This is a genomic window from Actinoallomurus sp. CA-142502, assembly GCF_050936355.1.
GTDB lineage: Bacteria > Actinomycetota > Actinomycetes > Streptosporangiales > Streptosporangiaceae > Actinoallomurus > Actinoallomurus iriomotensis.
Genome location: NZ_JBNJMY010000001.1, coordinates 10,440,141 through 10,555,114, shown reverse-complemented (window position 1 = coordinate 10,555,114; position 114,974 = coordinate 10,440,141). Strand labels below are relative to the sequence as shown.

103 protein-coding genes and 1 tRNA gene (1 of these 104 only partly in view) are annotated in these 114,974 nt (G+C 70.9%); 65 read left to right on the top strand and 39 right to left on the bottom strand.

Going from position 1 to position 114,974, the window contains the following annotated elements; all coding sequences use genetic code 11:
* Window positions 1-592 precede the first annotated feature (592 nt).
* Entirely contained in the window at window positions 593-1,480 is an 888-nt protein-coding gene (locus ACQEV1_RS49485) for a hypothetical protein (RefSeq protein ID WP_433404877.1), read from the top strand.
* 49 nt (window positions 1,481-1,529) lie between these two features.
* Here ACQEV1_RS49485 and ACQEV1_RS49480 read toward each other — a convergent pair whose 3' ends face one another.
* Window positions 1,530-2,552, bottom strand: coding sequence for an LLM class flavin-dependent oxidoreductase (locus ACQEV1_RS49480; protein ID WP_433404874.1), 1,023 nt, complete (start codon window positions 2,550-2,552; stop codon window positions 1,530-1,532).
* 137 nt (window positions 2,553-2,689) lie between these two features.
* Between ACQEV1_RS49480 and ACQEV1_RS49475 the strand changes: the two genes are divergently transcribed.
* Complete coding sequence (locus ACQEV1_RS49475; RefSeq protein WP_433406157.1) at window positions 2,690-2,872, top strand: Scr1 family TA system antitoxin-like transcriptional regulator; 183 nt, start codon at window positions 2,690-2,692, stop codon at window positions 2,870-2,872.
* Window positions 2,873-3,132: 260 nt separating this feature from the next.
* Here ACQEV1_RS49475 and ACQEV1_RS49470 read toward each other — a convergent pair whose 3' ends face one another.
* Genes ACQEV1_RS49470 through ACQEV1_RS49460 form a run of 3 tightly spaced genes read right to left on the bottom strand, consistent with a single transcriptional unit; the run spans window position 3,133 to window position 5,463 of the window.
* On the bottom strand, window positions 3,133-3,966 hold the full coding sequence (locus ACQEV1_RS49470; protein ID WP_433404871.1) for an alpha/beta fold hydrolase: 834 nt from the start codon (window positions 3,964-3,966) through the stop codon (window positions 3,133-3,135).
* Window positions 3,967-3,983: 17 nt separating this feature from the next.
* On the bottom strand, window positions 3,984-4,178 hold the full coding sequence (locus ACQEV1_RS49465) for a hypothetical protein (protein WP_285625359.1): 195 nt from the start codon (window positions 4,176-4,178) through the stop codon (window positions 3,984-3,986).
* Window positions 4,165-5,463 (bottom strand): PspC domain-containing protein, encoded by a 1,299-nt coding sequence (locus ACQEV1_RS49460; RefSeq protein ID WP_433404867.1) that lies wholly within the window; start codon window positions 5,461-5,463, stop codon window positions 4,165-4,167. The genes ACQEV1_RS49465 and ACQEV1_RS49460 overlap by 14 nt, the downstream gene beginning before the upstream one ends.
* 130 nt (window positions 5,464-5,593) lie before the next feature.
* Here ACQEV1_RS49460 and ACQEV1_RS49455 point away from each other — a divergent pair, with 130 nt between their 5' ends.
* The gene (locus tag ACQEV1_RS49455; RefSeq protein ID WP_433404864.1) at window positions 5,594-6,787 is read left to right on the top strand and encodes an ATP-binding protein; all 1,194 of its coding nucleotides are present in this window, start codon (window positions 5,594-5,596) and stop codon (window positions 6,785-6,787) included.
* Window positions 6,788-6,800: 13 nt separating this feature from the next.
* A complete protein-coding gene (locus ACQEV1_RS49450) occupies window positions 6,801-7,427 on the top strand; it encodes a LuxR C-terminal-related transcriptional regulator (protein WP_285582502.1) in 627 nt (208 codons plus the stop codon).
* 11 nt (window positions 7,428-7,438) lie between these two features.
* Here ACQEV1_RS49450 and ACQEV1_RS49445 read toward each other — a convergent pair whose 3' ends face one another.
* Window positions 7,439-7,870 carry a hypothetical protein gene (locus ACQEV1_RS49445; protein WP_433404861.1) on the bottom strand — a complete coding sequence of 144 codons (432 nt, stop codon included), beginning with the start codon at window positions 7,868-7,870 and terminating at the stop codon, window positions 7,439-7,441.
* A gap of 91 nt (window positions 7,871-7,961) precedes the next feature.
* Here ACQEV1_RS49445 and ACQEV1_RS49440 point away from each other — a divergent pair, with 91 nt between their 5' ends.
* Both ACQEV1_RS49440 and ACQEV1_RS49435 read left to right on the top strand, forming a co-directional pair.
* A complete protein-coding gene (locus ACQEV1_RS49440; protein ID WP_433404859.1) occupies window positions 7,962-9,377 on the top strand; it encodes a serine/threonine-protein kinase in 1,416 nt (471 codons plus the stop codon).
* Window positions 9,378-9,865: 488 nt separating this feature from the next.
* Window positions 9,866-10,378: a hypothetical protein gene (locus tag ACQEV1_RS49435; RefSeq protein ID WP_433404857.1), complete on the top strand. Its 513-nt coding sequence runs from the start codon at window positions 9,866-9,868 to the stop codon at window positions 10,376-10,378.
* Window positions 10,379-10,382: 4 nt separating this feature from the next.
* Here ACQEV1_RS49435 and ACQEV1_RS49430 read toward each other — a convergent pair whose 3' ends face one another.
* From ACQEV1_RS49430 to ACQEV1_RS49420, 3 genes are all read right to left on the bottom strand, one after another.
* Window positions 10,383-13,559 carry an efflux RND transporter permease subunit gene (locus ACQEV1_RS49430; protein WP_433404854.1) on the bottom strand — a complete coding sequence of 1,059 codons (3,177 nt, stop codon included), beginning with the start codon at window positions 13,557-13,559 and terminating at the stop codon, window positions 10,383-10,385.
* 110 nt (window positions 13,560-13,669) lie between these two features.
* Window positions 13,670-14,335, bottom strand: a complete 666-nt coding sequence (locus tag ACQEV1_RS49425) for a response regulator transcription factor (protein WP_433404851.1) — start codon at window positions 14,333-14,335, stop codon at window positions 13,670-13,672.
* On the bottom strand, window positions 14,332-15,525 hold the full coding sequence (locus ACQEV1_RS49420; RefSeq protein ID WP_433404848.1) for a sensor histidine kinase: 1,194 nt from the start codon (window positions 15,523-15,525) through the stop codon (window positions 14,332-14,334). Before ACQEV1_RS49420 ends, ACQEV1_RS49425 begins: the two co-directional genes overlap by 4 nt.
* Window positions 15,526-15,716: 191 nt before the next feature.
* On the opposite strand from ACQEV1_RS49420, the gene ACQEV1_RS49415 reads away from it, so the two are divergent.
* Window positions 15,717-16,868 carry a sensor histidine kinase gene (locus ACQEV1_RS49415; protein ID WP_433404846.1) on the top strand — a complete coding sequence of 384 codons (1,152 nt, stop codon included), beginning with the start codon at window positions 15,717-15,719 and terminating at the stop codon, window positions 16,866-16,868.
* 7 nt (window positions 16,869-16,875) lie between these two features.
* On the opposite strand, the gene ACQEV1_RS49410 is transcribed toward ACQEV1_RS49415, so the two are convergent.
* From ACQEV1_RS49410 to dhaK, 5 genes are all read right to left on the bottom strand, one after another.
* A complete protein-coding gene (locus ACQEV1_RS49410; protein WP_433404844.1) occupies window positions 16,876-18,345 on the bottom strand; it encodes a right-handed parallel beta-helix repeat-containing protein in 1,470 nt (489 codons plus the stop codon).
* 102 nt (window positions 18,346-18,447) lie between these two features.
* Complete coding sequence (gene pcrA / locus ACQEV1_RS49405; RefSeq protein ID WP_433404841.1) at window positions 18,448-20,739, bottom strand: DNA helicase PcrA; 2,292 nt, start codon at window positions 20,737-20,739, stop codon at window positions 18,448-18,450.
* A gap of 172 nt (window positions 20,740-20,911) precedes the next feature.
* Window positions 20,912-21,310, bottom strand: a complete 399-nt coding sequence (dhaM, locus tag ACQEV1_RS49400) for a dihydroxyacetone kinase phosphoryl donor subunit DhaM (RefSeq protein ID WP_433404838.1) — start codon at window positions 21,308-21,310, stop codon at window positions 20,912-20,914.
* A complete protein-coding gene (gene dhaL / locus ACQEV1_RS49395; RefSeq protein WP_433404835.1) occupies window positions 21,307-21,915 on the bottom strand; it encodes a dihydroxyacetone kinase subunit DhaL in 609 nt (202 codons plus the stop codon). The genes dhaM and dhaL overlap by 4 nt, the downstream gene beginning before the upstream one ends.
* The gene (dhaK, locus tag ACQEV1_RS49390) at window positions 21,915-22,910 is read right to left on the bottom strand and encodes a dihydroxyacetone kinase subunit DhaK (RefSeq protein ID WP_285625388.1); all 996 of its coding nucleotides are present in this window, start codon (window positions 22,908-22,910) and stop codon (window positions 21,915-21,917) included. Before dhaK ends, dhaL begins: the two co-directional genes overlap by 1 nt.
* 128 nt (window positions 22,911-23,038) lie before the next feature.
* Between dhaK and ACQEV1_RS49385 the strand changes: the two genes are divergently transcribed.
* The 4 genes from ACQEV1_RS49385 (at window position 23,039) to ACQEV1_RS49370 (ending at window position 25,935) form a co-directional block, all read left to right on the top strand.
* A complete protein-coding gene (locus ACQEV1_RS49385) occupies window positions 23,039-23,719 on the top strand; it encodes a PIG-L deacetylase family protein (RefSeq protein WP_285582883.1) in 681 nt (226 codons plus the stop codon).
* Window positions 23,720-23,736: 17 nt separating this feature from the next.
* A complete protein-coding gene (locus tag ACQEV1_RS49380) occupies window positions 23,737-24,678 on the top strand; it encodes a nucleoside hydrolase (protein ID WP_433404832.1) in 942 nt (313 codons plus the stop codon).
* A gap of 214 nt (window positions 24,679-24,892) precedes the next feature.
* Window positions 24,893-25,393 (top strand): beta-class carbonic anhydrase, encoded by a 501-nt coding sequence (locus tag ACQEV1_RS49375; RefSeq protein WP_285582472.1) that lies wholly within the window; start codon window positions 24,893-24,895, stop codon window positions 25,391-25,393.
* Between the two features lie 119 nt (window positions 25,394-25,512).
* Window positions 25,513-25,935, top strand: coding sequence for a cobalamin B12-binding domain-containing protein (locus ACQEV1_RS49370; RefSeq protein WP_285582471.1), 423 nt, complete (start codon window positions 25,513-25,515; stop codon window positions 25,933-25,935).
* Window positions 25,936-25,945: 10 nt separating this feature from the next.
* Here ACQEV1_RS49370 and ACQEV1_RS49365 read toward each other — a convergent pair whose 3' ends face one another.
* Window positions 25,946-27,325 carry a glycoside hydrolase family 15 protein gene (locus ACQEV1_RS49365; RefSeq protein ID WP_285625392.1) on the bottom strand — a complete coding sequence of 460 codons (1,380 nt, stop codon included), beginning with the start codon at window positions 27,323-27,325 and terminating at the stop codon, window positions 25,946-25,948.
* Window positions 27,326-27,545: 220 nt separating this feature from the next.
* Between ACQEV1_RS49365 and sucC the strand changes: the two genes are divergently transcribed.
* The 3 genes from sucC (at window position 27,546) to ACQEV1_RS49350 (ending at window position 31,527) form a co-directional block, all read left to right on the top strand.
* A complete protein-coding gene (sucC, locus tag ACQEV1_RS49360) occupies window positions 27,546-28,736 on the top strand; it encodes an ADP-forming succinate--CoA ligase subunit beta (protein WP_285625394.1) in 1,191 nt (396 codons plus the stop codon).
* A 1-nt stretch (window position 28,737) separates the two neighbouring features.
* Window positions 28,738-29,622 (top strand): succinate--CoA ligase subunit alpha, encoded by an 885-nt coding sequence (sucD, locus tag ACQEV1_RS49355; protein ID WP_433404827.1) that lies wholly within the window; start codon window positions 28,738-28,740, stop codon window positions 29,620-29,622.
* Between the two features lie 411 nt (window positions 29,623-30,033).
* A complete protein-coding gene (locus tag ACQEV1_RS49350) occupies window positions 30,034-31,527 on the top strand; it encodes a cell division protein PerM (protein WP_285625398.1) in 1,494 nt (497 codons plus the stop codon).
* A 5-nt stretch (window positions 31,528-31,532) separates the two neighbouring features.
* On the opposite strand, the gene ACQEV1_RS49345 is transcribed toward ACQEV1_RS49350, so the two are convergent.
* A complete protein-coding gene (locus ACQEV1_RS49345) occupies window positions 31,533-32,024 on the bottom strand; it encodes a hypothetical protein (RefSeq protein ID WP_285579460.1) in 492 nt (163 codons plus the stop codon).
* Between the two features lie 204 nt (window positions 32,025-32,228).
* Here ACQEV1_RS49345 and purN point away from each other — a divergent pair, with 204 nt between their 5' ends.
* The 4 genes from purN to ACQEV1_RS49325 are packed head-to-tail and all read left to right on the top strand — an operon-like array spanning window position 32,229 to window position 36,201.
* Window positions 32,229-32,837 (top strand): phosphoribosylglycinamide formyltransferase, encoded by a 609-nt coding sequence (gene purN / locus ACQEV1_RS49340; protein WP_285579459.1) that lies wholly within the window; start codon window positions 32,229-32,231, stop codon window positions 32,835-32,837.
* Window positions 32,834-34,390 (top strand): bifunctional phosphoribosylaminoimidazolecarboxamide formyltransferase/IMP cyclohydrolase, encoded by a 1,557-nt coding sequence (gene purH / locus ACQEV1_RS49335; protein WP_433404823.1) that lies wholly within the window; start codon window positions 32,834-32,836, stop codon window positions 34,388-34,390. Before purN ends, purH begins: the two co-directional genes overlap by 4 nt.
* Window positions 34,390-35,328 (top strand): hypothetical protein, encoded by a 939-nt coding sequence (locus ACQEV1_RS49330; RefSeq protein ID WP_433404820.1) that lies wholly within the window; start codon window positions 34,390-34,392, stop codon window positions 35,326-35,328. Before purH ends, ACQEV1_RS49330 begins: the two co-directional genes overlap by 1 nt.
* Window positions 35,329-35,352: 24 nt before the next feature.
* The gene (locus ACQEV1_RS49325; protein ID WP_285579456.1) at window positions 35,353-36,201 is read left to right on the top strand and encodes a bifunctional methylenetetrahydrofolate dehydrogenase/methenyltetrahydrofolate cyclohydrolase; all 849 of its coding nucleotides are present in this window, start codon (window positions 35,353-35,355) and stop codon (window positions 36,199-36,201) included.
* A gap of 14 nt (window positions 36,202-36,215) precedes the next feature.
* Here ACQEV1_RS49325 and ACQEV1_RS49320 read toward each other — a convergent pair whose 3' ends face one another.
* On the bottom strand, window positions 36,216-36,965 hold the full coding sequence (locus tag ACQEV1_RS49320; RefSeq protein WP_433404817.1) for an FHA domain-containing protein: 750 nt from the start codon (window positions 36,963-36,965) through the stop codon (window positions 36,216-36,218).
* 243 nt (window positions 36,966-37,208) lie between these two features.
* Between ACQEV1_RS49320 and ACQEV1_RS49315 the strand changes: the two genes are divergently transcribed.
* The 3 genes from ACQEV1_RS49315 (at window position 37,209) to ACQEV1_RS49305 (ending at window position 40,156) form a co-directional block, all read left to right on the top strand.
* Window positions 37,209-37,664: a DUF3017 domain-containing protein gene (locus ACQEV1_RS49315; RefSeq protein WP_285625405.1), complete on the top strand. Its 456-nt coding sequence runs from the start codon at window positions 37,209-37,211 to the stop codon at window positions 37,662-37,664.
* A 118-nt stretch (window positions 37,665-37,782) separates the two neighbouring features.
* The gene (locus ACQEV1_RS49310; protein WP_285579453.1) at window positions 37,783-38,997 is read left to right on the top strand and encodes an NADP-dependent isocitrate dehydrogenase; all 1,215 of its coding nucleotides are present in this window, start codon (window positions 37,783-37,785) and stop codon (window positions 38,995-38,997) included.
* A 178-nt stretch (window positions 38,998-39,175) separates the two neighbouring features.
* Window positions 39,176-40,156 (top strand): malate dehydrogenase, encoded by a 981-nt coding sequence (locus ACQEV1_RS49305; RefSeq protein WP_285579452.1) that lies wholly within the window; start codon window positions 39,176-39,178, stop codon window positions 40,154-40,156.
* A gap of 51 nt (window positions 40,157-40,207) precedes the next feature.
* On the opposite strand, the gene ACQEV1_RS49300 is transcribed toward ACQEV1_RS49305, so the two are convergent.
* From ACQEV1_RS49300 to ACQEV1_RS49290, 3 genes are all read right to left on the bottom strand, one after another.
* A complete protein-coding gene (locus ACQEV1_RS49300) occupies window positions 40,208-40,576 on the bottom strand; it encodes a hypothetical protein (RefSeq protein ID WP_285625407.1) in 369 nt (122 codons plus the stop codon).
* Window positions 40,577-40,813: 237 nt separating this feature from the next.
* On the bottom strand, window positions 40,814-41,923 hold the full coding sequence (gene galK, locus ACQEV1_RS49295; protein ID WP_433404813.1) for a galactokinase: 1,110 nt from the start codon (window positions 41,921-41,923) through the stop codon (window positions 40,814-40,816).
* Window positions 41,924-41,950: 27 nt separating this feature from the next.
* On the bottom strand, window positions 41,951-43,060 hold the full coding sequence (locus ACQEV1_RS49290) for an ROK family transcriptional regulator (RefSeq protein ID WP_433404810.1): 1,110 nt from the start codon (window positions 43,058-43,060) through the stop codon (window positions 41,951-41,953).
* Between the two features lie 73 nt (window positions 43,061-43,133).
* On the opposite strand from ACQEV1_RS49290, the gene ACQEV1_RS49285 reads away from it, so the two are divergent.
* Together ACQEV1_RS49285 and ACQEV1_RS49280 are read left to right on the top strand one after the other, a co-directional pair.
* A complete protein-coding gene (locus ACQEV1_RS49285; protein WP_433404807.1) occupies window positions 43,134-44,399 on the top strand; it encodes a Gfo/Idh/MocA family protein in 1,266 nt (421 codons plus the stop codon).
* A gap of 2 nt (window positions 44,400-44,401) precedes the next feature.
* Complete coding sequence (locus ACQEV1_RS49280) at window positions 44,402-45,661, top strand: ABC transporter substrate-binding protein (RefSeq protein ID WP_433404804.1); 1,260 nt, start codon at window positions 44,402-44,404, stop codon at window positions 45,659-45,661.
* A 9-nt stretch (window positions 45,662-45,670) separates the two neighbouring features.
* On the opposite strand, the gene galE is transcribed toward ACQEV1_RS49280, so the two are convergent.
* Window positions 45,671-46,618, bottom strand: a complete 948-nt coding sequence (gene galE, locus ACQEV1_RS49275; protein WP_433404801.1) for a UDP-glucose 4-epimerase GalE — start codon at window positions 46,616-46,618, stop codon at window positions 45,671-45,673.
* A 98-nt stretch (window positions 46,619-46,716) separates the two neighbouring features.
* Between galE and ACQEV1_RS49270 the strand changes: the two genes are divergently transcribed.
* The 4 genes from ACQEV1_RS49270 to ACQEV1_RS49255 are packed head-to-tail and all read left to right on the top strand — an operon-like array spanning window position 46,717 to window position 50,661.
* Window positions 46,717-48,036 (top strand): hemolysin family protein, encoded by a 1,320-nt coding sequence (locus ACQEV1_RS49270; RefSeq protein ID WP_285625419.1) that lies wholly within the window; start codon window positions 46,717-46,719, stop codon window positions 48,034-48,036.
* 12 nt (window positions 48,037-48,048) lie between these two features.
* Window positions 48,049-49,092 (top strand): tryptophan--tRNA ligase, encoded by a 1,044-nt coding sequence (gene trpS / locus ACQEV1_RS49265; protein WP_285579441.1) that lies wholly within the window; start codon window positions 48,049-48,051, stop codon window positions 49,090-49,092.
* Entirely contained in the window at window positions 49,085-49,624 is a 540-nt protein-coding gene (locus ACQEV1_RS49260; protein WP_285625421.1) for a 2'-5' RNA ligase family protein, read from the top strand. Before trpS ends, ACQEV1_RS49260 begins: the two co-directional genes overlap by 8 nt.
* Before the next feature lie 59 nt (window positions 49,625-49,683).
* Complete coding sequence (locus ACQEV1_RS49255; RefSeq protein ID WP_285625423.1) at window positions 49,684-50,661, top strand: YihY/virulence factor BrkB family protein; 978 nt, start codon at window positions 49,684-49,686, stop codon at window positions 50,659-50,661.
* Between the two features lie 4 nt (window positions 50,662-50,665).
* Here ACQEV1_RS49255 and ACQEV1_RS49250 read toward each other — a convergent pair whose 3' ends face one another.
* Complete coding sequence (locus ACQEV1_RS49250) at window positions 50,666-52,180, bottom strand: D-alanyl-D-alanine carboxypeptidase family protein (protein ID WP_285625425.1); 1,515 nt, start codon at window positions 52,178-52,180, stop codon at window positions 50,666-50,668.
* Window positions 52,181-52,259: 79 nt separating this feature from the next.
* Between ACQEV1_RS49250 and ACQEV1_RS49245 the strand changes: the two genes are divergently transcribed.
* The 13 genes from ACQEV1_RS49245 (at window position 52,260) to ACQEV1_RS49185 (ending at window position 67,337) form a co-directional block, all read left to right on the top strand.
* Window positions 52,260-52,475 carry an SCO4848 family membrane protein gene (locus tag ACQEV1_RS49245; protein WP_285579434.1) on the top strand — a complete coding sequence of 72 codons (216 nt, stop codon included), beginning with the start codon at window positions 52,260-52,262 and terminating at the stop codon, window positions 52,473-52,475.
* A 31-nt stretch (window positions 52,476-52,506) separates the two neighbouring features.
* Window positions 52,507-54,120, top strand: a complete 1,614-nt coding sequence (locus tag ACQEV1_RS49240; protein WP_433404796.1) for an acyl-CoA mutase large subunit family protein — start codon at window positions 52,507-52,509, stop codon at window positions 54,118-54,120.
* A 118-nt stretch (window positions 54,121-54,238) separates the two neighbouring features.
* On the top strand, window positions 54,239-55,021 hold the full coding sequence (locus ACQEV1_RS49235; RefSeq protein ID WP_433404793.1) for a maleylpyruvate isomerase family mycothiol-dependent enzyme: 783 nt from the start codon (window positions 54,239-54,241) through the stop codon (window positions 55,019-55,021).
* 248 nt (window positions 55,022-55,269) lie between these two features.
* Window positions 55,270-56,436, top strand: a complete 1,167-nt coding sequence (locus ACQEV1_RS49230; protein ID WP_433404790.1) for a glutamate--cysteine ligase — start codon at window positions 55,270-55,272, stop codon at window positions 56,434-56,436.
* Window positions 56,423-57,697, top strand: a complete 1,275-nt coding sequence (locus ACQEV1_RS49225; protein WP_285625433.1) for an amidohydrolase — start codon at window positions 56,423-56,425, stop codon at window positions 57,695-57,697. The genes ACQEV1_RS49230 and ACQEV1_RS49225 overlap by 14 nt, the downstream gene beginning before the upstream one ends.
* 178 nt (window positions 57,698-57,875) lie before the next feature.
* Complete coding sequence (locus tag ACQEV1_RS49220; RefSeq protein ID WP_433404787.1) at window positions 57,876-58,907, top strand: BMP family lipoprotein; 1,032 nt, start codon at window positions 57,876-57,878, stop codon at window positions 58,905-58,907.
* Window positions 58,908-58,982: 75 nt separating this feature from the next.
* Window positions 58,983-60,503, top strand: coding sequence for an ABC transporter ATP-binding protein (locus ACQEV1_RS49215; RefSeq protein WP_285625437.1), 1,521 nt, complete (start codon window positions 58,983-58,985; stop codon window positions 60,501-60,503).
* Window positions 60,500-61,591 (top strand): ABC transporter permease, encoded by a 1,092-nt coding sequence (locus ACQEV1_RS49210; RefSeq protein WP_433404784.1) that lies wholly within the window; start codon window positions 60,500-60,502, stop codon window positions 61,589-61,591. The genes ACQEV1_RS49215 and ACQEV1_RS49210 overlap by 4 nt, the downstream gene beginning before the upstream one ends.
* Complete coding sequence (locus tag ACQEV1_RS49205) at window positions 61,591-62,844, top strand: ABC transporter permease (RefSeq protein WP_432705603.1); 1,254 nt, start codon at window positions 61,591-61,593, stop codon at window positions 62,842-62,844. Before ACQEV1_RS49210 ends, ACQEV1_RS49205 begins: the two co-directional genes overlap by 1 nt.
* Window positions 62,844-63,236 (top strand): cytidine deaminase, encoded by a 393-nt coding sequence (locus ACQEV1_RS49200; RefSeq protein ID WP_285625442.1) that lies wholly within the window; start codon window positions 62,844-62,846, stop codon window positions 63,234-63,236. Before ACQEV1_RS49205 ends, ACQEV1_RS49200 begins: the two co-directional genes overlap by 1 nt.
* A 180-nt stretch (window positions 63,237-63,416) precedes the next feature.
* A complete protein-coding gene (locus ACQEV1_RS49195) occupies window positions 63,417-64,694 on the top strand; it encodes a thymidine phosphorylase (protein WP_433404782.1) in 1,278 nt (425 codons plus the stop codon).
* 946 nt (window positions 64,695-65,640) lie between these two features.
* Entirely contained in the window at window positions 65,641-66,726 is a 1,086-nt protein-coding gene (locus ACQEV1_RS49190; RefSeq protein WP_285579418.1) for an adenosine deaminase, read from the top strand.
* Window positions 66,723-67,337 (top strand): PH domain-containing protein, encoded by a 615-nt coding sequence (locus tag ACQEV1_RS49185; protein WP_433404779.1) that lies wholly within the window; start codon window positions 66,723-66,725, stop codon window positions 67,335-67,337. The genes ACQEV1_RS49190 and ACQEV1_RS49185 overlap by 4 nt, the downstream gene beginning before the upstream one ends.
* A 19-nt stretch (window positions 67,338-67,356) precedes the next feature.
* Here ACQEV1_RS49185 and ACQEV1_RS49180 read toward each other — a convergent pair.
* The 6 genes from ACQEV1_RS49180 to ACQEV1_RS49155 all read right to left on the bottom strand — a co-directional run bounded on the left by ACQEV1_RS49180 (window position 67,357) and on the right by ACQEV1_RS49155 (window position 72,587).
* Window positions 67,357-67,432: transfer RNA gene (locus tag ACQEV1_RS49180), tRNA-Gly, on the bottom strand.
* A gap of 25 nt (window positions 67,433-67,457) precedes the next feature.
* Window positions 67,458-68,099: a response regulator gene (locus tag ACQEV1_RS49175; protein WP_285625449.1), complete on the bottom strand. Its 642-nt coding sequence runs from the start codon at window positions 68,097-68,099 to the stop codon at window positions 67,458-67,460.
* Window positions 68,100-68,298: 199 nt separating this feature from the next.
* Entirely contained in the window at window positions 68,299-69,522 is a 1,224-nt protein-coding gene (locus tag ACQEV1_RS49170; protein ID WP_285625451.1) for a histidine kinase, read from the bottom strand.
* Between the two features lie 118 nt (window positions 69,523-69,640).
* Complete coding sequence (locus ACQEV1_RS49165; protein WP_433404775.1) at window positions 69,641-71,287, bottom strand: phospho-sugar mutase; 1,647 nt, start codon at window positions 71,285-71,287, stop codon at window positions 69,641-69,643.
* Between the two features lie 10 nt (window positions 71,288-71,297).
* The gene (locus ACQEV1_RS49160; RefSeq protein ID WP_285625455.1) at window positions 71,298-72,098 is read right to left on the bottom strand and encodes a purine-nucleoside phosphorylase; all 801 of its coding nucleotides are present in this window, start codon (window positions 72,096-72,098) and stop codon (window positions 71,298-71,300) included.
* A 36-nt stretch (window positions 72,099-72,134) separates the two neighbouring features.
* Window positions 72,135-72,587 (bottom strand): gamma-glutamylcyclotransferase, encoded by a 453-nt coding sequence (locus ACQEV1_RS49155; RefSeq protein ID WP_285625457.1) that lies wholly within the window; start codon window positions 72,585-72,587, stop codon window positions 72,135-72,137.
* A 70-nt stretch (window positions 72,588-72,657) separates the two neighbouring features.
* Between ACQEV1_RS49155 and ACQEV1_RS49150 the strand changes: the two genes are divergently transcribed.
* The gene (locus ACQEV1_RS49150; RefSeq protein ID WP_285625458.1) at window positions 72,658-74,046 is read left to right on the top strand and encodes an NAD(P)H-quinone dehydrogenase; all 1,389 of its coding nucleotides are present in this window, start codon (window positions 72,658-72,660) and stop codon (window positions 74,044-74,046) included.
* Between the two features lie 59 nt (window positions 74,047-74,105).
* Window positions 74,106-74,522, top strand: a complete 417-nt coding sequence (locus ACQEV1_RS49145; protein ID WP_433404770.1) for a hypothetical protein — start codon at window positions 74,106-74,108, stop codon at window positions 74,520-74,522.
* A 42-nt stretch (window positions 74,523-74,564) separates the two neighbouring features.
* Here the strand turns inward: ACQEV1_RS49145 and ACQEV1_RS49140 are convergent, their stop codons facing one another.
* The 7 genes from ACQEV1_RS49140 to ACQEV1_RS49110 form a co-directional block, all read right to left on the bottom strand.
* Window positions 74,565-74,879 carry a DUF5313 family protein gene (locus tag ACQEV1_RS49140; RefSeq protein ID WP_433406153.1) on the bottom strand — a complete coding sequence of 105 codons (315 nt, stop codon included), beginning with the start codon at window positions 74,877-74,879 and terminating at the stop codon, window positions 74,565-74,567.
* A gap of 54 nt (window positions 74,880-74,933) precedes the next feature.
* Window positions 74,934-76,256 carry a hypothetical protein gene (locus ACQEV1_RS49135; RefSeq protein ID WP_433404767.1) on the bottom strand — a complete coding sequence of 441 codons (1,323 nt, stop codon included), beginning with the start codon at window positions 76,254-76,256 and terminating at the stop codon, window positions 74,934-74,936.
* Between the two features lie 69 nt (window positions 76,257-76,325).
* Window positions 76,326-77,435 carry a hypothetical protein gene (locus ACQEV1_RS49130; RefSeq protein WP_433404764.1) on the bottom strand — a complete coding sequence of 370 codons (1,110 nt, stop codon included), beginning with the start codon at window positions 77,433-77,435 and terminating at the stop codon, window positions 76,326-76,328.
* Window positions 77,425-78,486, bottom strand: coding sequence for a hypothetical protein (locus tag ACQEV1_RS49125; protein ID WP_433404762.1), 1,062 nt, complete (start codon window positions 78,484-78,486; stop codon window positions 77,425-77,427). Before ACQEV1_RS49125 ends, ACQEV1_RS49130 begins: the two co-directional genes overlap by 11 nt.
* On the bottom strand, window positions 78,476-79,612 hold the full coding sequence (locus tag ACQEV1_RS49120; RefSeq protein WP_433404760.1) for a hypothetical protein: 1,137 nt from the start codon (window positions 79,610-79,612) through the stop codon (window positions 78,476-78,478). The genes ACQEV1_RS49125 and ACQEV1_RS49120 overlap by 11 nt, the downstream gene beginning before the upstream one ends.
* Complete coding sequence (locus ACQEV1_RS49115; protein WP_433404758.1) at window positions 79,609-80,256, bottom strand: hypothetical protein; 648 nt, start codon at window positions 80,254-80,256, stop codon at window positions 79,609-79,611. Before ACQEV1_RS49115 ends, ACQEV1_RS49120 begins: the two co-directional genes overlap by 4 nt.
* A gap of 10 nt (window positions 80,257-80,266) precedes the next feature.
* Window positions 80,267-82,015 (bottom strand): acetyl/propionyl/methylcrotonyl-CoA carboxylase subunit alpha, encoded by a 1,749-nt coding sequence (locus ACQEV1_RS49110; RefSeq protein WP_285625475.1) that lies wholly within the window; start codon window positions 82,013-82,015, stop codon window positions 80,267-80,269.
* 1,984 nt (window positions 82,016-83,999) lie between these two features.
* Here ACQEV1_RS49110 and ACQEV1_RS49105 point away from each other — a divergent pair.
* From ACQEV1_RS49105 to ACQEV1_RS49095, 3 genes are all read left to right on the top strand, one after another.
* Window positions 84,000-84,269 (top strand): WXG100 family type VII secretion target, encoded by a 270-nt coding sequence (locus ACQEV1_RS49105; protein ID WP_433404755.1) that lies wholly within the window; start codon window positions 84,000-84,002, stop codon window positions 84,267-84,269.
* A gap of 83 nt (window positions 84,270-84,352) precedes the next feature.
* The gene (locus ACQEV1_RS49100; RefSeq protein ID WP_433404752.1) at window positions 84,353-84,577 is read left to right on the top strand and encodes a hypothetical protein; all 225 of its coding nucleotides are present in this window, start codon (window positions 84,353-84,355) and stop codon (window positions 84,575-84,577) included.
* Between the two features lie 48 nt (window positions 84,578-84,625).
* Complete coding sequence (locus tag ACQEV1_RS49095) at window positions 84,626-86,713, top strand: hypothetical protein (RefSeq protein WP_433404750.1); 2,088 nt, start codon at window positions 84,626-84,628, stop codon at window positions 86,711-86,713.
* On the opposite strand, the gene ACQEV1_RS49090 is transcribed toward ACQEV1_RS49095, so the two are convergent.
* A complete protein-coding gene (locus ACQEV1_RS49090) occupies window positions 86,706-87,821 on the bottom strand; it encodes a hypothetical protein (protein ID WP_433404747.1) in 1,116 nt (371 codons plus the stop codon). The genes ACQEV1_RS49095 and ACQEV1_RS49090 overlap by 8 nt on opposite strands.
* A gap of 280 nt (window positions 87,822-88,101) precedes the next feature.
* A complete protein-coding gene (locus tag ACQEV1_RS49085; RefSeq protein WP_433404744.1) occupies window positions 88,102-92,553 on the bottom strand; it encodes an FtsK/SpoIIIE domain-containing protein in 4,452 nt (1,483 codons plus the stop codon).
* 227 nt (window positions 92,554-92,780) lie between these two features.
* Between ACQEV1_RS49085 and ACQEV1_RS49080 the strand changes: the two genes are divergently transcribed.
* The 13 genes from ACQEV1_RS49080 to ACQEV1_RS49020 all read left to right on the top strand — a co-directional run bounded on the left by ACQEV1_RS49080 (window position 92,781) and on the right by ACQEV1_RS49020 (window position 103,466).
* Window positions 92,781-93,590, top strand: a complete 810-nt coding sequence (locus ACQEV1_RS49080; RefSeq protein ID WP_285625485.1) for a hypothetical protein — start codon at window positions 92,781-92,783, stop codon at window positions 93,588-93,590.
* Window positions 93,590-94,402, top strand: coding sequence for a hypothetical protein (locus ACQEV1_RS49075; RefSeq protein WP_285625487.1), 813 nt, complete (start codon window positions 93,590-93,592; stop codon window positions 94,400-94,402). Before ACQEV1_RS49080 ends, ACQEV1_RS49075 begins: the two co-directional genes overlap by 1 nt.
* Window positions 94,383-95,684, top strand: a complete 1,302-nt coding sequence (locus ACQEV1_RS49070; RefSeq protein WP_285625489.1) for a CpaF family protein — start codon at window positions 94,383-94,385, stop codon at window positions 95,682-95,684. The genes ACQEV1_RS49075 and ACQEV1_RS49070 overlap by 20 nt, the downstream gene beginning before the upstream one ends.
* The gene (locus ACQEV1_RS49065) at window positions 95,681-96,670 is read left to right on the top strand and encodes a type II secretion system F family protein (RefSeq protein ID WP_285625491.1); all 990 of its coding nucleotides are present in this window, start codon (window positions 95,681-95,683) and stop codon (window positions 96,668-96,670) included. Before ACQEV1_RS49070 ends, ACQEV1_RS49065 begins: the two co-directional genes overlap by 4 nt.
* Window positions 96,667-97,581 carry a type II secretion system F family protein gene (locus ACQEV1_RS49060; RefSeq protein ID WP_285579378.1) on the top strand — a complete coding sequence of 305 codons (915 nt, stop codon included), beginning with the start codon at window positions 96,667-96,669 and terminating at the stop codon, window positions 97,579-97,581. Before ACQEV1_RS49065 ends, ACQEV1_RS49060 begins: the two co-directional genes overlap by 4 nt.
* Before the next feature lie 43 nt (window positions 97,582-97,624).
* Window positions 97,625-97,861: a hypothetical protein gene (locus tag ACQEV1_RS49055; RefSeq protein WP_285625497.1), complete on the top strand. Its 237-nt coding sequence runs from the start codon at window positions 97,625-97,627 to the stop codon at window positions 97,859-97,861.
* Window positions 97,862-97,982: 121 nt separating this feature from the next.
* Window positions 97,983-98,450, top strand: a complete 468-nt coding sequence (locus ACQEV1_RS49050) for a TadE/TadG family type IV pilus assembly protein (RefSeq protein WP_285579488.1) — start codon at window positions 97,983-97,985, stop codon at window positions 98,448-98,450.
* Window positions 98,441-98,860, top strand: a complete 420-nt coding sequence (locus ACQEV1_RS49045; protein WP_285579376.1) for a TadE family protein — start codon at window positions 98,441-98,443, stop codon at window positions 98,858-98,860. The genes ACQEV1_RS49050 and ACQEV1_RS49045 overlap by 10 nt, the downstream gene beginning before the upstream one ends.
* The gene (locus tag ACQEV1_RS49040) at window positions 98,857-99,276 is read left to right on the top strand and encodes a pilus assembly protein TadG-related protein (RefSeq protein WP_433404737.1); all 420 of its coding nucleotides are present in this window, start codon (window positions 98,857-98,859) and stop codon (window positions 99,274-99,276) included. The genes ACQEV1_RS49045 and ACQEV1_RS49040 overlap by 4 nt, the downstream gene beginning before the upstream one ends.
* A 59-nt stretch (window positions 99,277-99,335) precedes the next feature.
* Window positions 99,336-99,821 carry a hypothetical protein gene (locus ACQEV1_RS49035; RefSeq protein WP_433404735.1) on the top strand — a complete coding sequence of 162 codons (486 nt, stop codon included), beginning with the start codon at window positions 99,336-99,338 and terminating at the stop codon, window positions 99,819-99,821.
* A complete protein-coding gene (locus tag ACQEV1_RS49030; protein WP_433404732.1) occupies window positions 99,818-102,787 on the top strand; it encodes a hypothetical protein in 2,970 nt (989 codons plus the stop codon). The genes ACQEV1_RS49035 and ACQEV1_RS49030 overlap by 4 nt, the downstream gene beginning before the upstream one ends.
* 38 nt (window positions 102,788-102,825) lie before the next feature.
* Complete coding sequence (locus ACQEV1_RS49025) at window positions 102,826-103,128, top strand: MarR family winged helix-turn-helix transcriptional regulator (RefSeq protein WP_433404729.1); 303 nt, start codon at window positions 102,826-102,828, stop codon at window positions 103,126-103,128.
* Window positions 103,125-103,466 carry a nuclear transport factor 2 family protein gene (locus ACQEV1_RS49020; protein ID WP_433404727.1) on the top strand — a complete coding sequence of 114 codons (342 nt, stop codon included), beginning with the start codon at window positions 103,125-103,127 and terminating at the stop codon, window positions 103,464-103,466. Before ACQEV1_RS49025 ends, ACQEV1_RS49020 begins: the two co-directional genes overlap by 4 nt.
* A gap of 7 nt (window positions 103,467-103,473) precedes the next feature.
* Here the strand turns inward: ACQEV1_RS49020 and ACQEV1_RS49015 are convergent, their stop codons facing one another.
* From ACQEV1_RS49015 to ACQEV1_RS49005, 3 genes are all read right to left on the bottom strand, one after another.
* Window positions 103,474-104,634, bottom strand: coding sequence for a hypothetical protein (locus ACQEV1_RS49015; protein ID WP_433404724.1), 1,161 nt, complete (start codon window positions 104,632-104,634; stop codon window positions 103,474-103,476).
* A gap of 119 nt (window positions 104,635-104,753) precedes the next feature.
* Window positions 104,754-104,960, bottom strand: a complete 207-nt coding sequence (locus ACQEV1_RS49010; RefSeq protein ID WP_285625515.1) for an acyl-CoA carboxylase subunit epsilon — start codon at window positions 104,958-104,960, stop codon at window positions 104,754-104,756.
* A gap of 12 nt (window positions 104,961-104,972) precedes the next feature.
* Window positions 104,973-106,577: an acyl-CoA carboxylase subunit beta gene (locus ACQEV1_RS49005; RefSeq protein WP_433404722.1), complete on the bottom strand. Its 1,605-nt coding sequence runs from the start codon at window positions 106,575-106,577 to the stop codon at window positions 104,973-104,975.
* A gap of 249 nt (window positions 106,578-106,826) precedes the next feature.
* Between ACQEV1_RS49005 and ACQEV1_RS49000 the strand changes: the two genes are divergently transcribed.
* The 7 genes from ACQEV1_RS49000 to ACQEV1_RS48970 form a co-directional block, all read left to right on the top strand.
* Entirely contained in the window at window positions 106,827-109,403 is a 2,577-nt protein-coding gene (locus tag ACQEV1_RS49000; protein WP_433406151.1) for a phosphoenolpyruvate carboxylase, read from the top strand.
* A gap of 30 nt (window positions 109,404-109,433) precedes the next feature.
* Window positions 109,434-109,874, top strand: coding sequence for a GNAT family N-acetyltransferase (locus ACQEV1_RS48995; protein ID WP_285579360.1), 441 nt, complete (start codon window positions 109,434-109,436; stop codon window positions 109,872-109,874).
* A 59-nt stretch (window positions 109,875-109,933) separates the two neighbouring features.
* On the top strand, window positions 109,934-110,923 hold the full coding sequence (locus ACQEV1_RS48990; protein ID WP_433404719.1) for an NYN domain-containing protein: 990 nt from the start codon (window positions 109,934-109,936) through the stop codon (window positions 110,921-110,923).
* A gap of 20 nt (window positions 110,924-110,943) precedes the next feature.
* Entirely contained in the window at window positions 110,944-111,768 is an 825-nt protein-coding gene (locus ACQEV1_RS48985) for a biotin--[acetyl-CoA-carboxylase] ligase (protein WP_433404716.1), read from the top strand.
* Window positions 111,769-111,842: 74 nt separating this feature from the next.
* Window positions 111,843-112,103, top strand: a complete 261-nt coding sequence (locus ACQEV1_RS48980) for a hypothetical protein (protein ID WP_285579353.1) — start codon at window positions 111,843-111,845, stop codon at window positions 112,101-112,103.
* Between the two features lie 37 nt (window positions 112,104-112,140).
* Window positions 112,141-114,678 (top strand): FtsK/SpoIIIE domain-containing protein, encoded by a 2,538-nt coding sequence (locus ACQEV1_RS48975; RefSeq protein ID WP_285625529.1) that lies wholly within the window; start codon window positions 112,141-112,143, stop codon window positions 114,676-114,678.
* A 51-nt stretch (window positions 114,679-114,729) separates the two neighbouring features.
* Window positions 114,730-114,974, top strand: the 5' portion of a protein-coding gene (locus ACQEV1_RS48970) for a hypothetical protein (RefSeq protein WP_285625532.1). 406 nt of this gene lie beyond the right edge of the window; 245 of the gene's 651 nt are visible here — the first part of the coding sequence; it begins with the start codon at window positions 114,730-114,732; its stop codon lies off the right edge, out of view.

Below are 114,974 nucleotides of genomic sequence, written 5' to 3'. Positions count from 1 at the left end.
CCGTACGGTGCCCCTGGAACAGTTCACCGGTTGGCCATTTCCGGTCCTGGTCTCGTACGCCGTCGGCCGCCACATCGGTGCGGTTTCGAGACGGGAGTTGATTATGGGACTCGATCGACGTCAGCACCCGCCCGGACTTCCGGCATCTCTCGACGATGCGCGGCCCGCTGCTCGCCCCGGTGCCCGCCGGCGCGCAGGTCCACTACCGCGTCCGGGCCGCCGACCCGTACGACGCGTCGCTGGTCTCGGCCCCGGCCACCGGCACGTTCGGCACCGCCCCGCGGACCCCTCGCCGGAGAAGGCGAAGGTCGCCGAGACCCTCGCGGATTACCGCGGCCAGCACAAGTGCAACCTGCTGGACGACAACCTGCGCGCCCTCGCCGCCCCGACGGTGAAGTTCCAGTGGGCCCCGCCGCAGGCCAACACCTCACCGCTGGAGAGATACCAGTTCTTCGGTGAAATCGCTATTAATGGGGGAATCGGGCGAATTGACCACGAATCTGCGCGATTGCACGGGCAAGGTGCTGTGGAGCGTTGCCCTTTCCCCTAAACGGTCGTCACGTTAGGTGCTCTTAAGGTAACGTCCTGTGACGTGCCATCCCCCCAGCACGACATCATCAATCAACTCTTCCGCGACCATCCGCGGCTGGCCGTCGACATCCTTCACGATGTGATGGGCGTCGACGTGCCGGTCGACCGGCCGGTGCGTGTGGAGAGCAACGATTTCAACGATCGGCCGTCGAAGGACTTCCAGCCCGACACGGTGATCGTCGTCGGCTCCCCGCGGGAGCCGGTGCACGGGATCATCGTGGAAGTCCAGCAGGAGAAGACCGAGGCGAAGCGTCGGCAGTTACCTCGCTACGCCGCGGCGTTGTGGCTGATGCTGAGATGCCCTGTGACGGTGCTGTGCGTCTGCCCTGACGCGGACGCCGCGGCCTGGTACGCCGAGCCGATCGAGACCAGCCTGCCCGGCTTCGTCCTCCGGGCGGTGGTGCTGGGGCCGAAACAGGTTCCGGTAATCACCGATCTTGAGGTGGTCGCCGCCCATCCCGAACTCGCCGCGCTGGGGGTAATGGTCCATGGCCGGAACCAGGAGGTACTCAGGACCTTCGCGTACGCCCTGAAGGCCGTGGAGGACAGCGAACACGGTGTGTATTACTCTGAATACGCATACGTTATGGCCACGCCCGAGGCTCAAAGCGTTCTAAGGAAGATCATGGCATCAACGGATTGGCCTGTTTTCAGTCCCTTCGCCAAGGAGCACTACGGCCGCGGCAAAGCCGACGGTCTGGAGGAAGGCCGGACGGAAGGCGAGGCCAAGGGGGAGGTCAAGTCGATTCTGACGATCTTGGCCGCCCGGCAGATCGAGGTGTCCGAAGACGTCCGCGCCCGCATTTGCGGCTGCACCGACATCGAGCAGCTGGACATGTGGCTCAAGCGCGCTGCCGTCGCTAACTCCGTGACGGACATATTCGACTGATCCGTCCGGTAAGCCCTGCTCGGGGGTGCCTACTTCGTCTCGGGGAAATCTAGGGTCGGAACGCGGGGATGACCTCCGTGCCGAAGCGGCGGATGCACTCCAGTTCCTGCTGGTGGTTCGGGCCTGACGCCATGCGGAAGGTCATGATGAGGTAGTTCGGGTCGAGTGCCTCCTGGAAGGCGCGGATCGAGGCGACACACTCGTCCGGGTTGCCGACGATCAGGCGGTCGATGCGGTGGCGGTCGAACTTGAAGTCCTCCTCCTCGGTGACGTCCTGGAGGAACGGCTCGCGGTCGGCCACCCAGCGCGGGACCTCCTTGAAGTAGAACCAGTGGTCGGCGCGGACGTGCGGCCACCAGGTGCGTTCGACGTCGGCCAAAGAGTCGGCGACCCAGCCGTCGCGTAGCAGGTTGACGCCCAGCTCGGGGGAGGTGCCGTACTCCTCGCCGGCGCTTCGGTACACCTCCGCCCAGTGCCTCATGACGTCGATGTTGTGCAGTGGATCGGTCGGCCAGGGGCAGCCGAAGCGGGCCGCTCGGCGTACGCCCGGTTCCGACATCGCGCCCAGCCACAGCTCGGCGCCCACCGGTCGGGGGGTCACCCGGCCCTTGATGTCGAAGTGCCTACCGTGGAAGTCGATCTCCTCCCCGGCCCACGCGCGCTGGACGATCTCGATGCACTCCTCGAAGCGCGACACCTGGGAGGCGGGGTCGATCCCGTACAGCTCGAACTCGGACGGGAAGTTTCCCAGCCCGCAGCCGAGTCGCAGGCGGCCGCCCGAGATGATGTCGACCATCGCCCCGTGCTCGGCGACGTGGATCGGGTGCTCGAACGGCAGCAGGTGGATCGTCGTGCCGATCTCGACGCGCTCGGTGATGGCGGCCAGCGCCCCGAGCGCCGCCCACGGTGAGGGCGGGTAGCCGTCGGGCATCATGTGGTGTTCCGGCACGAAGAGGCCGTCGAAGCCCGCCTGTTCGGCGACCCTGGCCGCGGCCAGGATCTCCTGCCACCGCCCGACGAGGTTCGCCCCGCCGGACGGGTCCTGAGGACGGAACAGGATGCCGAACTTCATCTTCAGCCCTCTCCTCATGGCGTCTCTCGACATGACCGTCCACCAGCGTATCGGTCAAGGGCTCGGTTGAACATACCAAAAAGTATTGCCGGGAATTAATTCCGAGCATTCTCGGGCCGATTAAAAATTGTAGGTGACTGGCGTCGGTCCCTGGCCTACTCCAGACGCCGGAGTACGCGCGTGCGCTCCTCAACGGTGATGAGGAGGCCGTTCGGGCGCGAATGGAACGGCGGAACATCCTTGCCAGGGAAAATCCACCGATGGTGCACGTCGTGCTGGATGAGGCGGCGCTCTACCGAGAGCGCGGGGGAAAGAGGTGATGCGCGGCCAACTCGAACACCTTGCGGCGTCCGTAGGGCTCGGCTGACGCTGCAAGTAGCCATTAGGACGTTCGCCCTTCCGCAGCAGGAGTCCCTCGACCTGATCAAAAAGGTGATTGAGGAAAGATGGACGTGACGAATCTCGACTGGCGTATGTCGGCACGCGGCGGCGACTGCGTCGAGGTCGCCGTCATCGAGAGCCGCGACTGAACGTTTCCCCGACTGCTACGGCCCCTCTTCTGTGAGGGGCCGTACCCGGGTCAGCTCAGTTGCCGGAGGAAGGCGACAAGAGCGGCGGTGAGTTCGGCGGGCGCGTCCTCTTGGACGAGGTGTCCCGCGCCGGCGATCGTTTCCAGCCGCGCGCCCGGGATGCGGGCGGCGAGTTCCGGTCCTTTCGCCACGGGGATCCAGGTGTCGTCTTGGCCCCAGCACACCAGCGTCGGGAGGTCGATCTCCCCGTACTGATCCTGGACTTCGTCGGTGTGGAGCTGGTCGGCCTGGGCGATCTGACGATAGAAGGCCGCCTGGCCGGGGTCGCCGAGCCAGGGCTGGACGAGCCGGTCGAGGACGGCGGGGTGCAGGCCGGGGCTGCTGGCCGAGCTGACGTACTCGCGCACGAGGGCGCGGTGCAGCGCGGGCGGCAGCGCTTCGAAGACCTCGGAGTGCGAGCCGACGAGCCGGAAGAACGGGGAACCCCACGGGGCCAGCGCGACCGGGTCGACCAGCGCGAGCGCGCGGTAGCGAACACCGTGCAGCAGATGCGCCCGCAAGGAGACGGCACCACCGAAGTCGTGGGCGACCACCAGCGGTTCTTCCATGCCCCAGTGCGTCAGGAGCTCGGTGAAGACCCGGCCCTGGGCGGCCAGAGACACATCCTGGCCGGCGAACTTCTCCGACGCGCCGTAACCGGGCATGTCCCACACGAACACCTGGTAGTCGCGGGCGAGCGCGCGGGCGACGGCGCGCCAGACGTACGAGGAGAAGGGGGTGCCGTGGAGCAGCACGACCGGAGACCGGCCGGGCTGTCCGAGGTGGTCCCACCGGACATCACCCGACGTGCTGCGGAAAGTCTCAGACAGCTGCCATTCACTCATGGCCACTGTCCTACCAGTCACTGCTCGCGGCGGCGGGAGCGGAAGATCATGCGCAGGACGACGATCAGGACGATGGAGCCCAGCACGAACGGCGCGGCCCAGGGGAACGACACGGGGTGGCCGCCGAGGCCCTCGGCCAGGTAGCGGCCCGCGACCGTCAGGAACAGCAGGCCCGCGACCAGCGACGACGGGTCGAACCTATGCCGGAACACGCACGACCTCCATGTCGCCGACCTTGCTGCGGATGCGCAGCGCGATCGTCGCCGTCGCGGGGGTGCCGCCCTCCGGGTCCAGCACGCGGTGGACGCGGGCGCCCGGGCCGCTCGTCACCTGGCGGTCCACCGTGATGTCGCCCAGGTAGGCGTGGCCGTCCACCTCGATGCGGGCCGTGCTCGGCACCTTGACCGCCAGCACCCCGAGCGTCACCTCGGCGTTGACCTGGAGCCGCTGGCCCGGCGACAGCGGCACGTCCGTCAGGTCGACCACGCCCTGCCCGACGAAGACCTTGTGGGTCTGCTCGGCCTGGGAGGCGACCGCCGGGCGCCACACCATGTGGTGGGTGCGGCGCGCGACCGTGGAGTTACCGGCGATCGAGGTGGATGCGAGGGCGAGAGACATGATCGCTCCAACGAGAACGAGCTTGCGGACCCGGCCGAACCAGGAACCGAGGAGGAGGCCGACGGCGACGACGATGAGCGCCCCGGCGATGACGATCTGGAGGCCGCTGAAGTGCGGGCGGTGACCGAAACCGGCGTAGAGCGCGACGGCGACCAGCGCGGCGGTCAGCAGGGTGAGCGCCGTCAGGTACGACGGCCGGTGCGGGGAGCACGGAGCAGGCGGCGGCGGGACGCTGCCGGGGGCGTACGGGCCCGCGGGGAACCGGTCGGTGCCGAGCGGCTGGGTGGTGCTCTCCGGGGCCGGCGGCGCGTACGGGCCGGCCGCGTAACCGTCGGTGCGGCGGCCGAGGCGGGCGAGGTCGATCATGCCGTCCGACCTCGCGTACGTGGGCGGCGGTGATGGAGGCGGCGTCCAGGAGCCCAGCGGGTGGCCCTTGAGGCGGTCCGGCAGGTTTCGTGCGGTCTGGGCGAGATCGACGCCGCGCGACCGGGCCACGAGCAGCGCCAGGCCGAACACCACGACGACGCACAGCGCCTCGCCGGACCCCCAGCTGTTCACGACGCCGACCAGCATGCCGGCGCCCAGCCCCGCGCCGAGCAGCGCCAGCGCGGTGTCGCCGTCGAACAGGCGTTTGCCGGTCCGCTCGACCCACGAGGGCCCGCCGTCGGGGGCGCCCATGAGCAGGAAGGCCGCGATGTAGAGCAGGATGCCGACACCGGTGGTGATGACCAGCAGCGCGAACCCGACCCGGAACACGATGGCGTCGATGCGCGTATAACGAGCGAGGCCGGCGCACACTCCCGTGATCAGACGGCCCTCCTGGGAGCGGAGGAGCCGCCGCGGCGGGGAGCCGGGCGTCTCGGCGCTGTCCTCGTTCATGCGTTATATCGTCTCGTGCCTCTGTCGCGGCCACCATCCGGGAGGACCCTGACTCGTCCCTGAGGACCTCCGGGATCTCCCAGGGCCCTCCCCGATGCGAGAGCGGCACGGAACGTGTGACCATCTCCTTGTGTCCGAAACGCCCGGCGGGGAGACCGCGCAGCAGGCCCCCGCCCGCCTCGAACGACGAGTCGGCCAGCGGCTCGTCGGTGGCGTGTGCTCCGGACTGGCCGGGCATCTCGGCCTGGAGGTGGCCGTCGTACGCGTGGCGTTCGCCGTGCTGCTGGCCGCCGGCGTGGGCGTCGTCGCGTACGTCGCGCTCTGGCTGCTGGTGCCGCAGCGCGACGAGCCCGCGGGCCCACGCAATATCGGGCAGCTCTTCGCGTACGCGGCGCTGGTCGTGGGGCTGTGCCTGTTCACGTGGGGCGCGGGCGCGCTGAACTGGGCCGTGTGGCCGATCGTCGCGGGCGGCATCGGTGTCGGGATCATCTGGCAGCAGGCCGACCCGGAACGCCGGCGCCGGTGGGTCCGCAGCTCCGAGTCGATGTGGCTGCGCAGCGTCATCGGGACGCTGCTGGTGATCGCCGGGCTCGTCGCGTTCCTCGCCGAGAAGATCCACCCCGGACAGGCCGGGCAGGTGCTGCTCGGCTCCACCGTCGTCCTGGCCGGTGTCGCCGTCGTCGTCGCGCCGTGGCTGCTGCGGATGTGGCGCGACCTGGACGCCGAGCGCCGCGAACGCATCCGCTCGCAGGAGCGCGCCGAGGTGGCCGCGCACGTGCACGACTCGGTCCTGCACACCCTCACGCTGATCCAGCGCAGTGCGAACGACCCGCGGGAGGTGCAGCGGCTGGCGCGGTCGCAGGAACGCGACCTGCGCGCCTGGCTGTACGAGCCCAAGGCCGACGCCGAACAGCACCTGGCCGCCGCCGTGCGCAAGGCCGCCGCCGAGGTCGAGGACCACCACGGCATGCCGATCGAGGTGGTGTGCGTGGGCGACTGCCCTCTGGACGACCGCCTGGGCGCGATGCTCCAGGCCGCACGCGAGGCCATGGTCAACGCCGCCAAGTACGCGGACGGAGAGCCGGGCGACCAGGGCCGTACGTCATCGGTGTCGGTCTACGCCGAGGTGGCCGGCGACGATGTGTCGATCTTCGTACGGGACCGGGGCCGCGGCTTCGACCTGGACGCCATCCCGCACGACCGGATGGGCCTGAGAGAGTCCATCATCGGCCGGATGGAACGCAACGGCGGCAAGGCCGAGATCCGTACGGCCCCGGGCGACGGCACGGAGGTCCGACTTGAGATGCGGCGTAACCCTAGGTGAAGCGAGAGACTCGATGACGCGCGTGGTACTGGTCGATGACCATCAGATGTTCCGGAGCGGGGTAAAGGCCGAGCTGGGCGAGTCCGTGGAGATCGTCGGTGAGGCCGGCGACGTCGACGAGGCGGTCGAAGTGATCAAGGCGGCGGAGCCGGACGTCGTCCTGCTGGACGTGCACCTGCCCGGCGGCGGTGGCGTCGAGGTGCTCCGCCGGGTGCTGCCGTCGGAGACGCGGTTCCTCGCCCTGTCGGTGTCCGACGCCGCCGAGGACGTCATCGGCGTCGTACGCGGCGGCGCCCGCGGCTATGTCACCAAGACGATCTCCGGGGGCGAGCTGACCCAGGCGATCGAGCGGGTGGCCGAGGGCGACGCGGTGTTCTCGCCGCGGCTGGCGGGCTTCGTCCTGGACGCCTTCGCCGCCGCCGACGTGCCGGCCATCGACCCGGAGCTGGACCAGCTCACCCAGCGCGAACGCGAGGTGCTGCGCCTGATCGCCCGCGGCTACGCGTACAAGGAGATCGCCAAGGAGCTGTTCATCTCGGTCAAGACCGTCGAGACCCACGTGAGCAGCGTGCTGCGCAAACTCCAGCTGTCCAACCGACACGAGCTCTCCCGCTGGGCCGCCGCCCGCCGCCTCGTCTGAGAGCCGTCCGCTCAGCAGTAGGGGCCCAGGGCCTTCTTGATCTCGGCGGGCGCGTTCTTCATCTTCGGGTTGCCGCACAGGCCGTCGGTCCCGTAGGTCACGAGGCGCGGTTCGCCGTTCTGCATGCGGACCACGGCACGCGCCGGGTCGGACCCCGGATACCGCATGGGAACGGTCGCCCAGCCGTCCTGGCACACCACCTTGGTGGAGACGATGACGCCGGTGGAATGGTCCGCCGACGAGACGGCGTCGGCGATCTCGGCGCGCGTCGGGCAGGCGGGCGACGCCACGGCGGTCGGGGAGGCGGGCGCCCGGGTCGGCGCGGTGGCGGTCGGCCGAGCGGGAGTGTCCGCCTTCGCACTCTCGTCCCCGGACCGGCAGGCGGTCGACAGGCAGGCGAGGGTCACCACGGCGACCAGGACGGCCGGTCGGAATGGGGACACGCGGCCTCCACCATCGATTTTCACCGGGGGAGTTCTGCGTTGCGCCCGGTCCGGTCTGCGATCAATATAGTCGCGGCACCGAGTGGGGAGTGTGGAATTGCGCAGCGAAGATTTGCCGGAGGCCATCGGAAAGTACCGTCCGCAGTCCCATCTGGCCGCCGGCGGGATGGGCCGGGTCTTCCTCGCCCTCGACCCCGAAGGACGGACTGTCGCACTCAAACAACTCCACCCTTCCATCGCCTATGACGACGGCATGCGGGAGCGGCTTCGGCGCGAGGTCGCGGCGATGCGGCGAATTCGCAGTCCGCGGGTGGCGCAGCTCATCGACGCGGATTTGGACGTCGTTCCCCCGTACCTGGTCACCGGCTATGTGCAGGGCCGGACCCTGCACGACGTCGTCAAGTCGGACGGTCCTTTGCGGGGAGACAGACTGCGGCGAATAGCGCGCGGAGTCGCCGAGGCCCTCGTCGCGATCCATGCCGCCGGCCACGTCCATCGTGATCTCAAGCCGGCCAATGTGATGGTGGTCGACGACGACCCGGTCGTGATCGATTTCGGGATCGCCCAGGAGCACGACGCGACCCGCATCACGCAGGACGGCGGTGCCATCGGGACGCTCGGCTACATGGCGCCGGAAGTGCTCGAAGGCGGAACGGCGGGCCCACCCGCCGACATCTTCGCCTGGGGCGCGACCGTGGCCTACGCGGCGACCGGGCGACCGGCCTTCGGCGGGGGCGGAGTGCAGGCGGTCGCCCTGCGAACCTACCGGGGAGCCGCCGACCTCGACGGCGTGCCGGACGAACTGCGTCCCCTGCTGTCGGCCGCGCTCGCCCCGGCCGCCGAAGCCCGGCCCGACGCGAACACGGTCCTCGGCGCGATGGCGGCGCCGACGGGGCCGACCTCGTTCTTCCCGGCCTACGCCGCGCCGGCTCCGCCTGCCGCGCCGGTTCGCCGTAACGGCCGGAGACGGTCGGCGATCGTCATTCCCCTGTCCGCGGTGGTGATGGTCGCCGTCGTCATCCTCGCCATCGTCGCCCTGCGCCCGAACGGCAAGGGATCGCCGAAGGCGCCGGCCGCGACGAGAACGGTGGTGACGAGCCAGCCCAGGCCCTCGTATCGCGAACCGATCGCGAACTGGGGACCCGGCCAGAAGTTCCAGAAGTTCCTCGAAGCCAACAATGGCAAGAGGGTGTACATCCTGGCGGACCTGGACGAGGCCATCGTTCCTCAGGACGGGCAAGGTCAACCGTACGACGCGTCCCATGCGGAAGACGGCGCGACCTTCACTTTGTGGACGAGTTGCACCGAGAAGCTGGCGGCGGGAGAGGAACCGACCAGCGACAAATGCGCCGCCATCCTGGTCGAGATTCTGCCGGAGAGCGCAGCCTGGAGCGGTTTTTCGTGGGTCCATGGCGCCTACAAGGTCCAGGGCAACTTCGAGATCGCGGAGGGGGCCGTGCACCAAGGGGTGGCACCCTTCACCCTGAAGCCGGCTCCGGCTGCCTGAGAAATGCACTGGCGTACGCTCTGGCAGCGCGATCTTCGCGACGCACCGGGCGAGGCCCCGGTCCTGGCCGGCGCGACGGCGATTCTTCCCGGTGATCCCGTCCGGGTGGCGGTCACCGAGGAGCTCTCCTACTCCACGGGGCTCACCTGCGACGACACCGATGTGTACCGCCTGTCCGACGGCCGGGACGGCGGGTTCCTGTCGATCGGGTACGAGCGGTGGTTCGACACGCCCCGCATCGAGGTGGCCGAGGTCGGCGGGGCGCCCGCCGTGGTGGTCAACACCTCCCGCGGACTCCGCGTCCGCTCCACCGACCGTACGGTCTCGCTGCCGGACCCGTCGGCATTGGACTGGCACGCCCTCGACATCGTCACCGGAACGGCCGGCGGCCGGCCGGTCGTCGCCGCGGCGTGGGACGAGCCACGCGACGACCGGGGTGCGTACGTCCAGGCCTACGACCTGGCGACCGGTGCCCCGGTGGCCGATCCGTGGCCGTGCCGGGCGGCGGCTGGGACCGGCCCGACCGATGGCGCCTGGGCCGTCGCGACGGCCGGCCGGTGGCGGCCGTGGCCGAGTTCGCCACCGACCTGCGGATCCACTGCGCCGTCACCGGTGACCTGGAGACGTACGACGTCCTGGAGGGGGAGCCGCACGGGCCCGGCCTGCTCGCGGTGGACGATCGGGCCGGCCCCACGCTGGCCGTGGTCGCCCGGAGGGACGGTGCCGTGTGGTGCTGGGACCTGACCACCGAGGCCGCGTACTGCCCGCCGCTGACGGGCTGTCCGGGTGCGCCGAACGGGGCGCGGCTCGGCCGGTGGCGGGACCGCCCGGTGGCGGCGCTGCTGACGGACACCGGAGTCTCGCTGTACGACCTCCGGGACCGCTCGTGGATCGGGCACGTGGGCCTGGGGGCGAAGGCGCACGACGTCGCCTTCGCGCCCCGGGGCGAGCTCGTCATCGTCTCGGCGCACGGGACCCTGGTCGTCCGGCCCATGCCGTGACCGGCTATCCGGGCAGGGCGCTCACCGGTTCCTTCGACCGGTGGCGCGGGGCCTGGTCGGCGCGGTTCTTCCTGGCCTGACGGCGCTCCCGGCGGCTCTCGACCATCGTGTAGAGCGTCGGGATCAGGATGAGGCTGAGCACGGTCGAGCTGATCAGCCCGCCGATGACGACGACCGCGAGCGGCTGGGAGATGAAGCCTCCGGAGTCGGTGACGCCGAGGGCCATGGGGAGCAGGGCGAAGACCGTGGCCAGGGCGGTCATCAGGATGGGCCGCAGCCGGCGGCGGCCGCCCTCGGTGACGGCATCGGTGATCGACATGCCGTTCTCGCGGTACTGGTTGATGAGGTCGACCAGGACGATGGCGTTGGTGACGACGATGCCGATGAGCATCAGCAGGCCGACCATGGCGGCGACGCCCAGCGGAACGCCGGTGACGCGCAGCAGCAGGATCGCGCCGGTCGCCGCGAAGGGGATCGAGACCAGCAGCACCAGGGTCTGCCGGATGCTGCCGAAGGTGGCCACCAGCAGCAGGAAGACGATCACGATGGCGGCGACGATGGCGAGGCCGAGCTGCTTGAAGGCGTCGTTCTGGTCGCTGGTGATGCCGCCGAGGGAGTAGTCGGCGCCGGCGGGCAGCCGGAGCTTGTCCAGGGCGGTGGTGACGGCCCGGTTGGCCGCGCCGGTGTCCTCGCCGGCGGGCGTGGCGGTGACGGTGATGGTGCGGTTCCCGTCGACGCGGGCGCGCTCGACCGGGCCGTTCTGCTGGGTGACGGTGGCGACGTCGCCGAGCTCGACCGTCCGGCCGGTGGCGGTGCCGATCTTGAGCTTCTTCAGGTCGGCGGCCGTGTGCGGGGCGGTGCCGGTGCTGCGCAGGACGACGTCGGTGTCCTCGCCGTCCAGGCCGACGGTGGTGACGGTCTGCCCCTGGGTGGCCTCGGTGACCGCGGCGGCCAGCGTCGTGTCGGTCAGGCCCGCGGCGGCGGCCTTCTCGCCGTCGGCGTGGACGACGAGCTGGGGCGCGCTCTCGCTGAGGTCGCTGGTGACGTCGGTGACCTGCGACACGCCCTTGAGGGCCTGCTCGATCTGCCGGGTCGCGGTGGTGAGGGCGGTGTCGTCGCCGCCGTGGACCTGTACCTGGATGTCGTTGGAGGCGCCGAAACCGCTGTTGGCCGCGACGGTCAGCTCGCCCGCGCCGGTGAGGCCGTCCAGCCTGCCGCGGAGGGAATTCTCGACCGTGTCGGCGTCGGTGCCGTCCTTGAGCGAGACGGTGTACGAGGCGCTGTTCGCGCCCCTGCCCGCGCCCATCAGGCCGCCCGGGGAGCCGAGGGTGACCTGGTAGGACGCCACGCCGCCGGTGGCGGCCAGCACGCCCTCGACCTTCTTGGCCGCCGCATCGGTGGTGGCCAGGCTGCTGCCGGCGGGCAGCTTCTGGGTGATGCTGAGCGCCTGGGTGCCCGAGTCGCCCAGGAAGCTGGTCTTCAGGCCGCCGGCCAGGGCGAACGTGCCGATGAGGATGACCACGGCCCCGGCCAGCACGCTCTTGCGGTGCCGGGTGGCGAAGGAGATGACCGGGACGTACGCACGCTGCAGCAGTCCGTGGCGTTCCTCCTCCTCGGCCCGGCGGCGGAACTCCTCCGGGTCGGCGCCCGTGGCGGGCGTCTTGAGGAACCAGAACGCCAGGATCGGGATCACGGTGAGCGCGACCACCAGGGAGGCCAGCATCGCGACCGTCACGGTGATGGAGAACGGGCCGAACAGCTGCCCGACCATCCCGGTGACCAGGGCGATCGGCAGGAACACCGCGACGGTGGTGAGGGTGGAGGCGGTGACCGCGCCGGCCACCTCGCGCACGGCCGTACGGACCGCGGTCGCCTTGTCCTCGCCGTACCCGAGGTGGCGTTTGATGTTCTCCAGCACGACGATGGAGTCGTCGACCACCCGCCCGACCGCGATGGTGAGCGCGCCGAGCGTGAGCATGTTGAGCGAGTAGCCGCCGACCTTCAGGGCGATCAGCGCGATCACCACGGACAGCGGGATGGAGATCGCGGTGACGAGCGTCGAGCGGGCCGACCGCAGGAACAGCACGATCACCACGATGGCCATCAGCAGGCCGAGCAGGCCCTCCTCCAGCAGGCCCGAGACCGCGTCACTGACGGCGGGGCCGCTGTCGGACACGACGGTGAGCCGGGCGCCGTCCCCGAGCTGACGCTGCAGGCCGGGCAGCAGCTTACGGACGTCGTCCGAGACCGAGGACGCGCTGCCGTCGGGGTCGAGGGTGATCGAGACGCCCAGGCTCTCCCGGCCGTCCGTACGGGTCAGGGACGTCGCCGCCGCGTCGGTGACCTGGACCGACGCGACCTGGCCGAGCCGCGCCGCACCGCCCGCGGCCGCCGCACCGGGGGCGCCGGCCCGGCCGCCGCCGGACGGGGGCGCCGCGGCGGAGGACGTCAGCCACAGCTGCTCCAGCTGGGCGACCGAGGTGATCGGGCCGCCGATCTGGACGCTGACGCTCTTGCCGTCCGCGTCCACCGATCCGCCCGGCGCGGTGGTCCCGGCCGTCTGCAGCGCGGTGGTGACCGCGGCCATGGTCAGCCCGTGGCGCCGCAGCTTCGCCTGGTCGGGCACGACCCGTACGACGCGGGCGCGCTCGCCCGACACCGCGGCCTCGTTCACCCCGTCGACGGCCTCCAGCTCGGGCACCACCTGCCCGGTGAGCTTGTCGGCCAGTACGCGCGGGTCGTCGCTGGAGGTGGCGGCCAGCGTCAGCGTCGGCAGGTCGTCGGTCGAGCCGGTCATCACCTGCGGGTCGACGCCGTCGGGCAGCCGCTGGGCGATCTTGTTCAGGTCCTGCTGGATCCGCGTCGACCGGTCCTGGGTGTCGGTCCCGAAGGCGAACCGCAACTGCACGGTCGCGCTGCCCTGGCGGGAGGTCGAGGTCATCGTCTCCAGGCCGTCGGTGTTCTTGACCGCGTCCTCGATCGGCTTGACGACCTGGTCCTCGACCACCTGCGGGGACGCGCCCGGGTAGGTCGCGGTCACCGCGATCGCCGGGAAGGACAGACTCGGCAGCAGCTGCTGCTTGAGCGTCGGGATCAGGTAGGCGCCGAGCGCGATGACCCCGATCGTGATCAGAAGGACCAGCTTGCGGTTCGCCAAGCTGATCTTGGAAAGCCAGGACATCGAACTCGTTTCACCAGGGAGACGACAGGTCCCCTCAACCCTGGTGCGCGACCCGGCCCGGCCGCATCGGAGCGGCGCGGCATTCGCGCCTACCGCGCCCGCGGTAGGCGCTACCGCGGACGCGGGCCGCCCGGCCTGACCAGACCGCTCTCGTACGCGATGATCACCAGCTGGGCGCGGTCGCTGACGCCGAGCTTGGCCATGGTCCGGTTGATGTGGGTCTTGACGGTGTGCGGGCTCAGGTGCAGGTGCGTGGAGATGTCCTCGTTCGACAGCCCGCCGGCCACCATGGTGAGCACCTCCCGCTCCCGTGGCGTCAGCGCGGCCAGCCGCGCGGGGTCGGACGGCCACTCCGCCTGGTCCCGGAACCGGGAGATCAGCGCCTTGGTCGCCGCCGGCGACAACAGCGCCTCGCCGGCCGCCACCGTCTTGATCGCCGCCAGCAGCTCGGCCGGATCGGCGCCCTTGCCCAGGAACCCGGCCGCGCCGGCGCGCAGCGCCTCGAACACGTACTCGTCGATCTCGAACGTCGTCAGGATCAGGATCTTGACCTCGGGCCGGTCCCGCTTGATCCGCTTGGTGGCCTCCAGCCCGTCCAGGCGCGGCATCCGGATGTCCATCAGCACCAGATCGGGCCGCTGCTCCGCCGCCATCTCCACGGCCTCGACGCCGTCGGCGGCCTCGCCGGTCACCTCCAGCCCCGGATCGGCCTCCAGCAGCATGCGCAGCGTCTTGCGCAACAGCGCCTGGTCGTCGGCCAGCAGCATTCTGATCATTGGTCTCCCAGCGGAAGGGCCGCCTCGACCAGGAACCCGCCGCCCGGCCGGTGCCCGGTGGTCACCTCGCCGCCCACCGCGGCGGCGCGCTCGCGCATGCCGATCAGCCCCCGGCCCGAACCGCCGCCGGGGCCCCGCCCCGCCCCGTCGTCCGCGATGACGATCTTCAAGGTGTCGTGGGCGTAGTCGAGGCACACCCGGGCGGTCCCGGTCGCGGCGTGCTTGCTGACGTTGGTCAGCGCCTCCTGGACGATCCGGTACCCCGACACGTCCACCGCCGACGGTACCGCCCGCGCCTCTCCCCGCCGCCGGACCTCCACCGTCAGCCCGGCGCGGGCGAAGGAGGCGGCCAGGTCGTCCAGCCGGTCCAGCCCCGGCACCGGCTCGCGGGGGACCTCGGGAGTCCCCAGCAGGCCCACGATGGACCGGAGTTCCGCGAGCGCCTGCCTGGAGTCGTCCTTCACGTGCGACAAGGTCTCCACCAGCCCGGCCGGCTCGCCCTGCCCGCCCTCGTGCAGGTAGAGCGCCACCCCCGCCTGCGCGTTGATCAGCGTCAGCTGGTGGGCGACCACGTCGTGCAGTTCACGGGCGATGCGCACCCGCTCCTCGCCGACCAGCCGGGCGGCCTCCTCCCGCCGGGCCCGCTCCGCCCGTACCGCCCGCTCCTCCAGCGTCGCCACGTAGGCCCGCTGGGTCCGCACCCCCGTACCCGCGGCCACCGCCAGACCGGTCGAGGTGACGAGGGCGACCGCGCCCAGCGAGAGCTCTTCGGGCGCCACCACCATCTGCGTGGTCCCGGCCGCCGCCAGCAACACGGCACCCGCCACCAGGCCCGCCCGGCCGCCCCGCGCGACGGCGATCGTGTAGAGAGCGACCTGCCCGGGCAGGAACTGCGGCCCGTGCTCCCGCATCGCGCCGTGCGCCACCGCCAGCAGCACGGTGACGACCAGCACGCCCACCGGCCACCGTCGCCGCATGAGCAGCACGGCACAGGCCGCCGCGGCGTACCCGTAGTCCACCGGTCCCAGCACCCGTCTGGTCGGCGGGCGGCCGGCGAACCGCATCATCCCCAGGGTCAGGAACAACGCGACGAGCACCACGGCCACGTCGACGACCCGGGGGTACCGCCGCCACCACGCCTGGTCGCCTCCCACGCTCACCACCTCACCGTACGCACCCGGGCCCGGCACCGAGCACACGGTAAACGCCCGCTTCCGTCGGCACGTCAGCCCGCCGGGCCACCCCGTATACCGCGTCCGCGGTACATCGACCGGCCTGCGATGATCACTCACTGTGCCCGACTTGTCTACACAGCGAAATCGTTCCTAGAGTGAGGCCATTCGTGCGACCGAACCGGGCACCGACAGGCAGAGGGGTGGGCATGAGCGTCACCGACCACTCCAACTGTGGTGAGGTGCGGCGGCTCGCCGAAGAGCGGGGTGCGCTGCAGCATGTCGCGACTCTGGTCGCGCGGGGCGCCTCGCCGTCGGTGATCTTCAACGCGGCCGCCTGCGCGCTCGGCGGCCTGATCAAGGCCGACTACACCGCGATCAACCGGTACGAGGGCGACCGGACGATGTCGATCATGGCGTTCTGGCGCGCTCCCGGCACGCCCGACATCGGGCCGCCCTTCGGCGGGCGCTGGACGCTCGGTGACGACACCCCGTCGGCCGCGGTGCTGCGGGGGCACCGGCCGAGCAGTCGCGCGAGTGCGACGATCAGCAGCGACATCGGCGGCTGGCACCGGGAACACCGGATCGGGCACGTCGTGGCCTGCCCCGTCATCGTCGACGATCACCTCTGGGGCACGATGACGGCCCTGTACCTCGGCGCCGAGCCGCCGAAGGGCGACGTCGAGGAGCGCATGGGCAAGTTCGTCGAGCTCCTCAACTGCGCGATCATCCAGGCCAAGACGCGCTGTGAGCTCATCGCCTCCCGCGCCCGCCTCGTCACCAGCGCCGACGCGACTCGGCGCCGGATCGAGCGCGACCTGCACGACGGAGCCCAACAGCACCTGATCTCCCTCGCGCTCCGGCTCCGCGAGGCGGAGGAGAGCGTGCCGCCGGGGAACGAAGAACTCCGGCGGCGGCTGTCCGAGGCCGTCCAGGACCTGACGGGCACCATCGACGAGCTCCGCGAAGTGTCCGTGGGCCTGCGCCCGCCGACGCTGGCGGCACGTGGACTGGACGCGGCGCTCACGCAGCTCGTGGCCCGGTCCCCGGTGCCCGTCGAGCTCCACATCGACGCCGACCGGCGGCTCGACGAGGAGATCGAGGTGAGCCTGTACTACGTGGTGTCCGAGGCGCTGACGAACGTGCTGAAACACGCGAACGCGTCGACGGTGAGCGTCGACCTCGCCAAACAGGACAGCCAGGTCCGCTTGGCGGTCCGCGACGACGGCGTCGGAGGAGCCGATCCCACGCGGGGCTCCGGCCTCACCGGTCTCCGCGACCGTGTCGAGGCGCTGGGCGGCATCCTGCAGATCACCAGCCCGACCGGGCACGGCACGTCAGTCGTCGTGACGATCGGCTGAGTACGGCTCAGGAGGCGGGTCGGGCCGGGGTCGCCAGCCAGTCGCAGCCCTTCGGGACCGGCCGGCCCGGCCTGTACGCCGCGCAGGCCGTCACGACGGCGGTCTTGGCCGGGTTGCCCTGCTGGGCGTACGGGCCGCCCGCCGACGGGTGGTCGCAGGTCGGCAGGGACGCCGGGTCGCTGCGCGGGTAGCCCCGCGACGAGGCGTTGCTCTGCCAGCAGTTGCGGTCGCCCTGCTCGTCCCACCAGAAGTCGACGCCGTTCGGGGCGGCGGTGCCCTCCGGCGTGACGCCCGTGAGGTTGCCGACGTAGCGGTTGCCGTGGGAGGTGTCGCGCGCCTTGGCCGGGTCGGTCTCGCCCCGGCGGCTCGCCGGGATCCAGTACTGGGCGAAGCCGTACCGCCAGTTGTCGTAGACCATGTTGCTCGCGTAGGTGTTCTCGTCACCGCCCGCGAGCAGCATGCCGGTGCCCACCGGGACCGCGCGGCGCGGGCAGCGCGCATGGCAGTCGTGGTAGAAGTCCGCGTTGTTGCCGAAGACCCGGTTGGCCACGAACATCGCGTGGTTCTGCGGCATGCCGACGGCCTGCACGCTGCTGTCCAGCATCGCCCCGGTGGAGTTGCCGTTGAAGGTGTTGTCGTGGACGTACACCGAGTCGCCGGCCGTGCCGGAGTAGCCGATCAGGTTGCCGTACGACGCGCAGCGCCGGATCTCGACGGACAACCGGCCGCCCCGCTGGTCCGCGGCCGACGCCGTGGCGATGCCGGCGTCGCCGTTGCCGGACGCCGAGCAGTCGGTGATCAGCCCGTGGTCGGAGGTGTAGGCCGCGAGCCCGTGCCCGCCGTTGGCCAGGCCGGTGACGTGGTCGAGGGTGAACCCGTCGGTCTCGCTGACACTCACGCCGTCTTCGGTGAAGCCGCGGACGGTCACGCCGCGCAGGTAGAAGCCGTTCGCCCGCTCGGCGCGGACGCCGACCTGCTTCTTGCCCTCGATGATCACCGAACCGCCGACGCCTTCGATCTGCAGGCCGGGCTGGCCGGTGACGCTGATCAGGCTCTGCAGGTGGGGGCAGGCGCGCTGGTCGTCGTACGACAGGGGCGTGGCGTCGTCCAGCGAGGCGCACCGGCCCTTCGGCGCGCGGAGCGAGGACGGCTCGTGGTAGGTGCCGGGCAGCACGTAGATCGTGGTGCCCGGTGAGCGTACGGCGTCGACGGCGGCCTGGATCTCGTGGTACCGGCACTCGGCCGCGAGCTCGCGGGCCAGGCCGGTCAGCGAGGCGCCGGTACGGCAGACGACCAGGCGCGGCGAGGCGGCCGCCGGGCGGTAGACGGGGACGGTGCCGGGAGCCGACGTGGTCGTCCCGGCGGCGGTCAGAGGCGTGACCGTGCCCGCTTCAGCGGCCCAAGCCGACGAGGCGAACCAGAAGGTGGTCACGGTGAAGACGATCGCGGCGAGAAAACGCCGCACGAACCGCCCCATTTTCCTCCCATACAGGGCCGCAGGATGCTCCCACGTGCATCATGCAGGGCCACCGGGAACATGTCGACGCCCGCTTTCGGCCATCCGAACCATGCAACCTGGTCAGAGTTTCTGGATCGGCGCGTACCGAAGCACGAAGCGCTTGACACCATAGTCACCGCCGAAGTCAACCGTGGCGGCGGCCTTCTCGCCCGCTCCGTCCACGGTCACGACGGTGCCGAGCCCGAAGGCGTCGTGGACCACGCGATCGCCGGTCGCCAGGGCGGGCACCGCGCGGTTGCCGGGCGAGCGCACGCCGGGCCGCTGGGCGACCGACGCCATCGCCGGGGCGCTCGCGCTCTCGGACCGCTCCCACTCGACCAGCGTCTCGGGGATCTCGGTGAGGAAACGTGACGCGGGGTTGTAGGACGGCGCGCCCCACGAGCTGCGCATCGTCGCGCGGGAGACGTAGAGCCGCCGGCGGGCGCGGGTGATCCCGACGTACGCGAGCCGCCGCTCCTCCTCCAGCTGCTTGGGGTCGCCGAGCGAGCGCAGGTGCGGGAAGACGCCGTCCTCCATGCCGGTGAGGAACACCACGGGGAACTCCAGGCCCTTCGCGGTGTGCAGCGTCATCAGCGTCACGACGCCCTCGTGCGCCCGCTCGCCCGGGGGGACGACGCCGTTGCTGCCGCCGGGGATCTGGTCGGCGTCCGCGACGAGCGCGACCTGCTCCAGGAACTCCACCAGCCGGCCCTCGGCGGGACGCTCGTCGGTCTGCGGGCCCTCGTCGCCGAGCATGCCCGTCGCGAGGCGCTCCTCGAACTCGGCCGCCACGGACTCGAGCTCGCGGAGGTTCTCGATGCGGGTCTCGTCCTGCGGATCGCGGGAGGCCTCCAGCTCGGCGAGGTAGCCGCTCTTGGTCAGGATCGCCTCGACCAGCTCGGTCGGAGTCGACGTCTCCACCATCTCGCCCAGCTCGTCGAGCAGCGCGACGAAGTCCTTGATCTGGTTGAGCGAGCGGGTGGCGATGGCGGGCGCCTCGTCGGCCCGCCGCAGCGCCTGCCAGAACGAGATGCGCTCCCGGCCGGCCAGCGCCTCGACACAGGCCTCGGCCCGGTCGCCGATGCCGCGCTTGGGGACGTTGAGGATGCGCCGCAGGCTGACGGTGTCCTCGGGGTTGCCGAGGACACGGAGGTACGCCAGGAGGTCGCGGATCTCCTTGCGCTCGTAGAAGCGGACGCCCCCGACGACCTTGTACGGCAGGCCGACGCGGATGAAGACCTCTTCGAAGACACGCGACTGCGCGTTGGTGCGGTAGAAGACCGCGACGTCGCCGGGCTTGACGTCCTCGTCGTCGCTGAGCCGGTCGATCTCCTGCGCGACGAACGCGGCCTCGTCGTGCTCGTTGTCGGCGACGTAGCCGGAGACCTTGGGCCCGTCGCCCTGGTCGGACCACAGCCGCTTGGGCTTGCGGTCGGCGTTGCGCTCGATCACGGCGTTCGCCGCGGACAGGATCGTCTGCGTCGAGCGGTAGTTCTGCTCCAGGAGGATGACGTTCGCGTCCGGGTAGTCGCGCTCGAACTCCAGGATGTTGCGGATCGTCGCGCCGCGGAAGGCGTAGATCGACTGGTCGGCGTCACCGACCACGCACAGCTCGGCCGGGGTGAGCTCGCCGTCGTCGCCCTGCTGCCCGACCAGCTCGCGTACCAGGATGTACTGGGCGTGGTTGGTGTCCTGGTACTCGTCCACGAGCACGTGCCGGAACCGCCGCCGGTAGTGCTCGGCGACGTCGGGGAACGCCTGCAGCAGGTTGACCGTCGTCATGATCAGGTCGTCGAAGTCGAGCGCACCGGCCTGCTGGAGCCGTGCCTGGTAGGTCTCGTACGCCTCCGCGAGCGTCTTTTCCAGATGGGTCGACGCCTGGGACTTGAAGGTCTCGTAGTCGATCAGCTCGTTCTTCAGGTTGGAGACCTGAGCGGAGAATCCGCGCGGCGGGTAGCGCTTGGGGTCCAGGTCCAGCTCGCGGCAGACCAGCGCCATCAGCCGCTGCGAGTCGGCCTGGTCGTAGATGGAGAACCCGCTCGGGAAGCCCAGCCGCTTGGCCTCACGGCGCAGGATGCGCACGCAGGCGGAGTGGAACGTCATCACCCACATCGCCCGGGCGCGGTTGCCGACGAGGGCCTCGACGCGCTCCCGCATCTCACCGGCGGCCTTGTTGGTGAAGGTGATCGCGAGGATCTCACCGGGCTGCGCGCCGCGCTCGCCGAGGAGATAGGCGATGCGGTGGGTGAGCACACGGGTCTTGCCCGAACCGGCCCCGGCCACGATCAGCAGGGGACCGCCTCGATGCACGACCGCCGCGCGCTGGGCGTCGTTGAGACCGTCGAGCAGGGGATGGCTTACGAGCGTGGACACTCAAATAAGCCTACGGCCTACGGCCGACAGCGCGCGGCGAGCCGACGATACCGAGCACGTCCTCGCAGGCCGGAGGGGGCGGTTGAGGAACGGCCCGACGCGCCATTCCTCAAAAGAACCGAACACCTCTCGCGCGCTGCCCCTGATACGACTCGGGAACCCGTCCCGCGGGTCACGTCTTGCGGAAGTCCCACGCCTCGCTCGCGGCTCTCGTCACCGCCGCCACATCCGCGCCGCCCGCGGCGGCCGATGCGGCGGCGACCGCGCCCTCCACGAACGGAGCGTCGGCCAGGACCACCTCCGTCCCGCCCTCCTCGCGATCCTCCAGGAGCGTGCGCGTCGTCAGCACCGAGCTGCCCAGATCGGCGATCACCACCACACCCGCACCCTGGTTGGCCTCTGACACCGCGGTCTCCAGCAGGTCCAGGCTCGTGCCCAGCCCGCCGTCCTCCGCGCCGCCCGCGGCGCGCACCTCGACCTCTCCCACGCCCATCTGGCGGGCCAGTTCCGCCGCGCCCTCGGCCAGGGCGCGGCTGTGCGAGATCAGCACGATCCCCACATGCGCCGTCACGATGACGCCGCCGTCTCGGCCAGGGCACGGAACAGCAGCACGGTCGAGGCCGCGCCCGGGTCCTGATGGCCCACGCTGCGCGGGCCCAGATAGCTCGCCCGGCCCTTGTGGGCCTGCAGCGGCACGGTCGCCTCGGCGCCCTTCTCGGCCGCGTCCAGCGCCGCGCGGGCGGCCGTTGCGAGACCCTCACCGGCCGCCGCCTCGTACGCCGTCACCGCGGGTGCCAGGGCGTCGACCATGGTCTTGTCGCCTTCTTCGGCCTTGCCCAGCTCCTGGACGCCCTCCAACGCGGCGCGCAGGGCCGCGCCCAGCTCCGCCGCGCCGACCTCGGAGGCGTCTCCCAGGGCCTTCCCGGCGCGCCGCAGCGCGGTCCCGTACAGCGGGCCCGACGCGCCGCCGGTCTTGGACACCAGCGTCCGTCCGGCCGTCATCAGCACCTTGCCCGGCGGCAGGTCCGCGCTCAGCGCCTCGGCGGCGGCGCGCATGCCGCGGTCGAGGTTCGAGCCGTGGTCACCGTCGCCGATCGCCGAGTCGAGCCGGGTGAGCCGCTCGGCGTCGGCGCTCACCAGTTCGGCGAACCGGACCATCCACGCGTACGTGTCCATCAGCGCCCCCACCGCAGGCCCGGGGTCTCGACCGGCGCGTCCCACAGCTCGGTCAGCCGGGGCGTGAGCCGGCAGACCGAGATCATGCAGCCCGCCATCTCCAGGCTCGTCACATAGTTGCCGACCAGCCGGCGGGAGACGGTCGCGCCGTGCCCGGCCAGCCACTTCTCCGCCGCGGCGTACGCGCCGTACAGCTCCATCAGCGGGGTACCGCCCATGCCGTTGACCATAACGAGCACCTCGGACCCGGACAGCGGCATGTCCTCGTCGATCGCCGACAGCGCGGCGTCGACGATCTCGGTGGCGGTCCGCAGCCTCACCCGTTCGCGGCCGGGCTCGCCGTGGATGCCGATGCCCAGCTCGATCTCGTCCTCGCCCAGCTCGAACGTCGGCCGGCCCGCGGCCGGGACCGTACAGGCCGTCAATGCGACGCCGAACGACCGGCTCCGCTCGTTGACCTCCTTGGCCACGCCCGCCACGTCGGCCAGCGCGCCGCCCGACTCCGCCAGCGCGCCCGCGATCTTCTCGGCGAAGACGGTGGCGCCGGTGCCGCGGCGGCCGGCCGTGAACGTGCTGTCCTGCACCGCGACGTCATCGTCGATCACCACCGGGACGACCTCGATGTCCTCGTCCTCGGCCAGCTCGGCGGCCATCTGGAAGTTGAGCACGTCGCCGGTGTAGTTCTTCACGATGTGCACGACGCCCGCACCGCCGGAGACCGCGGTCGTCGCGGCGAGGATCTGGTCGGGCACCGGTGAGGTGAACACCTCGCCCGGACACGCCGCGTCGAGCATCCCGTACCCCACGAACCCTCCGTGCAGCGGCTCGTGCCCGGAACCCCCGCCCGAGACCAGCCCGACCTTGCCCGTACGCGGCGCGTCGGACCGTACGATCACGCGCTGCTCCAGGTCCACGCGCAGGGAGGGATGGGCCGCGGCCATGCCGCGCATCGCGTCGAGGACGACGTCGTCAACGGCATCGATCAGTTTCTTCATTCGTCCGGGATACCCCGTGGCCACGCAAAACGCCAGAGTTGTACGGAGACGGGGCGTAAAGGCGCAGGTGTAGTCGATCGCCCTAAGATGTGACGGTGATCGAAGACGTGACGCGCGCGCTCGTGGTGATGGCCCACCCGGATGACGTCGACTTCGCCGCGGCGGGCACCGTCGCGACGTGGACCGACGCCGGCACCGAGGTCACCTATCTCCTCGTCACCGACGGCGACGCGGGCGGCTTCGACGACGACGTGCCGCGCGAGGAGATGGCGCCGTTGCGCCGCGCGGAGCAGCTCGCCGCCGCCAAGTGCGTGGGCGTCACCGACGTCCGCTTCCTCGGGTATCCGGACGGCCGCGTGGAGGCCACTCTCGACCTGCGGCGTGACATCGCCCGGGTCATCCGGCAGGTACGGCCCGACCGCGTGCTGGTGCCGAGCCCGGAGCGCAACTACCGGCGCATGGCCCCGAGCCACCCCGACCACCGGGCGGTCGGCTCCGCGGCGCTCGACGCGATCTACCCGGACGCGCGCAACCCGTACGCCTTCCCCGAACTGCGCGCCGAGGGCCTGGAGGCCTGGACCGCCCGCGAGGTGTGGATCTCCGGCGGCGGCCTGGCGGAGGACCATCTCGTCGACGTCACCGACGTGTTCGACCGCAAGCTCGCGGCGCTGCGCTCGCACGCCAGCCAGGTGGCCGGCAACGACGAGCTCGACACCTTTCTGCGCGGCTTCCTGTCCGCCAACGCCGCGCGGGGCGGCCTGCCCGAGGGCCGCCTGGCCGAGGTCTTCACGATCATCCCGGCTCAGTGAACCCCCCAGGAGGCCTGGTGAAACGGCGGATCCTGCTCGACTGCGACACGGGCATCGACGACGCGCTGGCCCTGCTGTACCTCGCGCCCCTGATCAAGACCGGCGAGGTCGACCTCGTCGCGGCCGGTACGGTCCACGGCAACGTCGCGGCGGAGGTCGGCGCGCTCAACACCTTGCGCGTGCTCGAGGACGCGGGCGTGCGCGACGTGCCGGTCGCGGTCGGCGCGGCCCGGCCGATGGCCCAGGCGGTGAGCCTCGCCGCCGACGTGCACGGGTCCGACGGGCTCGGCGAGATCGGCCTGGGCGATCCGGAGGGCCGCCCGGTCGGGTTCTCCGCGCCCGAGCAGATCGTCCGGCTGGCCCGCGAGCACCCCGGCGAGCTGACCCTCCTGGCGACCGGGCCGCTGACCAACCTCGCCATCGCGCTCCTGCTCGAACCCGCGCTGCCCGAGATGTTCCGCGAGGTCGTCATCATGGGCGGCGCGTTCGGCCACCAGGGCAACGTCACCAGCCACGCCGAGGCGAACATCTGGCACGACCCGGAGGCGGCCGAACTGGTCTTCGCGGCCGGGTGGCCGATCACCCTCGTGCCCCTCGACGTCACCCACGCGGCCGTACTCGACGGCGAGTGGCTCGACCGGCTGGCCGCGGGGGACACCGACCAGGCGCGGCTGGCAACGCGGATCCTGGCGTTCTACGCCGAGGTCTACCGGCGGCAGCTGGGCCGGCGCGGCGTCGTCATCCACGACGCGCTCGCCGCGATGCTGGCCCTGGACCCGGAGCTCGGGGAGTACACGAGCCGCCCGGTCCGCGTCGAACTGCGCGGCGAACGCACCCGCGGAACGACCCTGTGGGACCGCCGCCTGCACGCCGAGAAGGACGACCGCCCCGCGGTGAAGGTCGCCGTGAGCGTCGACGTCGAGACCTTCCGCGAACGGCTGCTCGCAAGCCTGCTCTGAGAAGTTGACGCGCCGTCGGGGTCTGGCCACGGAGTGCGTTCCGTGTTGAGATCGTCCTATGGCGGACGGGCCCGGCATTCTCCTCGATGTCTTCTGGGTGAGCCGTCGCCTCCACCTGTTCGACCAGCTCTGTCCGCCGGGTCGCAGGCCGGCGCCTGCAGGCCTGTGGCCCGCCCCGGTCCCCCCTCACTCATCATGAGAAGGAGCTGGTCGAATGTCCGTCACGGACGAACTCCTGGAGAACGCCCGGCGCTACGCGTCCGGGTTCGACAAGGCCGACCTGCCGCTGCCGCCCGGTAAGGGCGTCGCGGTCGTCGCCTGCATGGACGCCCGGCTGAACCCGTACGGCGTGCTCGGCCTGTCCGAGGGCGACGCGCACGTCATCCGCAACGCCGGCGGGGTGGTCACCGCCGACGTGATCCGGTCCCTGGCGATCAGTCAGCGGCTTCTCGGCACCCGCGAGATCGTGCTGATCCATCACACGGACTGCGGGATGCTGACCTTCACCGACGACGACTTCCGCGCGCAGGTGGAGGCGGACACGGGCGTCCGGCCCGAGTGGGCGGCGGAGGCGTTCCCCGACCTCGACGCCGACGTACGGCAGTCGATCGCGCGCATCACGGCGAGCCCGTTCATCCCGGACAAGTCCGCGATCCGCGGCTTCGTCTACGACGTCAAGACCGGCGAGCTCAACGAGGTCAGCCGGACGAGGTGAGCTGATCCGCCCGGGGATGGCCCGCGCTCCGCGAACGTTTCGGGCGAGGGCCACCCGCCCGGCGTCTTCGTGGGTACGGCTACTCTGCGAAGAGGCTGAGCACCCGGTAGGAGGCAGGAATGGCTGGTCCGATCCGCGTCGTCGTCGCCAAACCCGGTCTGGACGGTCATGACCGAGGCGCGAAGGTGGTCGCCAGGGCACTGCGCGACGCCGGCATGGAGGTCATCTACACCGGGCTGCACCAGACGCCCGAGCAGATCGTCGAGGCGGCCCTGCAGGAGGACGCCGACGGCATCGGCCTGTCCATCCTGTCCGGCGCCCACATGACCCTGTGCGCGAGCGTCCTCGACCTGCTGAAAGAACGGGACGCGCTCGACATCCCGGTCTTCGTGGGCGGCATCATCCCGGACGCCGACATTCCCGAACTGGAGAAGCTCGGCGTGGCCCGCGTCTTCACCCCGGGCGCCACGACCCAGGAGATCGTCGAATGGGTCCGCGCCAACGTGGGCGAGGACGCCCGCGAGGCCGTCGCGGAGAGCTGAGGACCCCGTTCTACGCCGGCGGGGTCGGCAGCACGGTCTGGTTCGCGGTCAGGGCGAGGACGACCAGGGCGGAGGTCCAGCCCAGCGGGGCGACGCCGGCCTGGTCTCCGTCGTCGTCGACCTTCTCCGGGAACGAACCCAGCGTCGACCGGTTGGCGATCAGCCAGTCCAGCCAGCCCTTGGCCGCCGTGAGGTCACCCGACGCCGCGGCCGCCAGGGCGAACAGGCCGGTCTCGGGGGTCCACGCGGCGCTCGCGCCGTAGCCCTCGCCCGGCACCACGCCGCCGGTCGGCAGCCGCAGGCGGTCGCCCGTCTTCGTCACCGCGGCCAGCACGGCGGGGGATGACGGCGCGAACGGCGGCGCCATGAACGTCACCGACGAGTCCAGTTGCCCCCCGGCGATCGGCGATCGCGGATATCCGTACGGGCCGAAGCGGCGTTCGATGCCCTGCGCCAGACGTTCGGCGTCGCGGTGCCAGCGCTGCGCCTCGTCGTTGTCGCCTCGTGCGGCCGCGAGCGACGCGGCGGCGCGCAGGCCGGCCAGCAGCGGCGCGCACACGCCGAGAGTGGCCACGTGCGGCGCCTGCTCGTGTGACGTGCTGCGTTCCCAGTAGTCCGGCGACGGCGGGGGCAGGCCGTCGGAGCGCAGGGAATCGGCCGCCCGGTCGGCGGCGCGGCGCACCATCGGCCACAGAGTGTCCAGGTTCGCCGCCTGCGGGGCGGTCTGGTGCAGGAACCAGGTGGCCCACAGCACCCAGCCGAGACTGTCGAGCTGGACCTGCCGACCGTCCGCGACGGCCGTACCGTCCGGCCGGTAGCGTGCCGCCCACAGGCCGCTGCGGTCCTGGGCGCGGGCCAGGAAGTACAGCACGCGCTGGGCGTCGTCGCCGTGTCCGGTGACCGCGAACGCCGCCGCGGTGAAGGCCCCGTCGCGCGGCCACATGTAGTTCCACGAGCCGTACCAGGAGGCGGTCGACGCGCCGTTCGGCAGCGTCAGCATGCGCAGGTCGAGCAGGGCGCGGCCGGCGGCCTCGCGTTCGGCCGCCGTCATGCCGGGGACGACGCCCTCCGCGAGCCACGCCTGGTCGGCGCGTACGGCCTCGGCCACGCGCGGGTCGTCGCGCGGCAGTGTCACCGGGTCGTCCAACCCGAACGGGATCAGGCGCGCCTTGCCGCCCGGCAGGGCGAGAACGGAACTGTCCGGGATGTACGAGGCGCCCTCCGCCTCTTCCTGTGGAACCGCGGCGCGGGAGAACGGCCAGCCGCCGTTGCCGATGAGACCCGGGCTGCGCCAGTCGGGCCGCCCGTCGTCCGGCATGGACGCGGCGAGCGTCGCGGTGAGTGCCCCGACAAGCAGGAGAGATGCGACACGGCGAACATCCCGTGGCATGTTCCTGCTCACCGGCAACTCCCGAAATTCACGGCATCCAGTACACCAAAGACCGGTAAACACCTGTAGTTCACGTCGTCATTACCCGAGTGTCACCGATGCGAAGCACTCCTTGGGACCCGGAGGTCGGTCTCTTACGCCATAGCGACTAGGCTGCCTGGTCGGAGCGGACCGCTGGACGCGGTCGCAACCCTGTCGATCCCGTTAAGGACGGACCCCCGTGGACCTGTTCGAACATCAGGCGAAGGAGCTCTTCGCGGAGTACGGCGTCCCGGTTCCCGCCGGCAAGATCGCTACGACGCCGGAGGAGGCTCGGGCGATCGCTGAGGAGTTCGCCGCGGCCGGTACCTCGCGTGTCGTGGTGAAGGCCCAGGTGAAGACCGGTGGCCGCGGTAAGGCCGGTGGTGTGAAGCTGGCGGACTCGCCTGCCGATGCCGAGGAGAAGGCGCGGCAGATTCTCGGCATGGACATCAAGGGCCACACGGTCCACAAGGTGTTGGTCGAAGAGGCGAGCGCGATCGCTTCGGAGTTCTACTTCTCGTTCCTGCTCGACCGCGCCAACCGCACGTTCCTGTCGATCTGTTCGGTCGAGGGCGGTATGGAGATCGAGGAGGTCGCCGCGACCAAGCCCGAGGCCGTCGCGCAGGTCCCGATCAACGCGCTGACCGGGGTCGACCGGGCCAAGGCGCGGGAGATCGCGACCGCCGGGCGGCTGCCGGCCGAGGCGCTGGACGGCGCCGCCGAGCTCATCGAGCGGCTGTGGGCCGCGTTCGTCGATGAGGACGCCACGCTGGTCGAGGTGAACCCGTTGATCCTGACCGCTGATGGTCAGGTCAAGGCCCTGGACGGCAAGGTCACCCTGGATGGGAACGCGGCGTTCCGCCAGCCCGAGCATGAGGCGCTGGAGGATGCGGCGTCGGCGGATCCGCTGGAGGCCAAGGCCAAGGCGAAGGACCTGAACTACGTCAAGCTCGATGGTTCGGTCGGGATCATCGGTAACGGCGCCGGTCTGGTGATGTCCACCCTGGACGTGGTCGCCTACGCCGGGGAGCGATACGGGGGGCAGAAGCCGGCGAACTTCCTGGACATCGGTGGTGGCGCGTCGGCTGAGGTGATGGCCAACGGCATGGAGATCGTGCTGGGCGACCCGTCGGTCAAGAGCGTGTTCATCAACGTGTTCGGCGGGATCACCTCCGGTGACGCGGTCGCGAACGGGATCGTCCAGGCCGTCAAGCTGCTGGGCGATCGGGGCGAGACGGTGGATCGGCCGATCGTGGTGCGGCTGGACGGCAACAACGCCGAGGAGGGCCGCCGGATTCTCAATGAGGCCGCGATCTCGGTGATCGAGCAGGTCGAGACGATGGATGAGGCGGCGCGGCGCGCCGCCGAGCTGGCTTCGCAGGGAGTTTGAGATGGCGGTCTGGCTGACCGAGGACAGCAAGGTCATCGTGCAGGGGATGACCGGCTCGGAGGGAACCAAGCACACCGCGCGGATGCTGCGGGCCGGCACGAACGTCGTGGGTGGGGTGAACGCGCGTAAGGCGGGGCAGACGGTCACGAGCGAGGGCCGGGATCTGCCGGTGTTCGGCTCGGTCGCTGAGGCGATGGCCCAGACCGGGGCGGATGTGTCGGTGGCGTTCGTGCCGCCGAGGTTCTCCAAGGACGCGGTGATCGAGGCGATCGATGCGGAGATCGGCCTGTGCATCGTGATCACTGAGGGGATCCCGGTGCATGACTCGACGGTGGCGTGGGCGCATGCGGTGGCCAAGGGCAACAAGACCCGGATCATCGGCCCGAACTGTCCGGGGGTGGCCTCGCCGGGTAAGTCGAACGCGGGGATCATTCCGGCCGACATCACCAGCCCGGGGCGGATCGGGTTGGTGTCGAAGTCGGGGACGCTGACGTACCAGATGATGTACGAGCTGCGGGACATCGGGTTCTCCACCTGTATCGGGATCGGTGGTGACCCGGTGATCGGGACCACCCACATCGATGCTCTGGAGGCGTTCCAGGCCGATCCGGAGACCGACGCGATCGTGATGATCGGGGAGATCGGCGGGGACGCGGAGGAGCGTGCGGCGGCCTACATCGAGGCGAACGTGACCAAGCCGGTGGTCGGGTATGTCGCGGGGTTCACCGCGCCGGAGGGCAAGACCATGGGGCATGCCGGCGCGATCGTTTCGGGCTCGTCGGGGACGGCCGAGGCGAAGAAGGAGGCGTTGGAGAAGGTCGGTGTCCGGGTCGGCAAGACCCCCAGCGAAACCGCCCGCCTCATGCGCGAGATCATGTCGCGCTGACGCGCACGCAGAGGGCCCCGGCCGCCATCCCACGGCGGTACCGGGGCCTTCGCGTTCTCGGGCTGGTGCGTTGTCCACAGGCGTCTGCGGGCCTACCTGCGTTGCTGTGTCGCGCTGGACAATGGAAGTGGGATCGGCCCCCCGGGCGGGCGGGGACTGTGCGGGCGGGGACTGTGCGGGCGGGGACTGTGCGGGCGGGGACTGTGCGGGCGGGGACTGTGCGGGCGGGGACTGTGCGGGCGGGGACTGTGCGGGCGGGGACTGTGCGGGCGGGGACTGTGCGGGCGGGGCTGGGCTTGGGGGCGGCTGCGATCCCGCGACACGCCGGGTGGCTTGGCTTCGGTGCTGGGCTCTTGGCTGCGAGCATGGTGGCGGTCTGTGCGCAGCCAGTCGAGGAGCGGTGACGATCCAATGAGCGACGTACGGGCACGCGCGTCCGGCGAGGATGTCGGTGACGAGGCCGGCTCGGTCGAGCTCTCGGCCGAGCCAGCGGTACGGCCGCTCGCCGTCTCCGGGATCGTCGCCGCCGTCTGGTGTGCCGGGCTCGGTCTGACCACGCTCACCACGGTCACGCTGATCGGCTGGATCGCCGCCCCGCGTACGGCGCTCGGCACCGGTCTGCCGGGCGTGTTCCGTACCGCGGTGAACTTCTGGCTCGTCTCCCACCACGCCGGCTTCTCGGTGCCGCACGGCCGGGTGGGGCTGCTTCCCCTCGGTCTGACCGTGCTGCCGGGCGCGCTGCTGTTCCGCGGCGGCGGGTGGATCACCCGCACCGGCCGGGTTCGCGGGCGGTACCGCATCGGTGTCGTGCACGCCGCGCTCGCGCTCGCCGTCCCCTACGCCGTGCTGGCCTTCCTGCTCGCCCTCCTCGCCCGGTCCAGCGTGGTCTCGCCGTCGGCCTGGCAGGCGCTCCTGGCGTGCTTCCTGCTCGCTCTCGTCGCCGGCGGGCTCGGCGCGGCGCGGGCCCTGGTCGCCTCGACCACGAAGCGCTCGCCCTGGGTGGCGATCTTCATGCTGCTGCCGCACCGCGCGCGGTCGCTCGCCGCCGGGGTCACCGGCGCGATGACCGTGCTCATCGCGTCCGGGTTGCTGATCTTCCTGGTCTCGCTGCTCTTCCACGTCTCGGAGCTGGCCGACATCTACGGCGTGCTCGGCACCGGCATCGTCGGCGGCGTTCTGCTGACCATCGTGTCGATCGCCTACCTGCCGAACGCCGCGATCTGGGCCGTGTCGTACGCCGTCGGGCCCGGGTTCGCGGTCGGTGCGGGTACGAGCGTGGCGCCGTCCGGGGTCTTCGTCGGCATGATCCCCTCGTTCCCGCCGCTCGCGGCGCTGCCGTCGCCCGGGCCCGCGCCGCTGGTGTCGCTGCTCGCCCTGGTCGTGCCGTTCGTCGCGGGCGTCACCGGAGGTGTGCTGACCATCCGGGCCCTGCCGAGCGCGGTGGGCGAGGCGGCGCCGCTGTGGGGCTTCGTCTGCGGCGTGGTGACGGGCGGTGTGATGGCGTTCCTGGCGGCGCTGTCCGGCGGGCCCGTCGGCGGTCACCGCATGGCCGTCATGGGTCCCTCCGCCTGGCAGACCGGCCTGATGGCGGCGCTGGAGGTCGGTGTCTCGGCCGCCATCGCCGCCTGGGCGGCGAACTGGCATCTGCTGCGCCGCATGCCACCGGCCGAGGACGACACACCCGAGCCGGCGCCCGCCGCGCCCGCCAAGGCTGCCGACAAGGTGCAGTTCGAGGACCCGGAGCCAGTGCTGGCCACGGTGGAGATCCCGCCGCCGCTGCCCGACGGGGTGACGCCGATCGGCGAGCGGAAGCGGCTGCCCGGAGTCCCGCGCCCGCGCAAGGAGGCCGACCCCGGCTCGGTCTCCCCGCTGCGCAAGCGCCCGCCGCGCGACCGCCCCCGCTGACGGCGTCAGAACATCGAGCGGTAGCGGTCCATCGAGCCCGCCGGCAGGTGCAGCTTGCGCTCGATCTTGGGGAAGTAGCGGTCCTGGCAGGTCTGCTTGTCGGTGATGGTCAGCGCGGAGGAGCGGCAGTTCTCGTAGTCGCTGAACTCCGTCGCGACCACCGCGCCGATCGCGATGCCGGCGACGGCGAAGCACAGCCCGATCGCGCCGACGACGATGCCGCCGATGGCGCCCGGCGCGCGGGTGAGGACGCGCTTGGCGCGGCGGCGGGCCCGTACGCCGGTGACCACGCCCGCGACCAGCAGCCCCAGGCCGAGCAGGGCGAGCCCCGGGATCGGCAGGAACAGCAACAGCAGGCCGATGACGCTCAGCGACAGCGCGCGCATCCCGCCGCGCTCCACCGGGGTGGGCGGCAGCGGGGGCGGGGGTGCGGAAGGTGGCGGGCCGGGAAGCTGCGTCTGCGGTCCGCTCTCGCCCGGTCCTTGGGCGTCGCTCACGATGTCTCCTGGTTCGGTCCGGCTGCTCTTGGGGGTCACGCTATGGCCTGCGGGCGGGTGTCCCGTACGGGGCGGCGCGCGGCGCGGGAGGAGGGCGCCACCTCGATCACGGCTGCTGCCTCCTGGTGTCGGCTGAACCTGGCCGAGCGCCGGCCGATAGGCTGGTACGGCCCGCCAATCCGTCCGTATCTCCTGGGAGTCACGGTGTCCGCCCGGCTCGTCGTCCTCGTCTCCGGTGCGGGGACCAACCTACAGGCGCTGCTCGACGCGTGTGCCGATCCAGCCTACGGGGCCCGCGTCGTCGCCGTCGGCGCCGACCGTGACGGCATCGAGGGTCTGGCGAGAGCCGACCGTGCCGGAGTGCCGACGTTCGTCGAGCGGGTCAAGGACCACGAGACGCGCGACCGGTGGGACGCCGCTCTCACCGAGGCGGTCGACAAGTACGACCCCGACCTGGTCGTCTCGGCCGGCTTCATGAAGATCCTCGGCGCGCGTTTCCTCGACCGCTTCGGCGGCCGGGTGATCAACACCCATCCGGCGCTGCTGCCCGCCTTCCCGGGCACGCAGGCCGCACGCGACGCTCTCGAACACGGCGTGAAGGTGACGGGCTGCACCGCCCATTTCGTGGACTCCGGCGTCGACACCGGCCCGATCATCGCCCAGGAGGCGGTGCCGGTGCTCGACGACGATGACGAAGACGCGCTGCACGAGCGGATCAAGGACGTCGAGCGTCCGCTGCTCGTGCGGACCGTGGGCCGTCTGGTCCGCGAAGGATGGACCATCGAGAGCAGCAGGAGAGTGAGGATCGGGTGACCCGGATCGCGATCAAGCGTGCGCTGATCAGCGTCTATGACAAGTCCGGCCTGGAGGAGCTGGCCACCGGCCTGCATCGGGCGGGTGTCGAGATCGTCTCCACGGGGTCGACCGCGGCCCGCATCGCCGACGCGGGCGTACCGGTCATGAAGGTGGAGAAGCTCACCGGCTTCCCCGAGTGCCTCGACGGCCGGGTCAAGACGCTGCACCCGAAGGTGCACGCCGGGCTGCTCGCCGACCGGCGCAACCCCGACCACGTCCAGCAGCTGGAGGACCTGCACGTCGAGCCCTTCGACCTGCTGGTCTCCAACCTCTACCCCTTCGCGGAGACGGTCGCCTCCGGCGCCGGCCCCGACGAGATCGTGGAGCAGATCGACATCGGCGGGCCCGCGATGGTCCGCGGCGCCGCCAAGAACCACCAGAGCGTCGCCGTCGTCGTCGACCCCGCCTCGTACGGCGCGGTCCTGGACGCCGTACAGCGCGGCGGGTTCGAGGCGGAGGAGCGCAAGCGGCTCGCCGCGGCGGCGTACGCGCACACCGCCGCCTACGACGCCGCGGTCGCCTCCTGGTTCGCGAACTCCTACGCGCCCGACGAGGTCGGCGAGGAGAGCGGCTGGGCGCCGGTCGTCGCGAGCGTGTGGGACCGCAAGGCCGTCCTCCGCTACGGCGAGAACCCCCACCAGCGCGCCGCGCTGTACACCTCCCACGCCGGCGGGCTGGCCGAGGCCGACCAGCTCCACGGCAAGGAGATGTCCTACAACAACTACGTCGACGCCGACGCCGCACGCCGCGCGGCGTACGACTTCGCCGAGCCGTGCGTGGCGATCATCAAGCACGCCAACCCCTGCGGCATCGCCGTGGGCGCCGACATCGCCGAGGCGCACCGCAAGGCGCACGCCTGCGACTCCCTGTCCGCGTACGGCGGCGTGATCGCCACCAACCGGCCCGTCTCGGCGGAGATGGCGCGTCAGGTCGCCGACATCTTCACCGAGGTTCTGGTCGCGCCCGCCTTCGACGAGGAGGCGCTCTCGCTACTCACCGTGAAGAAGAACATCCGGCTGCTCGTCTGCCCGGAGGGTCCGGCGGGGGTCACGGAGTTCCGGCGCATCGACGGCGGCCTGCTGACCCAGAGCACGGACCGGATCGACGCGGCCGGCGACGACCCCGCCGCCTGGGAGCTGAAGGCGGGTGCCGCGGCCGACGAGGCGACGCTGCGCGACCTGGCGTTCGCGTGGCGGGCGTGCCGTTCGGTGAAGTCCAACGCGATCCTGCTGGCGGCCGACGGCGCGACCGTCGGCGTCGGCATGGGCCAGGTCAACCGGGTCGACTCCGCACGGCTCGCGGTCGCGCGGGCGGGGGACCGGGCGTCGGGCTCGGTCGGCGCGTCCGACGCGTTCTTCCCGTTCGCGGACGGGCTGGAGGTGCTCACCGAGGCGGGCGTGCGCGCCATCGTCGAGCCCGGCGGCTCGGTACGCGACGCCGACGTGATCGAGGCCGCGGAGAAGGCCGGGGTCACGCTGTACTTCACCGGTGTCCGGCACTTCTTCCACTGATGTGCGTCTCGGCGGCGCCGGCGCGGTTCGCTGACACGATCCTGTATCACGGCCGCGTCCGGCACCCCGAGCACGGGCTCGTGCACGTGCTCGGGTACCAGAACGTGGCGGCCAACCACGCCACCGGTCCGAACGCCATGCTGCTCCACCTGCCCGGAGTCGGCATGACGCAGGACAACTTCGTGGACACGAGCGGCGCGCGCCACATCCTGCGGGAGATGGCCGACGCGCTCACGCCGCGTTCGGTGGGATACGGCATGCCGGCGCCGGGCGGCGCGCCGGCGGGCGCGGCGCCGCCGCCCGTGCAGGTGTTCGAGCACGACATCTACACCGTCGTGCTCGCGACGAACGCCTCGCTGATCCCCGACGCGCTCCGTCTCGTGCCCGAGCACCGCCGTATCCCGGCCAACCGCCCGCTGTTCGACTTCTACGCCCAGAGCTATCCCGACCACGCGATCGCGCTGTGCTGCTTCGACAACCGCGACGCGACCCTGTCGGACCCGCTCCTGCTCTGGTACGTCCCGCGCCACCCCGACCGCCTCGAACTGCCCGCCGTCGACTGCCACACCGGCGGCGTCCCGCGGATCGGCGCGCCGGTGTGGACCGACCACTGGGTGATCCTCGGTACGGACGAGCCGGTGCCGGTGTCCTCGGGCTCCTGGGGCTGGGAGTCGGCCGCGATGGACTGGCCGGATCATGACCGGACCGGTCCGGTGGGCCCCTTCCTGCCCGCCGCGATCGTCGGCCGGACCTTCGCGGGCGACCTGCCGAACGGCGACTTCATGATCCCGCACGCCGATCTGGCGGCGGGCCGGATGGAGGCGATGAGCCGCGTCGGGCCCGACGGGGAGCCGCTGCCGGTCGAGCCCCCTCCGCCCTATCCCCTCGATCTGCCCCCTCCACCGCGTCGCCGCCGCAGGTGGTCGTTCGGAAGCTGATCGCCGCCTGAGACAATGGCGCACGTGACCGCACAGATACTGGACGGCAAGGCGACCGCGGCGGAGATCCGTACGCGGCTCAAGGAGCGTGTCGCGGCCCTGCGTGAGCGCGGCATCGTCCCGGGGCTGGGCACGGTGCTCGTCGGCGACGACCCGGGCAGCCACGCGTACGTCGCGGGCAAGCACCGTGACTGCGCGGAGGTCGGCATCGCGAGCATCCGGCGCGACCTGCCCGCGACGGCGACGCAGGCGGACGTCGAGGCCGTCGTCGACGAGCTGAACGCGGACCCGACCTGCACCGGCTACATCGTGCAGCTTCCGCTGCCCAAGGGGCTGGACGAGCAGCGCGTGCTGGAGCGGATCGACCCGGCCAAGGACGCCGACGGCCTGCACCCGGTCAACCTCGGCCGGCTCGTGCTGATGCAGCCGGGTGCGCTGCCGTGCACGCCGCGCGGCATCGTCGAGCTGCTGCGCCGCTTCGACGTGCCCATCCGCGGCGCCGACGTCACCGTGATCGGCCGCGGCGTCACCGTCGGCCGGGCGCTCGGCCTGCTGCTCGGCCGCCGCACCGAGAACGCCACCGTGACGACCTGCCACACGGGCACCAAGGACCTCGCCGCGCACACCCGCGGCGCCGACATCGTCGTGGTGGCCGCGGGCGTGCCCGGTCTCATCAAGCCCGACATGATCAAGCCCGGCGCGGCCGTGCTCGACGTCGGCATCACCCGTACGGACGCGGGGCTGACCGGCGACGTGGACCCCGGCGTCCGCGAGGTCGCGGGCTGGCTCGCGCCGATGCCCGGAGGCGTGGGCCCGATGACCCGCGCCATGCTGCTCACGAACGTCGTGGAGGCCGCCGAGAAGGCCGCGTAGCGCCGCTGGGCGGGTCAGCTCGCCGCGCGGCGGTTCGGTGCGCCCGGTGCGGCCGGACGCCGCGGGCCGGGCTGACGTGGGGCTCCCGGTGCTCCGCCCACCGCGCCGGCGCCACCGCCCGGCCGGGGACCGTCCGGGCGCCGGGCGGTCTCCGGCGTACGGCCGCCCTGGGGCGGCACGTGCACCGGTGGCAGGGGGCGTACGAGGCCGAGTGCGATGACCTCGTTGGCCAGCCGAGTGCGCCGGTTGGCGCCCTCCGGGATGCGGAACTTCTGGTAGAGGCGCAGCAGGTGCTGCTTGACCGCGGCCTCGGTCACGACCAGGTCGGTCGCGATCTCGCGCGCCGTGGCGGGCGCCACGAACGCCTCGTCGGACAGTGCCGGCCGGCACAGCGACGTGAGCACGTCGATCTCCCGCCGCGTCAGGTCGGGCGCGACGGCCCGGCGCAGCTCGACGTCGGGATCGACGTCTTCGCGCGGGATGCCGCCCATCCGGCAGCGGGCGGCGCCGAAGCTGACGACGTCGCCGTCCTCGAGGACGCGCCGGGCGATCGGCCGTCCGTTGACTCGTGTGCCGTTGCGTGAGAGTCCGAGGTCCACCACGTAGACGTACGGGCCACGCCGGATCAACTCCGCGTGCAGCCGGGAGACGCTGGGCTCGTCGAGCCGGATGTCGACACCCCGCCCCCGCCCGATCGTGGTCACCTCGGGTCGCAGCGGCAGTACGGTGCCGCTCTCCTCGATCCGTATGAACGGGCCCTCCACGGCGGTCCCTCCCAGCTAGTTAGCGACCCCTGTCTGGCGGGTTACCCGGACCGGCCATGGTCACACCATCCTACTCATCGGTAGGTACGAGTACGACGGGAATCTTGGGGCATGACGAGCATTTTGGACCGGTAAGTCACGGCCGCATTGACACCATCGTGACAACCGAGACAGGACTTCTCGACCGTATTGTCAGGGCCGGGCCCCGGACGCCGTGCGTCCGGCGCTGCCAAGATAGGAGCCATGTCAGAGCCGTACGGTCCGCCTGAGCCGGGCGGGTCGACCCAGCAGCCCTACGTCCCGGAGCCGCGCTCGGGGGCGGCCGACTCCCCCGGGCCGGTGGGGGATCCGGCCGGCCCGCACCCGAAGCCGGGTCCCTCGACCCCGCCGGCCGCGCGCGGGGGTGACCGGGCGCGGCCACGTCCGGCGGTGCCGCGCTGGCTCAGCCGGCTCCCGTACGCCTTCGTGCTGTGCGGGGTGGCGGCCGGCCTCATCGTCGTGGCCACTAATCACTTCCGGCGGGGAAGCATGCTCATCGCCGCCTCGGTGTTCATCGCGGCGCTCGCGCGGCTGGTGCTGCCGGAGAGCCAGGTGGGCATGCTGGCGGTGCGGCGCAGGTGGCTCGACGTGTTCCTCATGACGGCCGCCGCGGTCGGTATCACGCTTGTCGCATTTGTCGCGAAGGGGACCAGCGGCTGAATTACGCCGGCGCTCCGATAGCCTCATCAGCGAGCCCAACGAAGGACTGCTGACCAGTGTGGAGCGCAAGAGCCGATCGTGCCCTCGCTACCACGGCGTAAGAAGGGACAGCTACAGCATGCCCAAGATCAAGGTAGCGGGCCCCGTCGTCGAACTCGACGGCGACGAGATGACGCGGATCATCTGGCAATTCATCAAGGACCAGTTGATCCTGCCCTACCTGGACGTCGACCTGCGGTACTACGACCTGGGGATGGAGCACCGCGACGCGACCGACGACCAGGTCACGGTCGACGCCGCCAACGCCATCAAGGAGCACGGTGTCGGCGTCAAGTGCGCCACCATCACCCCCGACGAGGCCCGGGTCGAGGAGTTCGGCCTGAAGAAGATGTGGCGGTCGCCCAACGGCACCATCCGCAACATCCTCGGCGGCGTCGTCTTCCGTGAGCCGATCGTCGTCTCCAACATCCCCCGGCTGGTGCCCGGCTGGACCAGGCCGATCATCATCGGCCGTCACGCCCACGGCGACCAGTACCGCGCCACCGACTTCGTCACCCCCGGCCCCGGCAAGCTGACGATCGCCTTCGAGCCCGCCGACGGCTCGGAGCCGATGGAGTTCCAGGTCGCCGAGTTCCCCGGCGGCGGCATCGCGATGGGGATGTACAACTTCGACTCCTCCATCCGCGACTTCGCCCGCGCGACCATGCGGTACGCCCTCGACCGCAAGTTCCCGCTGTACCTCTCCACCAAGAACACGATCCTCAAGGCCTACGACGGCCGCTTCAAGGACCTGTTCGCCGAGGTCTTCGAGAGCGAGTTCAAGGCCGACTTCGAGGCCGCGGGCATCACCTACGAGCACCGCCTCATCGACGACATGGTCGCCCAGGCCCTCAAGTGGGACGGCGGCTTCGTCTGGGCGACGAAGAACTACGACGGCGACGTGCAGTCCGACGTCGTCGCGCAGGGCTTCGGCTCGCTGGGCCTGATGACGTCCGTGCTGATGACCCCCGACGGCCGTACGGTCGAGGCGGAGGCCGCCCACGGCACCGTCACCCGGCACTACCGCCAGCACCAGCAGGGCAAGCCGACGTCGACCAACCCGATCGCGTCGATCTTCGCCTGGAGCCGGGGCCTGTCCCACCGCGGCAAGCTCGACAACACCCCCGCGGTGACCGAGTTCGCCAACACGCTGGAGAAGGTCTGCGTCGAGACCGTCGAGGGCGGCCAGATGACCAAGGACCTGGCGCTGCTCGTCGGCGGCGACCAGGGCTGGCTGACCACCCAGGAGTTCCTCACCGCGCTGGACGAGAACCTCCAGAAGAAGCTGGCCTGACCCGGCTTCTCGCACTGACGGGGACGTCGCGGCGCGCCGCGGCGTCCCCGTTCGCGTACCCACGGAGACCGCCGGAAAGGCCGCACGGTAGCCTGGCCGGTGGAATGTCTCGACGGCGAGAGACCTCCACGGAGTTTCTGCGCTCGGCGAGGACCTCGTACCGCAGGAGAAACCAACGATGACCGTCAATGTGACCGTGACCGGCGCCGCCGGCCAGATCGGCTACGCCCTGCTCTTCCGCATCGCCTCGGGGCAGCTTCTCGGCCCCGACACTCCCGTACGGCTGCGCCTGCTGGAGATCCCCGCGGCCGTCAAGGCCGCCGAGGGCACGGCGATGGAACTGGACGACAGCGCGTTCCCGCTGCTGGAGGGCATCGACGTCACCGACGACGCCAAGCACGCCTTCGACGGCACCAACGTCGCGCTGCTCGTCGGCGCCCGCCCGCGTACGAAGGGCATGGAGCGCGGCGACCTGCTCGAGGCCAACGGCGGCATCTTCAAGCCGCAGGGTGAGGCGATCAACTCCGGCGCCGCGAGCGACGTGCGCGTCCTGGTGGTCGGCAACCCGGCCAACACCAACGCCCTGATCGCACGCTCCCACGCCCCGGACGTGCCGGCCGAGCGCTTCACCGCGATGACCCGCCTCGACCACAACCGCGCGATCGCGCAGCTGTCCAAGCGGCTCGACGCCGCGGTCGCCGACGTCAAGAAGATGACGATCTGGGGCAACCACTCCGCGACGCAGTACCCGGACGTCTTCCACGCCGAGGTCCGCGGGCAGAACGCCGCCCAGGCGCTGAACGACGCCGAGTGGCTGCGCGACACGTTCATCCCGACCGTCGCCAAGCGCGGCGCGGCGATCATCGAGGCGCGGGGCGCCTCGTCGGCGGCCTCCGCCGCGTCGGCCGCGATCGACCACGTGCACACCTGGATCCACGGCACCCCCGAGGGCGACTGGACGTCGATGGCGGTCGTCTCGGACGGCTCGTACGGCGTGCCGGAGGGCCTCGTGTCCTCCTTCCCGGTCGTCTGCAAGGACGGCAAGTGGGAGATCGTCCAGGGCCTGGACATCAACCAGTTCTCCCGCGAGCGCATCGACGCCTCGGTGCGCGAGCTGGAGGAGGAGCGCGACGCCGTGCGCGAGCTCGGCCTCATCTGACGCTGACCGGACGACGGCCGCCGGGGTGCACGCCCCGGCGGCCGTTCGCGTTCATTCGGCCTGAGCCGACCTGGCCCGCCGCGCGCGGCGCAGGAGGTGGACGGCGGTGACGAGCGGCCCGGCGATCGCCAGCACGAGCAGGGGAATCCCGACCCAACCGGGGATCGTCGTGCCGGTGCACTGTCCGTGGTGCCCGGACGAGTCGTCGACATAGACGCAGGTACGGGTCGGCGAGAAGGCGATGAGCCCGACCGCGACGGCGAGCCCACCGGGCCAGATGAGCAGCCCGACGAGCTTGTCCCGCAACGTCCACCGCCGGGAGACGAGAAGCATGACCGCCCCGGCCACCCACCCGGCCACCGGAACGATCACCCCTCCGACGAGGAGAAGGAACACCGTCAACGCGTCATACCGCCGCATGCGTCCCAGCATGGCGGTTCCAGCGCGCGGGTCATGCCGATTTCGATGATCCGCCGACGCGAAGATCGGGCGGTTGTCCACAGGGGCGCCGCGAACCTTCGACGTGCGGGGCCGCGTTCGGTCCGACGCAGGTCACCGCCGCCGCCAAGATCACGGAGGCGTCGGCGCAGACGGCCACGCGGCTCAGAACCGACGTCGATGCCGAACTCGGCCTGTGGAACGCTGATCCGCGGCGAGTCAGCGTAGGCGGCGGGCTCCGGCGGACGGGGTCGCGTCCAGGAAGCGTGGTTCGGCCCAGCCGCGACGCGCGTAGGCCTCCGTCACGGCCTCGCGTACGCGCTCGGCGCGGGCGGTGGGCACCAGGGCGATGACCGAGCCGCCGAAACCGCCGCCGACCATGCGGGCGCCGCGGGCGCCCGCGCGTACCGACTCCTCGACCGCCACGTCGGCCTCCGGCCACGAGACCTCGAACTGGTCGCGCAGGGACAGGTGTGACGCCGTCAGCAGCGCCCCGACCTCCCCGACCGCGCCCGCGCGCAACAGGCCGACCGTGGCCTCCACGCGGTGGTTCTCGGTCACCACGTGCTGGGTGCGGCGGCGCAGCACCGGGTCGCCGAGCCGGGACAGGGCCTCGGCCAGGTCGGTGACGTCGCGCAGGGCCGGTACGCCCAGGAGTTCGGCCGCCTTCTCGCAGGCCGTGCGGCGGTCGGCGTACCCGCCGTCCACCAGCTCGTGTTCGGCTCGCGTGTCGATGACCAGCAGCGTCAGCCCGGTCAGGTCGAGCGGTGCCTGTGCCGACAGGCCGCTGCGGCAGTCGAGGAACAGCGCGTGGTCCTCGGTGCACAGCAGCGACGCCGACTGGTCCATGATCCCGCACGGCACGCCGACGAAGTCGTTCTCCGCGCGCTGGGCGATGCGGGCGAGTGCCGGCCGCGGCACCTCGATGCCGTACAGGTCGCACAGCGCCACCGCGACCGCGCACTCCAGCGCCGCCGAGGACGACAGGCCCGCGCCCTGCGGCAGGTCCGCGTCGATCAGCAGCGACGCCCCGCCGACCTGGTATCCGGCCTCGCGTAGCGACCACACGACGCCGGCGGCGTACGCGGCCCAGCCGTCCACCGAGCCAGGCGTCGGGTCCGTCACCTCGGTGGTCGAGCGCGACTGCAGCGAACGCAGCTCGAACACCCCGTCGTCGCGCCGGGCGGCGGCCACCGTGACGCCCTGGCGCAGCGCGAACGGCAGCACGAAACCGTCGTTGTAGTCGGTGTGCTCACCGATCAGGTTGACCCGGCCCGGCGCGTGCCAGACCCCGTCCGGCTCGCGCCCGTAGGTCTCCTGGAAGCCCATGTCGCCGCTCCTCGAATCGAGCAGCGATCATATCGGCAGGCCGGAGGGGAACAGCGGCTCGGTGGCCCGCTCCAGCGCGATGCGCACGGCGCCGGTCGCGACCGCCTCGTCGCCGAGCTCCCCGGCGACGATCTCCGGCGTGTGCGGGCAGAGCGAGGAGAGACGTTTGCGCAGCCCGGTGATGATCAGGTCGCCGGCGCGCGACAGGCCGCCGCCCACGACGACCAGCGCGGGGTCGACCGCCAGCAGCAGTGCCGCCGCGCCCGTCGCCAGGTCGTCGGTGAAGGTCTCCACGGCCGCGACCGCCTCCGGCTCGCCGCCGCGCGCCGCGGCGAACACCGACGCCAGGTCGCCGGCCGAGGACACGGCCGCCAGCAGCCGGTCCGGGGCGCCCTCCCAGCGCAGGACCGGGAGCAGTCCCAGCTCGCCGGCCCCGCCCCGGTGGCCTCGGTGGAGCCGGCCGCCGATGAGGATGCCGGCGGCGATCCGGTTGCCCGCGAGCAGGCACACGGCGTCGCTCACATGCCGGGCCGCGCCGCGCCAGTGCTCGGCGACGGTCGCCAGATTGGCGTCGTTCCCCACGACGACGTTCTCCGCGACCGATCCAAGGGCGCGCGGCAGGTTCAGGCCCGTCCAGCCGGGCAGCACCGTGCACAGGGTCACCGTGCCGTCGCGCACGACACCGGGCGTGCCGATCCCGACGGCGCGAAGGCGGCCGGCGGGCACTCCGCTCGACGTCAGGCACCGTTCCAGGGTCCGGCGGGTCGCCGAGAGCCGCCCGCCGGCGTCCTGCGAGGGACTCACCTCGGTACGGAGGACGTGGCGTACCTCACCCTCCAGGTCGGCCAGCATGACGAGGATCGTGTGGACCCCGATGTCGACGCCGGCCACGAACCCCTCATCGGCGGCGAACCGGAAACGCCGGGCCGGGCGTCCCGCGCCCCCGGGCTCCGGCGGCAGTTCGCGTACGACGCGGCGGCCGACGAAGTCGTCGACGACGTCCTCCACAGTCGGGCGCGACAGCCCGGTGGCCTCACTGACCTCGCTCAGCGTCCGCGGCCCCCGCGCGTACAGCGCGGCCAGGACGTCGGCGGAGTTCAGCCGGCGCAGACGCGATGGGGTGCCGCCCTCTCCCATGACGCACTCCCTTGACTTGAGCACCGACCGGCTCATTATTAAACGAACTTCCTTTAATAAGTGAGGGCAGGGCATGCCGGTCACATTGGCGGTGGCAGGAGCGGGCATCCGCGGCCGGGACTACGCGCGCCACGCCGCGGCGGGCGGGCGCGCCCGGCTGGTCGCGGTGGCCGAGCCGGACGAGCGTCGCCGTACGGCGATCGCCGCCGAGCACGGGCTGCCGCCCGAGAACGTCTTCGCCGACTGGCGGGACCTCGCCGCCCGGCCGAGGCTCGCCGACGCGATGATCGTCGCGACGCAGGACGCCCAGCACGTCGAGCCCGCGGTCGCCTTCGCCGGCCTCGGCTACCACCTGCTGCTCGAGAAGCCGATGGCGCCCACCGAGGCGGGGTCGCGAAAGATCGCCGAGGCCGTCGAGCGGTCCGGGGTCATGCTCGCCGTCTGCCACGTCATGCGCTACTCCGCCTACACCCGCGCGCTCAAGGATCTGCTCGACCAGGGGCGGATCGGCGACGTGGTCAACGTCCAGCACCTGGAGCCGGTCGGCTGGTGGCACTTCGCCCACTCGTTCGTGCGCGGCAACTGGCGCAGCGAGCGCCTGTCCTCGCCGATGCTGCTCGCCAAGTGCTGCCACGACGTCGACTGGCTCGCCCACGTCATCGGACGGCCGGCGCGGCGGGTGTCGTCCTTCGGCGGCCTGATCCACTTCCGGCCGGAGAACCGTCCCGCCGGGGCGGCCGACCGCTGCCTGGACTGCGCGGTCGAGCCCGACTGCCCGTACTCCGCCCCGCGCATCTACTTCCGCCTGGCCGGCGAGCCGGAGCGGCGGGGATGGCCGCACACCGCGCTCACCGCGGACACCTCGCCGGAGGGCGTACGCGAGGCTCTGCGCACCGGCCCGTACGGGCGATGCGTGTACGGCGGTGACAACGACGTCGCCGACCAGCAGGTCGTCATGATCGAGTACGAGGGCGGCGTCACCGCCTCGCTCACCGTCACGGCGTTCACCCCCATGAGCTCCCGCCGGACGCGTGTCTTCGGCACGCGCGGCGCGATCGAGGGCGACGGGCGCGGCCTCACGGTCCACGACTTCGTCACCGGGCGGCGCGAACTCGTCGAGACCGGTGACGACGAGGCCGCGCTCGACGGTGACCACGGCGGCGCCGACCGGGCGCTGGTGGAGGCGTTCGTCGCGGCGCTCGCCGCCGGCGACCCGGCGCCGCTGCTCACCGACGCGCGTACCTCGCTCGACAGCCACCGGCTCGTCTGGGCCGCCGAGCGCGCGCGGCGCACCGGGACCGTCGTCACCCTCACCGAGCCGTCCCCCCGATCGGAGTGACCATGAACCCTGCACGCTGGGCCGCGGCGGGCGCGGCACTGGCCGTGACGCTGGCCGGCGGCTGCTCGTCCGGCTCGTCGGCGGACTCCTCCGGCCGCGGGCCGATCACCTGGGCCATGTTCAAGGAACCGACCGGGGCGCTGACGAAGATCGTCGATGTGTGGAACCGCGCCCGCCCGCGCGAGAAGGTCAGGGTGGTCGAACTGCCCGAGGCCGCCGACGCCCAGCGGCAGCAGCTCATCCAGAACGCCCAGATCAAGTCCGACGCGTTCGACGTGGTCACGCTCGACGCCGTCTGGACCGCCGAGTTCGCCGCGAACCGCTGGGTCGAACCGATCGACGCGAAGACGCTGCCCACCGGCGCCTTCCTCGCACCGTCGCTGCGCACCGGGGAGTACCGCGGCCGGCTGTACGCCGTGCCGTGGCTGACCGGCGCGGGACTGCTCTACTACCGCACCGACCTGCTGAAGAAGGCCGGCATCACCCGGCCTCCGGTCACCTGGGCCGAGCTGACCGCCGACTGCGCCGAGGTCCGCAGGACCAAGGACATCGGCTGCTACGCCGGGCAGTACGACAAGTACGAGGGCCTCACCGTGAACTTCAGCGAGGCGGTCGCCAGTGCGGGCGGCCAGGTCATCGACGCCTCGGGCCGCCCGGCCCTCGGCACGCCCGAGGCCCTCCACGGCCTGGAGTTCCTCGTGAACGGCTTCAAGGACGGCACGATCCCGCGCGCCGCCATCGGGTACCAGGAGGAGAACGGCCGCCGCGACTTCGAGGCCGGGCGCCTGCTGTTCCACCGCAACTGGGGCTATGTGTACTCCACCGCGGGAAAGACCGACGGCACCAGCAAGGTGGCCGGCCGGTTCGGGGTCGCGCCGCTGCCCGGCCTGAACGGCCCGGGCACCTCCACCCTCGGCGGCAACAACCTCGCCGTTTCGTCCTTCTCCCGGCACCGGCGGACGGCCCTGGACTTCCTGGCTTACGCGACCGGGAAGGAGGCCGAGAAGAGCTTCGGGCTCACCAGCGCCTATCCCATGTCGCTCACGGCGCTGTACTCCGACGCCGACCTGGTCAAGGCACAGCCGTACCTGCCGACGATGCTGAAGTCGATCCAGGGCGCCCGGCCACGGCCGCAGGTCGTCCGCTACGGCGACGTCACCGCGGCGATCCAGAAGGACGTCTATGCCGCCCTGCACGGCGACACCGGCCCCCAGCAGGCCCTGGCGCGGCTCCAGGCCGAGCTGGGCCCGCTGACCCGCTGACGAGCGGGCTCAGGACCGGATGAACTCCCACGCGTCGGCCACCATCGCCCGCAGGTCGCGCTCGGGCTTCCAGCCCAGCCGGTCGGTGATCTTGGCGGAGGAGGCGATCAGCACGGCCGGATCGCCGGGTCGCCGGGGGCTCTCGACCGCCGGGATCGGCTCGCCGGTGACCTCACGGCAGACGTCGATGACCTCGCGTACGGAGTACCCCGAGCCGCTGCCCAGGTTGAAGATCTCGTGTTCGCCGGGCGCGCAGGCGTCGAGGGCGAGCAGGTGCGCCACGGCCAGGTCCACGACGTGGATGTAGTCGCGAACGCAGGTGCCGTCGGCGGTCGGGTAGTCGGTGCCGAAGATCGAGACCGACTCGCGCTTCCCCTGGGGGACCGCGAGGACGTTCGGGATCAGGTGCGTCTCGACGGTGTGCCGCTCGCCGTACGCGCCGTACGCCCCGGCGACGTTGAAGTAGCGCAGGCTGACCCCGCCGATCCCGTACATGCGGGCGTACTCGGCGAGGGTCGTGTCGATGGCGAGCTTGGACGCGCCGTACGGGTTGGTCGGCCGGGTCGGGTCGGTCTCGAGGATCGGGGTGCGCTCCGGCTCGCCGTACGTCGCCGCCGTGGAGGAGAAGACGATGCGCGGGGTCCGGTGCACGCGCATGGCGTCCAGCAGGGCGAGCGACTCGCCGAGGTTCTTGTCCCAGTACAGACCGGGCTTTTCCACCGACTCGCCCACGAGGGACTTGGCCGCGAAGTGCAGGACGCCGTCGAAGCCCTCCGCGAGCACGTCGCCGGCCGCCTCACGGAGCGTCGCGTGGATCAGCGGAACACCCGCCGGGACGGCGTCGCCGTGCCCGGTCGAGCAGTCGTCCAGCACGACGACCTCGTGCCCGGCCTCCAGCAGTTTCGCCGCGACGACACTGCCGATGTAGCCGGCGCCCCCCGTGACGAGAAGCTTCATCAGGACCTCCTGTATTCATGAACGGGTACGCTTACAGCTCTAGTCTTTCCGACAACCAACCAGGACATGGACGCCCCACATAGACATCGGCGTCTCCCATGACGGGGACGCTCGCGAGCGCCGCCATCGTCTTGGCGCTCATTCTGGTCGAGGCGCTGTTCGTCGCGTCCGAGCTCGCTCTCGTCTCCCTTCGTGACAGCCAGGTCCGGCGGATCGCCGAGCGTGGCCGTCGCGGCGCCGCCGTGGCCCGGCTGGTCAGCGACCCCAACCGGTTCCTGGCGGTCGTGCAGATCGGCGTCACCCTGACCGCCCTGCTCTCCTCGGCGTACGGTGCCGTGACGCTGTCCGACACCGCCAAGAAGGCCCTGGTCGAGCACACGGGGCTGTCCGAGGGCCTCGCGGGGTTGGTGGGCGTCGTCGGCGTCACGCTGATCATCTCCTACGTCACGCTGGTCATCGGCGAGCTGGCGCCCAAGCGCCTGGCCCTCCAGCGGGCCGAGGGCGTGGCGCTGCTCGTGGCACCGTTCCTCGACCGGATGGCGATCATCTCCCGCCCGGTCATCTGGCTGCTGTCCAGGTCCACGAACCTCGTCGTGCGGCTGCTGGGCGGCGACCCGGCGGCCTCCCGCGAGAAGATCACCGCCGAGGAGGTGCGCGCGCTGGTCGCGGGCACCACCGAGATCGCGCCGGACGAGCGGAACCTGATCGAGGAGGTGTTCGCGGCCGGGGAACGCCAGTTGCGCGAGGTGCTGGTGCCGCGTACCGAGGTGGAGTTCCTCGACGCCGCCACCCCGCTGTGCAAGGCGGCCCAGGTCGCCGCCGGCAGCCCGCACTCGCGCTACCCGGTCTACCGCGAGTCCCACGACGACGTGGTCGGGTTCGTCCACGTCCGTGACCTGCTCGACCCGCAGCAGTCCGGCCTCACGACGCCCGTCGGCGACGTCGTACGGCCTGTGCTCTACCTGCCGGCCGGCAAGCGCGTGCTGGCGGTGCTGTCGGAGATGCGGCGCGAGGGCCACCACCTGGCGATCGTCGTGGACGAGTACGGCGGTACGGCCGGGATCGTGACCCTGGAGGACCTCGTCGAGGAGCTGATCGGCGACATCCGCGACGAGTACGACGTCGAGGACGCCCACGCGAAGCGGCTGCACGGCGGCGCGCTGGACGTCGACGGCCTGCTGAACATCGACGACTTCGCCGACGAAACCGGCGTTGAGCTGCCCGAAGGCCCGTACGAGACGGTCGCCGGATACCTCATGGCCGTTCTCGGTCATCTGCCCCAGGTGGGGGAGATGACCATGGTCGGCGGGCATCGTCTCTCTGTCACCGAGGTGGACGGGCGGCGGGTGGCGCGGGTGCGCGTCACTCCTCCACCGGTCCCCGACCCGGTCCCCGAGCCGGAGCCCGACGAGTCCTGAGAGAATTCACGTATGCCCACCGAGCCGAATCCGCCGTCCACCCGGCCGGACGGCGTGCGACCGCGCGTCCTGTCCGGCATCCAGCCGACCGCTGACTCGTTCCACCTCGGCAACTACCTCGGCGCGCTGCGCCAGTGGGTCGCCCTGCAGGACACGCACGACGCGTTCTACTGCGTCGTCGACCTGCACGCGATCACGGTCCAGCACGACCCGGCGGTGCTGCGGCGGCGCACCCGGGTGGCGGCCGCGCAGCTGTTCGCGATCGGGATCGACCCCGAGCGCAGCACGCTGTTCGTGCAGAGCCACGTGCGCGAGCACGCCGAGCTGGCGTGGATCCTCGGCTGCCTGACCGGGTTCGGCGAGGCGAGCCGGATGACGCAGTTCAAGGACAAGTCGGCCAAGCAGGGCACCTCCGCGACCTCGATCGGCCTGTTCACCTACCCGGTGCTCCAGGCCGCCGACATCCTGCTCTACCAGGCCGACCAGGTGCCGGTGGGCGAGGACCAGCGGCAGCACCTGGAGCTGACCCGCACGCTCGCGCAGCGCTTCAACCACCGGTTCGGCGAGACGTTCGTGACGCCGGAGCCCTACATCCCCGAGGCCACCGCCAAGATCACCGACCTGCAGGAGCCGACGGCGAAGATGAGCAAGTCCTCGTCGTCGCCGCAGGGCATCCTCGACCTGCTCGACGACCCGGGTCCGCTGCGCAAGAAGGTGATGCGCGCGGTGACCGACACGGGCACCGAGATCATCGCCGACGAAGAGAACAAGCCCGGCGTAACCAACCTTCTGCGCATTTACTCCGCATTGAGCGAGACCTCTGTTCCGGACCTCGAACGCCGCTACGCGGGACAGGGGTACGGCGCGCTGAAGAAGGATCTCGCCCAGGCCGTGCTCGACACCTTCACGCCCATTCGCGAGCGCACCGAGAAGCTCCTCGCCGACGAAGCACAGCTCGATCGCCTGCTGGCCCGCGGCGCCGACCGCGCGAGCGCGGTCGCCCGGCAGACCATGGACGCCGTCCGCGATCGGGTCGGGTTCCTGGGCCGTGCCTGACCCGGCGGAGCGGACCATCGGGGTGGCCATCCCGATACCCGACCCGTACGGCCGGGAGCTCCAGCAGGCGCGCGCGTCCTTCGGTGATCCGCTCGCCCGCTCGATCCCGACGCACATCACGCTGGTCCCGCCCCTGCGGATCGCCTCGGCGGCGCTGGAGGAGATCGAGGAGCACCTGCGCGCGGTGGCGGCGGAGGAGCGGCCGTTCCGGATCCTGTTGCGCGGCACGGGGACGTTCCGGCCGATCTCGCCGGTGGTGTTCGTGGCGCCGGCCACCGGGATCAGCGAGTGCGAGCGCCTGGAGCTGCGCGTACGCCGTGGCCCGCTCGACCGCGCGCTGAGCTTCCCTTACCACCCGCACGTCACGGTCGCCCACCACCTGTCCGACGATCTGCTCGACCGGGCTTTCAAGGATTTGTCCGAATATGAGGCGGAATTTCCGGTCTGGGGATTCTCGCTTTACGAGCACGGCGTCGACGGAGTCTGGCGGCCGCAACGCGACTTCGCATTCGGCGCCGGCGTTTCAGGGTGATTCCAAAGTCGGGTTTCGGTTTTCTGAATCTTTGCGCTCCGCCGGGGTAGTCCGTCGAAATGACGGCGGTCCTGGACAGCATGCGTCACTGGGTCAGCTCGGCCGAAGAGGCCATGAAGCGCGTGCTACGTCAGGCGCGCGCCCGCTGGCGTACGGTCGACCACCTCGGCCGCGCCTACATCCGGTACCGCGACCAGCGCGGCGACCGGATGGCCGCGGCGCTGACCTTCTACGGCTTCCTGTCGTTCTTCCCGCTGGTCGCCCTGGCGTTCGCCGTCACCGGTTACATCGTGGCGATCAGCCCGCAGGCACGCGACGCCGTCGCCAAGGCACTGGACCAGCTCCTGCCCGAGCTGTCCCACCGGCTGCCGGTCGACCAGATCGCCTCGGCCAAGGCCGGTGCGAGCGTGTTCGCCCTCCTCGGGCTCGCGTGGAGCGGCCTCGGCTGGATCGGGGTCTGGCGCGAGTCCCTGCGCACGATCTGGCAGGGCGCCGAAGGCGAGGGCAACCCGGTCGTCAACCGGCTGCGCGACCTCGGCGTGCTGTGCCTGCTCGGCCTCGCGCTGCTCGCCTCGGTGATCCTGTCCTCGGCGGCCTCCGCCACCACGCACGCCGTACTCGGCTGGCTCGGCCTCGCGGACGTGACCGGCGCCGGCACCCTCCTGCGGCTCATCGCCCTGTCCGTCGCGGTCGTCGCCGACGGTGTGATCTTCCTCATCCTGTTCACCACACTCGCCGGCACCAAGGCGTCCTGGCGGCACCTGCTGCGCGGATGCCTCTTCGGCGCCGTCGGGTTCGAGGCGCTGAAGATCGTCGGCGCGCTGTTCATCGCGCACACCATGAGAAACCCCGTGTACGCCTCGTTCGCCGTGATCGTCGGACTGCTGGTGTGGATCAACCTCTCGTCGCGGTTCATCCTGTTCACCGCCGCGTGGACGGCGACCCGCCGGGTGATCCTGGCGGTGGACGCCAACCCCCCGGAACCGGAAGAGGACACGGCGCGTGAACAGACCAAGCCCCCCGAGAAGGACTCCTGACGCCTCAGGGGCGCGCCGGTTCGTCGCCGTGCGGCTCGTCGGGCGTCGTCGGGTCCCCATCGTCCGCGCCGTTTCCGCCGTTTCCCCCCAGGGGCTCGAACGGGCCGCGCGAACCCCGGCCGTTCTCCGCGTCGTCCCGTACCGTGTCCTCGCCGGGCGCGGACTCCGGCTCACCGGCCGGGCCATGCGTCGGGTTCGGCATCGTCGACCAGGAGTCCGGCCGGTCGCGACCGCCCGAGTCCAGGGGCGAGCCGGCCACCTTCACGTCGCCGGGCGGCGTGCGCCGGGTGCGCGGCGGGTCCGCGTCGGGGCTCTCGGTCGCGCCCGCCTCGTACGGCGGCGCGTCGTCCGCGGGCGACGGGTCCGGTCCCGCGGCGGCGGGACGACGGCGGCGCCGCAGGCCCACGGCCAGCCCGGCGATGATCGCGACGGCCGCGCCCGCGGGCAGCCCGATCTTCCACCAGGCGAGTTCGCCGGAGGACGTGGTCCGTCCGTCGGCGGCCGGCTTGTGCGCCACGGGCTTCGGCGTGGGCTTGGGGGGCGGCGGGATCGGGTTCACGAGCGTGCCGACCGGCTCGGCCTTGTCGCGCTCGGCGAAGCCCCAGTCGAGCAGGGCGCGGGCGTCGGGCCAGAAGTCGGACTGGGCGTGCATGAGGGAGATGATGATCGTGTGGCCGTTGCGCCTCGCCGCGCCGACGAAGCTGCCCAGCGCGTGGCTCGTCCAGCCGTTCTTGCCGCCGATCATGCCGGAGTAGTGGTTGCCGACCAGGAGGTGGTCGTGCGTGCCGATCTCCCAGCCGCCGGTCTTCTTGCCCTTCTTGCGTTCCTCCTTGGTCGGCGGCGCCGGCCAGTGGTAGGTCGTCGCCTTCACGTACTTGATGAAGTCCGGCAGGGTGAGGCCCTGCTTCATGATCAGCGCCAGGTCGTACGCGGAGCTGTGCTGCTGCGTCAGGGTGAGCGGCGGGTCGTCGTCGAGGCCGTTGGGCGTACGGGCCACCGTGTCGTTCGCCTGGATCCGCTTCGCCTCGGCGTTCATCGCCGCGAGCGTGGTCTTCATCCCGCCGCCGGCCTCGGCCAGGGCGACGGCGGCGTCGTTGCCCGACTGCATCAGCAGGCCGTGGAACAACTGGTCGACCGTGTAGGACATCTTCTCGTCCAGGCCGACCGCCGAGCCGGAGGCGTTCACGGCGTTCAGCGAGGGCCGGACCTTCTGCTTGGGGTCGAGCCGGGGGATCAGCGTGATCGCCGTGAGCGTCTTCAGCGTGCTCGCCGGGCGGTAGTGGCCGTGCGGGTCCTTGGCCGCCAGCACGCGGCCGGTCTCCAGGTCCGCGATGACGTACGAGGAGGCCTCGATGTGCGGCGGCTCCGGCACGCTCTTGTCACGGATGTAACCGTGGCTCGCCAGCCTGCTGCCGCCGATCGTCTCCCCGGAGGGAGGAACGGCGGCGGGCGACGCATCGGCGGGTACGGAGAACACGCACAGATACCCCGCAGTGCCGCAGACGGCGAACAAGGACACGACTTTTCTCATGGCGGCCCATCGCTAGACGACCGGTACTTGAGTGACCACATCGGTCTACCCGCGATAATGGTGCCCGATGAACATCTCTCGGCGTGCATCAGGATTTGTACTCGGCCTTGCCGCATTCATGATCTTTGAATGGCTCATGCTCGCGAAGAATCTGGGTAGCGGCCCGGCCCGGCCCACGGCCTACTACGTGGTGCACGGAATCCTGGTGTGTGTGAACATCGTGCTGGCGATCGTCCTCGGCGCCATCGGCTGGCGGGCGTGGACCTCCCCGCGGCGCGGATGAGCACCGGGAAGACGAGCGGAAGGGTGATGGCATGGACTCCGAATCGGGGCTGCCGATCGAACCGGTCTACGGCCCGGGAGCACCGGCCGGCTGGGACCCTGCCGTCGCGCTGGGCGAGCCGGGCGCCTTCCCCTACACCCGCGGCGTGTACCCCACGATGTACACCAGCCGCCCGTGGACGATGCGCCAGTACGCCGGGTTCGGTACGGCGGCCGAGTCCAACCGGCGCTACCACCAGCTGATCGAGGCCGGCACCGCCGGCCTGTCGGTCGCCTTCGACCTGCCCACCCAGATGGGCTACGACTCCGACGCGAAGATGGCGTACGGCGAGGTCGGCAAGGTCGGCGTCGCCATCGACTCCATCGAGGACATGCGCGTGCTGTTCGACGGCATCCCGCTCGGCCAGGTGTCGACCTCGATGACGATCAACGCGCCCGCGGCGGTGCTCCTGCTGCTCTACCAGCTCGTCGCCGAGGAGCAGGGCGTCGCGGGCGACAAGCTCACCGGCACGATCCAGAACGACATCCTCAAGGAGTACATCGCCCGGGGCACCTACATCTTCCCGCCCAAGCCGAGCCTGCGGATGGTCGCCGACACCTTCCGCTACTGCCGCGACGAGATCCCGCGCTGGAACACCATCTCGATCTCCGGCTACCACATGGCCGAGGCGGGCGCGACGCCCGTACAGGAGATCGCCTTCACGCTCGCCAACGCCAAGGAGTACGTCCGCGCGGCGGTCGAGTCCGGCCTAGACGTCGACTCCTTCGCGCCCCGGCTGTCGTTCTTCTTCGTCGCCCGCACGACGCTGCTGGAAGAGGTCGCCAAGTTCCGCGCGGCCCGCCGGATCTGGGCGCACATCATGCGCGACGAGTTCGGCGCGAAGAACCCCAAGTCGCAGATGCTGCGCTTCCACACCCAGACGGCCGGTGTCCAGCTCACCGCGCAGCAGCCCGAGGTCAACATGGTGCGCGTCGCCATCCAGGCGCTCGGCGCGGTCCTGGGCGGCACGCAGTCGCTGCACACCAACTCCTACGACGAGGCCATCGCGCTGCCCACCGAGAAGGCGGCGCGGCTCGCCCTGCGCACCCAGCAGGTGATCGCGAACGAGTCCGACCTGACGAGGACCGTCGACCCGTTCGCGGGCTCGTACGCCGTCGAGTCGATGACCGACGACATCGAAGAGGCCACGCGAGCGCTGATCGGCCAGGTCGAGGAGTTCGGCGGCGCGGTGAACGCGATCGAGAAGGGCTTCCAGAAGGCCGAGATCGAACGCTCCGCCTACCGCACCGCGCTGGAGATCGACAACGCCGAGCGCGTCGTCGTCGGCGTCAACAAGTTCCGCACCGACGCCGACGAGCCGTACGAACCGCTCCGCGTCGACCCGGCGATCGGCGAGGCGCAGGCCGCGAAGCTGGCGAAGCTGCGCGAGGAGCGCGACGGCGCCGAGGTGAGCCGGCGGCTCGACGAGCTGCGCGCGCTGGCCGAGAAGGAGGGCGCGCAGGCGGAGGGCGGCGACGTGTCCGCCGGCCACGCCAACCTCCTGTACCCGCTGCGCGAGGCCCTCCGGGCCCGGGCCACGGTCGGCGAGGTCTGCGACGCTCTACGCGACGTCTGGGGCGTGTACGTGCCCCCGGACGCCTACTGATCCGGAGCGGCGAGCCGACGAGCGAGCGGAGCGGCCGGTGAGGAACGAGCCGTCCGCGTAGCGAGTGAGGAGGCGAGCGCGACCATGGGTACGCGACCACCGGATACTGGAGGCGGGTATGGGCGAGACGGCCTGGCGGGCGAACATCGACGGCTTCGAGCAGGCGGCGCGGTCGATGGTCGCGCTCGCGGACGAACTCACCGCGGCCGACTGGGACCGCCCGACGGAGTGTCCGGGCTGGTCGGTCAAGGATCAGTACTCACATATCCTGGGAATCGAACGCTGGCTGCTCGGCGACGCCGACGACGGTGAGACCCGCACCTCGGCCAACACCGAGCTCGACGTCGAGGCACGCCGCGCCGACCCGCCGGGTGAGATCCTCGGCGACCTGCGTGACGTCATCGAGCGGCGCGTCGCCGCGTTGCGTTCCGGAGCGGTCGACCTGGCCGAGGTCGTCACGACCCCGTTCGGGCCGGCCATGGCCTACGGCGACTTCATGCGTCACCGGGCCTTCGACGTCTGGATGCACGAGCAGGACGTGCGCCGGGCGACCGGCCGGCCGGGCAACCTCGACGGACCCGGGGCGGACTGCTCGCGCCTGGTGCTCGAAGGCTCCCTGCCGTACGTCGTGGGCAAGCGCGCCGCGGCCGCGCCCGGGCAGACGGTGGTCGTCGAGACGCCGGAGCACCGCTGGCGCGTCGTCGTCGGCGACGACCGCCGGGCACGCTTTCACGACGGCCCCGACGGTGACGCGGAGCCGACCGTACGGCTCCGCATGGCGTGGGAGACGTTCGTCCGGCTCGGCGGTGGGCGCGTGACGGGCGACGCGGCCGACGTGGAGGTCGGCGGTGACCCCGAGCTGGCACGCCGGGTGCTGGCGGGCATGGCGGTCACGCCCTGACATGGTCAATTTGATCATTAGTAGGGAGTGCGCGTAGCCGAAACGGGTGGCGTGTTCGACCGGAGTGGTGCTCAGCTTGAGTCAACCGCTCATCGCGGGGCAAAGACGTCGCGAGGTCGCGTGCCGTCGACGGCATCATGGTCACCTGGTCCGGCGCGGCGCGCGATCGCTGCCACGTCGGGACGTCCTGGCCGGATTGTGCCACGTGCGCGGCATTAACCTGCAAGGATTGAGATCGGAGGTTGGCCGTGGCCATCGAGTTCAACGCATCACGAGGGGCGACCCTCGGCGTCGAGTGGGAGCTTCAGCTCGTCGACGCCGAGACCAAGCGCCTGCGCCAGGACGCGCGCGAGGTGCTGGCCGCGGTGCCCGGCCTCAGCGAGGCGCAGGAGATGCCCAAGATCCGGCACGAGCTCATGGAGTCGACCGTCGAGATCGTCACCGGCATCTGCGACACGGTCTCCGAGGCCCGCGCCGACCTCGCCGCGTCAATCGCCGACCTGCGGTCCGTCACCGACCCGCGGGGGACCGCGCTCGCCTGCACCGGCACCCACCCGATCAGTGACTGGCGCGACGCCGTCATGGCGCCGGTCCAGCGCTACGCCGAGCTCGTCGAACAGATGCAGTGGCTCGCCCGGCGCATCCAGACCTACGGCGTCCACGTCCACGTCGGCGTGCGCTCGGCGGAGAAGGCCGTGCCGATGGTGAACGCGCTGTCGGCCTACCTGCCGCACTTCCTCGCCCTGACCGCCTCCAGCCCCTTCTGGAGCGGCAGCGACACCGGGCTCGCGTCGAGCCGGGCGATCGTGTTCGGCCAGCTCCCCACGGCCGGGCCGCCGCACCTGCTCGCCGACTGGGGCGAGTTCGAGGACTACATGGAGACCCTGCTGCGGGCCGGCACGATCCGCAGCATCAAAGAGGTGTGGTGGGACATCCGCCCGCATCCGGACTTCGGCACCATCGAGATCCGGATGTTCGACGGCATCCCGACTCTTCGCGAGGTCGGCATGGCGGCGGCGCTGTGCCAGTCGCTCGTCGAGCTCTTCGACCACCAGCTCGACCGGGGCTACACCCTGCCGAGCCCGGCCGCGTGGGTCGTACGCGACAACAAGTGGCGTGCGACGCGGTACGGCCTGGACGCCATCGTCATCACCGATGACCAGGGCACGACGGCTCCGCTCCGCGACGAGCTGTACGAACTGGTGCACGAGCTGGAGCCCATCGCGGACCGGCTCGGCTGCGCCGAAGACCTGAAGGTCGTCTCGGAGGTGCTCGACCACGGCGCCCCGTACGAGCGTCAGCGCGGCATCATCGCCGCCGGCGGCTCGATCGAGGACGTCGTCGGCGCCAGCATCACAGAGTTCCGGGAGGACAGATTCGTGAATCCACGGGAGGTGACACATGCGGGGATCTGAACTCCCCGGCGGTGAGCCCACGGACGAGCCGGGGACGGGAGGGCTGCGGGCGCAGCTCGACTCCTACCTCACCAGTCAGGAAGACCGGCTGATCGCCTTCCGACGCGACATCCACATGCACCCCGAGCTCGGCTACGCCGAGCACCGCACGACCGCCCGCATCGCGGAGGAGCTGACCGCGGCCGGGCTGCGCCCGGTGCCGCTCCCCAAGGGCACGGGCCTCATCTGCGAGGTCGGCTGCGGAGACGGACCGGTCGTGGCGCTGCGCGCCGACATTGACGCGCTGCCCCTGCCGGACGAGAAGGACGTCCCCTACCGTTCGACGGTGCCGGGCGTCGCGCACGCCTGCGGGCACGACGTCCACACCACGATCATGCTGGGTGTCGCACGGTTCTTCGCCCAGCAGGCGGAGGCCGGGCAGGTGCCCGGCCGTGTGCGGCTGATCTTCCAGCCGGCCGAGGAGAACCCCGGCGGCGCCCTCGACGTCATGGCGGCCGGCGGCATCGCCGGCGTCGACCGCGTCTTCGCCCTCCACTGCGACCCCCGCGTGGAGGTCGGGCAGGTCGGCCTGCGGGTCGGCCCCATCACCGCCGCGTGCGACAAGGTCAACGTCCGCGTCACCGGTCCGGGCGGCCACACCGCGCGGCCGCACCTGACCGCCGACCTGGTCTACGCCCTGGCCAAGATCGTGACCGAGCTGCCCGCCGCGCTCTCGCGCCGCGTCGACCCGCGTTCCAGCCTCAGCCTGGTCTGGGGGCAGATCGCGGCCGGCTCGGTGGCCAACGCCATTCCCGACGACGGCGTCGCCCAGGGCACCGTGCGCTGCCTCGACGACGAGGCGTGGCACTCGGCTCCCGACCTGATGAAGGCCCTGCTCGACTCCGTGGCCACCGCGTACGACGTCAAGGCCGAGCTCGACTACGTCCGTGGCGTTCCCCCCACCGTCAACGAGAAGACCAGCGTGGACATGTTCCGCGCCGCGGTCATCAGCGTGCTGGGCGACGGCGCGGTGACGACCACTCCGCAGAGCCTCGGCGGCGAGGACTTCGGCTGGTACCTGGAGTCGATTCCGGGCGCGCTGGCTCGGCTCGGTGTGTCGGCGCCCGGCATGGCGGGTGCGTACGACCTCCACCGGGGCACGTTCGACGTCGACGAGCACTGCATCGCCGTCGGCGTCCGCGTGATGGTGGCCACCGCGCTCACCGCGCTGTGGGAGAGCCGCCGCGCGGGAGCCACCGAGCCGGTCGGTGAGCCTGCCTGACTCGCGTTTATATGGCTTGACCTGTGACGATGCGCTTTCGCCTTGATAACGGACACGTTGCGACACGGTAGCTTTGTTCCGTCCGGTCCCCGGGGCCCAATAGGGTCCAAAAGATTCATGCCAGTGGCATATTTCGGGCGGGGCCGGTACTAACGGAGGAGCTACCTTGCGCCGTGGAGTGAAGATAGTCGCCGTCGCGGCGAGCGCGGTCATGGCGCTCAGCGCCGCCGGGTGTGGCGGGAAGAAGGCGACCACCGGTGGTGGTGGCGGCGACGGCAAGAAGACCCTGAAGGTCGGCCTCGCCTACGACGTCGGCGGCCGGGGTGACAAGTCGTTCAACGACGCCGCGTACGCCGGTCTGCAGAAGGTCCAGCAGGAGCTCAAGCTCGACGTCAAGGACCTCGAGGCCAAAGAGGGCGAGAGCGACAACGACAAGATCCAGCGGCTCGAGCTGCTGGCCAAGTCGGGCTACAACCCGGTCGTCGCGGTCGGCTTCGTGTACGCCACGGCGCTCGGCAAGGTCGCGCCGAAGTACCCGAACACCAAGTTCGCCATCGTCGACGACAACACGATCCAGCAGCCGAACGTGACCGACCTGCTCTTCGCCGAGCAGGAGGGCTCCTACCTCGTGGGCGCGGCGGCCGCCAAGAAGTCCCAGACCGGCAACATCGGCTTCGTCGGCGGCGTGCAGACCCCGCTGATCAAGAAGTTCGAGGCCGGGTACGTCGCGGGCGCCAAGAAGATCAACCCGAAGATCAAGATTCAGATCAAGTACATCTCCCAGCCGCCGGACTTCAGCGGCTTCAAGGACCCGGCCAAGGGCAAGACGATCGCTCAGGGCATGTACGACCAGGGCGCGGACGTGGTGTACGTCGCTGCGGGTCTGTCCGGCAGCGGGTCCCTTGAGGCGGCGGCGTCGGCGAAGAAGTGGTTCATCGGCGTCGACTCCGACCAGTGGCAGACGGCGTCGGCGGCGGAGAAGCCGTACGTGCTGACCTCGATGCTCAAGCGTGTGGACACCGCGGTGTTCAACTTCGTCAAGAGCGTCGGCGACGGCACCGTGCAGAAGGGCGACCTCCGCTTCAGCCTCAAGAACGACGGCATCGACTACGCCATGTCCAACCCGTCGGCGCTGGGCGACATGACGACCACGCTGAACGACCTCAAGCAGCAGATCATCTCCGGAAAGATCACGCCGCCCGAGAAGTGACGGCGTTCGGTGCTCGGGCCCGGGAGGCCGGCCGGCTCGGCCGTCCTCCCGGGCTCACTGGCGTAGGAGCAGCCCATGTCCACCACTGAGCCGGCGGTCGAGCTGCACGGCATCACCAAGCGTTTTCCCGGTGTCGTGGCCAACCACGACATCGACATCGAGGTCGCGGCCGGTACGGTGCACGCCATCGTCGGGGAGAACGGCGCCGGCAAGTCCACCCTGATGAAGATCCTCTACGGCATGCAGCGGCCGGACGAGGGGACGATCAAGGTGGATGGTGTGGAGGTCGCCCTCCACAGCCCGTCCGACGCCATCGCCCGCGGCATCGGCATGGTGCACCAGCACTTCATGCTCGCCGACAACCTCAGCGTTCTGGAGAACGTCGTCCTCGGCGCGGAGAGACTCCACGGCATCGGCGGGAAGGCCCGGCGGCGGATCGAGGAGATCTCCCACCAGTACGGCCTCGGCGTCGAGCCCGACCGCCTCGTGGAGCAACTCGGCGTCGGCGCCCGCCAGCGCGTGGAGATCCTCAAGGTGCTGTACCGCGGCGCGAAGATCCTCATCCTGGACGAGCCCACCGCGGTGCTGGTGCCCCAGGAGGTCGAGGAGCTGTTCGGCAACCTGCGCGACCTCAAGCGCGAGGGCCTCACCGTCATCTTCATCTCGCACAAGCTCGACGAGGTGCTGTCGGTGGCCGACACGATCACGGTCATCCGGCGGGGCACCACGGTCGACACCGTGCGGCCCGGTGACGTCACCGCCCGGCAGCTCGCCGAGCTCATGGTCGGCAGCGAACTGCCCGTGCCGGAGCTGCGCGAGTCGACCGTGACCGACGTCCCCGTCCTGACCATGGACGGCGTCACCGTACGCGACGCCACCGGCCGCGCGGTCGTCGACGACGTCTCCCTGACCATCCACGAGGGTGAGATCCTCGGCATCGCCGGAGTCGAGGGCAACGGCCAGGCGGAGCTGGTCGAGGCGATCATGGGCATGCTGCCGCTCGCCGCCGGCGTCGTACGGCTCGGCGACACCGACCTGACCGGCATGGCGACCCGGCGGCGCCGGGAGGCCGGCATCGGCTTCATCCCCGAGGACCGGCACCGGCACGGCCTGCTGCTGGAGTCCCCGTTGTGGGAGAACCGCATCCTCGGCCACCAGACCCGCCCGCCGAACGTCAAAGGCGGGCTGATCGACCGGCAGGGCGCGCGGAACGACACCGAGCGGATCGTCCGCGACTACGACGTACGGACGCCGAACATCGACGTCACCGCCGCCTCGCTGTCCGGCGGCAACCAGCAGAAGCTGATCGTCGGCCGGGAGATGTCCGGCGATCCCAAGCTGCTCATCGCCGCCCACCCGACGCGCGGCGTCGACGTGGGCGCGCAGTCGGCGATCTGGGACCACCTGAGGCACGCCAGAGCCGAGGGCCTCGCCGTGCTGCTCATCTCGGCCGACCTCGACGAGCTGATCGGCATGTCGGACACGCTGCGGGTGATCCTGCGCGGCCGGCTCGTCGGCGAGGCCGATCCCGCCACCATCACACCGGACCAGCTCGGCTCCCTCATGACCGGCGCCGGAGAGGAAAGCGCCGCGTGATCCACCGTCTGTTCGCGAGGTCCTGGACCCGCACTCTCGTCGCGGCGTTCGTCGCGCTGGTCTTCTCGATCGCGATCACCTCGATCGTGCTGTCGATCAGCGGGTTCAACCCGCCGTCGACGTTCCAGGCGATGTTCGAGTTCGGCAAGGAGCCGGACAGCATCGTCAACACGCTGAACAAGGCGGCCGGCTACTACCTGTCCGCGCTCGCCGTGGCGGTCGGGTTCCGGATGAACCTGTTCAACATCGGCGTGGACGGGCAGTACCGGCTCGCGGCGATGCTCGCCGCGGCGGCGGGCGGCGCGTGGTCCCTGCCCCCCGTGCTCCACCAGCTCGTGATCATCGTCGTCGCGGTGCTGGTCGGCGGCCTGTGGGCGGCCGTCCCCGCCCTGCTGAAGGTGACCCGCGGCGTGAGCGAGGTCATCTCGACGATCATGTTGAACTTCATCGCCACCGGGATCATCGCCTATCTGCTGAATCCGGGCCGGCTCGCGGTGCAGCTCGGCCCGAACAACATCGGCACCAAGACGATCTCCCGTTCCGGCCGGGTACCCGGTACGCCCTTCCCCGGCACCGACCTGAAGCTCTACAGCCTCCTGGTGATCGCCATCCTGGCCGGCATCGGGTTCTGGTTCATGATCAACCGCACGAGGTTCGGTTTCGACCTGCGGGCGACCGGCCTCTCCCAGAGCGCGGCCGTGGCCAGCGGGGTCGACGCCAGGCGCATGGTCGTCATGGCCATGGTCATCTCCGGCGCGATCGCGGGCCTGATCGGCATGCCGCAGCTGCTCGGCGAGTCCTACACCTACTCCCTGAACTTCCCGACCGGCATCGGGCTCACCGGGATCGGCATCGCGCTGCTCGGCCGCAACGGCCCGGTCGGCATCGCGTTCGCGTCCCTGCTGTGGGCGTTCCTGGACGTGTCATCGCAGATCCTGGACTTCAACGACATCCCCAAGGAGATCGTGGCGATCACCCAGGCCGCGGTGCTCCTGTCGGTGGTCGTCGTCTACGAGGTCGTCAGCCGGGTCGGCCAGCGCATCGACCAGCGGCATGTCGCCGCCCAGCTCGGAGAGGTCGCCGCATGATCGAGCAGGAGATCCGGACTCCGGCGCCGCGCACCGGCGACCGCGAGCGGCGCCGGACCCGGATGCTGGCCGTCGGCGGCGGCATCTTCATCGCGCTGATCCTGCTGCGGCTGATCACCGGTGAGTCCGACATCACCTCCAGCGGCACCATGGGCGCGACGCTGGCCCTCGCGGTGCCGATCGGCATGGCCGCGCTCGGCGGCATGTGGTCCGAACGCTCGGGCGTCGTCAACATCGGCCTCGAAGGCATGATGACCTTCGGTACGTGGGGTGCCGCCTTCGCGTCCTACTTCAGCGGCAACCCGTGGCTGGGGCTGCTCGGCGGCATCGTCGCGGGAGCCGTCGGCGGGCTGCTGCACGCGGTCGCGACGGTGACGTTCGGCGTCGACCACATCGTGTCCGGTGTCGCGCTCAACATCCTCGCGCCCGGCGTGACGCGCTACCTGTCGGACCTGCTGTTCACCGACGAGAAGGGTGGCGGGGCGACGCAGTCGCCGCCGCTGCCGAGCTTCCCGACGTGGAGCGTGCCCGGGGTCGGCAAGCCGCTCGGCTCGCTGGAGAAGCACCACTGGATCCTCATCTCGGACCTGGCCGGCCTGGTCCGCGGCGTGCTGACGAACCTCTCGCCGATCACGCTCCTCGGCATCCTGCTCGTGCCGGTCTCGTACTACCTGCTCTGGCACACCGCGTTCGGGTTGCGGCTGCGCTCCTGCGGGGAGAATCCGGTCGCCGCCGAGTCGCTCGGCGTGAAGGTGTACCGGATGAAGTACTCCGCCGTGGTCATCTCGGGTGCGCTCGCCGGCATCGGCGGGGTGTTCCTGGCCATGGTGGCGTCCTCGAACTACCAGGAGGGGCAGGTCAACGGCCGCGGTTACATCGGCCTCGCCGCGATGATCTTCGGCAACTGGCGGCCGGGGATGGTCGCCGGCGGCGCCGGCCTGTTCGGGTACACCGACGCGCTGCAGCTGCGCGGCGGCGCCGGCGCGGTGCACGCCATGCTGCTGCTGATCGGCATCGGGCTGCTGGCGCTGGCGGTGTGGCGCGGCTACCGGCGGCGGGTCGTCGCGGCGGCGGTCTCGGCCGTGGTCGGCGCCGGCGTGCTCGTGTGGTTCTTCCTGACCGACGCGCTGCCGCGGGAGATCGTCACGTACAGCCCGCACATCACGACCCTGCTCGTCCTCGCGTTCGCCGCGCAGCGGCTGCGGATGCCCGCCGCCGACGGCATGCGCTACCGGCGAGGGGGAGGACACTGATGGCCGACATCGACTGGCCCGCGCTGCGGGAGGCGGCCCGTTCGGCGATGAGCCGCGCGTACGCGCCGTACTCCGACTATCCGGTCGGCGCCGCGGGCCTGACCGACGACGGCCGGATCGTGACCGGCTGCAACGTGGAGAACGCCTCGTACGGGGTCGGGCTCTGCGCGGAGTGCGGCCTGGTCTCGGCGCTGCACGGCACCGGTGGCGGACGCCTCGTCGCGGTGTCGGTCGTCGAGGGCCACGGCGACCCGGTGATGCCGTGCGGACGCTGCCGCCAGCTGCTGTGGGAGCACGGCGGGCCGTCGATGCTGCTGGAGACCACGCGCGGCATACAGCCGATGAGCGAGGTACTACCGGACGCGTTCGGCCCGCACGACCTGGAGAGATGATCATGAACACCAAGCGGCGAGCCGACGAGCGAGCGGAGTGGCCGGCGAGGGACGAGTCGGCCGCGGAGCGAGTGAGGAGGGGAGCGCGACCATGAACGCGGAGCGGCGAGCCGACGAGCGAGCGGAGTGGCCGGCGAGGGACGAGTCGGCCGTGGAGCGAGTGAGGAGGGGAGCGCGACCATGAGTTTCGACGCGGTCGATGTCATCCGCACCAAGCGCGACGGCGGTTCGCTGAGCCCGGAGCAGATCGACTGGGCCGTCGCCGCGTACACCCGCGGCGAGATCGCCGAGGAGCAGATGGCCGCTCTGGCGATGGCGATCCTCCTGCGCGGGATGACCCGGGCCGAGGTCGCGCGGTGGACCGAGGCCATGATCCGCTCGGGCGAGCGGATGGACTGGTCCCGGCTCGACCGGCCGACCACCGACAAGCACTCAACCGGCGGCGTCGGCGACAAGATCACCCTCCCGCTGGCCCCGACGGTCGCCGCCTGCGGCGCGGCCGTCCCGCAGCTGTCCGGGCGCGGCCTGGGCCACACCGGCGGAACCCTCGACAAGCTGGAGTCGATCCCGGGCTGGCGGGCGTCGCTGTCGAACGAGGAGATGCTGGACGTCCTGGGCAAGGCGGGAGCGGTGGTGTGCGCCGCCGGCTCGGGCCTGGCCCCGGCCGACCGCAAGCTGTACGCCCTGCGCGACGTCACCGGCACGGTCGAGTCGATCCCGCTGATCGCCAGCTCGATCATGTCCAAGAAGATCGCCGAAGGCACGGGCGCGCTGGTGCTGGACGTGAAGGCGGGCTCGGGTGCGTTCATGAAGAACGCCGACGACGCGCGGGAACTGGCCCGGACCATGGTCGACATCGGCAGCGACCACGGGCTGAACACCGTCGCCCTGCTGACCGCGATGGAGACGCCGCTCGGCCTCACCGTGGGCAACGCGGTGGAGGTGGCGGAGTCGGTGGAGGTCCTGAGCGGCGGCGGCCCGGCGGACGTGGTCGAACTGACCGTGGCACTGGCCCGCGAGATGCTCGCCGCGGCGGGCCTGACCGGCGCGAAGGACCCGGCCGAGGCGTTGCGCGACGGTTCGGCGATGGACGCCTGGCGTCAGATGATCAGCGCCCAGGGCGGTGACCCGGACGCCGCACTGCCGGTGGCGAACGAGACCTGCCAGGTGGCGGCCCCGGCGACGGGCGTACTGACCCGCCTGGACGCGTACGGAGTGGGCGTGGCGGCGTGGCGCCTGGGCGCCGGCCGCGCACGCAAGGAGGACCCGGTGTCGCACGCGGCGGGCATCACCCTGCACGCGAAACCAGGCGACCGCGTCCGCGAGGGCGAGCCGCTGCTGACCCTGCATGCGGACACGGCGGACCGTTTCGGCCGGGCCCTGGAGGCCCTGGAGGGCGCGTACGAGATCGGCGAGGCGTTCACCGAGTCGCCTTTGATCATCGACCGCATCGCCTGAGGACCGAGCGCGGGTCGGCTTTGGTGCCGACGTGGGTCCTCAGGCTCGCGATCCAGCACTGGAGCCGATGGGCCGCGATGGCGGCATCGGTGCGATCTCCCCTACGGGCGGAGCCCGTTTCCCATGCCGAGGGGTGAGGGACTCGGCGAAGTCCACATCGCTCAGCTCCGGCACCGGGCGGTGGCCGATGAGCGGATCGCGAAGCTACGGCCTGGCCGCGGTGGCTCGGGACCGTGGCAGCCGAAGCGTCGTGGAACCCGGCCTCGGCCGGGGACCGGGTGGGAGATCGGCATTCGGCGAGCGCGCCGTCGCAAGCGTGGGTCTGGCAGGGGGGCGCCGCCACACGCGTTACGCCGGGCGGGTAGCGCCCGCCGGGCCGTGGTGTCCTGCGTGTGGCGCGTGATCCGCCGTGGTGGTGTCCTGCGTGTGGCGCGTGATCCGCCGTGGTGGTGTCCTGCGTGTGGCGCGTGATCCGCCGTGGTGGTGTCCTGCGTGTGGCGCGTGATCCGCCGTGGTGGTGCCCTGCGTGCGGCGCACGACCCGCCGCCATGGCGCCGGACCAGCACGTGACCCCCTCGGGCGAGTCCGTCGGACGGCCGCTGCCGGACCGCCATCGACGGTGATGCCTGGCGGCCCCCCCATTTCCATCCTTCCGTTGGGGGCGGCAGGGGACAAGGCGTTCCACAAGTTGTGGATAACTCTCCGCTCCAGCGGGCGGCCGACAAGTCGAGGTGTCGCTATTCGGCCAGCTCAGAGCGGTGATCGCCGACTTTTCCACAGGATGTCGCGGTAATCAACAGGCGGTACACAGGCCTGTGGACGGAGGCCTCGGCGGTTCCGGCCGGAACCAGGGCGTCGGGGACACGCGACGGCGGCGGCATCGACCGTCCACAGGCAAGAGGATGATCGGCGCCCATCCGGCCTGGCTGCGGGTAATGTGCGACACGTGACCAACCGGCCTTCGCTCGATGACATCCGGCGGGCCCCCAAGGTGTTGCTGCACGATCACCTTGACGGGGGGCTGCGCCCGGCGACCATCGCCGATCTCGCCCGCGAGACGGGCTATGACGGGCTGCCCGCCGCCGACCCGGACAACCTGCGCACCTGGTTCGCCGAGGCGTCCGACTCCGGCTCGCTGGAGCGCTACCTGGAGACCTTCGAACACACGGTCGGCGTCATGCAGACCGCCGAGGCGCTGACCCGGGTCGCGTACGAGTGCGCCGAGGACCTGGCGAGCGACGGCGTCGTGTACGCCGAGGTCCGCTACGCCCCCGAGCAGCACACCCGCAACGGGCTGTCGCTGGAGCAGGTCGTCGAGGCCGTGCTCAAGGGCTTCGCCGACGGCGGCCGCGACTTCGGCATCCGCGTCGGCACGCTGCTGACCGCGATGCGTCACCAGGCGCGCAGCATGGAGATCGCCGAGCTGGCGGTCCGCTACCGCGACGCCGGGGTGGTCGGCTTCGACATCGCCGGCGCGGAGGCGGGGTATCCGCCGACCCGGCACCTCGACGCCTTCGAGTACCTCCAGCGCGAGAACGCCCACTTCACCATCCACGCGGGCGAGGCGTTCGGGCTCCCGTCCATCTGGCAGGCCATCCAGTGGTGTGGCGCCGACCGACTCGGCCACGGCGTCCGCATCATCGACGACATCACCGACCGCGACGGCGAGCGGCCACAGCTCGGCCGGCTCGCCGCGTACGTGCGCGACAAGCGCATCCCGCTGGAGATGTGTCCCAGCTCCAACGTCCAGACCGGAGCCGCCAAGTCGATCGCCGCCCACCCCATCGGGCCGCTGCGGCGTCTCTACTTCCGCGTGACGGTCAACACCGACAACCGGCTGATGAGCGGCACCACGCTGTCGGAGGAGTTCGCCAAGCTGGTCGAGGCGTTCGACTACGGCTGGGACGACCTGCAGTGGTTCACGGTCAACGCCATGAAGTCCGCCTTCATCGGCTTCGACGAGAGGCTGGAGCTCATCAACGGAGTCATCAAACCCGGCTTCGCGCAGCTGAAGTGGCGTTCGCACGCATGAGCGCCACGGTGTTCCCCAAGGCGGCGCCCGGCGCCCGTACGTTCCTGTCCGGCGGCATCCGGTTCTGCGGCTGGGCCTGGATCGTGTTCGCGGTCCTCAACCTCGCCGACCTCGCCTGGCGGGGCCGCGACATGGCGTCGGTGGTGGCCGCCGCGGTCATGCTGCTGGGCTGCGGCATCGCCTACACCGTCGCGCTGCGCCCGCGCGTCGTCGCCGACGACGAGGCGGTCCGCTTCCACAACCTGCTGCGCGACGTCCGCCTGCCATGGGGCGCGATCGACCGCTTCGAGGGCGGCGACGCGGTCTACGCGTACGTCGGCGAGGAGCGGCACCGCGCCTTCGTGCTGCAGACCTCGCCCCGCGCACGCGCCAGGACCGAGCTGAAGGCCCGGCGCGAGGACAAGAAGCTGCCCGAGGCCGTCGCCGAGTACATGCGCGGCCGTACGGCGACCGACTTCACGGTCGAGCAGCTCCGCGAGCTCGCCGCCGAGCGCAAGAAGGACGAGGGCACCCCGGGTACGGTGACGTCGACGTGGGCGTGGCCCGCGATCATGGCGTTGGTCGTACCGGCGGCCCTGACCGTGGTGACCATCATCATCGCGTCCGTCTAGCCGACGGCCCGAAGAAAACTGGAGCGGACGACGGGATTCGAACCCGCGACCCTCACCTTGGCAAGGTGATGCTCTACCAACTGAGCCACGTCCGCGTGACTCCGTAAGAATACCGGATCCTCAGACGAGTCCGGCGTCATGCGCGAGCAGAGCGACCTGAACTCTGTTGTTCAGATCCAGTTTGGTGAGCAGCCGCGAGACGTGCGCCTTGACGGTCGCGACGCTCATGTACAGGTCCTTGCCGATCTGCGCGTTCGACTTGCCCTGCCCGATGGCGACCACGACCTCGCGCTCGCGTTCGCTGAGCTGGTCGAGCAACGCCAGCGCGGGGCTGCGCCGCACCTCGGTGACCTGGGCGATCAGCCGCCGCGTGACGCTCGGAGACAGGATCGGCTCGCCGGCCGCGACCTTGCGGATGGCGTTGATGATGTCGGCCGGCGGCGTGTCCTTGAGCAGGAACCCGCCGGCCCCCGCCCGCAGGGCCCGTACGACGTGCTCGTCCGCGTCGAACGTCGTCAAGATGATGATCTCCGGCGCGCCGTCGCGGCGCCGTACCTGCTCGGTGGCGGCCAGCCCGTCCATCCTCGGCATCCGGATGTCCATGAGCACCACGTCGGGCGCCTGTTCGGCCACGAGCGCGCCGACCTTGTCGCCGTCGTCGGCCTCACCGACGATCCGCAGATCCTCGGCCCCGGCGAGCATCATCGACAGCCCCGTACGGACCAGGGCGTCATCGTCAACGATCAGTACGCGGATGGTCACGCCGCACAGACTAGCCGTCCGCCCGGCAGATCAGCCTCTTTCGCCCTATCCTGAGCAACGGCCGTGTCCTGGACAGTGACTTACGACCTTGCGTGTAGGTCCCTCCGTTCCTCGGCCTGAGCCATTTCGCAGCTGTGCACGCAGATCATCCGCTGATGGGCACAGTTCGTCTCGGGTTATGAACCGGGGAGCACGTCAATCAGGCGGCGGGCCAGGGGAGCCAGGCGTGCACCCGGAAGTCGCCCTGGCGCGTACGGCCGTGTTCGAGGCGGCCGCCGGCCAGCGTCGCGCGTTCGGTCAGGCCGATGAGGCCCGCGCCCGCGCCGGGGATCTCCGGGGCGGCCTTCACCATCGGGTTGCGCACCTCGACCGTCAGGCCCGTGCCGGCCGCCCCGTCCACCATCACCTGGACGGCCGCCCCGGGCGCGTGCTTGCGGGCGTTGGTCAGCCCCTCCTGGACCGTGCGGTACGCGCTGCGGCCGATGTTGGCCGGCACCTTCGTCACGTCGCGGATGCGGTTCTCCCAGCGGACCGCCATGCCGGCCCGGCGGGACTCGTCGATCAGCGCGGGCAGGTCGGTGAGGCTGGGCTGCGGGCGCTCGGGCGCGCCGTCGCTCGCGTCGTCGCGGAGGACACCGATCACCTCCCGCAGGTCCTGGAGCGCCTGGTGCGCGCTGGCCCGGATCACCCCGGCCGCCTGCGCGATCTCCTCCGAAGGCGCGTCGGGGCGGAACTCCAGCGCGCCCGCGTGCACGCTGAGCAGTGAGATCCGATGGGCGAGCACGTCGTGCATCTCCCGTGCGATGCGGGCGCGCTCCTGGTGGCGGGCCTGCTCGACGCGGAGCTGCTGCTCGGACTCGGCCCGCACCGCGCGGTCGCGCAGCGAGAGGACGAGTTGCCGCCGCGCACGGACGAACATGCCCCACGCGACGACGGCGCCGATGACGATGACCGTCCACAGCAGGCCGACCCAGTACGACTCGTTCGGATCGGGATAGAGCACCGCGTAGACCCCGCCGCTGGCGATGTGCGCGGCGGCGACCAGCGCGACCGTGCGGAACCGCCGGTGAACGGCGACGGTGAACACGAGGATGGCCGCAGCGCCGATGGAGGTCACCGAGAGGGCTCCGAAGACGGCGAGGGCGAGCGCGATCGGCACCGGCCAGCGCCGGCGCCACCAGAGCAGCAGGCACGAGGCGGCGCCGAGGATGACGTCGGGCATCCGCGGCGGATGAGGGGCGGGGTGGACGCCATGTCCGGTGACGTACACCATGCAGGCGCCGAAGCCGGACGCCAGCAGGAAGCAGAGGACGTCGATCACCCAGTCGCGGGCGGACCGGCGCACACGGTCCTCCTCGCCGTTGGCGAGCAACGCGGGAAGCAGCCAAGGGTAGTCCGGCCGGGGGGCCTCGGTGCCGCTCATGGTTCCCTACGGTAAGCGGGGCCGGCGGGCGGCGGGTAGCGACCAAAGTCGACGCTCCCCTAGCCGTCGGTATCAGCCGCTGGCCTGCGCCGATGAGGCCGAGACGCGGTCGAGACGCCTAGAGGCCCAGGGTGTCCGCCATGGCCTCGCGGAGGGCGGTGAGGTCCCCGGCGGCCCGCGTACGGGCCTCCTCCGGCGAGGACGTCACCGGGACGACGACCTCCAGGTAGCACTTGAGCTTCGGTTCGGTGCCGGACGGCCGGACGATCACGCGGCCGCCGTCGGACAGGCGCAGGCGTACCACGTCCGCCGGCGGCAGGCCGTCGAGGCCCTCCGCCAGGTCGTCGACCTCGGTCACCGTACGGCCCGCGAGCTCGCCCGGCGGCGACTCTCGCAGCCGCGCCATCGCGTCCGCGATGACCGACAGGTCCTCCACCCGGACGGACAGCTGCGCCGTCGCGTGCAGGCCGTACCGCCGCGCCTGGTCGTCCAGCAGGTCCAGCAGCGTACGGCCCGACTCCTTGGCCGAGGCGGCCATCGCGGCCACCATGAGGGCCGTGCCGATGCCGTCCTTGTCACGTACGGGCACGCCGTCGTCGCCGCCCACCGAGTAGCCCAGCGCTTCTTCGTAGCCGTAGACGAGCCGGTCGCGGTCGGTGCCGGCCTTCATGATCCATTTGAAGCCGGTCAGCGTCTCGGCGTGCCGCACGCCGTGCTCCGCCGCGATCGCGCGCAGGAGGGACGAGGACACGATCGTCGTGGCCACGAGCCGGTCGGCCCCATCGGTGTGCCGCAGGACGTACTCCGCGAGCAGACCGCCGACCTCGTCACCGGTCAGCATCCGCCCGCCGGCCGCGACCGCGCACCGGTCGGCGTCCGGGTCGTTGGCGATCACCAGGTCGCGGCCCTTGCCGAGGGTGAGCGCCAGGTCCATGGCTCCGGGCTCCTCCGGGTTCGGGAAGGCCACGGTCGGAAAGTCCGGATCGGGGGCGGCCTGCTCGGCGACGACGTCCGGCTCCGGGAAGCCGCACCAGGCGAACGCCTGGGCCAGCACCGCGCCGCCCACGCCGTGCAGGGGCGTGTACGCGGCCGTCAGGTCGCGCGCCGTCCCGAGCGGCAGCCGGGCCAGCGACCGCAGGTACGCCTCCACGACCGTCTCGTCCAGCACGCGCCAGTCGGTGCCCCGCGGCAGCTCGTCGACCCGGCCGACCGCGTCGATCGCAGTGGAGATCTCCTGGTCGAGCGGCGGGATGATCTGCGCGCCGTCCTCCCAGTAGACCTTGTAGCCGTTGTCCCGGGGCGGGTTGTGGCTGGCCGTGACCATGATCCCGGCGGCGCAGCCCAGGTGGCGCACGGCGTACGCGAGGACCGGCGTCGGCAGCGGCCGGGGCATGAGGTGCACCGTGACGCCCGCACCCGTCAGCACGGCCGCGGAGTCCTCGGCGAACACGTCGGACTTGTGCCGCGCGTCGTACCCGATCACCACCGAGACGCCGCCGGAGGACTCCCGGAGGTCGTCGCGCGAGGTCAGCACCGAGGCCAGGCCCGCCGCGGCGCGCATGACCGTCACGCGGTTCATGCGGTTCGGGCCGGCGCCCAGTTCGCCGCGGAGCCCCGCCGTGCCGAACTCCAGCTTCGCCCCGAACCGGTCGGCCAGCGCCGCCGGGTCGTCGAGCAGGGCCCGCAGCTCCGCCCGCGTCTCCGGGTCGGGATCCTGTCCCAGCCACGCCTCGGCCCGCGCCCTGTCGCCGCCGTGCTCGCTCATGTGCGTCTCCTCAAAGGCCCCGGATGAGCTTCCCGAGCAGTTCGCCCATGCGCGCCGCGGACGCCCGGCCGGCGGCCAGGACCTCCGCGTGGTCCAGCGGCTTGCCGGCCAGCCCGGCGGCGATGTTGGTCACGAGCGAGATGCCCAGGACCGAGGCCCCGCCCTCCCGCGCCGCGATCGTCTCCGGAACGGTGGACATGCCGACCAGGTCCGCGCCGAGCGTCCGCAGCATCCGGATCTCGGCCGGGGTCTCGTACGAGGGGCCGGGCAGCGCCGCGTACACGCCCTCGTACAGGCTGGGGTCGATCTCCTTGGCCAGGGTCCGCAGGGCGGGCGAGTAGGCGTCCGTGAGGTCGATGAAGTTCGGGCCGGCGATGGGGTTGTGGCCGGTGAGGTTGAGGTGGTCGGAGATGAGCACCGGGTCGCCGACCTTCTGCCGTTCGGGCCGGGTGCCCCCCGCGGCGTTGGTCAGCACGACCGTCTTCACGCCCGCCGCGAGGGCCGTACGGACCCCGTGGGCGACCGCCGCGGGCCCGTGGCCCTCGTACAGATGCGTGCGGCCGAGGAACACGAGAGCGGTCTTGTCACCGATCTCGACGAGGCGGATCCGCCCGTAGTGGCCCGGCACCGCCGGGGGCGCGAATCCGGGCAGCTCGGTCATGTTCACCTCGGCCGCGGGCGCGCCCAGCGCGTCGGCGGCGGGCACCCAGCCCGAGCCCATGACCAGGGCGACGTCGAATGAGTCGGCGGAGACGTGCCGGCGCAGCCCGTCGGCCGCCCAGCGGGCGAGATCGTAGGCGTCGTTGCTCACAGCCGCCAAGATTACCCAGGTCTGGCCGGATTCTGATCAGTCGCCGAGGGACTTGCAGGGCCGGGTGCGCAGATCCTTGACGTAGTCGTCCGGCGCTCCGGCCTTCTCCGCCGCGTCGGCGAGAATGCCGAGGTAGCGGGCTGAGGGCAGGCCGCCCTCGTAGGCGTCGAGGACGTAGAGCCACGCGAGCACGTCGCCGTCGAGGGTGGCGATCCGTACGCGGATCTTGCGGTAGACGCCGAGCGCGGCGCCCTCCCACCCGTCCAGCGCCTGCTCGTCGAACTCCGGCACGTCGTACAGCACCACGAAGACGTGCTCGCCGGAGGCCTCGGCCACGGTGGCCAGGGCGCCCTCGAAGCCGACGTTCTCTCCTCCGAAGGTCAGCCGCCAGTCCTGCAACCAGCCCGTGGTGCGCATGGGCGAGTGCGGAGCCCGCTCCGCCATCTGGTCGGGATCCATGTTGGAGGCGTACGCCGCATACAAGGCCACGATCGCCCAGCGTACGGCCTGGGCGACCGTGGCGGCACGTTAACTCCCGGAGTGCGGGAGAATGAAGCATGTGAGTACACGCATAGCCATCATCGGAGGGGGTCCGGGCGGCTACGAGGCCGCGCTCGTCGCCGCGCAGCTCGGCGCCGATGTGACCGTCGTCGAACGCGACGGCCCCGGCGGTGCTTGCGTGCTGACCGACTGTGTGCCCTCCAAGACACTCATCGCGACATCCACCCGCATGGCGACCCTCTCGGAGTCCGCCTCGCTGGGCGTCCGGTTCTCCGGCGGCGCCGACGGCGTCGTGGGCGGCCTGGAGGTCGATCTTCCCCTCGTCAACAAGCGCGTCCGCGAGCTCGCCTGGGCGCAGTCCGCCGACATCGAGGACCGGGTCTCCGCCGAGGGCGTCCGGATCGTCCACGGCGACGCCCGCCTCGTCGACCCGCAGATCGTCGCCGTCGGCGACGAGCGGATCCAGGCCGACGTCGTCCTCATCGCCACCGGTGCGACCCCGCGCGTGCTGCCCGGGTCCGAGCCCGACGGCGAGCGCATCCTCAACTGGCGCCAGCTGTACGAGCTGCCCGAGCTCCCCGAGCATCTGATCGTGGTCGGCTCCGGTGTGACCGGCGCCGAGTTCGCCGGCGCGTACCTCGCTCTCGGGTCGCGTGTGACGCTCGTGTCCTCGCGTGACCACGTGCTGCCCAACGAGGACGAGGACGCCGCCCGCGTGCTCGAGGACGTCTTCCAGCGCCGCGGCATGGAGCTGCTGGCCCGTTCGCGGGCGGCGGGCGTCCGCCGCACCGGCGACGGCGTCGAGGTGACGCTCACCGACGGCCGCAAGGTCGAGGGCTCGCACTGCCTCATGACGGTCGGCATGGTGCCCAACACCAAGGGCCTGGGCCTGGAGGAGGCCGGCGTACGCCTCGACGATCGCGGCTTCGTCCAGGTCGACAAGGTCTCCCGCACGTCGGCGGCCCACGTGTACGCCGCGGGCGACTGCACCGGCGTCCTGATGCTCGCCTCGGTCGCCGCGATGCAGGGCCGGATCGCCATGTGGCACGCCCTCGGCGAGGCGGTGCAGCCGCTGAAGCTCGGCTGGGTGGCGGCGAACATCTTCACCGACCCGGAGGTCGCCGCGGTCGGCGTCACACAGGCCCAGATCGACTCGGGCGAGGTCCCGGCGCGCATCGTGAAGCTGCCGCTGTCGACCAACCCGCGGGCGAAGATGCAGGGCTTCCTCGACGGCTTCGTGAAGCTGTTCTGCCGTCCGGCGACGAGCATCGTCCTGGGCGGCGTGATCGTCGCCCCACGCGCGAGCGAACTGATCCTGGGCCTGTCCATGGCCGTCCAGCAGCACCTGACGGTCGACCAGGTCGCCCACACCTTCGCGGTGTACCCGTCCGTCTCCGGCAGCATCACCGAGGCGTCCCGCCGCCTGATGCAGGAGTCGGCCTACTAGGCTCCGCGCTGTACCGGCCAGACGTCATCCTGTCACTACCGGTCGCTACTGTCCGTGCCGTGAAGGCCACGATATGGAATCGCGAAGAAACGATCTGGCGACCGCTGCCCGTCGACGGCAGCGCGTTCGAACGGTTGACGCTGCTCGGTGGCGGCAAGCGCAAGGAAGCGGAGCTCGTCCTCGCCGATGGCCGGCGCTTCTGGCTGGCGGCTGGTGACGTGCGGCTCATCGCGCGTACGGGCTTGACCGTTCAGGCCGCGTCCGTGGATGACGTCTCGCTCAGAATCGACTACTTCGGGGTGGGACTGGTGATCCGCCGTGCCCGGGTGGGCATTCTGGTCTACCGCCCGGATGACCGGGGCGATGAGGAGCAGTTCGCGCAGCAGCTCCAAGCGTTCCTTCAGTCGGACGGACGCGAAGAGCTCCACTGGGTGGTCGATTTCGACCTTGAGCTCGCGGCCACGTCAGGCGGCTGACGATGAGTGTGGACGCCTTGTCCACAGGCTGTGGACAAAGCGTCAGCGCGGAGGACGGTCGTCGCGTTCGGAGTCGTCGGGGACCGGCAGGCCGTGCTGGCGCAGGTGGGCGCGGCGGACGTCGTTCGAGTTGACCATGACGACGAACGTGCTGCTCAGCAGGGCCAGCAGGCCCACCGCGACGCGGATGCCCCACGGGGCGGGCAGCAGGCCGAGCAGCACGCACACCGGCACCATGAGCGCGAGGTGGCGGGCCAGCATGCGGCCGCGCCACCCCGCGTCGGTCAGGTCGTGCCGGACCCAGCCGTGGTTCTCCTCCGGCAGCCGGAACCCCGCGGCGTACCGGAGAAGCCGCAGGGGGCCCGGGTCACCGGGCAGCCGGCTCAGGGCCGGCTCCCGTCGGCGGGTGCGTTACCAGTCGCCTCCGCCGAAGTCGCCGCCACCGAAGTCGCCACCGTCGAAGCCTCCGAAGTCGCCGCCGCCGATGTCGAAACCGCTGTCGCCGCCGCCGACGTCACCGGAGTCGAAGCCACCGTCGAAGCCGCCTCCGCCCCAGCCGCCTCCCCAGCCACCGCCGAGGCCGCCGCTGAAGATCGAACCGAGCGCCGTGCCGATCAGCAGACCACTCAGCATGTCACCACCGCCGAAGCCGGAGTAGTAGCCCCCGGCGTAAGGCGCGTACATCGGTCCGGCGTCCCAGTAGGGCCGCTGGTAGCCGCCGACGGTCACCATGCGCGCGTCCGGCGTCTGGCCGGACAGCACCCGCTGGGCGTCGGCCGCGCACGCGGGCACCGAGCGCGGCGCGCCGCCCGGCGGCGCCCAGGAGACGTCCTGCACCGAGGGGCCGTGCTGCGGGTTGAAGAAGCAGGGCGCCCGCCGCTCGGGCACCGGCCGTCCGTCGAGCCGCGCGCGTACCGCGGTCATGAAGTAACGGCCGTCCTCCAGAGCCGTGGTGACGTTGCGCATGTCCTCGGGCCGCTTGGCGGCGTCGACCGCGGCCTTGGCCTGGTCGTAGGAGTTCAGCGCCTTCTGGTAGTCGTCCCTGGCCGCCGGGTCGAGGTCGCGGTCCATGACGTCGAGGTTGAGCCCGGAGATGTCCTCACCGAGCCGCGTGACGTCCTCGTACACGCTCTCCTTGAGCTCGGCCATCTCCTGCTCCTTGCGCCGCTTGCGCCGGCGGGAGACGAACACGATGGCGAACACCGCCCCGAGGACGATGAGCACGAGGACGCCGAGCAGGACGAACGCCGCGGCGGCGCCGGAGCTGTTCTTGTCCTTGATCGCCTTGTTGAACTGCTGGCTGAGGTTGAGCAGCAGGTCCTTGAGGCTGGACGACTGCCCGCGCGCCTGCGCGACGAGGTCGCTGACCTTGCTGCTGCCCAGCCCCTCGTGGGATCCGGCGATCACCTTGGAGCCCCGGCCGTCGAGCATGATCAGCGTGCCCTTGCGGCCCAGGGCGCGGTCGAGCTGGGTGAGGCCGCTCGCGCTGACGCGCTCGGTCTTGACGACCGCGATCCGGATCGTTGAGTCGTCGTCCTTCAACGCGCTGATCACGGACTGCCGGTCGGCCGAGGACAGCGTCGCGCCGGCGTCCTGGGACAGGTAGAACCGCTGAGACTTCAGCCCTTGCACGACGCTGTTGAACGGATCCGCGCCGGCAGGCGACGCGAGTCCGAAGAGCATGGCAACGATCACGGCCAGGACGGCGGGGATCGTCAGACGGCGTATCTTCATGAGGCCTTCAGGTGAGCAGTTTTTGCCTTTGTTTTACTACGACGGACGAGCCGGCGAGTCGGTTCCGGATCAGCGGCGGCGGAGATCACCGCGCAGCACACGCTGCACCAGGTCTCCCCTGAACTGACCGTAGCCGGTTGTGGCCCACACGCTACGCGCGGGATCCACCTCGTAGTACGGAGTCGCGCCGTCCCGCAGCACGTCGGGGGTCTCCCGGGCCCGTACGGCCTTCGCGCAGGCGGCGCAGGCCCGCACCGTGATCCGCTCGCGGCCGCCGACCGCACGCCACCGCACCGCCACCGGACCGTCGCCGTGCAGCGGGTTGAAGAAGCACAGCGGCGTCGGCCCCCGCCCGCCACGGGCGGCCTCCGACGCGTCGTGCCCCATGTCGATCAACACCAGCACTCCGGCCAGGTCCGGCACCGTACGGGCCGCGTCGAGCGCCTTGCCGGCCGCGCTGTACGCGTCGAGCGCCTCGCGCAGGCGGCCGGCGTCGCCCTGGGCGTCATCCAGCGCCTCACCCAGCCTGACCAGCTCCGCCTCGGCGTGTTCGCGCAGCGAGGCGGCCGAGCGGGCGTCGGTCAGCACCGGCCGCGGCCGCCGCCGGACCACACGCGTGCGCCGCCACCGCCAGACCGCGAGGGCCGCGACGGCGGCCACGGCGACCGACCCGCCGCCGGCGGCGTACGCGGCGGTGTGCCCGCCGGAGCGCCCGTCCTGCCGCCGTGGCTCACGAATCCGCTCGTCCAGCGCCTTGGACTGCTTCTCGTACTCCGCGTGCGCCCGCCCGGAAGTGATCAGCTGGACGCACCGGATCAGCCGGTCCGTGAGCGACGCGCTGTCCAGGGCCGGGTCCAGGTTCACCGCCCCGGCCGCCTGGATGGCGTCGCGGTCGACGCCGTACTCCTGCGCGCTGATGTCGTTCGGCGAACCTTCGTCCAGGGTCAGGACGACGCAGTCGCGGCGGAGCCGGCGGTGCACCGCGTCGGCGAGATGCTCGGCGTCCGGGAACTCGCCGCCGGCCGCCAGCGGCACGATCACCGCGAACACCGGCACCGGCGCGGCCTTCACCGCCGCCACCAGCCGCCGAGGCTCCGGCACCGCGGAGGTGAGCGACGGCGCCACGTACACCGGAGACCGCCGCAGCGAGGCGACGATCTTCGTCAGGTCACTCGCCAAGGACCCTCCCGACCAGGTCGCCGAGCTGCCCGTACCCGGTCTCGGCCCAGGGCGTCGCGGCCTCGTAGTACGGGCGGCCCCGGTCGAGGAGGACGTCGGGCGCCCGCCGGTCGCGTACCGCCTTGGCACACGTCGCGCACACGCTCACCTCGAGCCTCGGACGCGTGCCGGGCGCCCGCCAGCGCACCGTGATCACACCTTCGCCGTGGCGGGGGTCGAAGTAACACAGCGGCGGGCCGCCTTTGCCCTTCTGGACCAGGGCGAGCACGCCCGCGAGGTCGGCGGTGGACCGTGCCCGGTCGAAGGCACGGCCGGCGGCCGTGTAGGCGTCGAGGGCCGGCTCGCCTCCCTCCAGGGACTCGCCGAGCGCGACCAGCTCCGTCTCGGCGCGGGCGCGCAGCTCGTCCTCGCCCGCCTCCCGCGCGGTGCCGAACACGGTGTGGGGGAGACGCAACGCCTCCACGGCGGCGCGGGCCCGGCGGCGGCGCAGCCACAGCAGACCGGCCGCCGCGAGCACGACGGCGCCCGCCGCGGCCGGTACGACGACCGGGAAGCCGTCGTCGTCCTTCGCGTGCGGCCGGGGCGCGGCGGACGGGCGCGGGGTGAACGCCGCGTCGTGGTCCTGCTCGTACGCCTCGGAGCCCTTGCCCGTCGCGATCAGGTCGACGCACCGGGCGAGCCGCGCCGCGAGTGTCTTGTAGCGCTTCTCGTACGAGACCGCCCAGCCCGCGTCGTTCGCCGCCTGCCTCTGCTCGTCGGTGCCGCCCCACGTGGCGACGTCGAAGACGTCGCCGAAGTCGGTGTTGAGCGTGACGTAGGCTCCGTCGCGGCCCAGGTACGACTGCACGACCGTCGTGACCTGCGTCGAGCTCTGCCAGGTGCTGCCGGCCACGATCGGCACGAGGATCACGAAGATGGGGGTCTTCGACCGCCGGATCCGCCGCACGATCTGGTCGCGGCGCGCCTTCGGCAGCGCGCTCTCGTACGCCGGGTCGACGTAGATCGGCGTGCGGCGCAGCACCCGGGCGATCGCGGCCCCGTCACTCGACACCGAGGTACTCCAGTACGTGTTCGGGCAGGTTCTCGTCCGTCCCGCGGATCTTCTCCCAGACTCCGGGAGCCTCGTAGTACGGGCGTTCGCGGCCGTCGACCACGAGCGCCAGCGGCCGGTGCCGGCTCGCCTTGGCGCAGTCCTCGCACATCGGCTGCCGCCGGCGGGACAGGCCGCCGAGGGCCGTCCGTACGCGGCGCGCGGCGGTGCCGTGCAGCGGGTTGACGACACAGCGCGGTTCGGGGTCCGCGGTGCCGCCGCGCAGCGCGTCCTGCCCGTCGAGGGCGAGCACGACCACGGCGAAGCGGCTGCCCGGGTCCTGTTTCTCGTCCCACAGCAGCTTGGCGGCGTCGTAGTCGGCCATCGCCCGCGGGTACCCGGGATCGTCCTCACCGGCCGCGCCGATCGCCCGCGCCAGCCGTACGAGCTCGGCCCAGGCCATGCGCCGCAGCCGCCGCGGACGCAGCCTCGTCGCGGTGCCGCGCGCGCCGCGGACGGCGGCGAGCACCACGGCGACGATCCACCACAGGAGGGCGAGCAGCACGCCGCTGACGGCGAGCGCGGCGAAGAACGTCTTGACGAACTGCCCGGCAAGTCCGACCTTGGTGGGCTTCTTGCCGGACGAGTCGGCGTCGGGCGCGTCCGGCACCGGCGGGTCGGACGGCTTGGCGGCGGGCGCGTGGGCGAACGCGTCGATGACGTCGTGCAACCGCTGCGGAAGCGGCTTGCCGTTCGTCACCTGGGAGAACTCCAGGGTGTCGTCGCGCGGCACCCGGTAGGAGGTCCAGTCGAGCGAGCCGCGCTGGTCGGAGACCACATAGACGCCGTTCCGGCCGAGCCGGCGGTGCAGCAGGTAGGTGAAGTAGTCGGCGTCGCCGGCCGACTCGTCGTCGGAGTCCAGCGGGACGACGGCCAGGTAGATCGGCACTCCCGCACCGGCGATCTGCCGGCCCAGCGCCGTACGGTCGCGCGCGTTCAGCAGCGAGGACACGTCGGGATCGACGAACACCGGCGACTGTCGCAGCGCCGCCGCGACCCGGTCGACCCGCGCCGTCGAGACCGGGGCGCCGGTGGCGGGGGCGCCCGTGGTGGCGAGGGCGAGCGCGGCCGCCGCGATCAGCCTCATCGCGTCCTGCCGTTCTTCTTCCCTCTGCCGCGCAGCCGCACGACGAGGATCCACAGCGCGGCGAGCAGCGCGACGCCCATGCCGGAGTACACGCCCGCCTGCTGGGCCAGGTCGGTCTCGTCGACGGCCTCGGGGTACGGCTTGACCTTGTGACCGGCCCGATCCTTGGCGTACGCCTTGTCGTAGCGCTGCTGCGCCTGCCCGGACCGGAGGTCGTCGACGAACCGCTCGATGACCCGCACGACGCCGGCGTTGTACGGCTCGGAGATGGTGACCTCGCGCTCGGCCGCGGTGACCGGGAGATTCGTACCGAACTGCTCGACCGTGAGGCCGATGCCGCTCGGAGGGACGACGAGGTACACGCCGCTGCGGCCGAGCTTGTCGTGCAGCAGTGCGATGAGGCGGTCGGGGCCGCCCTGCGGATCGTTCTCCGGGGTCACGTCGGAGACGACCGCCGCGTACGTGGGCACCGGCATCCGCCTGATCGCCGTACGGATCCGCGCCGCGTCACGCGCCGTGATGGCACGGGGCGCCAGGTCGGTGATGAACACCGGGTCGCGGGCGAGCCGCTCCGCGACGTAGTCGGCGCGCGTGACCGGCGGGGCCGTTACCGCGAGCGCCGTTCCGACGATGAGGGGGATCATCGGAGTCGGCTCAGGCGTCCTTGATCTCGCAGATCACCGCGCCGCTGGACACCGTCTGGCCGACCTCGGCGCCGAGCCCGGTCACGGTGCCGGCCTTGTGCGCGGTGAGCGGCTGCTCCATCTTCATCGCCTCGAGCACCACGATCGGGTCGCCGGCCGCGACGGTCGCGCCGTCCTGCGCGACGACCTTGACGATCGTGCCCTGCATCGGGCTGACCAGGGCGTCGCCCCCGGCCTGCTGTGCGCTGGACTTCTTCTTGCTCTGGCGCTTCGCCGGGCCCTTGCCGGCCGTCGCGGCGGTCGCCGCTCCGAGCCCGGCGGGCAGCACGACCTCGATGCGCTTGCCGCCGACCTCGACCGTGACCTTCTCGCGCTCTTCCGGCTCCGCCGCCTCGGCCGCACCCTCGTACGGCGGGATCTGGTTGTCGAACTCCGTCTCGATCCACCGGGTGTGCACGCGGAACGGCTCATCGGTGAACGCCGGGTCCGCCACGACCACCCGGTGGAACGGAATGACGGTCGGCATGCCCTCGATCTCGAACTCGTCCAGCGCCCGCCGGGCCCGCTGGAGGGCCTGCTTTCTGGTGGCACCGGTGACGACCAGCTTGGCGATCATCGAGTCGTACATCTGAGGGACGGTCATGCCCTGCTCGAACCCGGTGTCGAGCCGCACGCCGGGCCCGCTGGGCGGGCTCCAGGTCCGTACGGTGCCGGGCGCGGGAAGGAAGTTGCGCCCGGCGTCCTCGGCGTTGATCCGGAACTCGAAGGAATGCCCGCGCAGCACGGGGTCGCCGTACCCGATCGTCTCCCCGTCGGCGATCCGGAACTGCTCGCGCACGAGGTCGACGCCCGCCACCTCTTCGCTCACCGGGTGCTCGACCTGAAGGCGGGTGTTGACCTCGAGGAAGGAAATCGTGCCGTCCTGGCCGACGAGGAACTCACAGGTGCCCGCGCCGACGTATCCGGCCTCTTTCAGGATGGCCTTGGAGCTGTCGTACAGGGTCTGGATCTGCTCGTCGCTGAGGAACGGCGCCGGGGCCTCCTCGACCAGTTTCTGGTGACGCCGCTGCAGGGAGCAGTCACGCGTCGAAACGACGACGACGTTGCCCTCCTTGTCGGCGAGGCACTGCGTCTCGACGTGACGCGGCCGGTCGAGGTACCGCTCGACGAAGCACTCCCCACGCCCGAACGCGCCCACGGCCTCCCGTACGGCGGAGTCGTAGAGGTGGGGGATCTCCTCGATGGTCCGCGCGACCTTCAGCCCTCGCCCACCACCGCCGAACGCCGCCTTGATCGCGACCGGCAGGCCGTGCTCCCGGGCGAACGCGACGACCTCGTCGGCGTCCTGCACCGGGTCCTTGGTGCCGGCGACGAGGGGCGCCCCGACCTTCTGCGCGATGTGCCGGGCCTCGACCTTGTCCCCGAGCGCCTGGATGGCCCGGGGCGGCGGCCCGATCCAGATGAGCCCCGCGTCGATCACGGCCGTGGCGAAGTCGGCGTTCTCGGCGAGAAAGCCGTACCCGGGGTGGACGGCGTCGGCGCCGCTCTCTTTGGCGACGTTGAGGAGCTTGTCGATGTCGAGGTAACTCTCGGCCGCACTCTGCCCACCGAGCGCGTACGCCTCGTCGGCCACCTTGACGTGCAGCCCGTCGAGATCCGGCTCGGAGTACACGGCCACGCTGAGGATCCCCGCGTCCTTACAGGCACGCGCAATCCGGACCGCGATCTCCCCACGATTGGCGATCATCACCTTACGCACGTGCACTCCTCGCTCTCGCCGACCGCCCAAGAGTCTAGGCAAACCGGATTCGACCCACCGCAACGCCCGCCTGCTTGGCGCGCCCGCCGGTCACGTGGGGTCGATTCGATCGCGGGCCGCCACAGGTCTGTGACGGACATCGGCTCGGCGCGGCCGGCGGGCCCGCGTTCGCGTGCCGGCTCGCCCAATAAGCATGTGGGCGCGGTTTCCTTCAGTGAAGGGCCCGCCCGATACGTGCGGGTCACCGTGTCTGTCGCCGAGGAGGCGGAATCCGGCGCCGCCAGATCGCCTTCCACCGCTCCTCCGCCTGGGGCCCGGCCCGGAGCCGGGCGTGGGTGAGCCTGCCAGGATCCTCGCATACGCCGCATCTCGGGCATATCCCGAGAGGTATGCGAGGCCCCGTACACCCGGCACAGAACTCCGCGGCCGTCCGCCGCCGCTCAACGACCCGCCCGACCACGACTGCGAGCCGCTCCCGCGGATGCACCTCCGGATCCGGACAGTAGAGATCGAGCCGCGGCCGGTCGGCAGGATCGGGCACCCGTCGCCGCGCCTTCTCCAGGCGCCGCCGCCGTTCGTATGCGATCAGATGGGGCAGCCACAGATCCCGCGCCTCGCCGAGCTCGTCGACGGCCCGAACCAGCGAATACGCGTCGCTCCCGAGATCCTCGGGAATCCCGTTCCGGACGACGAGATGATGCCAGGTGGCCCGGAAACCGTACGGCCCGAACCGCAGGACACACTCCCGCAACGCCCACAAGCGACGCCCCAGCGGCTCCCCACCGTCCCGAACGCGCCGAGCCGCCGCGGGAAAACTCGTCATCGCCCTGCCTCCCGGACGAACGCACTGGTCGCCGCCCTCATGGTCCGCTTCGTTCTTGAAGATCAACCAGACCTCACACCCGCTTTGAGCGGTCCGCGTGCGTGAGCGGTACGAAAGCGCGACGGCCCACCCCAGGCACCCGGCGCCCACCAAGACCACACTGAACCGAACCGTCGAGGAGTGAAGCTCCTGAATATCCTCGCCTACCGCTGCCGTGTCCTCCGCGAGAAGCGCTGTCATGGGGCTGTGCGGCTCGTCCGCGTTGTGAGGGACGACACGATCGCGGAGCCGGACGGCGATGGGAACGGGCGTTCATGCCACATATCGAGCGCCGATCCGAGACCGTAATACGAAGTATCGACGTATCTTATATGGCTGCGTAGTAATGTCCCTGTCAGGTGCATATCGTGCAAGATCCGCAGGCCACTGTCCAGATTCGGACAGGGCGAGCCGCCGTCGAGCGGCGCCGAATTGGCGATGCAATGTAGAAACTTCAGACAAGAACTCGTAAGCTGGCTGCCTATGTCCGACAGGTCGCAGCCCCCTCCGTTCGCCGCGTGGTACTCGGCTGAAGGAACTCTAGATCCGGATTGTCAGCGGACCGGTGTGTTGTCGACCAGCTCCCTCTGTCCGCTGGTCGGAGTCAGGCCGGCCGGTCAGCCAGCGGGCCTGTATGCACGCTACGTGAGTCGAGGGCAGCGTCGGCTTACGAGTTCGGGCATAGCGGACACCAAGCACTTGGGCTGCCCGTGCAAGCGGCATCCGTCACCAGCCGTCGCCGGATCGGCGAGACCGTCGCCGATCGAAGTCCCGTCCATGGAGAGAGGTAGACGAGCGCGAGCTAAGAAAGCAGTCACGCGGCCCCAGTCGCGTTGCCTTCGAAGAGGAGGCCGGGCAACAGGAGCTCCGAGACTGTGGATGAGCCAGACGGAACCAGTAAACGTCAGCGATCGTCGTATCGACGAGAGAGCGTAGCCGCAGAACTTTTCGGGGCGTGCTTTGGCTGGCGTGTCCGTGGATCTCGGTGGTCCACTGTCGCAACGGCTGAGGTGATCAGGATGCGTAGCTTCGTAATTGGATACCGCTTTGGCTGACCAGAAGCTGGCCGTATAGGCCGTACGCTTCAAAAAGTATTTGTAGTCCACGCAAAAAGGAGTGGTGATGTCAGACGTAATCGGCGGCAGCCCAGAACAGATGCGCGAGCTTGCACGTATCTTCGACAAGCATTCGGCTGGTCTTCAGGCTCTGATCAAGGACCTGAACGGCCGCACCGTCAACAGCACCACGATCTGGAAGGGCGATCACGCCAACAAGTTCCGCGGATCGTGGCACGAGGCCAAAGCGTCGTTCGACAAGATGGCGCTTGCGCTGCAAGAGGCGCACAAGTTCATTAACAGTAAGGCGCAGAGTCTGGACGCTTGGCAGAAGTAAATCGCCTTTGAGGGGACCCGGCGTCAGCGGGTCCCCTCGCAGGCTCGCGCCCCATCGAGACCGGCGTCCTGGAGAAACGGCCAATGCCCAGCAAAGCCGAGATTGAACACTCAATTGCAACCCTGAAGCAACTGAAGGCGCAGTATGGAAATAGCTTGAAAAGCGTCTCGGGTCAAGTGGGTGCATCATGGATGGGCGGCGGATCGATGAACTTCATTAGGCTGCTGAGCTATCATGACGGCCGAATTAATCGGATTATTGATACTGCGATATCTGAGCTGCAGCGCTTGAAGAAGAACGCCTCTTAGTCTCCGTCCGCCGGCCTAAATGCTAGAAGTGATTAGTAGGTAAAAGCGATGGTTGCCACAAACGACGGCGGCGCAAGCGACGAAGTCGACGTGAATATTGACGGTATGCGTGCCGTGGTAAAAACGTTGCGTAACGTAGAGGCGAAACTGCAGGCTCTGGGGCCGAAGTTCACTGCGGCGGTGCAGGGAACCGGGGTCCCGGATCCTAGTGGACCAGTCGCGGCGGCCGCCGTGTGGCTAGCTAGCGAGATACCCGGTCTCGAGCAGCGGATCCGGCTGGCTACAGGAGATCCGGGGACCAATGATCCTCTTGGCGATATGCCTGCCGGCTGGGCCAAAATCGATGAATCTCTGATCACCCACGAGACGGCACAACAAATTGCAAACAGGGGTGCTAATCTAGCCGACCAGGTCTGGCAGCATTCCGACTCCCCGCAAGGGATTCCGAAGTCTCTGATAAATCAGCTGAAGAAGCAGCAGCTGAACCCAGATTTCGCGGCTGGCTTCTGGGCCAGACTAGGTCCCGAAAAAGCGGCAGACCTCATGGCAAGGCTGGCGCGAGATGGCCAGACCTGGCACGACGGTGGACGCAATGGCGATACACGCTCGCCGAAACAGTATGAGGCGGATCAGCAAGCAGCGCTGGAGGCGTTGAGCGTCTCATTGGGGACAGCGAGTCGAGCTGCCGGACAGATTCACCTAAGTTCAGACTATGGGCAGAGGCTGGCCAAACGCGGCCCAGAGGCAGCCGGCCAACTACTCCGAGCCGGGAAGTTCGACAAGAACTTCCTGTTGCAGGCGGCAACGGAAATATATAATTGGCGTGTCCAGGGAGTTCGCAATCACCAGCCGGAGCCTGAAGCGGGCAAAGCTCTACTTGTAGGTCCAGACAAACCGCCTGGTTCCTATGACCCCATGGTCAATGCACTTGCAGCGCTATCGCGCAACCTCGACGCCTCACAGGCATGGTTTACACCGCAACGTTTGCGGACGCTGCTTGGTGGTACGGGCGACAAAGATCAGAATGACACGGGACGCTCACATCTCCACCTTGGCGACAATGGGAAGTCTTTGGGGGACTTCGTATCGGTCGCTGGTGCCGGAGTCCGAGACCGCGGGCCAAGAGGTCGACGCTCTGCAGAGATTGCCGCTCAGACCGTACATGAGGCGGCTAAGTTGAACAACTTGCTCGAAGGTTTCAAACCCGGAATGGGTGAGGTTCTTTCCTCATACATCCACGACGTCGCACGGGCTTCGTGGAGTGGTGAACGAGGTCCCAATAACCAGACAGTAGCCCAAATGCTCGATCTAAAATCAGGACATCCACACTGGACTACGGATGATCAGGGCGTACAGGCCGGGGATCCTATCGGTGCAAACTTCGATATAAGTGATCTTAGGAAGATTCTTCCGCAAGTCGAAACAAATGACGACGCTTGGCGCTCCATATTGGCCGGTGCGCGCCAGTACAGTGCAGGCTATCTGGGATATGCGGCGCGGCAATCCAGAACCGATGGCGCGGCAGTATTTCAGGAGGCGGAGAACAGAGTAGGTAGTATGTTCGGCGTCCTCGGCTCGAAGCACGCTCTCGGAAAGATCGGTGAGGCAGCCGCCAGGGACCAACGCCGTGCCGAGCTGCTCGGCTTGATAAAGAGCACGGTAGACATATGGAGCGTCACGGATATAGTTGGAAAGCTCCCTGGCGACAAAACAGCTGACTTTGTTGGGCTTGCTCGCGGTCAAATCGAAGATGCGGTGGTTGGCGAGCTTCTGCATCCCACAAAGCCAGGAGAACAAGCCAGGGCGGATGCCACTGACGATGACCTGATTCAGGAGCTCCAAAATATGGCTGCCGGGGCGGCCAGTGACGGTGGTCTTCTCCATACTAAAGAGGACCGTAGCAAGTCCGGTCTCAACCTTGATCCGGCAAAATGGTTCGAGCACTACAAAAAGTTTCACCCTTTGGAGGCAAAAGATGAGAAGTTCTTCGATGATCACGGTGTGATCTTGCCGCCTGAGGCTATGACGCCGGCGCAACGTGCAGCGTACGGCGAATACATTAATACGGCGTTCACGGGCCATAGTGGTGACCTTGCGAACGCTTACCGTAGTGCTTCGCAGAGTTGGACTAACTAATACGTAGGCGTGCGACTGTCCGGCACTCGGCGTTCGTCATATAGATGACCGAATTATGTAGTACGATATCGCCGTAATCTCCACTCTTTGGCATTCCGTAGCATGGAGGAAGCGTCGCTATGAGCGATATGTGGCCATCTTTGGTCATTCTGTAAAGCGACGCGTTCATGCGCACAATGTAGCCGTAGTTGCCGGCCGATACGATGCGCGAAGCCGGGTTGTTCAGTTTTTGGCTCAGAGCCTCAAGCGGTGCAGTCCCCGGGAGCGGCTCGAGTTCAGTGCCGTTTAGTCGCAGAAGCTGCTGGCCCAAGATGAGAAGATGACCGTCCGCTCCGATGGCCAACGATGTAGAGAGGCGAATTGAGACGTCCGTGGACTTGGTCGCCTGCCTTATGGGATTGGTGTTGGTTCCGCCCACTTTTCCGGCGATAGTCCTGATCGCTCCAGAGATCTCTACGTCTCTTACGATGGACCGGTCTCCTTCTGCCTTAACGGCAACGTAGATCTTCTTGTGATCAGGCGTGACCGCAATCGAGATCGGATCACCTAGTCGCACTTCTGTTGCCGGCCGTCCGTCTCCCTCTCGAATATCGTTCTTACCATGCGCTATATCGACGCTCTTGGGGTCGGCGCCGGCGATGGTGAGCCTCTTTCCGTCCGCCGTAACTTCGCGTATGGTCTGACGTTCTTCATCGGCTATGAACAAATTCCCTTGCGCGTCTGTCGCAATGCCTACCGGCTGTCCCAATGGCGCCATGTGGGATTTGCCGGGCTCTTGAAACATCGTGTTCTTGTCGACGGCGATGCTTATGGGGCCGCTAGGGGGGAGGCGGTAGATTGTCCGCCGAAAAGGCTCGCCAATGTATATGGTGCCATCCGGTGATACGGCGAGCATATTTGGGGAGTTGAACTGGGCCTCGGTGGGGCGGTCGGTTTGCTCAGGCTTCATGTTGTAACCACCGCCCGCAATAACTACGAACTGTCCGACTTTCTCCTTAGGGGAGGACGTTTTTTCGCTACTGCCGCCACCCGTGCATGCAGCAGACGGCAGTCCGCAGATGAGCGCAGCGACGACGCAGCGTATGACCCGAGACCTGGTGGTAGTCATGACGACTATTTTACGGATTTCATCAACCACGTGCACTATGGGAGAGGTCGTTACTAAGGCTCCATGCTTGCCGAGGGCTCGCCTGGGCGAAGGTGATGGTCGGGTGGAGACCTCTCCTGTGTACGCTGATGCCGTTGCTCCGCAGGCGCGCATGGCGAGGCTTGCCGTAAATGCCCTACCTCTAATGATCGGCATGGGTCAGGCTACGGCCAAGATGCGCCATGTGCACTGGCTTGGTAAATGTGGCCGTCAGGTGGGTCCGAAGGCGGCCCCCGGTCTCCTAGAGAGGGATTGCGATCTGAATGGGTGTCGTCTGGCCCGTGTTGGCGAGGACTCCTCGCCCTATGGTGCCGACGACGGTGTTGTTTCGGGGAAGAGCTATGCCGAGAAGATCACCATCGTCTGCTGATCTCACGCCAAGAAGGACGCCCGACCTTGACCGTCGTATGTCTGCGAGCAAGCCGTTGAATACTCGTGTGAGATCGTCGCTGCTTCCAGCGATGATGATGCCTTGTTCGGCATCTCGGGCCTCTCGGAGGCGCGCCGTCAGCGCGTCGTCCAAATCGCTGTCCCCGATCAGCTCGGCATCGTCTACGACCAGCACGTAGCGCTTCCTCTCGCCTACCGCCGCTGCCACGGCATCATCGGTGGCTTTGTCGTCGAGAACCGCTAGTACGCCGGGCCGGCCTTCAAGTTCTCGCAATGGGGATCGGCGAGGACAGATCAGCACGACGGGCACGAGCCCATCGCCGATCTCGGGGTCCAGAAGGGACTGCACCATTGTCATCAGCACCGTGGAGCGGCCGGAGCGCGGCGGACCTGCCACTGTGAAACCGGGGCCGTCGGCGAGAAGGTCCACGCCGACCGGTCCAAGTTCGTCTCCGCCGACGCCGACCAGGGCCCACAGAGGGGACGGCGCTATGAAGTCAGGGTCGAGTGCCAAGGCTGATGCGAAAGTGGCGCGCACAGGTAGCTCATCCACGTGCAGTGGCCGAAGGCTACGCCGCTGGCGGCCGTACACCTCCTCCGCGTCACGTGCGAGTCGTTGCAGGGCCGCGACCTGGGCAGTACCCGAAGGTTCGCTGTCGAGAAGGGCGATCTGTGATTCTCGTAGCGACGAAAGCCCGGGACCAACGACCTCCAGCACTCGGCCAGATGGCATCTCACCGGGCACGTGGCGTTCGTTGATGCCTGCGTAGTTGTAGTCGTTCGGGTCCGACATTCTCAGGATCAACCGGTCATCGAACACGGTGGAGACCTGGCCGGCCAACCCGGAGCGGTCACCGGTGAAGATCGCTCGTAGGCCGACAGCGGCACCTTCACGCAACAGGCGAAGGATCGTGTCGATCAGGCGGCCGAAGTCGTAGTTCTCAAAGGCCGCGACGAAGCCCTCCCACCGGTCCAGCATCAAGACCATCCACGGCAGGCGGTCGGAAAAAGCCACCGCCGCGCGTTGCTCCGCCAGTGACGCGAACCCTGTCGCCGCCAATACCTGTTGCCGCCGGGCCACCTCCGCATGCAGCCGAGCGAGCAGCCGTTCCACTCGTTCGATCTGCTCGCGGCCCACCACCGCGCCGCAGTGGGGCAGTGCCACCAAGGGCAAGAGAGCGTTCGCGCCGCAGTCGATCGCGTACAGGTGTACGTCGGATGGCGAGCATGTCGAGGCCAACGAACCGGCCAGCGTTCGCAGGACCGTCGAGCGGCCTGACCGAGCCGAGCCGGCCACGTACAGGTGGCCGCCGTGCACCAGGTCCAGCGTCAGGGCTGAACGGGACTGGGACGACGGCAGGTCGGTCAACCCGAAGGCTAGCGGCGGCACGTCGTCAGAATCGGCGAACACCGCCGGCAGGTCGTCCAGAGTCACGACCGACGGCAGTGGTGGCAGCCACGGCGCCGGCTGCTCCTCGATGCCCGCGCGGTCACACGCCTCGCTGATCGCCTCGACCAGGACTTTCAGGTCCGTCACCATGGTCGACTCGTCGGTCGGCACGTCGACCGATAGCGGACGGCCTAGGCGGGGCCACGGCAGAGGCGTCACCCGTGCCGGGACCGACGATGACGTGCTCCCCGGACGGCGACCGCCTATACGCGCTGCCTGAACCATCACCGGCGAGCCCACACCCGACCTCACGTAACACCGGCCCGGCGACGACTTGGAGATCCGGGCGGCCGCCGGGTCGTCGAGCACGTCCGTCGACTCGTCCGGATCGGTCACGCGCAGCGCGATGCGCAGGTTCGTGTTGGCCCGGATGTCGCCGGTCACCACGCCCGCGGGGCGCTGGGTCGCGAGCAGCAGATGGACCCCCAGCGATCGGCCGCGGCGGCCGATGTCGACCAGGCCCTCCACGAAGTCCGGCAGCTCGCCCACCATCGCCGCGAACTCGTCGATCACCAGGACCAGCCGCGGCATTCGAGTGGACGCACGGCGGTCGCCCGCGTCAAAGAGCTCGCAGTAGTCCTCGATGTCCTTCGCGCCCGCGTGCAGCAGCAACTCCTCCCGCCGCCGCAGCTCGGCCCCCAAGGACTCCAGCGCCCGCTCCGTCAGGTGGCCGTCGAGGTCCGTAACCATGCCGACCACATGGGGCAAAGAAGCGCAATCCGCGAAGGCGGCGCCGCCCTTGTAGTCGATCAGGACGAACGTCATCTCGTCCGGGCGGTTCGCGACCGCCAGGGAGGCGATCATCGTCTGCAGGAGCTCCGACTTGCCGGCGCCCGTCGTGCCCGCGATCAACCCGTGTGGGCCGTCCAAACTCAGGTCGACCGAGAACACCCCGTCAGAGGAGACCCCGATCGGCACCACCGTCGTACGGCCGCCGGACTGCCACGTCGCCTGGATCTGGGCCGCCGACGGTGTCGGCATCTGCAAGAGCTCCAGCAGCCGCGCCGACGACGGGATCATCGCCTCCGTGTCGTCGCGCGACACGTCCCGTACCGGCGCCATGGCGCGGGCCAGGCGGTCGCACCACGCCGGGGTCACCTGGTCGGCCAACACCGCGCCCACCGAGTCCAGGCCGTTGCCGTGCAGGCGTACGTGCGTCGGGCGGTCCCAGTCCCACACCGCGACGGCCGTGCACTCCTCCGGCAGCAGGCGTTCGTCGTCGTCGATGCAGATGGCGTGCAGGCCGACGGACGGGCCGCCGCTCAGCACCTGGGGCATGCCCGGCACCCGGCGCAGCTGGCGGGCGCCGTCCAGGACCAGCAGGATGTTGTACGGGCCCTCGGCCGGCGCGCCGCCGATGCCGAAGGACGACGTGGGCTCGGCCGTACGGCGGCGTTCGGTGATGCGGATGGCCAGCTCGGTCACGCGCCGGGCCACCGTGTCCGGGTCGGCGCCGATCAGGGCGACACAGTCCTCGCCCTCGCGCGGGGCGCAGTGGGGCAGCCAGCGCACCCAGTTCCAGTGGGACGCGGCGGACGGGTCCGCCGACAGTACGACGATGGCGAGGTCGCGGGGGCTGTGCAGGGCCGCCGCCTGGGCGACCAGCCAGCGGGCCAGCGCTCGGGAGCGGTCGCGGGCGCCCGACAGGCCGATCACGCCCAGTTCGGAGAGCGGCAGGGGGACGGGTACGGCGTGGGCGACCGGCGCCGGTGGCATGACCGGCTCGTCGCCGCCGCCCCGGCCGGGGCGCAGCTCGATGCGGGCGGGAAGGTCGGCCAGGCCGATGCGGAGGTGGAGCGTGTCCGGGTCGCCGACGCGGCGCTCCCACAGGCGGCGGCGCGGGCCGGTCGCGGTGAGCAGGACCTCGGCCGGGTCGGGGGCGAGCGCGCGCCATTCGGCCTGGTCGGCGCGGCGCATGCTCTCCAGCGCGCCTTCGAACTCCGCCTTCTTCGCGCGGTACTCCTTCAGCGCCTTCTTGTACGACTTGCGGCCATAGAGCCGGTCGGCGAGCCACTCGCCGACCTGGATGACCGGGTACGCCAGGGCCATCAGCGCCCAGTACCACTGCCCGGTGAAGACGACCATGCCGACGCCCGTCGCCGCGAACAGCAGCGAGCCCAGCAGCCGCAGGCGCTCGCGGTGTCCCTTCTCCGGCTCCTGCGGCACCTCGATGCGGCGCGGCCCGGACTGCGGGCGGATGCGCGGCGGCCGGTTGTAGGCCAGCCCGCCGTCGTCGAGCGGCGACAGGTGGGCGTCCGGAGCGGCGGTGAGGGCCAGCGTCAGGACGGTCGTGCCGACCGAGAGCACGCCGCCGGGCGGCCACTCCACCGTGCCCTCGAGAGGCACCTGGTCGAGGACGCCCGAACCGGACACGGTGACGCGGCGGGACTCGACCGTGACCGTGAGCGCGTGCGGGGGGATGGAGGGGTCGGCGAGACGTACGTCCACGTCGGGGGAGGTGCCGATGGTGGTCTGGCCGATGCCTAGGCGGTGCACGGGGCCGGCCGCCGGGCCGCCGCTGACGCGGATCTCGGCGATGCCGGTCGGCTCGCCGAGCACCGTGGCGGGCGCGGCGCCGGGATGCACGGCCACGAGGGTGCCGTCGCGGAGGAACCGGCTCGCCGGGGCCGCGGGGTCGAGCATCCGCCCGCCGGCCCAGAGCGGGTGCGGTGGATCGTCCACCCAACGGGCGCTCGGGAGGCGGACGACTTCCGCCAGCGGTTCCTTGGCGGTGTCGGCGTTCAATGTGGCAATAAGTGACCGCGCAACGGTTCCGACCGTCATATCGGAATCGCCGTTGACCACTACGTCACGGGGACCTTGATCGGTCAGCGCCGTGAGCGAGATTCGCATTCACCCCTCCACATCCCCAGCGTGCTGGACCAGGATAGAGAGGAGGCCGGGCGGGAGACAGCGGCTCCCCGTGAGTCGTTCCTTGATCACTTGACAACTCACGGGACTCGCTGCGCAAACAATCTGTCGTCGCCACATTGACGCGCGGCGTTATGGGCGGAACGATGGTTCGCCGCGTCCCCGTCGAACGCAATCAGCCCAAATCAGCCGAAATTGGCGGAGAGCCTGTGACCACGAGCAGTGATCGCAAGACCGACGGACGTCCCTCGCTCGGGACGGCCACCGGTCAGCGCATCCCCGTTCCCCGGCGGGAGCGCAAGCCGGCCATGGCCGCGCTGGCCGTGCTGCTCATCGTCGGCGGCGCGCTGATCAGCGCGTACCTCGTGATGGTGAGCGGTCAGCGCGTTCCGGTGATCAGCATCGCCCAGCCGGTCGCGGCGGGTCAGCGGATCCCGGCGTCGGCGCTGCGGGAGGTGCAGGTCTCGTCCACCGGCGGCCTGGACTACATCCCGTGGGGCGACCGGGCCAAGGTGACGCAGACCTTCGCGACGGTGACCCTCGTGAAGGGCGCGCTGCTCACCAACGGCATGATCAGCACCGGCTCGTCGGTCACCAAGGGCTCCGTCGTGGTGGGTCTCGCGCTCAAGCCGGGCCAGCTGCCCGCGGGCGGCCTCCAGCCGGGCGACCGCGTCGCGCTGTACGCCGTCTCCTCCCAGGGCGGCCAGAGCGGCACGCAGAGCGGCACCGTGCTCGCCCCGGCCGCCACGGTGTACGACGTGGTGCAGCCCGGCCAGAACGACATCCAGGCCGACCAGATCTCAGTCTCGGTGACCGTCCCGGTCGACCAGGCGCCCGAGGTGACCCAGGCCTCCTCGGCCGGCGCCGTCGCGGTCGCGCTGCTGCCTGCGGGGGAGAAGGCCCCGCAGACGGCGCCGAGGCAGACGACGCCCAAGCAGCCGAGCACGCAGCCGTCCGCGAACGAGTCGCCCGGAAACCCGCCCGCGTCGCCGCGCGACCGATCGACGGGCACCCCCTGATGGGGCTCGTCGTCCTCGCGGCGGACAAGGGGGCGCCGGGCGTCACGACCGCGGCGATCGCGCTGGGGGCCGTCTGGCCCCGTCCCGTACTGCTCGCCGAGTGCGACCAGGCCGGCGGCGACCTGGTGTACCGCCTGCCCGCCGACGGCGGCGGCATGCTCAACCCGGCGCGCGGCATGCTCAGCCTCGCCGCGACCGCGCGGCGCGGGCTGCGGGCCGAGCAGGTCTGGGAGCACACGCAGCGGCTCGAAGGCGGGCTGGACGTCCTGGTCGGGCTGACCCGCGCCGAGCAGGCGCAGGGACTGACCTGGCTGTGGAGTCCCCTTGGCCGGGCCTTCGCCAATCTGCCGGGCGCCGACGTGGTGGCCGATTGTGGCCGTCTGGGGCCCGGATCGGCCTTGACCGACCTGCTGCGTGAGGCGTCAATGATCGTGCTGTTCACGCGGGCGACTCTTGAACAGGTCGCTCACCTGCGTGAACGCATCGGCTCATTGTCGAATGACCTCGGGGGGCATTCCGCGCCGCCGATCGGCATCGTGGTCGTCGCCGATCCGAGCGAATACCGCACCGCCATAGCGGAGGTCAGCCGGATCATTTCGAACGCGAAACTGCCCGCTGCCGTCCTCGGGGGTTTCGCGATGGATCCCAAGGGTGCTGAAATGCTGAGGGGCCAGTGGGGCGGGCGGCTCGACCGTTCACTGCTGATCCGTTCGGCGCGGCAGCTCGCGGGTGGACTCGCGACGCGGGTCGCGCCCACATCGGGGGATGATCGCGAAACGCAGGGAGTGGCAAGTGGACCACAGCCTCGTTAAGCGCCTTCGCCAGGACGTCGGGTCCCGGCTCGCCGACCAGCGTCGGCTCGACGCCGCGAACGGCGTCGCCCCGATGAACCCCGAGGACGAACGCCAGTTCGCGCGCGCTCTCATCGGGCAAGTGCTGGAGGAGTTCGCGCGTGCGGAGATCGCGGCGGGCCGGCGTCCGCCGAACGCCGAAGAGGAGGAGCAGCTCGCCGCGGGCGTGCACGCCGCGCTGTTCGGCGTCGGCCGCCTCCAGCCCCTCCTCGAGGACCCCGAGATCGAGAACATCGACGTCAACGGCTGCGACCGGGTCTTCATCGGGTACGCCGACGGCCGTGAGGTGATGGCCGAGCCGGTCGCCGAGTCCGATGAGGAGCTCGTCGAGCTCATCCAGATCCTCGCGGCCTACAGCGGTCTGTCCAGCCGGCCGTTCGACTCCGCCAACCCCCAGCTCGACCTGCGGTTGCCCGACGGTTCCCGGCTGTCGGCCGTCATGGACGTCACCGTACGGCCCGCGCTGTCGATCCGCCGCGCCCGGCTCGGCAAGGTCTTCCTCGCCGACCTGGTCGGCAACGGCACGATCAGCACGGAGATCGGCCTGTTCCTGCGCGCCGCGGTGGCCGCCCGCAAGAACATCATGATCGCCGGGGCGACCAACGCCGGAAAGACGACGCTGCTGCGGGCGATCGCCAACGAGATCCCGACCGCCGAGCGGCTCATCACCGTGGAACGCGCCCTGGAGCTGGGCCTCGACCAGTTCTCCGAGCTGCACCCCAACGTCGTCGCGCTGGAGGAGCGGCTGCCCAACTCCGAGGGTCAGGGCACGATCACGATGGCCGAGCTCGTCCGCCGGTCGCTGCGCATGAACCCCTCCCGCGTGATCGTCGGTGAGGTGCTCGGCGACGAGATCGTGACCATGCTCAACGCGATGACCCAGGGCAACGACGGCTCGCTGTCGACGATCCACGCGAACTCCTCCTGGGAGGTGTTCAACCGCATCGCGACGTACGCCCTGCAGTCCGACGAGCGGCTGCCGATCGAGGCGACGCACATGCTCATCGCGGGCGCCATCGACTTCGTCGTGTTCATCGAGAAGCGCAACGACTACGCGCACGGCGGGCGGCTGCGCCGGTTCGTCTCCAGCATCCGCGAGGTGACGGGCTGCGACGGCCGGGTGCTGTCCAGCGAGATCTTCGAACCCGGCCAGGACGGGAGCGCCCGGCCGGCCGCGCCGATCGCCTGCGTCCAGGAGCTCGTGCCGTACGGCTACGACCCGTCCCACGGAGCGGTCTGGTGACAGGGGCGTTCTCGGGGGGCCTCGCGCTCGCGCTCGTCGCGGGCGCGCTGACCGGTGGCGGCGTGCTGCTGCTCATCGTCGCGATCCGCGGCGTGCGCCCGCGGCCCGGCCGGCCGTCGGCGCGCAGCCGCGAGGAGATCATCCGCACCCTGACGACCCGTACGGCGCTGGCGGTCGTCGTGGGCGTCGTCGTGCTCATCATCACCCGGTGGCCGGTCGCCGGCGTCGGCGCGGCGCTGCTCGTGCTCGGGTGGAACAGCATCGGCGGCGGCGCGGCCGAAGAACGCCGCTCGATGGCGCGCCTGGAGGCGCTCGCCGCGTGGACCGAGTCGCTGCGCGACACCATCGCGGGCGCGGTCGGCCTCGAACAGGCCATCCCGTCGTCGCTGCGGGCCGTGGCGCCGGTGCTGCGCCCGAAGGTGCAGGCCCTCGTCGACCGGCTGCACACGCGGGTGCCGCTCGCGGACGGCCTGCGGATGTTCGGCGACGACCTCGACGACGCGTCCGCGGACCTCGTCGTCGCCGCGCTGATCCTCAACGCGCGGCTGCGCGGTCCCGGCCTGCGCGACATGCTGGGCGCGCTGGCCGACTCCGCGCGCGCCGAACTCGACATGCGCCGCCGGGTCGAGGCGAACCGCCGGACGACCCGCCGCAGCGTCCAGATCGTCGTCGGCGTCTCGGTCGGCACCGCGCTGCTGCTCGCCGTCGTCAACCGCACGTACGTCGCGATGTACGACTCGCTCACCGGGCAGCTCGTCCTGGCGGTCGTGGTCGGCCTGTTCGCGGTCGGGTTCATCTGGCTGCGGCGCCTGGCCAAGTACGAGACGCCGCAGCGGTTCCTGGCCTCGGCCGACTCCGACAAGCCGGAGGCGCCGGACAAGCCGGGAGTGCCGGGCGAGGTTCCCGAGACCGTCGCGCGCTGGCAGGGGCAGACGCCCGCGAACGGCAGTCCCACCGTGCCCGGACCGCGAGGAGGCACCCGATGACCGTCGCCCTGCTGGCCGGCGCCTTCTTCGGACTCGGCGCGTACCTGCTGTTCCGCGCGCTGTTCCCGCCGCGTCCGGGCCTGTCGGCGCGGCTCGCCGCCTTCGACGCGGCGCGCCGGCGCGGGGAGGCCGAGCCGACCGGGCGCGCCGCGGCCACGGCCGAGCGGGTCACCGGGCTGCGGGCGCGGTTCGGCCGGTCGCTGGCCGCCTTCTACGAGTCGCGTGGCTGGCAGCAGCGGTCCGTACGCGCGGACCTGACGCTGCTGGACCGATCGTTCGAGAACTTCCTGGCGACGAAGTTCCTGCTCGCGATCGGGGCGATCGTGTTCATCCCGATCCTCGTCGCCTACTTCGCCGTGCTGGGGCTGCACGTCGTGGTCGCCGTGCCGGTGTGGCTCGGCCTCTTCTTCGCGCTGATCTTCTTCCTGCTGCCGGACATGCAGCTCCGCCAGGAGGCGGCCTCCCGGCGGCGCGACTTCCGGCACGCGGTCAGCGCCTTCCTCGACCTTGTCGCGATGAACCTCGCCGGCGGTCGTGGCGTGCCGGAGGCGCTGATGACCGCGGCGAACGTCGGCGACGGCTGGGCCGTGCGCCGCATCCGCGACGCCCTGGCGAACGCCCGGATCACCGGGATCACGCCCTGGCAGGCGCTGGGCCGCCTCGGCGACGACGTCAACGTCGACGAACTTCGCGACCTGTCCGCCGCCCTCGCGCTGGTGGCCGACGACGGGGCGAAGGTGCGGCAGTCACTCTCCGCCCGCGCGGCCAGCATGCGCAGCAGGCAACTCGCCGACATCGAAGGAAAGGCCGGTGAACGCTCTCAGTCCATGCTCGTCGCCCAGCTCCTGCTGTGCGCCGGTTTCCTGGTGTTCCTCGCCTATCCGGCGGTGATGCGCGTGGTCGCTTCATAACTCGTTTCCCGTCCGTTCTTTTCCCCCGACTGCGAGGTGCTTCATGCAGTGGCTGAATCCGATGAACGACCCCGTCGTGGCCTACATCCGGTCACACGTTGAAATGCGAATTCACCGGTTGCGTCAGGAGACGGACCGGACCCGTGGCGCGTCCGCGATCGAGTGGGCGATCATCACCGGAATCCTCGCCCTCATCGCCATCACCGTGGGCTGGGTCATCTACCGGCGCGTCACGGCCGCGGCGAACAAGATCAACGTGGACAACGGCCCCGGTAACTGACGAGTGGCCGGGGCGCGCCGTCTATCCGGGAAAGGGCGAACGCCGATATGCGGCCGGTCGCGGCCATCGGTAAATGGTTGACAGCTTTTCACGCTAATTCGTAGGATTTGATGTGACAAGAATGCGCGGCAAGCACGGGGGCGGTAAGTACCGGGTGCGTACGACCGGCCGCGCGTCGACCCGAGGGCGGCGCGATCGGGGTGCGAACACGCTCGAACTCGCCCTGCTGACGCCGGTTCTGCTTCTCGTCATTCTGTTCGTCGTCCAGTTCGCCCTCGTGTTCAACGCCCGGCACGTCGCGCTCGCCGCCGCGCAGGCGGCCGCGCGGGTCGCCCGTGAACAGCGCACGGGCGACTGGCGGTCGGCGGCGAAGTCGGAGGGGATCGACTACGTCAACAAGATCGGCCCGCAGCTGCTGACGAAGGTGGACGCGGTCCCGGAGGAGAACGTGGGGCAGCACGTGCGCGGAGTCACCGTCGGTGGATACGCCGTGCCCGTCGTGCCGTTCTTCCGGTTCCGCGTCAGCGAGCACTCGAGCGGCCCGGTCGAGTGCTACCGGCCCGACAACGGTCTCGACCAATGCGAATAGCCAAGAGACGCGACGCGGGGACGATGGCGCTGGAGCTGGCGCTGCTGACGCCCGTTCTCGTGGCCTTCATGATGGTCATGGTCGGGCTGGGCCGGGTGGTCGAGGCGCAGAGCCAGGTCGACGGCGCCGCCCGTGACGCCGCGCGGGCCGCCTCCCTCGCCCGCAGCACCGCGGGGGCGAACAAGGCCGCGGCCGACGCCGCGGAGCAGACGCTGAGCGGCCGCAAGTGGTGCCGCCGGCTGCCGGGCACCACGGTCGACTTCTCCCAGTGGCGCCAGGGCGGGCAGGTCTCGGTGGCGGTCCACTGCGACATCGACCTGACCGGCCTGTCGTTCATCGGATTCAGCCCCTCCCGCACGATGACCGGCACCGCGACGGCGCCGATCGACACGTTCCGGAGGATCGAGTGAGACGGCGGAGGGACGACCGGGGCACGGTCGCGCTGTTCACGACGATCTTCGCCGTGTTCGTGCTCGTCCTGGCCGGGCTCCTCGTCGACGGCGGCCTGACCATCCACGCCCGCCAGCGCGCCGCCGACATCGCCGAGCAGGCCGCCCGCGCCGCCGCGGACGACATCGACGTCGCCTACCTCCGCCGTACCGGCCGGGCGCGCATTCTGGCCACCGACGCCCCGTGCCGCCGCGCGCGGCTGCTCGCGAAGAAGTATCCCGAGGTGACGGGCCCGATCCAGTGCGACACCTCCGGCGGGGAGGTCGCGCGGGTCATCGTCCAGATCCGGGTGAAGTTCCAACTGCTTAGCGCTTTCGGCTTCTCGGACATGACAATGTCCTCAGCGGCATCGGCCCATCCACAGGAGGGGATCTGAGCTCCCGGCCCCGCCCGGCGGGGCTCGCCATCCGGTCCTGCGCACAAGGAGTGATCAGGTTGAGGTTCGCGGTTCGGCCGGCCGTCCCGCGCGGCCACCGCCCGTCCGAGGGCGGCCTTCCCGCCGTACGCGGCGGGCACCTGATCCCGGCTCCGACGGCGGACCGGCCGGTCGCCGCTCCGGGCCGCCGGACGCTGGCTCGTTTCCTCACCGCCCCGGCCTGCGACGACGGCGGTGCCCGTGGCCTGGGGGCGTGCGTCTCGACGGCGCTCGCGGAGGCCTACGGCGCGGCGTACGACCCGTCCACCCTTCACCCGACGCGTGTGCTGCCGGGGCGGCCGGCGGCATGCCACGCAGAGCCGATCGTTCCCCACCTGGGCGAGACCACCGCCCGCCTGCTGACGTGGCATGTCTCCGAAGGACGGCCGGCCGGCGCCGGGCGTCCGGCGCTGGACGCGCCTTCGGCCGTCCCCGAGATTCCGAGGAGGGAGCGGCGTCCTCTCCCCGGCCGGCCGGCCGGAGTCCTGACGCCGCGCGTCCGATGAGCTCCATCCAGCGGCCCCCGGTGCGCATCGACCGGGGGCGGAGCGCCGGCGACGTCCTCGCCGGCGTCCTCGCGATGGCCGCGCTCGCGGCGCTGCTGCTCGGGGTCCCCTTCGCCCTGCTGACCTTCTTCGGCTCGCCGATCCCGCACAAGCTGCCCTCGACCGAGACGCTCACCCAGCGGCTCGACGCGACCGCGCTCATGCACGTGCTGGTCATCGTCGTGTGGCTCGCCTGGATCCAGCTGACCGCGTGCGTGCTGGTCGAGGCGTACGCCGGGATCCGCGGCGTCGGCGTACCGGCCCGTGTCCCGCTCGCCGGCGGTCCGCAGGCGCTCGCGCACCGGCTGGTCGTCGCGGCGCTGCTGCTGTTCACCGCGACCACGGCGGTCATGCCGGTGATCACCGGCGTCCGTGCGACGCACATCCAGCAGCACGTGAACCCTCCCCAGCACCGCGAGCCTCCGCGCGCGGCCGAGCCCGCGTCCGACCAGGACCAGGGCCAGGGCCAGAACGCGGACAACCCGACGCTGATGGAGAAGAACGCCGTCCGGAAGATCTACCGCGTACGCCCGCCGGCCGGACGGCACCACGAGAGCCTCTGGGAGATCGCCGAGAAGTGCCTGGGCGACGGCCGGCGCTACCGCGAGATCTACTCCCTCAACAAGGGCAAGCTGCAGCCCGACGGCACGCGCCTCACCATGGCCAGCCTGATCCGCCCCGGCTGGGTGCTCGACATGCCCGCCGACGCGACCCACGTGGAGATCATCGAGAAGGGCCCGCACGACGGGCAGCACGAGCACGGCGTCCCGCACGCGCAGGTGCCCGGCGGCGTCCACCACCACGGGTACGTCAACACCGAACACCAGGCCGTCGAGGCCGCACGTCACGCCGCGCAGCAGGAGGCGCGCGACGACCGCGCCGACCGCGAGGCGGGCCGGCCCCCGATCGACGAGGGACCGGACGTCACCGTCCCCGGCGACCCGGCGCAGGGCCCGCCGGCCCAGCAGCCCCCGGCGCAGCAGCCGCCCGCGCACACCCCGCGGCACGAGCGGCCGCCGGAGCAGGAGCCGACCGGGCTGCCCATCGTCAACACGCCCGCGTTCGGCTGGCCGCAGGAGCTGGCCGTGGCCTCGCTCCTGGCCGCCGGCCTGCTCGCCGGGCTCGGCCGCCGGCGGCGCGAGCAGCTCTGGCGGCGCGCCTTCGGCACGATGATCGCCCGCCCGGAGGGCGAGGCGGCCACGGCCGAGCACGCGCTGCGCATCGCCGCCGACACCGAGGCGACCCGCCTGCTCGACCTCGGCCTGCGGCAGATGTCGGCCGCGCTCGCCGCCGACGACCGCACGCTGCCCACCGTGTACGGCGTGCACCTCGGCGCCGACAGCCTCGACCTGTGGATCGCCCCGGCCGACCGCAACCCGCCCGCGCCCTGGCAGGAGTACGACAACGGTCAGGTGTGGCGGCTGAACACCACCGCGCTCGACGGCATGGCCACCGCCGACTTCGCCGACGTGCTCGCGCCGTACCCCGGACTGGTCTCCATCGGCACCAACGAGACCGGCCGGATCCTCGTCGACCTCGAGGCGGCGCACGGCCTGATCGCGCTGCACGGCCCCGACGACGCACGCCGCGCCGTCCTCGCCGCGGTCGCCGTCGAGCTCGCCACCAACCGCTGGTCGGACCACATGCGGATCACGCTGGTCGGCTTCGACGAGGAGCTGGCGCTGGTCGCGCCCGACCGCATCCGCGTCGTACGGTCGCTGGCCGAGGCGCTGCCCGAGCTGGAGGGGCGGAGCGAGGAGGTGCGCCAGGCGCTCGAGGCCTCCGGCGCCGACTCCGTGCTGACCGGCCGGTGTCGCGGAGTGTTCGGCGAGGCGTGGATGCCGCACTACCTGATCATGGCCGACCCGCCCGCGGCGGAGGAGGCCGAGCGGCTGGTGGCGCTCGCCCGCACCGGCCAGCGCATGGCGGCCGGTTACATCGTCGCCGGCGACACGCCGGGCGCGACCTGGACCTGGGACGTCGCCGCCGACGGCCGGCTGCGCGCCGGGGTGCTCGGCTTCGACGTCGACGCGCAGCTCGTGCCCGAACCGCACTACCGCGCGGTCGTCGAGCTGTTCCGCACCGCCGGACGCACCGAGGGAGTGCCGTACGGCGACCCGGACGACCCGCCGCCCGCGACGCCGCTGGGCGGTGAGACACAGCCCGCCGTCGACATCCGCCTGCTCGGCCCGATCGAGATCGACGCGCCCGAGCCGCTCGACGAGAGCCGCCGCGCGATCTGCACCGAGGTGCTCGTCTATCTCGCGACGCACAGCGAGGGCGTGCACCCGACCGTGCTCGGCGGCGCCGTCTGGCCGCGCGGGGTGTCGGCGAGCGTACGCGACGCGACCGTCGCACGGGTCGCCGACTGGCTGGGACGCGACTCGCGCGGCCGGCCGAACCTCTACTACGACGACCACGGCCGGATCCGGCTCGGCTCGGAGGTACGGGTCGACTGGGAGACGTTCCGCTGGCTCATCTGGCGGTCCGCGGCCGAGCCGGCCTCGGAGCTGGCGTACATGTCGTATGCGCTGGACCTCGTCCGCGGCCGCCTGATGGACGGCCGTCCGCGCGGCCGCTACGGCTGGCTGGCCACGGAGGACTTCGAGTACGAGGCGACCGCCCGTGTCGCCGACGTGGCACACCGGCTGGCACTGATGAAGCTGGACGAGGGCGACGCGCGGGGAGCCGTGACGGCGGCGCGCGCGGGCCTGCGCCTGGCCGAGGGCGACGAGGGCCTGTGGCGCGACCTGCTCCGCGCCACCCACGCGACGGGCGACGCGGCCCAGCTCCGCGACGTGGTCGACGAACTCCGCGGCCGCGTCGCCGCCGACCCGTACACCGACCAGATGCAACCCGAGACCGAGGCCCTGGTCGACGAGCTCCTTCCCCAGTGGCGCGGCGTCGCCGCCCGCGGCACCGGCTGACGTACCGACCGGGCCGCTATCTCTTGAAGACATCAATAGTGGGCGAGACCAGCCACAGCGACCTGCGCCAGGCGCTGGGCGTCGACGGGGCGAGCGTCACCCGGCTCGTGAAGGAGCTGGAGGCCGAAGGGCTGGCCGGACGCCGGCTCGACCCGGCGGACAACCGCTACACGCTGGCCGCGCTGACCCCCGCCGGCGAGCGCCTGGCCGCCGACCTGGAGCGGTCCCACCAGGAGTACCAGGAACGACTGCTCGACGGCGTCAGCGCGCAGGAGCGGGAGGCCGTGCTGCGTGTCCTGCGGCGCTTCCGTACGAACGTGACCGGACAGGAGAAATCGTGACCGAGGATGTGCGGGCCGCCGCCCGGCGGATGTATGCGGCGTTCAACGCTCACGACCACGCCGCCGCGGCGGACATCTTCACGGCGGACTTCCACAGTCACCCTCTGGGGACCACCGGGCCGGAGAGCGTCACGCGGTCGTGGCAGCGGTTCCACGAGGCGTTCCCCGATGCCGAGGTCGTCGTCGAGGACATGGTCGTGGAGGGCGACACCGCCGCCGTCCGTACGAGCGTGCGCGGGGTTCCCGGGCAGCCGCGGCCGACGATGTTGGAGATCTTCCGGGTGCGCGACGGGCGCATCGCCGAGCTGTGGGGCCTGTCCTCCCTGCGGCGTTCCTGACGCGGCGTCAGCGGTAGTTGCCCGTGTGGCCGAGGGAGAAACGGCCGGGCTGGGGGTGGACGCACAGGCCGTGCGGGCCGGGGCCGACCGCGATCCTGCGCAGCGGGCGGCCCGTACGGGTCGAGAGGGCGTAGACCGCGTCGTCCGCCTCCGCCGACAGCCACAGCACCCGTCCGGTCGGGGACACGCCGCCCATGTCGGGCGACACCGGCACGCGCCATCGGCCGGTGACCCGGTGGCGGGCGAACGAGATCAGCGACACCGTACGCGCGCCGCGGTTGGTCACGTACAGCACGCTCGCGTCGCGGCTGGGATACAGGCCGTGCGCGCCCCGGCCCGTACGGATGAAGCCGCTCTTGCGGAAGCGGGCCGCGTCGACCAGCCACACCCCGCCCCGCGCGGCGTCGGCGACGTAGAAGGTCCGCCCGTCCGGCGACAGGCGGACGTCCTGCGGATCCGCGTCGTGCGCCAGGGTCAGCGTTCCGGCCGCCCGGTGCCGCCGCAGGTCCACCCGGACGAGGCGCCCCGACCGCGCGCACCCGGCGACCAGCGTGTCACCGGTCGCGGAGAAGTCGGCGCTGGTCAGGCCCGCGCACGGCATCCGCAGGGTGCGGCGGTGCCGCATCGTGTGCGGGTCGCGGACGTCGATCCGCCCGCGCCGGGAGTCCAGCAGGAGGGCCTCGCGGCCGTCGACGGAGAAGTACAGGTCCGACGGCGCGGCCACCGGCACGGTACGGCCGGCCGTGCCGGTGCGGGGATTGATCGGCACCAGGCCGCTCGGCGAGGTCACCCACAGCGTCTTCAGATCCCACGACGGCACGACCTGCTGGGGCGCGCGGCCGACGGGGATCCGGCGCAGCACGCGATAGGTCGCCGGATCGATGACCTCGACCGCCCTGCCACGCGCGTCCGGAACGTACACCCGGCGCGGCAGGCCACGGACGGCCGGGCTCAGCATGCCGGCCTGGGTCGCGGCGTAGACGTCCGGCGGCGCGTCGGGCAGGTCCCCGCGCTGGTCCACCACGGGCGGGGAGTGCGCGGGCCGGACGTACGGCACCGGAGCACCGAGCCCGGCGACGGGAGCGTCGGGCCCGGGCCGGCCGCGGAACGGCACCGGCGACCGGCACCCGCTCAGCAGCCCCGCGAACACGACGATCGCCAACGGCACGGCGACCGTGCCCCCGGGCGTTCGTCGGGACCTCCCCACAACGGACGGACTCTACTCGCTCGACGACGCCTTGTAGGCGTTTAACCACGAAGAGAGAGTGAGCGAGTGAGAAGGGTGGGTCAGCCGGGGAGGGAAGAGGCGCGCCAGGCGCCCGGACCGTGGGGCAAGGTGCGGCGCAGGCGGCGGGTCGGGTCCGCCCAGGCCGAGCGCGGACTGGGGGCGGGCGGCGGGGTGGCCGCTCTCGCGCGCGCGGTCAGTACGGTGACCACTGCGGCGAGTTCCTCCGGTGTCGGGTCGCCGCGGACGACCTGCAGGAACGGGGCCATGGGCGCCTCCATCTACAGCGGGATGTTGCCGTGCTTCTTCGGCGGCAGCGTCTTGCGCTTGTCGCGCAGGGCGCGCAGGGCACGGACGATCTGACCGCGTGTCTCCGACGGCTTGATCACCGCGTCGAGGTAGCCGCGGTCGGCGGCGATGTAGGGGTTGGCGAGCGTGTCCTCGTACTCGGTGACCAGCTCCGCGCGGCGGGTGTCCGGGTCGTCCGCGGCGGCCAGCTCCCGCCGGTACAGGATGTTGACCGCGCCCTGCGCGCCCATCACCGCGATCTGCGCGGTCGGCCACGCGAGGTTGATGTCGGCGCCCAGGTGCTTGGAGCCCATGACGTCGTACGCCCCGCCGTACGCCTTGCGGGTGATCACCGTGACCAGCGGCACCGTCGCCTCGGCGTAGGCGTACAGCAGCTTGGCGCCGTGCCGGATGATGCCGTTCCACTCCTGGTCGGTGCCGGGCAGGAACCCGGGCACGTCCACGAAGGTCAGCACCGGCACGTTGAAGGCGTCACAGGTGCGGACGAACCGGGCGGCCTTCTCGGAGGCGTCGATGTCGAGCGTGCCGGCGAACCGCATCGGCTGGTTGGCCACGATCCCCACCGAGCGGCCCTCGACGCGGCCGAAACCGCACACGATGTTCGGCGCGAACAGCGGCTGCACCTCGAGGAACTCGCCGTCGTCCAGCACGTGCTCGATGACGGTGTGCATGTCGTACGGCTGGTTGGGCGAGTCGGGGATGAGCGTGTCGAGTTCGAGGTCCTCGTCGAGGATCTCCAGGGGCGCGGGCGTGTCGTACACCGGCGCGTCGGACATGTTGTTCGACGGCAGGTAGGACAGCAGCGCCTTGACGTAGTCGATGGCGTCCTGCTCGTCGGAGGCCTGGTGGTGGGCCACGCCGGACCTGGTGTTGTGCGTGTGCGCGCCGCCGAGGTCCTCGAACGTCACCTCCTCGCCGGTGACCGTCTTGATCACGTCCGGCCCGGTGATGAACATGTGCGAGGTCTGGTCGACCATGACGATGAAGTCGGTCAGCGCGGGGGAGTACACCGCGCCGCCCGCGCAGGGGCCCAGGACCAGCGAGATCTGCGGGATAACGCCGGAGGCGTGAGTGTTGCGCTTGAAGATCTCGGCGTACAGCCCGAGAGCGACGACGCCCTCCTGGATGCGCGCGCCGCCGGAGTCGTTGATGCCGACGACCGGGCAGCCGGTTTTCAGCGCGTGGTCCATGACCTTGACGATCTTCTCGCCGAACACCTCGCCGAGCGATCCGCCGGCGACGGTGAAGTCCTGGGAGAAGATCGCGACCGGGCGGCCGTCGACCGTCCCGTGGCCGGTGACGACGCCGTCGCCGTACGGGCGGTTCTTCTCGACTCCGAAGCCGTGGGCGCGGTGCCGTGCCATCTCGTCGAACTCGACGAAGGACCCCTCGTCGAGGAAGGCGTCGATCCGCTCGCGGGCGGTCATCTTGCCCTTGGCGTGCTGCTTCTCGACCGCACGCGCGGACCCGGCGTGCACCGCCTCGTAGCGGCGCCGTTCGAGGTCGGCGATCTTCCCCGCCGTGGTGTGGATGTCGATCTCGGCGGCGGGCAGCGGCTCTGGGGCTTGCGTGGCCATCCCGTCAGAGTAGCCAGCCTGTCCCGAGCCCTGTCGGCGGGGGTTGCGAGCCGTACTCGAATGAGCGTGCGTGAGGTGGTGACCCGAATGGCGTGCACGGTGGGAGGCTGAACGGCGGTTCTTGTCCGCACACCACCCACGCTCAGTCCTCAGGGACGGTGATCTCAGCTCGCGAGACGGTCTCCGGTGCACCGCCCGTGACTGACTACGCTGAATCGCGTGTCGACTCGAAACTCCGCCCGCGAGCAGATGCCGGAGCCGCTGCGCGCCGACGTGCGGCTGCTGAGCTCCCTTCTCGGTCAGGTCCTCGTCGAGTACGGCGGACAGGACCTGCTGGACGACGTCGAGGCCCTGCGGCATGCGGTGATCGCCGCCCGCAGGGACGAGAAGGACGTCGACGACGTGGCCGCCATCGTCAGTGGCTGGCCGTTGGACCGTGCCGAGCTCGTCGCGCGCGCGTTCACCGTCTACTTCCACCTGACGAACCTCGCCGAAGAGCACCAGCGGATCCGCACGCTGCGTGAGCGTGACACCGGTGAGGAGCCGCTGCGCGAGTCCGTCGCCGACGCGGTCCGCCGGATCGGTGACGAGCGCATCGGCCGGTTCCTCGACGATCTGGAGCTGCGCCCGGTTCTCACCGCGCACCCGACCGAGGCGCGCCGCCGTGCCGTGGTCACCGCGATCCTGCGCATCAGCGCCCTGCTGGGCGAGCTGAACGACCCGCGCACGGGCAGCGGCGAGCGCGACGAGATCGAGCGGCGGCTGCTGGAGGAGATCGACCTGCTGTGGCGCACGTCACCGCTGCGCCGCACCAAGCCGGACCCGCTGGACGAGGTCCGCACCGCGATGGCGATCTTCGACGAGACGCTCTTCCGCGTCGTCCCGGCGATCTACCGGTCCCTCGACACGGCGCTGGCCCCCGGCACCGGTGCGCGGCCTCCGCTGGCCCGCCCGTACCTGCGGTTCGGCAGCTGGATCGGCGGCGACCGCGACGGCAACCCGTACGTCACCGCGCAGATCACCCGTGAGGCGATCGGCGTCCAGGCCGACCACATCCTGCGCGCCCTCGCCGCCGCCTGCACCCGGGTCGGCCGCACGCTGACCACGCACGAGGGCACCACGCCGGCCTCCGCCGCCCTGCACGGGGCGCTGGCGGCCGCCCGCGCGGCCCAGCCCGGCCTGATCGCCGACATCGGCAAGCGCTCGCCCGGCGAGCCGCACCGCCAGTTCCTGCTCTACGCCGCCGAGCGCATCGAGGCGACCCGGCGGCGTGACGCCGACCTGGGTTACCGCGCGCCGGCCGACCTGATCGCCGACCTGCGCCTCGTCCAGGACTCCCTGGTCGAGGCGGGCGCCGTGCGCCAGGCGTACGGGGAGCTGCAGCACCTGATCTGGCAGGTGGAGACGTTCGGCTTCCACCTCGCCGAGCTGGAGGTCCGCCAGCACTCCGGCGTGCACGAGCAGGCCTTGGCGGAGATCCGCGCGGGCGGCGAGCTGAGCGAGCAGACCGAGGAGGTCCTCGACACGCTGCGCGTCATCGCGTGGGTGCAGGAGCGCTTCGGCGTCGACGCGTGCCGCCGGTACGTCATCTCCTTCACGCGTACGGCCGAGGACGTCGCCACCGTCTACGAGCTGGCCGAGCACGCGGCCGTCGGCGGCAAGCCGCCGGTGCTGGACGTCGTGCCGCTGTTCGAGACCGGCGAGGACCTCGACCGCTCCCCGGCGGTGCTGGACGGCATGCTGCGCCTCGCGCCCGTACGCCGCCGGCTGCTGGAGACCGGCCGCAGCCTGGAGGTCATGCTCGGCTACTCCGACTCGGCCAAGCAGCTCGGCCCGACGACGGCGACGCTGAAGCTGTACGACACGCAGGCGGCGCTGGCCTCGTGGGCGGCCCGCCACGACATCCGGCTCACGCTCTTCCATGGCCGCGGCGGCGCGCTCGGCCGCGGCGGCGGCCCGGCCAACCGCGCGGTGCTGGCGCAGGCGCCCGGCTCGGTCGCGGGACGGTTCAAGGTGACCGAGCAGGGTGAGGTGATCTTCGCCCGGTACGGCCACAAGGAGATCGCCAGGCGGCACGTCGAGCAGGTGACCAGCGCGGTCCTGATGGCCTCCACTCCGGGGGTCGAGGAGCGCGCGCTGGCGGCGGCCGAGCGGTTCCGTCCGCTGGCCGACCGGATCAGCGCGGCGGCCGAGCGGACGTACCGGTCGCTGGTCGAGGCCGAGGGCTTCGCCGACTGGTTCGCGCGCGTCAGCCCGCTGCACGAGATCGGCGGCCTGCGGCTCGGCTCGCGCCCCTCGCGGCGCAAGGCGACCGCGTCGCTGGAGGACCTGCGGGCCATCCCGTGGGTGTTCTCCTGGACCCAGACGCGGGTCAACCTGCCCGGCTGGTACGGCCTGGGCAGCGGGCTGGCCGCCGTGGACGACATGGACGAGCTGCGCGAGGCGTACGCCTCGTGGCCGCTGTTCGCCGCGCTGCTGGACAACGCGGAGATGAGCCTGGCCAAGACCGACCGGGCCATCGCCGAGCGGTACCTCGACGTGGGCGACCGGGCGGACCTCGCCGCGGCGGTGCTGGCGGAGTACGACAGGACCCGGTCCCTCGTGCTCCAGGTCACCGGCCACACCCGGCTGCTGGAGGACCGCAACGTCCTGTCCCGCGCCGTGGAGCTGCGCAACCCGTACGTCGACGCGCTGTCCCACCTCCAGCTGCGCGCGCTGCAGGAGCTGCGTGCCGGGATCGAGGACGACGCCCAGCGGGCGAAGGTCGAGGACCTCCTGCTGCTCGCCGCGGCGGGTGTCGCCGCGGGCCTGCAGAACACGGGATGATCCCGGCCGGACCGGCGGTTGACTGACGTCATGGGCATCAGGCGGGCCGAGGCCGTCGACCGCGCGGCGGTGGAGACGATCGTACGGACGGCCTACGAGCCGTGGGCCGAGTCGATCGGCGTGGTCCCGCTCCCGATGGTCGCCGACTACGGCGACCTCATCGAGCGGGGCCGCGTCCACGTCCTGGAGAACGGCGAGGTGGACGCGCTGATCGTGCTGGAGACGGACGGCGACGTCCTGCTGGTGGAGAACGTCGCGGTGCGGCCCGACCGCCAGGGACGCGGCCTGGGGCGGCGGCTCATGGCGTTCGCGGAGTTCCGTGCCCGGTCGCTGGGGCTGTCCGCGCTGCGGCTCTACACGAACGAGAAGATGGTCTCCAACATCGGGCTGTACGAGTCACTGGGTTACCGTGAGACCGGACGGGAAGCTCTGGACGGCCGGCACGTGGTGCACATGCGCAAGCAGTTGTAGCACCGGTAAAAGGAAGCAACCCGGGACGGAGAGCTCTGTTTAACCTAGAGTCAGGGGTGATGACTGTTCGCGAACCAGTGCCTCACCTCTCGCCGCTTCCGCGTTTCGCCATCCTCGTCGATGTCGGATACCTCTACGCCGCGGCGGGTGACCTGCTGTTCGGCATCTCCTCCCGGCGGTCCTACCGGGTGAACGCCGAAGGGCTCATCAAGGCGCTGGAGGAGCGCGCCGCCGCCTGCATGCGCGGAGAGTTGCTGCGCGTCTACTGGTTCGACGCCGCGCGCGACCGGGTGCCCACGATCGACCAGCGGGTCGTCGCGCCGCTGCCGCGGGTCAAGCTCCGCCTGGGCAACCTCAACAAGCACAACCAGCAGAAGGGCGTGGACGCCCAGATCCGCGAGGACCTGGAGACGCTCGCCCGGCACGGCGCGGTCACCGACGCGATCCTCATCGCCGGCGACGAGGACATGGTGCCCGCGGTGGAGGCGGCGCAGACCTACGGCGTCCGCATCCACCTGTGGGGCGTCGAGCCGCCGTACGGCACCAACCAGGCCGAGCGCCTGATCTGGGAGTCCGACACCGTCGACGTCGTCGACGCCGAGTTCGTCAAGCCCTACTTCGAGCTCGACACCACGCGTGAGGAGACCGAGGAGACGCCCGCGGCGCCCCCGATCCCGTCGCCCACCGCCGTGTTCGGCGGCCGCCCGCCCCGGCCGGTGCCGACGCCGGCCTCCATGCGCCAGCAGGTCGCCCAGACCGGCTCGGTCGCCAAGCTCGGCCCGTCGCGCCAGCAGATGGAGGAGATCGGCGAGCACATCGCGCACAAGTGGATCCTCACGCGCGGCCGCGACAACATCCGTGACCTGCTGCCCGGCAAGATGCTGCCCACGGTCATCGACAAGGAGCTGCTGATCGAGGGGGAGAAGGAGCTCGGCTACTCGCTGCGGCCGTACAAGGAGGCGCGCGACTGGCTGCGTGAGGGGTTCTGGGCCCGCGTCTACCGCGAGTTCGAGTTCGGCGTCGGTGTCTCGGGCAAGGAACCGCGCTGAGGTCCTCTAGGGTTTCTGCCGTGAGTGACTCCCCGTACACCGATCTTGACCGGCCGCCACTGAACGCCCGGGCGCTGAACCACGCGCTCGTCCGGCCCGGCGGGCTCTGGCGCGAGATCCGCGTGGTGGAGGAGACCGGCTCGACCAACGTCGACCTGGCGGACCTGGCCCGTGAGGGCGCCGAGCCGGGCCTGGTGCTGGTCGCCGAGGCACAGACGTCGGGACGCGGCCGGATGGGCCGCACGTGGTCGGCGCCGCCGAGGTCGGGTCTGGTGTTCTCCGTCCTGCTCCCGCAGGAGGAGTCCGTCACGCGGCTGGGCTGGCTGCCGCTGGTGGCCGGGATCGCGGTCGTGTCGGCGCTGCGGGGGTTCGCCGAGGTCGAGGGCGCCGGCCGTGGGCGGATGGCCGAGGCCGCGCTCAAGTGGCCCAACGACGTGTTGATCGGCGATCGCAAGCTGGCCGGCATCCTGGCCCAGCGGGTGGAGACCGGGGTGGTCGTCGGCATCGGGCTGAACGTCAGCCTCCGCGCGGACGAGCTGCCGGTCCCGACCGCGACCTCGCTGGCCATCGAGGAGGCGCCCGCCGACCGCGATCCGCTGCTCCGGGCGATCCTGCGCGCGCTGGAGGGCCGCCACGAGGAGCTGCGTACGGGCGGGGAGGCGCCGCTGCGCGAGGCGTACCGGGCGATGTGCGCCACGCTGGGCCGGCGGGTGCGGGTCGAGCTGCCCGACGGTTCGACGCTCATCGGTGAGGCCGTCGACGTCGAGGAGGCCGGCCGTCTGGTGGTCCGCGCGGACGATGGGGAGCATCTTCTCAATGCGGGAGATGTCGTACATGTCCGGTAGTTGACGCCAACTGGACCGGCCCCTTGCCCACCGGTTTAATGATTGAGTAATCCGTCCCCCCCGGAGGTTCTTGCATGGCCAGTGTTGCGGAGGTCAAGGGCGCCATCGCCCAGGCCGGCGAAGAGGCGGAGCAGGCCGTGCAACTGCTCGTCGAGGCCGGTGGCCGGGCCGAGGCCGCACTGCAGTTCCTGGTGGCCGTGGCGCAGGGCAGCGAGCACGACGCGCTGGAGGGCTCCCTGGGGGCGATGGGGCAGGCGGTGGAAAGCATCGGCGAGTGCCAGGCGCAGATCGCCGCGGCCGTGGAAGAGGCCAACAAGTACTCCGACGGGCTTTGAGACCACCGACGCGCGTGCACGTCCCGGGAACCCCAAAATGACATTGAAGCCCGCTGAGCTCCTCGCCGCGGTACGGCAGGACGTCCGGCAGGCACGCGCGACGATCCGCGCGCGCAGGAACGACCTCGACGAGACGATCGCCGGGTCCGAGGCCGCGGTCGAACGCGCCCGCGCCGAGGCCGCCGCGACGAGCGGCCCGGAGACCGAGACGATCCTCGAACGCTGGCGGCGCTACGCCGGCGAGGTCGCCCCCGGCGCGGCCTCGGCCCCGTGGACCCGGTGGCCGTCCGAGCCGGAGCCGAGCGATGACGGGCCGTGCCTCTACCGCGTCGGGTCGATCGACGGGCGGATCCCCGCGCTGGTGCCGCTGCTGGACGCCGGTCACCTGCGCGTCGTCGGCGACGACATGGCCGCCGCCGACGCCGTCGTGGACTCCCTGCTGGTGCGCATCGTCGCGACGACGCGGCCCGGCACCGTGCGGATCAGCCTGTACGACCCGCGCCGCCTGGGCGCCGGTCTCGGCGGCTTCCACGCGCTGTCCCGGCCCGGCCTGCTCACGGTGTACGGCGTGGAGGAGCTGAAGGACCTGCTGAGCTCGCTCGACCGCGAGATCCGGCGGATCCAGCGCGACGTCCTGGGCGGTGGGCACTCCTCGCTCGCCGAGCTTCCCGCCACGCGTGACGGCCGGCGGCCGGAGCCCTGGCGGGTGGTGATCGTGCAGGCCCCGGTGCGCGGCCTGCGCGACGACGAGATCGCTCACCTGGAGAGCGTGATGCACGCCGGCGCGGCCTGCGGCATCCACGTGATCTGCCGCGACGTCACGCTGGAGCACGCGCCCGGCCTGGAGACGATCGAGGTCGGCACGGACGGCACGGTGCGGACGTCGATGACCGGGCAGCTGGACGTCACCGTCGAGCCGCCGCCGCCCGACCTGGTCCGCGCGGTGTGCGAGCGCGCCGCCCGGTGGGTCGGCATCGAGCGCGACCCGCCGCGCTTCGCCGAGCTGCTGCCGCCGCGTGTGTGGGAGGAGTCGTCGGCGCCGGGCGTCCGCGCGCCGATCGGCGAGGACGTCGACCGGTACGAGGCGGTCGAGGTGCTGCTCGGCGACGATCCGGTGCACGCGCTGGTCGGCGGGCCGCCGGGCTCGGGCAAGACCAACTTCCTGTACGCCCTGATCGGCTCGCTGGCCGCCCGCTACAGCCCCGACGAGCTGGAGTTCTATCTCCTCGACTTCAAGGAGGGCGTGTCGTTCGCGCGCCTGGCGAGCGGGCGCACCGACAAGACGTGGCTGCCGCACGCCCGGCTCATCGGCGTGAACATCAACCAGGACCGCGAGTTCGGCCTGGCGCTGCTGCGCTTCCTCGGCCACGAGCTCGAACGCCGCGGCGCCGCCGCACGCGAGTACGAGGTCACCAAGATCGAGGAGCTGCGCGCCGCCGACCCCGACGGGCATTGGCCGCGCATCGTCGCCGTGATCGACGAGTTCCAGGTGCTGATCCAGCAGAAGGACCGCATCACCGAAGAGTCGCTGTACCTCCTCAACGACCTCGCACGCCGGGGCCGGTCGCAGGGCATCCACCTCGTCCTCGCCAGCCAGAACGTCGGCGGCGTGCAGTCCCTCTGGGGGCGCGGCGCGATCCTTGAGCAGTTCACGCTGCGCGTCGCGCTGCCCAAGGCGCGGCGCATCCTCGCCGACGACAACACCGCCGCCCAGCAGGTCGCGCGGTTCTGCGCCGTGGTCAACGCCGAGTCGGGCGCGCGGCAGGCCAACCGCGTGGCCCGGCTGCCCGACGCCGGGGCACCGGGCACGTTCGACAAGCTCCAGCGCGAGCTGTGGCAGCAGCGGCCCGAGCAACTCGCGCCGCCGCGCATCTTCGACGGCGCCCACGTGCCGGAGCTGATGAGCGTGCCGGTGCGGCCGCCGGGCGAGGGCGTCGTCGGCCAGCTGATCGACCTGGCCGGCAGCGCCGCCACCGTGCGCTTCGACCGCAACCCCGGCCGCAACCTCGCGGTGATCGGCACCCGTGCCGACGAGGCGTACGACGTGCTGTCGTCGGCGGTGATCTCGCTGGCCCGCGGGCACGCGCCCGGGTCGGCCGAGTTCGCTCTGTTCGAGGGCGAGCCGGACCCGCGCGTCGCGCGGCTGGCGCGCTGGCTCGCCGACGAGGGGCACCGGGTGGAGGTCGTGGCCGAGCTGCCCGAGCCCGGCGACCGGCCGGTGCCGGTGTACCACGCGCTGTTCGCGGTGGACGCGGCGACCGCGCGCTCGGCGCCGCTGCGCACCGCGGTGCGGCGGCTGGCCGAACACGGGCCCGACGGCCAGATGCACGTACTCGGCTGGTGGCGCACGGTCGACCGCCTGCGCTCCGACGTCGTGGAGCGCACCGGTCCGGTGCGCACCATCGACGCGTGGGTCGCCCTGGACGTACGCGACAGCGAGCTGACGCCGCTGCCGGGCGGTCAGTTGCAGAGCTGGACTCCGCGGGCGCGGCGTGCGCTCTTCTACGACCAGCGCACCGGCAGCGCTCCGCAGCCGATCATCCCGTTCACCGTACTGAGCGACCAGGGTGAGTGAGGAGCGCGAGCGACCCATGAGTACGGAGCGAGTGTGACGAGCGAGCGACCCATGAGCACGGAGTACGAGGTGATCGATCCGCGGGCGGCGCGGCAGGCGTACAAGGAGCTGGCGGCCGAGGCGGGCCGGCTGCTGCACGCCGCCGACGACGCCCGGCGGCGGCTGGCGGAGGCCGAGGAGGAGCGCACCGCGACGTACGCCTCGGTCGAGCAGGAATGGGCGCACCTCGACGCTCTCGAGGAGCGGGCGGCCGGCGTCTGGCGTGAGCTGACCAACCGGTTCGGCCCGCACGCGGC

Bases quoted from the DNA above. Each gene is read 5' to 3' on its own strand.
- ACQEV1_RS49480 (WP_433404874.1), bottom strand. From the start codon at position 2,552: ATGAAGTTCGGCATCCTGTTCCGTCCTCAGGACCCGTCCGGCGGGGCG.
- ACQEV1_RS49470 (WP_433404871.1), bottom strand. From the start codon at position 3,966: ATGAGTGAATGGCAGCTGTCTGAGACTTTCCGCAGCACGTCGGGTGAT.
- ACQEV1_RS49460 (WP_433404867.1), bottom strand. From the start codon at position 5,463: ATGAACGAGGACAGCGCCGAGACGCCCGGCTCCCCGCCGCGGCGGCTC.
- ACQEV1_RS49450 (WP_285582502.1), top strand. From the start codon at position 6,801: ATGACGCGCGTGGTACTGGTCGATGACCATCAGATGTTCCGGAGCGGG.
- ACQEV1_RS49430 (WP_433404854.1), bottom strand. From the start codon at position 13,559: ATGTCCTGGCTTTCCAAGATCAGCTTGGCGAACCGCAAGCTGGTCCTT.
- ACQEV1_RS49425 (WP_433404851.1), bottom strand. From the start codon at position 14,335: ATGATCAGAATGCTGCTGGCCGACGACCAGGCGCTGTTGCGCAAGACG.
- ACQEV1_RS49415 (WP_433404846.1), top strand. From the start codon at position 15,717: ATGAGCGTCACCGACCACTCCAACTGTGGTGAGGTGCGGCGGCTCGCC.
- ACQEV1_RS49410 (WP_433404844.1), bottom strand. From the start codon at position 18,345: ATGGGGCGGTTCGTGCGGCGTTTTCTCGCCGCGATCGTCTTCACCGTG.
- dhaL (WP_433404835.1), bottom strand. From the start codon at position 21,915: ATGGACACGTACGCGTGGATGGTCCGGTTCGCCGAACTGGTGAGCGCC.
- dhaK (WP_285625388.1), bottom strand. From the start codon at position 22,910: ATGAAGAAACTGATCGATGCCGTTGACGACGTCGTCCTCGACGCGATG.
- ACQEV1_RS49385 (WP_285582883.1), top strand. From the start codon at position 23,039: ATGGCCCACCCGGATGACGTCGACTTCGCCGCGGCGGGCACCGTCGCG.
- ACQEV1_RS49375 (WP_285582472.1), top strand. From the start codon at position 24,893: ATGTCCGTCACGGACGAACTCCTGGAGAACGCCCGGCGCTACGCGTCC.
- ACQEV1_RS49370 (WP_285582471.1), top strand. From the start codon at position 25,513: ATGGCTGGTCCGATCCGCGTCGTCGTCGCCAAACCCGGTCTGGACGGT.
- ACQEV1_RS49365 (WP_285625392.1), bottom strand. From the start codon at position 27,325: ATGCCACGGGATGTTCGCCGTGTCGCATCTCTCCTGCTTGTCGGGGCA.
- sucD (WP_433404827.1), top strand. From the start codon at position 28,738: ATGGCGGTCTGGCTGACCGAGGACAGCAAGGTCATCGTGCAGGGGATG.
- ACQEV1_RS49350 (WP_285625398.1), top strand. From the start codon at position 30,034: ATGAGCGACGTACGGGCACGCGCGTCCGGCGAGGATGTCGGTGACGAG.
- ACQEV1_RS49330 (WP_433404820.1), top strand. From the start codon at position 34,390: ATGTGCGTCTCGGCGGCGCCGGCGCGGTTCGCTGACACGATCCTGTAT.
- ACQEV1_RS49315 (WP_285625405.1), top strand. From the start codon at position 37,209: ATGTCAGAGCCGTACGGTCCGCCTGAGCCGGGCGGGTCGACCCAGCAG.
- ACQEV1_RS49310 (WP_285579453.1), top strand. From the start codon at position 37,783: ATGCCCAAGATCAAGGTAGCGGGCCCCGTCGTCGAACTCGACGGCGAC.
- ACQEV1_RS49305 (WP_285579452.1), top strand. From the start codon at position 39,176: ATGACCGTCAATGTGACCGTGACCGGCGCCGCCGGCCAGATCGGCTAC.
- ACQEV1_RS49300 (WP_285625407.1), bottom strand. From the start codon at position 40,576: ATGCGGCGGTATGACGCGTTGACGGTGTTCCTTCTCCTCGTCGGAGGG.
- galK (WP_433404813.1), bottom strand. From the start codon at position 41,923: ATGGGCTTCCAGGAGACCTACGGGCGCGAGCCGGACGGGGTCTGGCAC.
- ACQEV1_RS49290 (WP_433404810.1), bottom strand. From the start codon at position 43,060: ATGGGAGAGGGCGGCACCCCATCGCGTCTGCGCCGGCTGAACTCCGCC.
- ACQEV1_RS49285 (WP_433404807.1), top strand. From the start codon at position 43,134: ATGCCGGTCACATTGGCGGTGGCAGGAGCGGGCATCCGCGGCCGGGAC.
- ACQEV1_RS49280 (WP_433404804.1), top strand. From the start codon at position 44,402: ATGAACCCTGCACGCTGGGCCGCGGCGGGCGCGGCACTGGCCGTGACG.
- galE (WP_433404801.1), bottom strand. From the start codon at position 46,618: ATGAAGCTTCTCGTCACGGGGGGCGCCGGCTACATCGGCAGTGTCGTC.
- ACQEV1_RS49270 (WP_285625419.1), top strand. From the start codon at position 46,717: ATGACGGGGACGCTCGCGAGCGCCGCCATCGTCTTGGCGCTCATTCTG.
- trpS (WP_285579441.1), top strand. From the start codon at position 48,049: ATGCCCACCGAGCCGAATCCGCCGTCCACCCGGCCGGACGGCGTGCGA.
- ACQEV1_RS49255 (WP_285625423.1), top strand. From the start codon at position 49,684: ATGACGGCGGTCCTGGACAGCATGCGTCACTGGGTCAGCTCGGCCGAA.
- ACQEV1_RS49245 (WP_285579434.1), top strand. From the start codon at position 52,260: ATGAACATCTCTCGGCGTGCATCAGGATTTGTACTCGGCCTTGCCGCA.
- ACQEV1_RS49240 (WP_433404796.1), top strand. From the start codon at position 52,507: ATGGACTCCGAATCGGGGCTGCCGATCGAACCGGTCTACGGCCCGGGA.
- ACQEV1_RS49235 (WP_433404793.1), top strand. From the start codon at position 54,239: ATGGGCGAGACGGCCTGGCGGGCGAACATCGACGGCTTCGAGCAGGCG.
- ACQEV1_RS49225 (WP_285625433.1), top strand. From the start codon at position 56,423: ATGCGGGGATCTGAACTCCCCGGCGGTGAGCCCACGGACGAGCCGGGG.
- ACQEV1_RS49215 (WP_285625437.1), top strand. From the start codon at position 58,983: ATGTCCACCACTGAGCCGGCGGTCGAGCTGCACGGCATCACCAAGCGT.
- ACQEV1_RS49200 (WP_285625442.1), top strand. From the start codon at position 62,844: ATGGCCGACATCGACTGGCCCGCGCTGCGGGAGGCGGCCCGTTCGGCG.
- ACQEV1_RS49195 (WP_433404782.1), top strand. From the start codon at position 63,417: ATGAGTTTCGACGCGGTCGATGTCATCCGCACCAAGCGCGACGGCGGT.
- ACQEV1_RS49185 (WP_433404779.1), top strand. From the start codon at position 66,723: ATGAGCGCCACGGTGTTCCCCAAGGCGGCGCCCGGCGCCCGTACGTTC.
- ACQEV1_RS49170 (WP_285625451.1), bottom strand. From the start codon at position 69,522: ATGAGCGGCACCGAGGCCCCCCGGCCGGACTACCCTTGGCTGCTTCCC.
- ACQEV1_RS49165 (WP_433404775.1), bottom strand. From the start codon at position 71,287: ATGAGCGAGCACGGCGGCGACAGGGCGCGGGCCGAGGCGTGGCTGGGA.
- ACQEV1_RS49135 (WP_433404767.1), bottom strand. From the start codon at position 76,256: ATGAAGATACGCCGTCTGACGATCCCCGCCGTCCTGGCCGTGATCGTT.
- ACQEV1_RS49120 (WP_433404760.1), bottom strand. From the start codon at position 79,612: ATGAGGCTGATCGCGGCGGCCGCGCTCGCCCTCGCCACCACGGGCGCC.
- ACQEV1_RS49115 (WP_433404758.1), bottom strand. From the start codon at position 80,256: ATGATCCCCCTCATCGTCGGAACGGCGCTCGCGGTAACGGCCCCGCCG.
- ACQEV1_RS49105 (WP_433404755.1), top strand. From the start codon at position 84,000: ATGTCAGACGTAATCGGCGGCAGCCCAGAACAGATGCGCGAGCTTGCA.
- ACQEV1_RS49100 (WP_433404752.1), top strand. From the start codon at position 84,353: ATGCCCAGCAAAGCCGAGATTGAACACTCAATTGCAACCCTGAAGCAA.
- ACQEV1_RS49095 (WP_433404750.1), top strand. From the start codon at position 84,626: ATGGTTGCCACAAACGACGGCGGCGCAAGCGACGAAGTCGACGTGAAT.
- ACQEV1_RS49090 (WP_433404747.1), bottom strand. From the start codon at position 87,821: ATGACTACCACCAGGTCTCGGGTCATACGCTGCGTCGTCGCTGCGCTC.
- ACQEV1_RS49085 (WP_433404744.1), bottom strand. From the start codon at position 92,553: ATGCGAATCTCGCTCACGGCGCTGACCGATCAAGGTCCCCGTGACGTA.
- ACQEV1_RS49075 (WP_285625487.1), top strand. From the start codon at position 93,590: ATGGGGCTCGTCGTCCTCGCGGCGGACAAGGGGGCGCCGGGCGTCACG.
- ACQEV1_RS49060 (WP_285579378.1), top strand. From the start codon at position 96,667: ATGACCGTCGCCCTGCTGGCCGGCGCCTTCTTCGGACTCGGCGCGTAC.
- ACQEV1_RS49055 (WP_285625497.1), top strand. From the start codon at position 97,625: ATGCAGTGGCTGAATCCGATGAACGACCCCGTCGTGGCCTACATCCGG.
- ACQEV1_RS49050 (WP_285579488.1), top strand. From the start codon at position 97,983: ATGCGCGGCAAGCACGGGGGCGGTAAGTACCGGGTGCGTACGACCGGC.
- ACQEV1_RS49045 (WP_285579376.1), top strand. From the start codon at position 98,441: ATGCGAATAGCCAAGAGACGCGACGCGGGGACGATGGCGCTGGAGCTG.
- ACQEV1_RS49030 (WP_433404732.1), top strand. From the start codon at position 99,818: ATGAGCTCCATCCAGCGGCCCCCGGTGCGCATCGACCGGGGGCGGAGC.
- ACQEV1_RS49010 (WP_285625515.1), bottom strand. From the start codon at position 104,960: ATGGCCCCGTTCCTGCAGGTCGTCCGCGGCGACCCGACACCGGAGGAA.
- ACQEV1_RS49005 (WP_433404722.1), bottom strand. From the start codon at position 106,577: ATGGCCACGCAAGCCCCAGAGCCGCTGCCCGCCGCCGAGATCGACATC.
- ACQEV1_RS49000 (WP_433406151.1), top strand. From the start codon at position 106,827: ATGCCGGAGCCGCTGCGCGCCGACGTGCGGCTGCTGAGCTCCCTTCTC.
- ACQEV1_RS48995 (WP_285579360.1), top strand. From the start codon at position 109,434: ATGGGCATCAGGCGGGCCGAGGCCGTCGACCGCGCGGCGGTGGAGACG.
- ACQEV1_RS48990 (WP_433404719.1), top strand. From the start codon at position 109,934: ATGACTGTTCGCGAACCAGTGCCTCACCTCTCGCCGCTTCCGCGTTTC.
- ACQEV1_RS48980 (WP_285579353.1), top strand. From the start codon at position 111,843: ATGGCCAGTGTTGCGGAGGTCAAGGGCGCCATCGCCCAGGCCGGCGAA.
- ACQEV1_RS48975 (WP_285625529.1), top strand. From the start codon at position 112,141: ATGACATTGAAGCCCGCTGAGCTCCTCGCCGCGGTACGGCAGGACGTC.